This is a genomic window from Achromobacter sp. ISS7 (genome assembly GCF_056523125.1).
In genome coordinates this window covers 285,988-398,800 of sequence record NZ_JAWRZD010000001.1, presented here as the reverse complement: position 1 = coordinate 398,800, position 112,813 = coordinate 285,988, and the positions used below count along the sequence as shown (strand labels likewise).

101 protein-coding genes, 3 tRNA genes, 1 other RNA gene and 1 pseudogene (2 of these 106 running past the window's edge) are annotated in these 112,813 nt (G+C 67.4%); 31 read left to right on the top strand and 75 right to left on the bottom strand.

What is annotated here, in order from left to right:
• On the bottom strand, positions 1-466 hold the 5' portion of the coding sequence (locus AC1HFW_RS01725; RefSeq protein WP_061072065.1) for a DMT family transporter. The gene continues 389 nt to the left of window position 1, outside the view; 466 of the gene's 855 nt are visible here — the first part of the coding sequence; the start codon lies at positions 464-466; its stop codon lies beyond the left edge, outside the window.
• Between the two features lie 156 nt (positions 467-622).
• Here AC1HFW_RS01725 and htpX point away from each other — a divergent pair, with 156 nt between their 5' ends.
• Entirely contained in the window at positions 623-1,504 is an 882-nt protein-coding gene (gene htpX, locus AC1HFW_RS01720) for a protease HtpX (RefSeq protein WP_006393695.1), read from the top strand.
• Positions 1,505-1,649: 145 nt separating this feature from the next.
• Here htpX and AC1HFW_RS01715 read toward each other — a convergent pair whose 3' ends face one another.
• Positions 1,650-3,041: an L-serine ammonia-lyase gene (locus AC1HFW_RS01715; RefSeq protein ID WP_006393694.1), complete on the bottom strand. Its 1,392-nt coding sequence runs from the start codon at positions 3,039-3,041 to the stop codon at positions 1,650-1,652.
• Between the two features lie 174 nt (positions 3,042-3,215).
• Here AC1HFW_RS01715 and AC1HFW_RS01710 point away from each other — a divergent pair, with 174 nt between their 5' ends.
• Positions 3,216-4,877, top strand: coding sequence for a Na/Pi cotransporter family protein (locus AC1HFW_RS01710; protein WP_061072067.1), 1,662 nt, complete (start codon positions 3,216-3,218; stop codon positions 4,875-4,877).
• Between the two features lie 514 nt (positions 4,878-5,391).
• On the opposite strand, the gene AC1HFW_RS01705 is transcribed toward AC1HFW_RS01710, so the two are convergent.
• The 3 genes from AC1HFW_RS01705 to polA all read right to left on the bottom strand — a co-directional run bounded on the left by AC1HFW_RS01705 (position 5,392) and on the right by polA (position 10,004).
• Positions 5,392-6,180, bottom strand: a complete 789-nt coding sequence (locus AC1HFW_RS01705) for a dienelactone hydrolase family protein (RefSeq protein ID WP_061072070.1) — start codon at positions 6,178-6,180, stop codon at positions 5,392-5,394.
• Between the two features lie 116 nt (positions 6,181-6,296).
• The gene (locus tag AC1HFW_RS01700) at positions 6,297-7,130 is read right to left on the bottom strand and encodes a ZIP family metal transporter (protein WP_061072071.1); all 834 of its coding nucleotides are present in this window, start codon (positions 7,128-7,130) and stop codon (positions 6,297-6,299) included.
• A 156-nt stretch (positions 7,131-7,286) separates the two neighbouring features.
• Positions 7,287-10,004, bottom strand: a complete 2,718-nt coding sequence (gene polA / locus AC1HFW_RS01695) for a DNA polymerase I (RefSeq protein ID WP_116521250.1) — start codon at positions 10,002-10,004, stop codon at positions 7,287-7,289.
• Between polA and AC1HFW_RS01690 the strand changes: the two genes are divergently transcribed.
• Positions 10,003-10,707, top strand: coding sequence for an LOG family protein (locus tag AC1HFW_RS01690; RefSeq protein WP_479281586.1), 705 nt, complete (start codon positions 10,003-10,005; stop codon positions 10,705-10,707). The genes polA and AC1HFW_RS01690 overlap by 2 nt on opposite strands.
• A gap of 69 nt (positions 10,708-10,776) precedes the next feature.
• Here the strand turns inward: AC1HFW_RS01690 and AC1HFW_RS01685 are convergent, their stop codons facing one another.
• Both AC1HFW_RS01685 and AC1HFW_RS01680 read right to left on the bottom strand, forming a co-directional pair.
• The gene (locus AC1HFW_RS01685) at positions 10,777-12,201 is read right to left on the bottom strand and encodes a M20 family metallopeptidase (RefSeq protein ID WP_479281585.1); all 1,425 of its coding nucleotides are present in this window, start codon (positions 12,199-12,201) and stop codon (positions 10,777-10,779) included.
• 69 nt (positions 12,202-12,270) lie between these two features.
• Entirely contained in the window at positions 12,271-13,254 is a 984-nt protein-coding gene (locus tag AC1HFW_RS01680) for a Bug family tripartite tricarboxylate transporter substrate binding protein (RefSeq protein WP_479281584.1), read from the bottom strand.
• Positions 13,255-13,381: 127 nt separating this feature from the next.
• On the opposite strand from AC1HFW_RS01680, the gene AC1HFW_RS01675 reads away from it, so the two are divergent.
• Entirely contained in the window at positions 13,382-14,326 is a 945-nt protein-coding gene (locus AC1HFW_RS01675) for a LysR family transcriptional regulator (RefSeq protein ID WP_479281583.1), read from the top strand.
• A 19-nt stretch (positions 14,327-14,345) separates the two neighbouring features.
• Here the strand turns inward: AC1HFW_RS01675 and AC1HFW_RS01670 are convergent, their stop codons facing one another.
• The gene (locus AC1HFW_RS01670; RefSeq protein ID WP_006393684.1) at positions 14,346-15,206 is read right to left on the bottom strand and encodes a LysR family transcriptional regulator; all 861 of its coding nucleotides are present in this window, start codon (positions 15,204-15,206) and stop codon (positions 14,346-14,348) included.
• A gap of 107 nt (positions 15,207-15,313) precedes the next feature.
• Between AC1HFW_RS01670 and AC1HFW_RS01665 the strand changes: the two genes are divergently transcribed.
• Positions 15,314-15,706, top strand: a complete 393-nt coding sequence (locus AC1HFW_RS01665; RefSeq protein WP_006393683.1) for a tautomerase family protein — start codon at positions 15,314-15,316, stop codon at positions 15,704-15,706.
• 160 nt (positions 15,707-15,866) lie between these two features.
• Here AC1HFW_RS01665 and typA read toward each other — a convergent pair whose 3' ends face one another.
• From typA to scpB, 8 genes are all read right to left on the bottom strand, one after another.
• Positions 15,867-17,690: a translational GTPase TypA gene (gene typA / locus AC1HFW_RS01660; RefSeq protein ID WP_006393682.1), complete on the bottom strand. Its 1,824-nt coding sequence runs from the start codon at positions 17,688-17,690 to the stop codon at positions 15,867-15,869.
• Positions 17,687-18,436 (bottom strand): tRNA pseudouridine(55) synthase TruB, encoded by a 750-nt coding sequence (gene truB, locus AC1HFW_RS01655; RefSeq protein WP_035360110.1) that lies wholly within the window; start codon positions 18,434-18,436, stop codon positions 17,687-17,689. Before truB ends, typA begins: the two co-directional genes overlap by 4 nt.
• Positions 18,437-18,475: 39 nt before the next feature.
• On the bottom strand, positions 18,476-18,877 hold the full coding sequence (rbfA, locus tag AC1HFW_RS01650; RefSeq protein ID WP_006388333.1) for a 30S ribosome-binding factor RbfA: 402 nt from the start codon (positions 18,875-18,877) through the stop codon (positions 18,476-18,478).
• A 23-nt stretch (positions 18,878-18,900) separates the two neighbouring features.
• Positions 18,901-21,951 carry a translation initiation factor IF-2 gene (gene infB, locus AC1HFW_RS01645; protein WP_104021573.1) on the bottom strand — a complete coding sequence of 1,017 codons (3,051 nt, stop codon included), beginning with the start codon at positions 21,949-21,951 and terminating at the stop codon, positions 18,901-18,903.
• A gap of 92 nt (positions 21,952-22,043) precedes the next feature.
• Positions 22,044-23,522, bottom strand: a complete 1,479-nt coding sequence (nusA, locus tag AC1HFW_RS01640) for a transcription termination factor NusA (protein ID WP_006396231.1) — start codon at positions 23,520-23,522, stop codon at positions 22,044-22,046.
• A complete protein-coding gene (gene rimP / locus AC1HFW_RS01635; protein ID WP_006396230.1) occupies positions 23,519-24,022 on the bottom strand; it encodes a ribosome maturation factor RimP in 504 nt (167 codons plus the stop codon). Before rimP ends, nusA begins: the two co-directional genes overlap by 4 nt.
• Positions 24,023-24,524: 502 nt before the next feature.
• Entirely contained in the window at positions 24,525-26,315 is a 1,791-nt protein-coding gene (gene rluB, locus AC1HFW_RS01630) for a 23S rRNA pseudouridine(2605) synthase RluB (protein ID WP_479281582.1), read from the bottom strand.
• A 35-nt stretch (positions 26,316-26,350) separates the two neighbouring features.
• Entirely contained in the window at positions 26,351-27,577 is a 1,227-nt protein-coding gene (gene scpB / locus AC1HFW_RS01625) for an SMC-Scp complex subunit ScpB (RefSeq protein ID WP_479281581.1), read from the bottom strand.
• A gap of 68 nt (positions 27,578-27,645) precedes the next feature.
• Between scpB and AC1HFW_RS01620 the strand changes: the two genes are divergently transcribed.
• Positions 27,646-27,722 (top strand) — tRNA-Met (locus tag AC1HFW_RS01620).
• 721 nt (positions 27,723-28,443) lie between these two features.
• Here the strand turns inward: AC1HFW_RS01620 and AC1HFW_RS01615 are convergent.
• From AC1HFW_RS01615 to AC1HFW_RS01600, 4 genes are all read right to left on the bottom strand, one after another.
• Complete coding sequence (locus tag AC1HFW_RS01615) at positions 28,444-29,343, bottom strand: LysR family transcriptional regulator (RefSeq protein ID WP_085943751.1); 900 nt, start codon at positions 29,341-29,343, stop codon at positions 28,444-28,446.
• A gap of 146 nt (positions 29,344-29,489) precedes the next feature.
• Positions 29,490-30,497 (bottom strand): CobW family GTP-binding protein, encoded by a 1,008-nt coding sequence (locus tag AC1HFW_RS01610; RefSeq protein ID WP_241075028.1) that lies wholly within the window; start codon positions 30,495-30,497, stop codon positions 29,490-29,492.
• A gap of 28 nt (positions 30,498-30,525) precedes the next feature.
• A complete protein-coding gene (gene zigA / locus AC1HFW_RS01605; protein ID WP_479281580.1) occupies positions 30,526-31,797 on the bottom strand; it encodes a zinc metallochaperone GTPase ZigA in 1,272 nt (423 codons plus the stop codon).
• Between the two features lie 208 nt (positions 31,798-32,005).
• A tRNA-Asn gene (locus AC1HFW_RS01600) sits at positions 32,006-32,081 on the bottom strand.
• A 211-nt stretch (positions 32,082-32,292) separates the two neighbouring features.
• On the opposite strand from AC1HFW_RS01600, the gene AC1HFW_RS01595 reads away from it, so the two are divergent.
• From AC1HFW_RS01595 to AC1HFW_RS01580, 4 genes and pseudogenes are all read left to right on the top strand, one after another.
• A tRNA-Thr gene (locus AC1HFW_RS01595) sits at positions 32,293-32,368 on the top strand.
• A 137-nt stretch (positions 32,369-32,505) separates the two neighbouring features.
• A pseudogene (locus AC1HFW_RS01590) lies at positions 32,506-33,164 on the top strand (response regulator).
• The gene (locus AC1HFW_RS01585; RefSeq protein WP_241068706.1) at positions 33,161-34,504 is read left to right on the top strand and encodes an ATP-binding protein; all 1,344 of its coding nucleotides are present in this window, start codon (positions 33,161-33,163) and stop codon (positions 34,502-34,504) included. The pseudogene AC1HFW_RS01590 and the gene AC1HFW_RS01585 overlap by 4 nt, the downstream one beginning before the upstream one ends.
• A 63-nt stretch (positions 34,505-34,567) precedes the next feature.
• Positions 34,568-36,022: a DegQ family serine endoprotease gene (locus AC1HFW_RS01580; protein WP_479281579.1), complete on the top strand. Its 1,455-nt coding sequence runs from the start codon at positions 34,568-34,570 to the stop codon at positions 36,020-36,022.
• A 58-nt stretch (positions 36,023-36,080) separates the two neighbouring features.
• Here the strand turns inward: AC1HFW_RS01580 and maiA are convergent, their stop codons facing one another.
• From maiA to AC1HFW_RS01565, 3 genes are read right to left on the bottom strand one after another with little or no spacing between them, the layout of a single operon-like run.
• Complete coding sequence (gene maiA / locus AC1HFW_RS01575; protein WP_006393671.1) at positions 36,081-36,725, bottom strand: maleylacetoacetate isomerase; 645 nt, start codon at positions 36,723-36,725, stop codon at positions 36,081-36,083.
• Between the two features lie 50 nt (positions 36,726-36,775).
• Complete coding sequence (gene ispH / locus AC1HFW_RS01570; protein ID WP_006393670.1) at positions 36,776-37,753, bottom strand: 4-hydroxy-3-methylbut-2-enyl diphosphate reductase; 978 nt, start codon at positions 37,751-37,753, stop codon at positions 36,776-36,778.
• On the bottom strand, positions 37,753-38,229 hold the full coding sequence (locus AC1HFW_RS01565; protein WP_175142229.1) for an FKBP-type peptidyl-prolyl cis-trans isomerase: 477 nt from the start codon (positions 38,227-38,229) through the stop codon (positions 37,753-37,755). The genes ispH and AC1HFW_RS01565 overlap by 1 nt, the downstream gene beginning before the upstream one ends.
• A gap of 51 nt (positions 38,230-38,280) precedes the next feature.
• Here AC1HFW_RS01565 and radC point away from each other — a divergent pair, with 51 nt between their 5' ends.
• The 7 genes from radC to AC1HFW_RS01530 all read left to right on the top strand — a co-directional run bounded on the left by radC (position 38,281) and on the right by AC1HFW_RS01530 (position 44,460).
• Positions 38,281-38,958 (top strand): RadC family protein, encoded by a 678-nt coding sequence (gene radC, locus AC1HFW_RS01560; protein ID WP_035360103.1) that lies wholly within the window; start codon positions 38,281-38,283, stop codon positions 38,956-38,958.
• Between the two features lie 92 nt (positions 38,959-39,050).
• Positions 39,051-39,680 carry an arylformamidase gene (kynB, locus tag AC1HFW_RS01555; protein ID WP_006393667.1) on the top strand — a complete coding sequence of 210 codons (630 nt, stop codon included), beginning with the start codon at positions 39,051-39,053 and terminating at the stop codon, positions 39,678-39,680.
• 91 nt (positions 39,681-39,771) lie between these two features.
• Complete coding sequence (locus AC1HFW_RS01550) at positions 39,772-39,894, top strand: hypothetical protein (protein ID WP_006393666.1); 123 nt, start codon at positions 39,772-39,774, stop codon at positions 39,892-39,894.
• Positions 39,891-40,739 carry a tryptophan 2,3-dioxygenase gene (gene kynA, locus AC1HFW_RS01545; RefSeq protein WP_479281578.1) on the top strand — a complete coding sequence of 283 codons (849 nt, stop codon included), beginning with the start codon at positions 39,891-39,893 and terminating at the stop codon, positions 40,737-40,739. The genes AC1HFW_RS01550 and kynA overlap by 4 nt, the downstream gene beginning before the upstream one ends.
• Before the next feature lie 202 nt (positions 40,740-40,941).
• A complete protein-coding gene (locus AC1HFW_RS01540; RefSeq protein WP_006393664.1) occupies positions 40,942-41,208 on the top strand; it encodes a type B 50S ribosomal protein L31 in 267 nt (88 codons plus the stop codon).
• A 124-nt stretch (positions 41,209-41,332) separates the two neighbouring features.
• Complete coding sequence (locus AC1HFW_RS01535; RefSeq protein ID WP_035360102.1) at positions 41,333-43,063, top strand: ArnT family glycosyltransferase; 1,731 nt, start codon at positions 41,333-41,335, stop codon at positions 43,061-43,063.
• Entirely contained in the window at positions 43,060-44,460 is a 1,401-nt protein-coding gene (locus AC1HFW_RS01530) for an MATE family efflux transporter (RefSeq protein WP_479281577.1), read from the top strand. Before AC1HFW_RS01535 ends, AC1HFW_RS01530 begins: the two co-directional genes overlap by 4 nt.
• Positions 44,461-44,553: 93 nt before the next feature.
• On the opposite strand, the gene paaK is transcribed toward AC1HFW_RS01530, so the two are convergent.
• The 9 genes from paaK to paaA form a co-directional block, all read right to left on the bottom strand.
• Positions 44,554-45,870, bottom strand: coding sequence for a phenylacetate--CoA ligase PaaK (gene paaK, locus AC1HFW_RS01525; RefSeq protein ID WP_054429453.1), 1,317 nt, complete (start codon positions 45,868-45,870; stop codon positions 44,554-44,556).
• Between the two features lie 96 nt (positions 45,871-45,966).
• A complete protein-coding gene (gene paaI / locus AC1HFW_RS01520) occupies positions 45,967-46,440 on the bottom strand; it encodes a hydroxyphenylacetyl-CoA thioesterase PaaI (RefSeq protein WP_006393660.1) in 474 nt (157 codons plus the stop codon).
• Positions 46,440-47,228, bottom strand: a complete 789-nt coding sequence (gene paaG, locus AC1HFW_RS01515; RefSeq protein WP_061072086.1) for a 2-(1,2-epoxy-1,2-dihydrophenyl)acetyl-CoA isomerase PaaG — start codon at positions 47,226-47,228, stop codon at positions 46,440-46,442. Before paaG ends, paaI begins: the two co-directional genes overlap by 1 nt.
• 15 nt (positions 47,229-47,243) lie before the next feature.
• On the bottom strand, positions 47,244-48,908 hold the full coding sequence (gene paaN, locus AC1HFW_RS01510; RefSeq protein ID WP_479281576.1) for a phenylacetic acid degradation protein PaaN: 1,665 nt from the start codon (positions 48,906-48,908) through the stop codon (positions 47,244-47,246).
• A gap of 45 nt (positions 48,909-48,953) precedes the next feature.
• Positions 48,954-50,042, bottom strand: a complete 1,089-nt coding sequence (gene paaE / locus AC1HFW_RS01505) for a 1,2-phenylacetyl-CoA epoxidase subunit PaaE (protein WP_006393657.1) — start codon at positions 50,040-50,042, stop codon at positions 48,954-48,956.
• Positions 50,043-50,056: 14 nt separating this feature from the next.
• Positions 50,057-50,563, bottom strand: coding sequence for a 1,2-phenylacetyl-CoA epoxidase subunit PaaD (paaD, locus tag AC1HFW_RS01500; RefSeq protein ID WP_479281575.1), 507 nt, complete (start codon positions 50,561-50,563; stop codon positions 50,057-50,059).
• Positions 50,560-51,324 carry a 1,2-phenylacetyl-CoA epoxidase subunit PaaC gene (paaC, locus tag AC1HFW_RS01495; protein WP_006393655.1) on the bottom strand — a complete coding sequence of 255 codons (765 nt, stop codon included), beginning with the start codon at positions 51,322-51,324 and terminating at the stop codon, positions 50,560-50,562. Before paaC ends, paaD begins: the two co-directional genes overlap by 4 nt.
• Before the next feature lie 15 nt (positions 51,325-51,339).
• Positions 51,340-51,624, bottom strand: a complete 285-nt coding sequence (paaB, locus tag AC1HFW_RS01490; RefSeq protein WP_006388300.1) for a 1,2-phenylacetyl-CoA epoxidase subunit PaaB — start codon at positions 51,622-51,624, stop codon at positions 51,340-51,342.
• An 88-nt stretch (positions 51,625-51,712) separates the two neighbouring features.
• On the bottom strand, positions 51,713-52,702 hold the full coding sequence (paaA, locus tag AC1HFW_RS01485) for a 1,2-phenylacetyl-CoA epoxidase subunit PaaA (protein WP_006393654.1): 990 nt from the start codon (positions 52,700-52,702) through the stop codon (positions 51,713-51,715).
• 172 nt (positions 52,703-52,874) lie between these two features.
• Between paaA and paaX the strand changes: the two genes are divergently transcribed.
• On the top strand, positions 52,875-53,804 hold the full coding sequence (gene paaX / locus AC1HFW_RS01480; protein WP_479281574.1) for a phenylacetic acid degradation operon negative regulatory protein PaaX: 930 nt from the start codon (positions 52,875-52,877) through the stop codon (positions 53,802-53,804).
• Positions 53,805-53,826: 22 nt separating this feature from the next.
• On the opposite strand, the gene AC1HFW_RS01475 is transcribed toward paaX, so the two are convergent.
• Positions 53,827-54,450, bottom strand: a complete 624-nt coding sequence (locus tag AC1HFW_RS01475; RefSeq protein WP_479281573.1) for an NAD(P)H-hydrate epimerase — start codon at positions 54,448-54,450, stop codon at positions 53,827-53,829.
• A gap of 35 nt (positions 54,451-54,485) precedes the next feature.
• Positions 54,486-55,031, bottom strand: coding sequence for an oligoribonuclease (gene orn / locus AC1HFW_RS01470; RefSeq protein ID WP_006393651.1), 546 nt, complete (start codon positions 55,029-55,031; stop codon positions 54,486-54,488).
• A 75-nt stretch (positions 55,032-55,106) separates the two neighbouring features.
• Between orn and AC1HFW_RS01465 the strand changes: the two genes are divergently transcribed.
• Both AC1HFW_RS01465 and rsgA read left to right on the top strand, forming a co-directional pair.
• The gene (locus AC1HFW_RS01465) at positions 55,107-56,357 is read left to right on the top strand and encodes a M48 family metallopeptidase (protein WP_006393650.1); all 1,251 of its coding nucleotides are present in this window, start codon (positions 55,107-55,109) and stop codon (positions 56,355-56,357) included.
• Positions 56,354-57,316 (top strand): ribosome small subunit-dependent GTPase A, encoded by a 963-nt coding sequence (gene rsgA, locus AC1HFW_RS01460; RefSeq protein WP_116521266.1) that lies wholly within the window; start codon positions 56,354-56,356, stop codon positions 57,314-57,316. Before AC1HFW_RS01465 ends, rsgA begins: the two co-directional genes overlap by 4 nt.
• Positions 57,317-57,368: 52 nt before the next feature.
• On the opposite strand, the gene AC1HFW_RS01455 is transcribed toward rsgA, so the two are convergent.
• Positions 57,369-58,100 (bottom strand): CoA pyrophosphatase, encoded by a 732-nt coding sequence (locus AC1HFW_RS01455; RefSeq protein ID WP_050813136.1) that lies wholly within the window; start codon positions 58,098-58,100, stop codon positions 57,369-57,371.
• Between the two features lie 123 nt (positions 58,101-58,223).
• Positions 58,224-58,604: a 50S ribosomal protein L19 gene (gene rplS / locus AC1HFW_RS01450; protein WP_006218237.1), complete on the bottom strand. Its 381-nt coding sequence runs from the start codon at positions 58,602-58,604 to the stop codon at positions 58,224-58,226.
• Between the two features lie 233 nt (positions 58,605-58,837).
• Here rplS and AC1HFW_RS01445 point away from each other — a divergent pair, with 233 nt between their 5' ends.
• Positions 58,838-59,710 (top strand): DMT family transporter, encoded by an 873-nt coding sequence (locus AC1HFW_RS01445; protein WP_006393647.1) that lies wholly within the window; start codon positions 58,838-58,840, stop codon positions 59,708-59,710.
• A gap of 6 nt (positions 59,711-59,716) precedes the next feature.
• Here the strand turns inward: AC1HFW_RS01445 and AC1HFW_RS01440 are convergent, their stop codons facing one another.
• From AC1HFW_RS01440 to AC1HFW_RS01360, 17 genes are all read right to left on the bottom strand, one after another.
• Positions 59,717-60,178: a hypothetical protein gene (locus tag AC1HFW_RS01440; protein WP_479281572.1), complete on the bottom strand. Its 462-nt coding sequence runs from the start codon at positions 60,176-60,178 to the stop codon at positions 59,717-59,719.
• A 72-nt stretch (positions 60,179-60,250) separates the two neighbouring features.
• The gene (locus tag AC1HFW_RS01435; protein WP_479281571.1) at positions 60,251-61,591 is read right to left on the bottom strand and encodes a PA0069 family radical SAM protein; all 1,341 of its coding nucleotides are present in this window, start codon (positions 61,589-61,591) and stop codon (positions 60,251-60,253) included.
• A 212-nt stretch (positions 61,592-61,803) separates the two neighbouring features.
• Entirely contained in the window at positions 61,804-63,102 is a 1,299-nt protein-coding gene (locus AC1HFW_RS01430; protein WP_006393644.1) for a sulfate adenylyltransferase subunit 1, read from the bottom strand.
• Positions 63,103-63,145: 43 nt separating this feature from the next.
• Positions 63,146-64,054, bottom strand: coding sequence for a sulfate adenylyltransferase subunit CysD (gene cysD / locus AC1HFW_RS01425; protein ID WP_006393643.1), 909 nt, complete (start codon positions 64,052-64,054; stop codon positions 63,146-63,148).
• 40 nt (positions 64,055-64,094) lie between these two features.
• Positions 64,095-64,844 carry a phosphoadenylyl-sulfate reductase gene (locus AC1HFW_RS01420; protein ID WP_479281570.1) on the bottom strand — a complete coding sequence of 250 codons (750 nt, stop codon included), beginning with the start codon at positions 64,842-64,844 and terminating at the stop codon, positions 64,095-64,097.
• Positions 64,841-65,905 (bottom strand): sulfate/molybdate ABC transporter ATP-binding protein, encoded by a 1,065-nt coding sequence (locus AC1HFW_RS01415; protein WP_479281569.1) that lies wholly within the window; start codon positions 65,903-65,905, stop codon positions 64,841-64,843. Before AC1HFW_RS01415 ends, AC1HFW_RS01420 begins: the two co-directional genes overlap by 4 nt.
• 25 nt (positions 65,906-65,930) lie before the next feature.
• Positions 65,931-66,830 carry a sulfate ABC transporter permease subunit CysW gene (gene cysW, locus AC1HFW_RS01410; protein ID WP_006393641.1) on the bottom strand — a complete coding sequence of 300 codons (900 nt, stop codon included), beginning with the start codon at positions 66,828-66,830 and terminating at the stop codon, positions 65,931-65,933.
• Entirely contained in the window at positions 66,827-67,717 is an 891-nt protein-coding gene (gene cysT, locus AC1HFW_RS01405) for a sulfate ABC transporter permease subunit CysT (RefSeq protein WP_054429472.1), read from the bottom strand. The genes cysW and cysT overlap by 4 nt, the downstream gene beginning before the upstream one ends.
• A gap of 24 nt (positions 67,718-67,741) precedes the next feature.
• On the bottom strand, positions 67,742-68,770 hold the full coding sequence (locus tag AC1HFW_RS01400; RefSeq protein WP_035360099.1) for a sulfate ABC transporter substrate-binding protein: 1,029 nt from the start codon (positions 68,768-68,770) through the stop codon (positions 67,742-67,744).
• Between the two features lie 225 nt (positions 68,771-68,995).
• On the bottom strand, positions 68,996-69,637 hold the full coding sequence (locus AC1HFW_RS01395) for a peroxiredoxin (RefSeq protein WP_054423700.1): 642 nt from the start codon (positions 69,635-69,637) through the stop codon (positions 68,996-68,998).
• 153 nt (positions 69,638-69,790) lie between these two features.
• Positions 69,791-71,617 carry an acyl-CoA dehydrogenase gene (locus AC1HFW_RS01390; RefSeq protein WP_479281568.1) on the bottom strand — a complete coding sequence of 609 codons (1,827 nt, stop codon included), beginning with the start codon at positions 71,615-71,617 and terminating at the stop codon, positions 69,791-69,793.
• Between the two features lie 161 nt (positions 71,618-71,778).
• The gene (gene aspT, locus AC1HFW_RS01385; protein ID WP_479281567.1) at positions 71,779-73,482 is read right to left on the bottom strand and encodes an aspartate-alanine antiporter; all 1,704 of its coding nucleotides are present in this window, start codon (positions 73,480-73,482) and stop codon (positions 71,779-71,781) included.
• 34 nt (positions 73,483-73,516) lie between these two features.
• Positions 73,517-75,334 carry a bifunctional aspartate transaminase/aspartate 4-decarboxylase gene (locus AC1HFW_RS01380; RefSeq protein ID WP_241073916.1) on the bottom strand — a complete coding sequence of 606 codons (1,818 nt, stop codon included), beginning with the start codon at positions 75,332-75,334 and terminating at the stop codon, positions 73,517-73,519.
• A 48-nt stretch (positions 75,335-75,382) separates the two neighbouring features.
• Positions 75,383-77,074 carry an aspartate-alanine antiporter gene (gene aspT / locus AC1HFW_RS01375; protein WP_198484914.1) on the bottom strand — a complete coding sequence of 564 codons (1,692 nt, stop codon included), beginning with the start codon at positions 77,072-77,074 and terminating at the stop codon, positions 75,383-75,385.
• Between the two features lie 224 nt (positions 77,075-77,298).
• Entirely contained in the window at positions 77,299-78,228 is a 930-nt protein-coding gene (locus AC1HFW_RS01370; protein WP_006393633.1) for an electron transfer flavoprotein subunit alpha/FixB family protein, read from the bottom strand.
• 1 nt (position 78,229) lies between these two features.
• Entirely contained in the window at positions 78,230-78,979 is a 750-nt protein-coding gene (locus AC1HFW_RS01365) for an electron transfer flavoprotein subunit beta/FixA family protein (RefSeq protein ID WP_006393632.1), read from the bottom strand.
• Between the two features lie 70 nt (positions 78,980-79,049).
• The gene (locus tag AC1HFW_RS01360; protein WP_081105058.1) at positions 79,050-79,973 is read right to left on the bottom strand and encodes a histone deacetylase family protein; all 924 of its coding nucleotides are present in this window, start codon (positions 79,971-79,973) and stop codon (positions 79,050-79,052) included.
• A 10-nt stretch (positions 79,974-79,983) separates the two neighbouring features.
• Between AC1HFW_RS01360 and mltB the strand changes: the two genes are divergently transcribed.
• Positions 79,984-81,144: a lytic murein transglycosylase B gene (mltB, locus tag AC1HFW_RS01355; RefSeq protein WP_479281566.1), complete on the top strand. Its 1,161-nt coding sequence runs from the start codon at positions 79,984-79,986 to the stop codon at positions 81,142-81,144.
• A gap of 31 nt (positions 81,145-81,175) precedes the next feature.
• On the opposite strand, the gene AC1HFW_RS01350 is transcribed toward mltB, so the two are convergent.
• Positions 81,176-82,225, bottom strand: a complete 1,050-nt coding sequence (locus AC1HFW_RS01350) for a cyclase family protein (protein ID WP_035361307.1) — start codon at positions 82,223-82,225, stop codon at positions 81,176-81,178.
• 68 nt (positions 82,226-82,293) lie between these two features.
• On the opposite strand from AC1HFW_RS01350, the gene AC1HFW_RS01345 reads away from it, so the two are divergent.
• The 3 genes from AC1HFW_RS01345 to AC1HFW_RS01335 are packed head-to-tail and all read left to right on the top strand — an operon-like array spanning position 82,294 to position 84,049.
• Positions 82,294-82,497, top strand: a complete 204-nt coding sequence (locus tag AC1HFW_RS01345) for a helix-turn-helix domain-containing protein (RefSeq protein WP_479281565.1) — start codon at positions 82,294-82,296, stop codon at positions 82,495-82,497.
• 44 nt (positions 82,498-82,541) lie between these two features.
• The gene (locus AC1HFW_RS01340; RefSeq protein ID WP_479281564.1) at positions 82,542-83,072 is read left to right on the top strand and encodes an IclR family transcriptional regulator; all 531 of its coding nucleotides are present in this window, start codon (positions 82,542-82,544) and stop codon (positions 83,070-83,072) included.
• Positions 83,069-84,049 (top strand): Bug family tripartite tricarboxylate transporter substrate binding protein, encoded by a 981-nt coding sequence (locus AC1HFW_RS01335; protein WP_061072099.1) that lies wholly within the window; start codon positions 83,069-83,071, stop codon positions 84,047-84,049. The genes AC1HFW_RS01340 and AC1HFW_RS01335 overlap by 4 nt, the downstream gene beginning before the upstream one ends.
• A gap of 120 nt (positions 84,050-84,169) precedes the next feature.
• Here AC1HFW_RS01335 and cysM read toward each other — a convergent pair whose 3' ends face one another.
• From cysM to gyrA, 15 genes are all read right to left on the bottom strand, one after another.
• Complete coding sequence (gene cysM / locus AC1HFW_RS01330) at positions 84,170-85,081, bottom strand: cysteine synthase CysM (protein ID WP_238890641.1); 912 nt, start codon at positions 85,079-85,081, stop codon at positions 84,170-84,172.
• Between the two features lie 166 nt (positions 85,082-85,247).
• Positions 85,248-85,784: a ComEA family DNA-binding protein gene (locus tag AC1HFW_RS01325; protein WP_479281563.1), complete on the bottom strand. Its 537-nt coding sequence runs from the start codon at positions 85,782-85,784 to the stop codon at positions 85,248-85,250.
• 198 nt (positions 85,785-85,982) lie between these two features.
• Entirely contained in the window at positions 85,983-86,972 is a 990-nt protein-coding gene (gene rfaD, locus AC1HFW_RS01320) for an ADP-glyceromanno-heptose 6-epimerase (protein ID WP_006393623.1), read from the bottom strand.
• Positions 86,969-87,910, bottom strand: coding sequence for a D-glycero-beta-D-manno-heptose-7-phosphate kinase (gene rfaE1 / locus AC1HFW_RS01315; protein WP_061072101.1), 942 nt, complete (start codon positions 87,908-87,910; stop codon positions 86,969-86,971). Before rfaE1 ends, rfaD begins: the two co-directional genes overlap by 4 nt.
• Positions 87,907-89,124, bottom strand: a complete 1,218-nt coding sequence (gene lapB, locus AC1HFW_RS01310; protein ID WP_006393621.1) for a lipopolysaccharide assembly protein LapB — start codon at positions 89,122-89,124, stop codon at positions 87,907-87,909. Before lapB ends, rfaE1 begins: the two co-directional genes overlap by 4 nt.
• Positions 89,125-89,183: 59 nt before the next feature.
• The gene (locus AC1HFW_RS01305) at positions 89,184-89,498 is read right to left on the bottom strand and encodes a lipopolysaccharide assembly protein LapA domain-containing protein (protein WP_006388264.1); all 315 of its coding nucleotides are present in this window, start codon (positions 89,496-89,498) and stop codon (positions 89,184-89,186) included.
• A 127-nt stretch (positions 89,499-89,625) separates the two neighbouring features.
• Positions 89,626-89,985 carry an integration host factor subunit beta gene (locus AC1HFW_RS01300; protein ID WP_006393620.1) on the bottom strand — a complete coding sequence of 120 codons (360 nt, stop codon included), beginning with the start codon at positions 89,983-89,985 and terminating at the stop codon, positions 89,626-89,628.
• Positions 89,986-89,988: 3 nt separating this feature from the next.
• Complete coding sequence (rpsA, locus tag AC1HFW_RS01295) at positions 89,989-91,701, bottom strand: 30S ribosomal protein S1 (RefSeq protein WP_006393619.1); 1,713 nt, start codon at positions 91,699-91,701, stop codon at positions 89,989-89,991.
• A 200-nt stretch (positions 91,702-91,901) separates the two neighbouring features.
• A complete protein-coding gene (gene cmk / locus AC1HFW_RS01290) occupies positions 91,902-92,591 on the bottom strand; it encodes a (d)CMP kinase (RefSeq protein WP_116521584.1) in 690 nt (229 codons plus the stop codon).
• Between the two features lie 30 nt (positions 92,592-92,621).
• Entirely contained in the window at positions 92,622-93,944 is a 1,323-nt protein-coding gene (aroA, locus tag AC1HFW_RS01285; protein WP_479281562.1) for a 3-phosphoshikimate 1-carboxyvinyltransferase, read from the bottom strand.
• A gap of 5 nt (positions 93,945-93,949) precedes the next feature.
• Positions 93,950-94,852: a prephenate dehydrogenase gene (locus AC1HFW_RS01280; RefSeq protein WP_479281561.1), complete on the bottom strand. Its 903-nt coding sequence runs from the start codon at positions 94,850-94,852 to the stop codon at positions 93,950-93,952.
• Positions 94,849-95,970, bottom strand: coding sequence for a histidinol-phosphate transaminase (gene hisC / locus AC1HFW_RS01275; RefSeq protein ID WP_479281560.1), 1,122 nt, complete (start codon positions 95,968-95,970; stop codon positions 94,849-94,851). The genes AC1HFW_RS01280 and hisC overlap by 4 nt, the downstream gene beginning before the upstream one ends.
• A gap of 7 nt (positions 95,971-95,977) precedes the next feature.
• Positions 95,978-97,063, bottom strand: coding sequence for a prephenate dehydratase (gene pheA / locus AC1HFW_RS01270; RefSeq protein WP_006393614.1), 1,086 nt, complete (start codon positions 97,061-97,063; stop codon positions 95,978-95,980).
• Entirely contained in the window at positions 97,056-98,186 is a 1,131-nt protein-coding gene (serC, locus tag AC1HFW_RS01265; protein WP_479281559.1) for a 3-phosphoserine/phosphohydroxythreonine transaminase, read from the bottom strand. The genes pheA and serC overlap by 8 nt, the downstream gene beginning before the upstream one ends.
• Entirely contained in the window at positions 98,186-100,846 is a 2,661-nt protein-coding gene (gyrA, locus tag AC1HFW_RS01260; protein WP_116521581.1) for a DNA gyrase subunit A, read from the bottom strand. The genes serC and gyrA overlap by 1 nt, the downstream gene beginning before the upstream one ends.
• Before the next feature lie 413 nt (positions 100,847-101,259).
• Here gyrA and ompA point away from each other — a divergent pair, with 413 nt between their 5' ends.
• The 5 genes from ompA to ssrA all read left to right on the top strand — a co-directional run bounded on the left by ompA (position 101,260) and on the right by ssrA (position 105,442).
• Positions 101,260-101,853 (top strand): outer membrane protein OmpA, encoded by a 594-nt coding sequence (gene ompA / locus AC1HFW_RS01255; protein ID WP_006393611.1) that lies wholly within the window; start codon positions 101,260-101,262, stop codon positions 101,851-101,853.
• A 142-nt stretch (positions 101,854-101,995) separates the two neighbouring features.
• Positions 101,996-102,724 carry a bifunctional 2-polyprenyl-6-hydroxyphenol methylase/3-demethylubiquinol 3-O-methyltransferase UbiG gene (gene ubiG / locus AC1HFW_RS01250; RefSeq protein ID WP_006393610.1) on the top strand — a complete coding sequence of 243 codons (729 nt, stop codon included), beginning with the start codon at positions 101,996-101,998 and terminating at the stop codon, positions 102,722-102,724.
• Positions 102,721-103,395 carry an HAD-IA family hydrolase gene (locus AC1HFW_RS01245; protein WP_006393609.1) on the top strand — a complete coding sequence of 225 codons (675 nt, stop codon included), beginning with the start codon at positions 102,721-102,723 and terminating at the stop codon, positions 103,393-103,395. Before ubiG ends, AC1HFW_RS01245 begins: the two co-directional genes overlap by 4 nt.
• Positions 103,396-103,788: 393 nt before the next feature.
• A complete protein-coding gene (locus tag AC1HFW_RS01240) occupies positions 103,789-104,964 on the top strand; it encodes an MFS transporter (RefSeq protein ID WP_061072108.1) in 1,176 nt (391 codons plus the stop codon).
• An 89-nt stretch (positions 104,965-105,053) separates the two neighbouring features.
• Positions 105,054-105,442, top strand: a transfer-messenger RNA (tmRNA) gene (gene ssrA / locus AC1HFW_RS01235).
• 80 nt (positions 105,443-105,522) lie between these two features.
• On the opposite strand, the gene AC1HFW_RS01230 is transcribed toward ssrA, so the two are convergent.
• The 4 genes from AC1HFW_RS01230 to AC1HFW_RS01215 form a co-directional block, all read right to left on the bottom strand.
• On the bottom strand, positions 105,523-106,416 hold the full coding sequence (locus AC1HFW_RS01230) for a cation diffusion facilitator family transporter (RefSeq protein WP_479281558.1): 894 nt from the start codon (positions 106,414-106,416) through the stop codon (positions 105,523-105,525).
• A gap of 233 nt (positions 106,417-106,649) precedes the next feature.
• Complete coding sequence (locus AC1HFW_RS01225) at positions 106,650-107,063, bottom strand: YidB family protein (RefSeq protein WP_035360096.1); 414 nt, start codon at positions 107,061-107,063, stop codon at positions 106,650-106,652.
• Between the two features lie 109 nt (positions 107,064-107,172).
• Positions 107,173-108,402, bottom strand: coding sequence for a lytic murein transglycosylase (locus AC1HFW_RS01220; protein WP_479281557.1), 1,230 nt, complete (start codon positions 108,400-108,402; stop codon positions 107,173-107,175).
• Positions 108,399-109,274 carry a ferritin-like domain-containing protein gene (locus AC1HFW_RS01215; protein ID WP_006393603.1) on the bottom strand — a complete coding sequence of 292 codons (876 nt, stop codon included), beginning with the start codon at positions 109,272-109,274 and terminating at the stop codon, positions 108,399-108,401. The genes AC1HFW_RS01220 and AC1HFW_RS01215 overlap by 4 nt, the downstream gene beginning before the upstream one ends.
• Before the next feature lie 106 nt (positions 109,275-109,380).
• Here AC1HFW_RS01215 and AC1HFW_RS01210 point away from each other — a divergent pair, with 106 nt between their 5' ends.
• Entirely contained in the window at positions 109,381-110,520 is a 1,140-nt protein-coding gene (locus AC1HFW_RS01210) for a GNAT family N-acetyltransferase (protein WP_479281556.1), read from the top strand.
• A gap of 4 nt (positions 110,521-110,524) precedes the next feature.
• Here AC1HFW_RS01210 and AC1HFW_RS01205 read toward each other — a convergent pair whose 3' ends face one another.
• A complete protein-coding gene (locus tag AC1HFW_RS01205; RefSeq protein ID WP_006393601.1) occupies positions 110,525-110,995 on the bottom strand; it encodes a cyanophycin metabolism-associated DUF1854 family protein in 471 nt (156 codons plus the stop codon).
• Between the two features lie 14 nt (positions 110,996-111,009).
• On the bottom strand, positions 111,010-112,813 hold the 3' portion of the coding sequence (locus AC1HFW_RS01200; RefSeq protein ID WP_061072112.1) for a cyanophycin metabolism-associated ABC transporter. Its footprint extends 482 nt past the window's final position; only the last 1,804 of its 2,286 coding nucleotides appear in the window; its start codon lies beyond the right edge, outside the window — the gene reads right to left on this strand; its stop codon occupies positions 111,010-111,012.

Below are 112,813 nucleotides of genomic sequence, written 5' to 3'. Positions count from 1 at the left end.
TCGCCGACATGGCGCCCGCCCCCAGGCCCAGCAAGGCGGCCAGCCACTGGTCTTCGTTGATGCTGGGCCGCAACACGGCGATCACGCCCAGGAAGCCCAGGGCCACGGCGGCGATCCGCACCGGGTCGCGCTGCGCCCCGCCCCACCCCAGCATCCAGCAGGCGATGAACAGCGGCGCCGTGTAGTTCAGGCTGGTGGCGGTGGCCAGCGGCAGGTGGGAAATAGCGAAGAAACCGAGCCACATCGAGGTGACGCCGGACAGGTTGCGCCACAGGTGCAGCTTCCAGCTGGTGGGCACGATGGACTGGCGCCCGGCGCGGGCCCACAGCAGCAGCAACACCACCGACGGCAGGCCACGGAACAGCACCACTTGCGGCAACGACGCGCCGTGCTCGGTGCCCAGCTTCACGAACGACCCCATGATGGCGAACATGGCGGACGCCAGCAACATCCAAAGTGCCTGCATTTTGGGGGTTTGCGCTCAGGTGAAAGTGAGGGGGAAATAGGGGAAAGCGATACTATACTCTCCGTCACCGGGAGCGGCGCCGGCAGTCGGGGAACTGCCATGCCGCGGCACAGTCCAATCCCGCACAAGTCCCGCTCGCTGAGGAACAAAAAAAGCATGAAACGCATCATCCTTTTCGTCATTACCAACCTGGCCGTCATGCTCGTGCTGTCGGCCACGCTGCGCATCCTGGGCGTAGACCGCTACCTGACCGCCAACGGCCTGAACCTGCAGGCGCTGCTGATTTTCTCGGTGGTGGTCGGCTTCACCGGCGCCATCATCTCGCTGCTGATCAGCAAGCCGATGGCCAAATGGAGCACCGGCGCCCAGGTGCTGGACCCGAACGCGCCGCGCAACCAGCGCGAGGCCTGGCTGCTGGACACCGTCCACCAGCTCGCCGACCGCGCCGGCATCGGCCGCCCGGAAGTCGCCATCTACGACGGCGCGCCCAACGCGTTCGCCACCGGCGCCTTCAAGAACGACTCGCTGGTGGCGGTATCGACCGGCCTGCTCGAGAGCATGAGCGAAGAGGAAGTCGCCGCGGTGCTGGCCCACGAAGTGGCCCACATCGCCAACGGCGACATGATCACGCTGACCCTGATCCAGGGCGTGGTCAACACCTTCGTGGTGTTCCTGGCGCGCGTGGTCGGCTACTTCATCGACCGCGTGGTGTTCAAGAACGAACGCGGCCTCGGCCCGGGCTACATGGTCACCGTGATCGTCTGTGAGATCATTTTCGGCATCCTGGCCTCGATCATCGTGGCCTGGTTCTCGCGCCAGCGCGAGTACCGCGCCGACGCCGGCTCGGCCCACCTGATGGGCGCCCGCGAACCCATGATCCGCGCCCTGGCCCGCCTGGGCGGCCTGGAACCGGGCGAACTGCCCAAGTCGTTCGAAGCCTCCGGCATCACCGGCAAGGGCGGCCTGGCGGCCATGTTCGCCTCGCACCCGCCGATCCCGGCCCGCATCGCCGCGCTGCAGAACGCCCGCGTGATCTGATCCTGGCAAAAGGCCCGTTGGAAAGCCCCCCCACGCCGCGCCCTCGGCTTGCTGCCCCGCCGAGGGGGCGTTTTCATCTTGAGGCGGCCCGGCAATGAAAAAGCCCCTTGAGCGATCAAGGGGCTTTTTTTGGGGCGAGCCCGCCTCAGCACTCGACGATGTTCACCGCCAGGCCGCCACGCGCCGTTTCCTTGTACTTGGTCTTCATGTCGGCGCCGGTCTCGCGCATGGTCTTGATGACCGAGTCCAGCGACACATAGTGCTGGCCGTCGCCGCGCAGGGCCATGCGGGCGGCGTTGACGGCCTTGATCGAGGCCATGGCATTGCGTTCGATACAGGGAATCTGCACCAGCCCGCCGACCGGGTCGCAGGTCAGGCCCAGGTTGTGCTCCATGCCGATCTCGGCCGCGTTCTCGACCTGCTCGACCGAGCCGCCCAGCGCCGCGGCCAGGCCGCCCGCCGCCATCGAACAGGCCACGCCGACTTCGCCCTGGCAGCCGACCTCGGCGCCCGACAGCGAGGCGTTGTACTTGTACAGCAGGCCCACGGCCGCCGCGGTCAGCAGGAAGTCGCGCACGCCCTCGCGGTTGGAACCGGGGACGAAGCGGTCGTAATAGTGCAGCACCGCCGGGATGATGCCCGCCGCGCCATTGGTGGGCGCCGTCACGACGCGGCCGCCGGCGGCGTTTTCCTCGTTCACCGCCATGGCGTACAGGTTGACCCAGTCCATCACCGACAGCGGATCGGACAGCGTGCGCTCGGCGCGCTGGGTCAGGTTGCGGTACAGCTCGGGGGCGCGGCGGCGCACCCGCAGCGGGCCCGGCAATTCGCCGTCGGCTTCCGGATAGTTGATGCCGCAGCCGCGCGAGACGCAGTCCTGCATCACCTGCCAGATGCGGTCCAGCCCGCCCGCGACCTCGCCGGTATCGCGCCAGGTCAGCTCGTTCTTCATCATCAGCTGCGCCACGCTCAGCCCGCTTTCGCGGCACATGGTCAGCAGCTCGCGGCCGGTGCGGAACGGATACGGCAGCTGGTCATGCGCGGCGATGACCTGGCTGTTGGAGGCGCCCGCCGTCACCACGAAACCGCCGCCCACCGACAGGTAGCGGGCCTCGCGCAGCGACTGGCCCTCGGCGTCGAAGGCGTGGAATTTCATGCCGTTGGGATGCTCGGCCATGGCTTCGCGGCGGTAGAACATCATGTGTTCCTTTTCCACGAACGGCACCGGATAGTGGCCCAGCAGCGGCAGCTGACGGCTGGCCCGCACCGACGCGATCATGCCCGCGATGGCGGCCGGATCGACGGTATCGGGCGCCTCGCCCATCAGGCCCAGCAGCACGCCCTTGTCGGTGCCGTGGCCCTTGCCGGTGGCGCCCAGCGAGCCATAGAGCTCGGCGCGCACGTTGGCCACCCGCGGCATCAGGCCGTCGCGCTCCAGGCCCTGGGCAAACAACAAAGCGGCCCGCATGGGGCCGACGGTATGGGAACTCGACGGACCTATGCCTATTTTGAACAGATCGAAGACGGAAACGGCCACCGGAAATCCCCTGCATTCAAGAATGATCCGGCAATGATACGCGGAAGGTCCGGCCGTGCGCAGCAAAGCCCCGCGGGCGTATGCTGTATTCAAGGCACGGGTTTCCCCGCCCGCCCCGACATGCGATCATTACAGAATTATTTCTTGTCATAAAAAGAATGGAACTGCCCCAGGATGTCCGGACTTATCACCCTGCTTGACTTCGCCGGCTACGTCGCCCTGCTGCTCTGGGGCGTCCACATGGTCCAGACAGGCGTGCAGCGCGCCTTTGGCGCCGCCCTTGGCGCCGCGCTGGGCCGCGCCCTTGGCACCCGCTTGCGGGCCTTCGCCGCCGGCCTGGGCATCACCGCCGCGCTGCAGAGCAGCACCGCCACCGGCCTGATGATCACCGGCTTCGCCGCCGGCGGCGTGGTCGGCCTGGTGCCGGCCCTGGCCGCCATGCTGGGCGCCAACGTCGGCACCACGCTGATCGTGCAGCTGCTGTCGTTCGACCTGACCTCGCTGGCGCCCATCCTGATCCTGGCCGGCGTCTGGATGTTCCGCCGCTATCCGCCGGGCCGCACCCGCGACCTGGGCCGGGTCTTCATCGGCCTGGGCCTGCTGCTGCTGTCGCTGCACCAGCTGGTGGAACTGTTCGAACCGTTCCAGACCGCCCCCATGCTGGGCATGATCCTGGACGCCCTGGCGACCCAGCCGGTCGCCGCCGTGCTGCTGTCGGCCGCCTTCACCTGGGCCGCCCACTCCAGCGTCGCCGTGGTGGTGCTGGTCATGTCGCTGGCCAGCCACCACATGGTGGCGCCGCACGTCGCCTTCGCGCTGGTGCTGGGCGCCAACCTCGGCACCGCCATCAACCCCATGATCGAAGGCGTCACCGGCGACGACCCCGCCGCCCGCCGCCTGCCTCTGGGCAACCTGCTGACCCGCATCCTCGGCGTGCTGGCCGGCCTGGTGCTGCTGCCCTGGCTGCAACCGCTGATGAGCGACATGTCCAGCGACCCGGCCCGCGCCGTCGCCAACTTCCACACCCTCTTCAACGCCGTCATCGCGCTGGCGTTCCTGCCGCTGCTGGCGCCCTACGCGGCTCTGCTGACCCGCTGGCTGCCCAAGCGCACCGACCCCAACGATCCTGCCCGTCCCCAATACCTGGACGAATGGGCCCACGACGTGCCCGCCGTCGCCCTGGGCAACGCCGCGCGCGAAGCGCTGCGCATGGCCGACATGCTGCAGACCCTGCTGCTGTACGCCCGCGCCGGCTTCAAGCGCGACAACCGCCACCGCATGGTGCAGGCGCGCCAACTGGACGCCGCCCTGGACAAGCTGGAAAGCGCCATCACCACCTACCTGGCCACCCTGGACCAGGAGAACATGACGCGCAGCGACGTGCAGCGCATGGATGACATCCTGGCCTTCATCAGCAACATCGGCCACGCTGGCGACATCGCCCACCACGGCCTGCTCAGCCACATCGCCAAGCTGCGCAAGCAGGGCTGGACCTTCTCGCCCGAACAGCGCGCCAGCCTCGACGATACCCTCGGCGAACTGATCGCCAACCAACGCCAGGCCGCCGCCCTCTTCGTCAACGACGACCTGCGCCAGGCCCGCGCCCTGGCCGGCGAGAAATCGCGCTTCCGCACCATCGAGACCCAGGCCGCCGACGTACACCTGCAAAAGATCAAGGCCGGCCAGGTCGACGCCGCCGAAGTCGGCGCCCTCTACCTCGACATCCTGCGCGACATGAAGGGCATCAACTCCCACCTCGTCGGCGCCGCCGCCTACCCCCTCCTGGCCCGCCACGGCGAACTCCTCCCCAGCCGCCTTCGCGAAGCCGGGAATTAGGGCCCCCACGCGGCGCGCGCTTCGCGCGCTTGCTGCCCCCCGAGGGGGCTGGCCCGCCTTCGGGCGGCCGGGCGGCGGGCCGGCCATCCTAGCGAGGGGATTGCGATGGGTCCCTCGCTGCCCCTCAATGGCTGCCACCGTTGGGGCTACCCCGGCTTGAAGCAACCGCGTACGCCAGGACCGGCTGCCCGCGCAGCCGGTCCTTGCGGGCCCCGCAAACCCCTCGCATGCCGCCGCGGTCCAGCAGCGCCCCATGCCTCGAAACCGCTAGCCCGGCGCGGGTGGCGCACGGGTGGGCGCGCCGTCAGATGCGCCCGACGGAAACCGAAGGGAGCCGCAGGCGGACGAGGTTGAGGCAGGGGCAGTCCGGAGCGAACGCTCCGGACCGCAATCGCAGGCGCGCCCACCCGTGCGCCACCCGCGCCGGGCGGCCTACGAAGCAAAAAATCGCCAAAAAAAAAACCGCCACGCAAACGCGCAGCGGCTTTATCACGCCAAGAGGAAAAATCCCCCCTCAAAGGTACCGCTTGAACCACTCAAGCATCCTCCCCCACCCATCCTTGGCCGCCTCAGCCTGATAACTCATCCGGTAATCCGCCATGAACGCATGATCCGCCTGCGGATACACCACGAACTCCGACCGCCGGGCATTCTCGTTCCCCGCCGCCAGCTTGCCCTTCATGATCTCGATATCCGACACCGGAATCCCAGTATCCTTGGCGCCATACAGCCCCAGCACCGGCGCGTGCAGCTCATTGACCACGTCGAACGCATAGCGCTTGATCAACGGCCCGTGGCCCGCGCTCAGCTTGCCGTACCAGGCCACGCCCACCTTCACGTCCGGATTGTGCGCCGCATACATCCACGTCAGGCGGCCGCCCCAGCAGAACCCCGTCACCGCCACCCGCTTCGGATCGCCGCCATGCTGCGCGGCCCAGGCCACGCTGGCGTCCAGGTCGGCGAACACCTGTTCGTCGGACACCTTGCTGACGATCTCGGCGATCAGCTTGGGGATATCGGTATAGGTCGACGCGTCACCCTGGCGCTCGTACAGGTTCGCGGCCACGGCCAGGTAGCCGGCCTTGGCCACGCGGCGGCAGACATCCTTGATGTGCTCGTGCACCCCGAAGATCTCCTGCACCACCAGCACGACCGGCAGGTCGCGCTTGCCTTCGGGGGCGGCGTAGTAGGCGCTGATGGATCCATCGGCCACGGGCAATTGGAAATCCCCGTGAACCAGCCCCTGGGTGTCCGTGTGGATCACGGTGGGGGCGACGTTGCCGGCGGCGGCGGAAAAACTCATGGCGAACTCCTGTGTAGGGATCAACGCGGAGCCGGCGCGCCGCGGTTCGCCATCGGGGGCGAACGCGACGACCGGCCAGGATCGGAAGCAAAGCCGGGTATCGCGAACGCCACGCCTCAATGTGTGTGGACGTGCTCCGTGCGTGCCGCGCCGGCGCCCGCCTCGTGCTCATGCCCGTGGTGCATCAGGGTCGTCACGCTGTAGATCAGCACCACGCCCACGCCCACCAGCAGCAGTTGCGGCACCGCATCGGCCAGGGATACCCGTTCGTGCATCTGCGGCATCAGGTCGGCCACCGAGATGTAGAGGAAGCTGCTGGCGGCAACCACCAATACGTACGGCACCCAGTCCTGGGCCTGCTGCAGCACGAAGTAACCTATTATGCCGCCCAAGGCTGAACACAAGCTGGTGAACAGGATCAGCGCGAAGGCGCGGCGGCGCGCCAGGCCGGCATTGAGCAGCACGACGAAGTCGCCCAGCTTGTGCGGCACTTCGTGCACGATGATCGAGGCCGCCGTCAGCACGCCCAGCAACGGGTCGGTCAGGAAGGCCGCCGCCACCAGCACGCCGTCGCACAGGTTGTGCAGCGAGCTGCCGACCAGGATCAGCACGCCCCCGCGTCCCGCCTCATGCCGGTCATGGCCATGATGATGGTGGTGGCCGTCGCCCTCGTGGTGATGGCTGTGGCGCAGCAGCGCGATCTTCTCCAGCACGAAAAAGCCGATCAGCGACGCCAGCATCAGCCCGAACAGCACATGGGCGTCGGCCACCCCGCTCTCGAAGGCTTCCGGCAGCAGGTGCAGCAGCGCCACCGACAGCAGCACCCCCACGGACAGGCTGACCATGTGATGCAGGTAATGGGCGAACACCTTGTAGGCCAGCCAGCTGGCGACAAGGACGGCGATGAGGCCACCGGTGACGGTGGCAAGCAGGACCCAGAGCAGCAGCATTTGGGGGACGTATTATGGTCAGGGGGAAGCGCAACATTATATTGTTGCAGCCACAAAAGCGGAAATGGGCCGCCGGACGCTGCGCGGCCCGCACGGCCCGATTCAAGGAACCCACGGCGAACGGCCCGTTCGCGGGCGCGCCGCCGTCCAGGCGTGTCAGTGCGCCTGTTCCCAGTTCTTGCCCACGCCCACCTCGGCCACCAGCGGCACGCGCAGCTCGGCCACGTTGCACATCAGCCGCGGCAGGGCTTCCTTGACCAGCTCCAGCTCCGCGTCGGGCGCTTCCAGCACCAGTTCATCGTGCACCTGCATGATCATGCGGGTCTGCAGCTTCTCGGCCTCGAGCCAGTCCTGCACCGCCACCATGGCCATCTTGATCAGGTCGGCCGCGGTGCCCTGCATCGGCGCGTTGATCGCCGCGCGCTCGGCGCCCTGCCGGCGCGGGCCCGAGGCGCCGCGGATCTCCGGCAATTGCAGCCGGCGCCCGAACACGGTCTCGACATAGCCCTGCTCGCGCGCCACGCGGCGCGTGTTCTCCATGTACATCGCCACGCCGGGATAGCGGGCGAAGTAGCGGTCGATGTAGGCCTGCGCCGCGTCCCGCGTGATGCCCAGGTTCGACGCCAGGCCGAACACGCCCATGCCGTAGATCAGGCCGAAGTTGATGGCCTTGGCCGCGCGCCGCTGCTCGGACGAGACGTCCGTCAGCGACACGCCGAACACTTCCGAGGCCGTGGCGCGGTGGATGTCCTCGCCGGCGGCGAAGGCGCGCTGCAGGTTGGCGTCGTCCGACACGTGCGCCATGATGCGCAGCTCGATCTGCGAATAGTCGGCCGACAGCAGCAGGCCCTGCTCGGCGATGAACGCCTCGCGCACCCGGCGCCCGGCCTCGGTGCGCACGGGAATGTTCTGCAGGTTGGGATCGGACGAGGCCAGCCGGCCGGTGATCACCGCGGCCTGCGAATAGTGCGTGTGCACGCGGCCGGTATCCGGGTTGATCATGCGCGGCAGCTTGTCCGTGTAGGTGGACTTGAGCTTGGACAGCCCGCGGTATTCCAGCAGCACCTGCGGCAGCGGGTAGTCCTGCGCCAGCTTGCTCAGCACTTCCTCGTCGGTCGACGGCGCACCGCCGGCGGTCTTGCGCACCACCGGCAACTGCATGCGGCCGAACAGGATCTCGCCCAGTTGCTTGGGCGAATTCAGGTTGAAGGGCTGGCCGGCCAGTTCGTAGGCCTTCTGCTCGAGTTGCAGCATTTCCTGGCCCAGCTTGTGGCTCTGGCGGCCCAGCTCGGCGGCGTCGACCTTGACGCCGTTGCGCTCGATGGTGGTCAGCACCGCCGACACCTGCATCTCCAGCAGGTAGATGCGTTCCAGCCCGGCGTCGGCCGCCACCTGCGGGCGCAGCACCTGGTGCAGCTGCAGCGTGAAGTCGGCGTCCTCGGCGGCGTAGTGGCCGGCCTTGTCCACCGCCACTTCGTCGAAGCCGATCTGCTTGGCGCCCTTGCCGCACAGGTCCTCGTACGAGACGCCGCTGCGGCCCAGGTAGCGCTGCGCCAGGTCGTTCAGGCCGACGCCGCGATGCGACTCCAGCACGTAGGCCTGCAGCATGGTGTCTTCGGCGATGCCCGCCAGGCGGATGCCTTCGTTGGCGAACACATGGGTGTCGTACTTGGCGTGGTGCAGCAGCTTGGCGCGCGAGGCGTCCTGCAGCCACGGGCGCAGACGCTCCAGCACTTCGGCCTTGGGCAACTGGGTCGCGCCATCCGGGCCGCGGTGCGCCACCGGGATGTAGCAGGCCACGCCCGGCGCCACCGCCATCGACAGGCCGACCAGCTTGGCCTGCATCTCGTCCAGCGAGGTGGTCTCGGTGTCCAGCGCCACCAGCTCGGCGCCCTGCGCCAGTTCCATCCAGGCGTCGAACGCCTGCCAGGTGTCAATGATGCGGTAGTCCAGCTCGGCCGGCGCGGCCGGCGCTTCGACCGCCACGCGGGCGTCGCCCGTGGGCACGCGCTCGGCGTCGCCGGTCAGGTCGCGCAGCCAGGTGCGGAAACCGTAGCGTTCGTACAGTTCGGTCAGCGTGGCCTCGTCGCGGCCGCGCGGGGTCAGGTCGTCGACGCTCTCGACATGGCCGGTCAGGTCGCAATCGCACTTGACGGTCAGCAACTGGCGCGTCAGCGGGAAGTTGGGGATGGCTTCGCGCAGGTTGCTGCCGGCCACGCCCTTGATGCCCTCGGCGCCCTCGACCAGCTTGTCGATCGAACCGAATTCCGAGATCCACTTGGCGGCCGTCTTGGGGCCGACCTTGGTCACGCCCGGCACGTTGTCGACGGTGTCGCCCACCAGCATCAGGTAGTCGACGATGCGGTCCGGCGGCACGCCGAACTTGTTGACCACGCCGGCCTCGTCCAGCACCTCGCCGCTCATGGTGTTGACCAGCGTGACGTGGCTGTTGACCAGTTGCGCCAGGTCCTTGTCGCCGGTGGACACCACCGTGTGCACGCCGCGCTCGGCGGCGCGGCAGGCCAGCGTGCCGATCACGTCATCGGCCTCGACGCCCTCGATGGCCAGCACCGGCCAGCCCAGCGCGCGCACGGCGCGGTGGATGGGCTCGATCTGGGCCGCCAGGTCTTCCGGCATGGGCGGGCGGTGCGACTTGTATTCCGGATACAGATCGTCCCGGAACGTCTTGCCACGCGCATCGAAAATACATGCGGCATACTCTGCCTTATAGTCGGATACAAGCTTGCGCAACATATTGACCACGCCGTACAGCGCACCCGTAGGTTCGCCTTGCGCATTGCGCAAATCAGGCATAGCGTGAAAAGCGCGGTACAAGTAGCTTGAACCGTCGACCAGCAATAAGGTTTTTTTCATGGTTACAAAGGCAGATATGGCAACAACTGCGGCAACAATTGCGGCGACGCCCGCCGAAAAACAAATTCCGCTGATTATGTCAGAGATACGGACGGCGGCCGAAAAGCTCGCGAACATCGGGCCAGCAGTCAGTGTCTTCGGCAGTGCGCGCGTCAGCCGCAACTCCCCCCACTACGAAACCACCGTGGCAATCTCAGCCGCCCTGGCCGAGGCGGGATTCGCGGTCATCGCGGGCGGCGGCCCGGGCATCATGGAAGCCGCCAACAAGGGCGCGTTCGAAACCGGCGGCACCAGCATCGGGCTGAACATCAGCCTGCCGCACGAAGCGCACAACAACGAGTATCAAACCATCAGTCTATCGTTTGAGTACTTTTTTTCACGCAAAGCCACGTTTTTCATGCACAGCTTCGCCTACGTGGCGATGCCGGGCGGCTTCGGCACCCTGGACGAGCTCTTCGAAGCGTTGACGCTGATCCAGACCGGCAAGGTCCCGGCCGCGCCCATCGTGCTGGTGGGCAGCGAGTACTGGTCGGGCCTGGTCGAATGGCTGGGCGGCCAGGTGCTGGGCAATGGCATGATCGGCGCGCATGACCTGGATCTTTTCATCATCGAGGACGATCCCCGCAAGGTCGTGCGCAAGGTGGTCGAATTCCACCAGAAGGCCAGTTCGGAAGCGCAATACGCGCCGTCCCTGCCGGCCTGACCGGCGCCGGCCCGCCTCAAGCGGGCCGGACACCGCGGGCGGCTTCCGACAAGGGCCGCCCCGTGCCGCCTACTTGCGCATGAACCACGGCAGCACGTCGGCCGGAATCGGGCAGACGTAGGGCTGGCCCCGGCGCATTTCCAGCAGTTCCTCCCTGGCGCGCGCCAGCGCCTCGGGCTGGCCATACAGGTCGGCGGCGGTGGCCGCGATGACCTTGGCCGCGTGCACCATGCCCTTGTGCGCCAGCGACAGCTTGCCCTGCGCCACCATCTGCCACGAATGGAACGGCGTGCCGTAGGCGTAGCAGGCGCCCCAGCACTGCGCCGTGGGCGTCACCCAGCTGACGTCGCCGACGTCGGTCGAACCGTAGCTGATCTCATGCTTGCCGGGCACGTACGGCGCCACCCCGCTGAACAGCGGCGTCGGATTGCGCAGCACCGCGCCCAGGTTCTTGCCGGCGTTGTCGATGTCGTCGGCGGAAATCGCGTCCCACATGCGGCGCGCGGCCTGCTGTTCGCCCTCGGTGTAGGCCGGCCCCTGCAGCGCCTGCATGTTGGCGTACATGACCTGGTTGAGCACGTCGTTGGGGATGTAGTTGGAGCAGGCCTTGTCGAACACGATCTCCAGCTCGCAGTCGGTCATCAACGCCGCGCCCCGCGCCACGTTCTTGACCCGCTCGTACAACTCGGCGGCCTGCGAATTGATCGGCGCGCGCACCAGGTACAGCACCTCGGCGCGGGCCTGCACCACGTTCGGCGAAATGCCGCCGCTGTTGGTCACCGCGTAGTGCACCCGCGCGTCCGGCACCATGTGCTCGCGTAGATAGTTCACGCCCACGTTCATCAGCTCCACCGCGTCCAGCGCGCTGCGGCCCAAGTGCGGCGAATTGGCGGCGTGCGCGGCCACGCCGCGAAAGCGGAAATAGGCCTGGATGTTGGCCAGCGACGACTGGTGGAAGATGCCAGTGTGCGAGGCCGGATGCCAGGTCAGCGCCGCGTCCAGGTCGTCGAACAGCCCGGCGCGCGCCATGAAGGTCTTGCCCGACCCGCCCTCCTCGGCCGGACAGCCGTAGAAGCGGATGCGGCCCGGCAGGCCGTTGCTTTCCAGGAACTCCTTGACCGCCACCGCCGCGAAATGCGCGGCCGTGCCCAGCAGGTGATGGCCGCAGCCGTGGCCATTGCCATTGGGCGTTTCCGGCGACGGCTGGCAGGCGAAGGCGCCGCTTTCCTGGCTCAGGCCCGACAGGGCGTCGTATTCGCCCAGGATGCCGATGACCGGGCCGCCCGCGCCGGCCTCGGCGACGAACGCCGTCGGGATGCCGGCCGCGTCGCGCGTGACGCGAAAGCCGGCCTCTTCCAGCATGGCGATGTGCAGTTCGGCCGATTTGTGCTCGTCATAGCGCAGCTCGGCCAGGCTCCAGATGCGGTCGCTCAGTTCCGCATAGCGGTCGCTGCGGGCGTCGATGAACGGGGCAAGTTTGTCGATGGCTCCCATCGTGTCTCCAGTGGCGGTTCTACAGGGTCTACAGGCGCCGGCGACGACACGCCACCGGCGGTGCAACGCTTACTCGTCAAGCTTGATGGCGGCAGTTTCAATGATTTTCCGGTTGGCGGCCAGCGTCTGCGCGATTCGCTGCCCGAAGGCCTGCGGCGTGCCGGTATCGGGCTCGGCGCCCAGGCCGGCCAGGCGCTGCACCAGCGCCGGATCCGCCATCGCCTGCCGTACCGCGTCATTGAGTTTGCGCACCACCGCGTCCGGCGTGCCCGCCGGCGCCACCAGGCCAAACCAGGTCTGGCCCAGCGCGTTCAACTGCGGATAGCCCAGCTCGGCCAGGGTCGGCAACTGCGGCAGACCCGCCAGGCGCGCCGGCGCGGCCACCGCGATCGGGCGCAGCTTGCCCGCCTTGATCAGCGACTGCGCCGAGGCGTACTGGTCCTGCTGCACCTGCACCTCGCCGCCCACCGCCGCGGTCAGCGCCGGGCCCATGCCGCGGTACGGCACGTGCAGCACCTCGACCTTGAGGTCGGCATTCATCGCCGCCAGGTTCAGGTGGCCAAGCGAGCCGACGCCCGGCGAACCGAAGGAATACTTGCCGGGATGGGCGCGCAGCTCGGCCAGGAACTGCGCGAAATCCGTGGCCGGAAAGGCCGGGTTCACCATCCACACCACCGGCACGTTCGCCACCGAGCCAACCGGTTTCAACTGGGTCGCGGGATCGACGCGGCCGGTGCCGTACAGCAGCGGATTGACCGCCATGGTGCTGACCGTGGCCATGCCCAGCGTGTAGCCGTCGGGCTCGGCCCGCGCCACGGCCTCGGTGCCGATCAGGCCGCCGGCGCCGGCGCGGTTTTCCACCACCACGCTCTGGCCCAGTTCCTTGCGCAGGCCATCGGCCACGGCCCGCGCCAGCACATCGGTGGAACCGCCCGGCGCGAACGGCACGATCAGGCGCACCGGCTGGGACGGATAGGCGCCTTGTCCAAGCGCCAGGGAGGACGCGCCGACCAGGGCGGCGCAAACGACAGCATGCAACAGACGGGACTTCATGGAACGGCGAATCCTCGAGTGGAAACCGGTAGCCGGCGTCACGCCATTCTGGGCAGGGCATATCCTTATTTCAAATACATTGATGCGCCAATACATTCATATTTTGAATAGCTGATTCGCTCGTGCCATGGACGTCGCCCCCGCCACCCTGCTTGCCCGCCTGCTGGCCAAGGGGCGCCTGCGCCACCTGCAACTGCTGGCCGGCGTGGCCGAACTGGGCAGCCTGCAGCAGGCCGCCGCCCAGATCGGCATGAGCCAGCCGGCCGCCACCCACGCGCTGGCCGACATCGAATCCCTGCTGGGCGTCGAACTGTTCGAGCGCCACGCCCGCGGCATGCGCGCCACCCGCAGCGGACAGCTGATGGCCGATTGCGCGCGCGGCATGCTGACCACGCTGCGCGCCTCGACCGATTCGGTGGCCGCCTTGCGCGGCGGCGCCTCGGGCAACCTGCGCCTGGGCGCCATTCCGGCGGCCAGCAGCGGCCTGCTGGCCGAGCGCCTGCCGGCCTACATGCGGACCCATCCCGGCCTGCAGGTCGACTTCCAGGAAGGCAGCCGCGAACAATTGCTGCCGCTGGCGGCCGCGGGCAACCTGGACATGCTGCTGTGCCGGCGCCCGGAAGCGGTGCCCGCCGGCCTGGAATTCGTCCCGCTGCAACAGGATGCCGCCGTCATCGTCGCCACGCCGGGCCATCCGCTGCTGGCCGGCGGCGCCGCGCCCACGCTGGCGCAGGTGGCCTCCCAACTGTGGATACAGCCGCGGCCCGAACTGGCGATCCACGCCGTCTTCACCGCCTTCTTCGAGCGCGCCGGCGTGGTGCCGCGGCTGTGCCGCCTGGCCAGCGCCGCGCCGCCCATGCCGTTGCTGATCGCGGTCATGCAGGCGCAGCAGGCGCTGGCCATGGTGCCGCTGACGCTGGCCGGCTGGTATCTGCAGCATGGCCATTTCGAGCGCCTGCGGATCGAGTCGCCGGGCGCGTTCCAGCCCATCGGCGCGATCGTCGGCGAGGCCGGCCCGGGCCGCGAATTCCTGCAGTGGCTGATGCGCGCGCCGGCCCGGCAGGCGCGCTAGCGGCCGCGCCGAGGCCGGCTCAACGCAGCGCCCGCTCGATCGCCTCGCGCGCCTGGCCGATGAAGGGGTCTTCGCCCGGCCGCGGCGGCAACAGGCGGAATTCGACGTCGGGCAATGGCGGCAGGCCCGGCGCCTGCAGGCGGCCGATGCCGGGCGTCAGCGCCGACTCGTTCAGGCAGGCCACGCCCAGCCCCGCCGCGATCGCCAGTTGCAGCCCTGCCACGCCCGAGGCCACATGCGCCACCGCGTACGGCACCGCGCGCCGCGCCAGCAACCGCTCGGCGTACTGGCGCAACGCGCAGGTCTCGGGCAGCGCCAGCAGCGGCAGCGGCGCCACCGGCGCCGGCGCGCCCTCGGCCGCCATCCACAGCAGCGATTCGCGCCGCAGCAACGGCCCCTGCGGCCGCCCTTTCGACGCGCCGCGCTCCTGGATCACCATCGAGATGCCGACATCCACTTCGCCGCGTTCGTAAGCCGCCTCGATCGTGCCGCTCTTCATGATGGTGACGTGCATGCGCACCTGCGGATACTGCTCGTTCAGGCGCCGCAACAGCCGCGCCACGTCGCCGGGACGGAAGTAATCGGTGATGCACAGCCGCAATTCGCCGCGCAGCGCCACGCCGCGCAGGTCGCGAAAGGCCTCGTCGCTCAGCGCCAGGATGGCGCGCGCATGCGCCAGCAGGCGTTCACCGGCGGGAGTGGCGATCACGCCCGCCTTGCCGCGGATCAGCAGCGGCTGGCCGGCCCGCTCCTCCAGCTTGCGCATCTGCTCGCTGACCGACGACTGCGACAGGAACACCTTGGGCGCGGCGGCGGTCAGGCTGCCCGCGTCCAGCACCGCCACCAGGGTGCGCAGCTGGTCGAGATCAAATCCGGACATGACTTATCCAACGTTTTATACGATGGATGAAATCGTAAATTCCCGCTTTTCCGATGTCAATGCAGTCCCTACACTGGCTCCATTCCCCCTCACCCAAGGAGCCTGTCATGCCCCACATCGTCATCCACGTTTCCGGCCAGCCCGATGCCGCCCGCAACCGCCGCATCGTCGATTCGGTCGCCAGCCTGACGCAATCCGTGCTCGGCAAGAAGCTGCCGGTCATCGCCATCACGCTGCAGCACATCCCCCACGACCAGTGGTTCATCGGCGCGCGCCCCCTGTCGGAACTGGGCAAGAACGCCTTCCACCTGGACATCAGCGTCACCGACGAGACCAACACCAAGGCCGAGAAGGCGCGCTTCATCCAGGAGATCTACGCGGCCTTCGGCGAAATCCTGGGCGAGCTGCACGAATGCTCCTACGTGCACGTGATCGACGCGCGCGCCGCGGCCTATGGCTATGGCGGCAAGACGCAGGAATACCGGCACCAGCACGCCTGAGACCCGCGCGCCGCGGCGCCGGCTGGCGCGGCAAGGCCGCCAGGCTTCGCCGCGCCGCCGGTCGATCACCAGCCGGCGATCGACGGAAAAAAAAGCCGCACACCCCGAAAGGTGTGCGGCTTTTCCGTTTTCAGCCGCGGGGCAGCAGCCCCGCTTCGCCTCAGACGGCGGATTCGCGCGCGGCGCGCTTGCGGTCGTTTTCCTGCAGGTGACGCTTGCGCAGGCGGATCGACTTGGGCGTGATTTCGACCAGTTCGTCGTCGTCGATGAATTCCACGGCGTATTCCAGCGACATCTGGATCGGCGGCACCAGGCGCACGGCTTCGTCGGTGCCCGAGGCGCGCACGTTGGTCAGCTGCTTGCCCTTGATCGGGTTCACGACCAGGTCGTTGTCGCGGCTGTGGATGCCGATGATCATGCCTTCGTACAGCGCATCGCCCGGGTTCACGAACATGCGGCCGCGATCCTGCAGCTTCCACAGCGCGTAGGCCACGGCGTCGCCGTTGTCCTGGCTGATCAGCACGCCGTTGCGGCGCTCGCCGATCGAGCCTTCCTTGATGGGCGCGTATTCGTGGAAGATGTGACTCATCAGGCCGGTGCCGCGCGTCAGCGTCAGGAACTCGTTCTGGAAGCCGATCAGGCCACGGGCGGGGATCAGGTATTCCAGGCGGGTGCGGCCACGGCCGTCCGGCTGCATGTCCTGCAGATCGCCCTTGCGGCGGCCCAGCTCTTCCATCACGCCGCCCTGGTGGGCGTCTTCGACGTCGATGGTCAGCGACTCGAACGGCTCGCACTTCACGCCGTCGACTTCCTTGAACACCACGCGCGGACGCGACACGGCCAGCTCGTAGCCTTCGCGGCGCATCGTTTCCAGCAGAATCGTCAGGTGCAGTTCGCCGCGGCCCGACACTTCGAACACGGTGTCGTCGCCGGTGTCGCGCACGCGCAGCGCCACGTTCGACTTCAGTTCGCGGTCCAGGCGGTCGCGCAGCTGGCGGCTGGTGACGAACTTGCCTTCACGGCCGGCCAGCGGCGAGGTGTTGACCATGAAGTTCATGGTCAGCGTCGGCTCGTCGATGCGCAGCATCGGCAGCACTTCCTGCGTCACCGGGTCAGTCACGGTGCAGCCGATGCCGAGGTCTTCGATACCGTTGATCAGCACGATGTCGCCGGCTTCGGCTTCATCCACCACGATGCGCTCCAGGCCGTGGAACTTCAGCACCTGGTTGATGCGGCCGCGGCCGCCCTGGCCATCGGGACCGAACTTGTACGCCACATCCATGCCGGGACGCATGCGGCCGCGGTTGATGCGGCCCACGCCGATCTTGCCGACGTAGCTGTTGTAGTCCAGCGAGATGATCTGCATCTGCAGCGGGCCATTGGGATCGTCGTCACGCTGCGGCACGTGCTGCAGGATGGCTTCGAACAGCGGACGCATGTCGCCCTCGCGCACGTCGGCGGTCAGGCCGGCGTAGCCGGACAGGCCCGAGGCGTACACCACCGGGAAGTCCAGCTGCTCGTCGGTCGCGCCCAGCTTGTCGAACAGGTCGAAGGTGGCATTGATGACGAAGTCGGTGCGGGCGCCCGGACGGTCGACCTTGTTGACCACCACGATCGGCTTGAGGCCCAGGGCCAGCGCCTTGCGGGTCACGAAGATGGTCTGCGGCATCGGGCCTTCGACGGCGTCGACCAGCAGCAGCACGCCGTCGACCATGGACAGCACGCGCTCGACTTCGCCACCGAAGTCCGCGTGCCCCGGGGTGTCGACGATGTTGATGTGCGTGCCTTCGTATTCAACGGCACAGTTCTTGGCCAGAATCGTGATGCCGCGTTCTTTTTCCAGGTCGTTCGAGTCCATGACCCGTTCGGTCAGCGCCTGGTTTTCGCGGAAGGTGCCGGATTGGCGCAGCAGCTGGTCGACCAGGGTGGTTTTACCGTGGTCCACGTGGGCGATGATGGCGACGTTGCGCAAGGCGCGAGTCATAGCGAGTCCTTTAAGGTGGTGGCGGGCAGCAAGCCCGCCGGCAATTCGTTCAGTGCAAGCAATGCCTGCTTGGGGTCTGGCATCGCCTGCAAGGCATCCAGCGCAACGGCGCGTTCCAGAGAAAATGGCCCGACGTGCGTGCGCCGCAGCGCCGCCAGGTGGGCGTAACAGCCCAGCGCGCGCCCGATGTCCTGGGCCAGCGTCCGGATGTATGTGCCTTTACTGCAAGCCACATCGATCTCTGCCTGCGTCCCGTTCAGGGACAGCAGCTCGATGCGGTAAATCGTAATCTGCCGCGGCGGGCGTTCCAGTTCGATGCCCTGCCGCGCGTATTCGTACAGCGGCTTGCCGTCGCGCTTGAGCGCCGAATACATGGGCGGAATCTGCTCGATCGTGCCCGAGAAACGTGACAGCGCTTCGCGCAGGGCCTGTTCCTCGACCACGAAACCGGGCGCGGCGGTGGACACCACGTTGCCGGTCAGGTCGCCCGAGTCGGTTTCTTCGCCAAATTGAAGCGTAGCGCGATATGCCTTGTCGGCGTTGAGCATCGCGCCGGAAATCTTGGTTGCCCGACCCATGCAGCACACCAGCAGGCCGGTGGCGAAGGGGTCGAGGGTGCCGGTATGGCCGGCTTTCGCCGCGTCCATGGCACGCTTGGCGCGTTGCAGCGCGTGATTGCTCGACAAACCTACGGGTTTGTCGAGCAACAGCACACCGTCGAGCGCAAGCCCGCGTCGTTTAGCCATCGTCGGAATCCGGAAATTAAAGCAGTGACGACAGCCCGATCAGGACTGGTCTTCAGGTTCGTCGGGCACGCCCGAGTGCGGGCCGGGCCGGTTTGCGCGGTCGATGAGGATCGACATTTCGATACCACGGGCAATCTGCTCGTCGTGGAAGAAACGCAAAGTGGGGACAGTATGAATGTGCAGCAGCTTGTACAGCTGGGAGTGCAGCCAGCCGGCCTTCTCGTTCAGCAAGGCGGTCGCGGCCTCGGGCTCGGCGCCCAGGACCGTGAAATACACCTTGGCATGCGCGTAGTCGGTCGACAGTTCCACACCGGAGAGCGTGATCAAGCCAGCGCGGGTCGTGTCGATCTCGCGCTGGATGATCCCGGCCAGATCCTTCTGGATCTGGTCGGCCAGTCGCAGATTGCGACCGGGGATGGCTTTGGACTTGTGACGGCTCATTAGAAGCAATGCCTCGCGACGCCTTACAGCGTACGCGCGATTTCCTTGATTTCAAAGACTTCCAGCTGGTCGCCCACCTGGATGTCGTTGTTGCCGCGCAGCGTAAGACCGCAATCGAAGCCCGACTTGACTTCCTTGACGTCGTCCTTGAAGCGGCGCAGCGAATCGAGCTGGCCGGTCCACTGGACCACGTTGTTGCGCAGCAGGCGGACCTGCGAATCGCGACGCACCAGGCCGTCGAGCACCATGCAACCGGCGATGTTGCCGATGCGGGAGATGCTGTAGACCTCGCGGATCTCGACCAGGCCGATGATCTCTTCCTTCTTCTCGGGCGCCAACATGCCCGACATGGCTGCCTTCACTTCGTCCACGGCGTCGTAGATGATGTTGTAGTAGCGCACGTCGATGCCGTTGGTCTCGGCCAGCTTCTTGGCGCTGGCTTCGGCGCGGACGTTGAAGCCGATCACCACGGCGTTCGAGGCGATCGCCAGGTTGATGTCGCTTTCCGAGATGCCGCCCACGGCCGCGTGCACCACTTGCACACGGACTTCGTCGGTCGACAGCTTGGTCAGCGACTGCACCAGCGCTTCCTGCGAACCCTGCACGTCGGTCTTGACGATCAGCGCCAGGGTCTGGGTGCCTTCGCCCAGGTTGTCGAACATCGATTCCAGCTTGGCGGCCTGTTGGCGGGCCAGCTTGACGTCGCGGAACTTGCCCTGGCGGAACAGCGCGATTTCGCGCGCCTTGCGCTCGTCGGACAGCACCATCAGCTCGTCGCCGGCGGCCGGCACTTCGGTCAGGCCCTGGATTTCCACCGGGATCGACGGGCCGGCGGCCTGGATCGGCTTGCCGTTCTCGTCGAGCATGGCGCGGACGCGGCCGAAGCTGGCGCCAGCCAGCACCACGTCGCCACGGTTCAGCGTGCCGCTCTGGACCAGGATGGTCGCGACCGGGCCGCGGCCCTTGTCCAGGCGGGCTTCGATCACCAGGCCCTTGGCGGCCGAGTCGACCGGAGCCTTCAGTTCCAGCAGTTCGGCTTGCAGCAGCACGTTCTCGAGCAGCGCGTCGATGCCCTCGCCGGTCTTGGCCGACACCGGCACGAACGGCACGTCGCCGCCGTATTCTTCCGGCACCACTTCCTCGGCGACCAGCTCTTGCTTGACGCGCTCGGGGTTGGCGCTGGGCTTGTCGATCTTGGTCATGGCCACCACCATCGGCACGCCTGCGGCCTTGGCATGGTGGATGGCTTCACGCGTCTGCGGCATCACGCCGTCGTCGGCCGCGCAGACCAGGATGACGATGTCGGTGGCCTTGGCGCCACGGGCACGCATGGCGGTGAACGCCTCGTGGCCCGGGGTATCCAGGAAGGTCACCATGCCACGCTCGGTTTCCACGTGGTAGGCGCCGATGTGCTGCGTAATGCCGCCGGCTTCGCCCGCGGCGACCTTGGCGCGGCGGATGTAGTCCAGCAGCGAGGTCTTGCCGTGGTCGACGTGGCCCATCACGGTCACGACCGGAGCGCGCGGCAGCTGTTCGGCTTCCGACACGCTGGCGGTTTCGTCCAGGAAGGCTTCCGGATCGTCGAGCTTGGCGGCGATCGCCACGTGGCCCAGTTCCTCGACCACGATCATGGCCGTTTCCTGGTCCAGCACCTGGTTGATGGTGACCATCTGGCCCAGCTTCATCAATTGCTTGATGACTTCGGCGGCCTTGACGGACATCTTGTGGGCCAGGTCGGCCACGCTGATGGTTTCCGGCACGTGCACTTCACGCGCGATGAATTCCTGCGGCGCGGGCTCGTTGCGGCGGTCGTTCTGCTGGTTGCGGCCACCACGGCCGCCACTCTTGCCACCGCCCTTGCCGCCGGCACGCCAGCCGTCACGGCTGGCCGGCGCCGCCGGCTTGTCGGCCGGCTTCTTGCGCGAGGCGTCATCCGACCAGGTCGAGGCGACCTCGGCCGTCTTGATGGTCTTCTTGGTGCCGGGCGCGGCGGGCTTGGCGTCCTTCTTGGCGCCAGGCGCGGCGCCGGGCTTGCCGGCCGGCTTGTGCAGCGTGCCCGAGATCGGGGCGGCCGCCGCGGCGGGGGCTTCCGGTTCGGGAGCGCGCAGCACCTTGCGCGGGCGGTTCAGCATTTCGCGCAGCGCGGCGGCTTCGGCCTCGGCGGCACGGCGGGCCTCGTCGCGGCCGGCGCCAGTGGCGGAGGCGGCGAGCGGCGGGCCGGCGCGGCGGTTGTCGGCGCGGTTGCCGACCTTGGCGGCGGGCGCAGCGGACTCGACCGGCTTGGCGGCGGATTTGACGGATTCAGACTTCGCGGCAGGCGGCACCTGCGCGACAGGCGCGGCGGCCTGGGATGACGATGGTTCGGACGTATTGGCTAGCACAACGGGTTCCGGCTTGGCTTCTTCAGCCTTGGGCTCGGTGGATTCAGTCTTGACTTCGGGCTTGGCCTCTTCGGCCACGGGCTCGGCAGGAGCGGGCGCCGGCGTCGGTTCCGGTTCAGGCTGGGCCTGGACTTCGGCGGCGGGAGCCGCGACGGGGGCGGGCACTTCGGCCGCGACGGATTCAACAGGCGCGGGCGCTTCAACCGGCGCGGGCGCTTCTACAGCAACGGGCTCTTGCACCGGGGCCGGAGCGGGAGCCTGGACCGGCGCGGCATCGCGCGGTTCGACCGGCGCGGCCACTTCGGACGCGACGGGTGCGGACACCTGCTGGGCTTCTTCCGCGCCCGCTTCCTCTTCGGCGCGAGCGGCGGCGGCTTGCTCAAGGGCGATTTCGGAGGGATCACGCTTGACGAACACGCGCTTCTTGCGAACCTCGACCTGGATGGTACGCGAGCGGCCGGTGGCGTCAGCCTGGCGGATCTCGGAGGTCTGGCGGCGCGTCAGGGTGATCTTCTTGCCTTCGGTCGCGCCGTGGGCGCGACGCAGCGATTCGAGCAATTTCGCCTTGTCGCTGTCGGTGACGGAATCGTCCACCGATTTGAGGTCAACGCCAGCCGAGCGCAGCTGTTCCAGCAGCACATTGGCAGGCATTTTCAGCTCGGTAGCGAACTGGGCGACGGTGTTACTCGACATTAGGCTCTCTCTTCCCTATATGCAGCTATTACAAACAACGTGAACATGCGGCGGACTTGACGGCCATCCGCCGCAGACCCGTGTCCTTTTGGTTATTCTTCATCGAACCAATGGGCGCGGGCACGCATGATGAGGTCGCTGGCTTCCTGCTCGGTCAGGCCGGCGATTTCCGCCAGTTCGTCCGTCGCCAGTTCGGCCAGATCATCACGCGTATGCACTTGACGCTCGGCCAGCTTGGCGGCCAGTTCGGGCGTCACGCCTTCGAGTTCAAGCAAATCCTGCGCCGTTTCAAGGCGCTCTTCCTGGGCGATGGCCTCGGTCAGCAGCGCATTGCGGGCACGGGCGCGCAACTCGTTGATGGTGTCTTCGTCGAACGCCTCGATCTCCAGCAGTTCCTGCATGGGGACGTAGGCGATTTCCTCGATACCGGTGAAACCTTCGTCGATCAGGATGTCGGCGACTTCCTCATCGACGTCCAGCTTGTTCATGAACGTGGTGCGCAGGCCCGAACGCTCGACTTCCTGGCGGTTCAGGCTTTCTTCCGGCGTCATGATGTTGATCTGCCAGCCGGTCAGCTCGGAAGCCAGGCGCACGTTCTGGCCCTTGGCGCCGATCGCCTTGGGCAGGTTTTCCTCGTCGACCACCACGTCCATCGCGTGCTTGTCTTCGTCCACCACGATGGACTCGACGTTGGCCGGCGCCAGGGCGCCGATGACGAACTGCGCGGGATCTTCCGACCACAGCACGATGTCGACCTGCTCGCCGCCCAGCTCGTTGCGCACGGCGGTCACGCGCGAACCGCGCATGCCGACGCAGGTGCCGATGGGGTCGATACGCTTATCGTATGCCACCACGGCGATCTTCGCACGCACGCCGGCGTCGCGAGCGGCCGCCTTGATCTCGAGCAGACCCTGCTCGATCTCGGGCACTTCATTCTCGAACAGCTGGCGGATGAACTCGGGCGAGGTGCGCGACAGGATCACCTGCTGGCCGCGGGCCGCATGGTCGACGCGCAGGACGAACGCGCGGACGCGGTCGGCGACCCGGAGGTTTTCCTTCGGGATCATTTCGGAGCGCGGCAGGCGCGCTTCGATCTTGCCGGTCTCGATGATGGCGTCGCCCTTGTCCATGCGCTTGATGGTGCCGGACACGATGGTTTCGCCGCGGTCGAGGAAGTCGTTCAGGACCTGCTCGCGCTCGGCGTCACGGATCTTCTGCAGGATCGCCTGCTTGGCGGCCTGGGCGCCGATACGGCCGAACTCGATCGGCTCGAGCGGTTCCTCGATGTACTCACCCACCTGGATGTTGGGCACGATCTCGACGGCGTCCGACAGCATTTCCTGCTTGTCGGGTTCTTGCAGGCCCGCTTCGTCGGGCACCACCAGCCAGCGGCGGAAACCTTCGTGGTCACCGGTTTCACGATCGATGGCAACACGAATGTCCGCATCATCCTTGAAGCGCTTTTTCATGGCCGAGGCCAGCGCGCTTTCCAGCGCCCCGAACACGACATCACGCGTGACGTTCTTTTCACGCGCCAAGGCATCGACCAACAGAAGAATTTCGCGACTCATCGCTTTTTGCCCTTGAAATCCAGAACGGGGTCCAGTTTTGCACGCTCGATATCCTCGACCGTGAAATTCAACACCTGGACTTCGTTCTTTTTTGCCTCAAATTCGAGACCGAACACGGTCTTGTGCATCCCAGCCGCGGCGTCCGGAGCTGCGGGCGCGTCCTCGGGCACGGTCAACGTGCCGGAAAAGACCTTGCGTCCGTCCAATGCCTCGCGCAGCTTGATCTCGATGCGTTCGCCTGCGAAACGGCGGAATTCGGCCTCGTTGCGCAGCGGGCGGTCAATGCCCGGCGAACCGACTTCCAGCCGCTTGTAGTCGATGTTCTCGACCTCGTACACCCGCGACAATTGGCGGGACACTTGCTCGCAGTCTTCGATGCGCACACCGCCGACCCGATCGATCGTGACGCGCAAAAGGCCCAGCGCGGCACGTTCGACGTCGACGAGTTCGACGTCCATGCCGGCCAGTGCCTCTTCGGTCAATGCGAATAAATCAGCCATATACTCAAAAAAAATGGGCTGCACGCCCAGCCCACCGTATTGCACAGTGCCCAGCCGCCACCCTACTGCACGTAAGGAGCAATGCTGGGCAGTGCCCTATATTGCGACCTAAATTTCGGCTCGCGCCGCCCTTGCGACGCACCCGCCAACTCCGCGGGGGCAGTCAGCCCAAACCCGTTTCACCGAGACCACTTGCGCCGCAAAACCACTGCGACCACATGGGTTCCAGCCATGAAACCGGCCAACGGCCCATCTGACGACCCGTCAGCGACCCGCCTGCCCAGACAGTCCGTACAACCCGCGCATCCATGAAAAACGCCGCATGAGCGGCAAACCAACGGCGCGAACCGACAGGCCAACGGCGTTAACGGACAGACGCGAAGCCATGAAAACCATTGATTTTACCAGATAAACCGGAAAAACGCCTGATTCGTCACGGGCTTACGTTTATGTGGGACGGATCGAGCCAGCGGCGCCGCGTAGACGCCGCTATGGCGCGGGTTTAACGCCCCCGGCCGCCCCGGCCACCCATCACGCCCAGGCGCGATTCATGGGCCGACGCGCCGCGCGGCTGCCAGTCGTCGCCACGGGGCGACGCCGCATTGCGGGCCGCGCGCGGCTTGCCACCGGCGCCCGGGCCCTTGTTGCCGCCGCCCGCACCACCACCACCACCGGCGCGCGGACCATCAGCCTTGTTGCCGCCACGGCCTGCGCCCGCCGGCTTGCCACCGCGAGCGGCATTGCCGCCACGCGCGGCCGCCGGCTTGCCGCCGGGCTTGCCACCAGCCGGCTTGCGGCCAGCGCCTGCCGGTGCATCCACCGCGCCCGTCGCCACGGCCGGACCATTGGCGGCCGCGGCACGCGCGCCGCGCGGCTTGCCGCCGCCCGCCTTGCCACCCGCGCGACCGCCCGGCTTGCCACCGCCACCCGCGCCGCCACCCGCCGCGCCGCGGCCACCCGCGGGCTTGCCGCCCTTGCGGTTGCCGGCGGCTTCGCCCGCCAGGGGGTGACCGTTGGCGTAGCCGCCAGCGATCATCAGACCGGTACCAAAAGGATCGGACGGACACGCCGCCGCCTGGCCGGCGCTGCCGGCACGGCCGCCCTGGATCTTGCCGCGGCGGCCGATACGGGCGCCGTTCATGCCATTGCGATCCATCGTGCCAAAGCCCGGGGGCAAGGCGCTGTCATGCGACTGCGGTTGCTTGGAACGGCGGCGGTTGCCGCCAGATTCGTCGTCTTCACGCAACAGGCCCAGCTGCACCATCAGCGCGGTGACCAGCGAGGCGTCCAGCTCTTCCCAGCGGCCACGGCGCAGCGTGCGCGGCAGCACCACATCGCCGAAGCGGGTGCGGATCAGTCGGCTGACCGTCACGCCCACCGCCTCGAACATGCGGCGCACTTCGCGGTTGCGCCCTTCCTGCAGGGTCACGCGGTACCAGCGGTTGCTGCCGTCGCCGCCCAGGTAATCGAGCGCGCCGAACGCGGCCACGCCGTCTTCCAGCTCGATGCCGTCGACCAGCGACTGGCGCTGCGCTTCGTCCATCTCGCCCAGCACGCGCACCGCGTATTCACGCTCGGTGCCGTAACGCGGGTGCATGATGCGGTTGGCCATGTCGCCCGAGGTCGTGAAGATCAGCAGGCCTTCGGTATTCAGGTCGAGGCGGCCGACCGACAGCCACTTGCCGGTGCGCAGCTTGGGCAGGCGCGCGAACACGCTGGCGCGGCCGCCCGGATCGTCATGACTGACGATCTCGCCGGCCGGCTTGTGATACAGGATCACGCGCGGCGGCTTCTTGGTGTTGGTGCGCATGATGGGCTTGCCATTGACGCGCACCTGGTCGTTCGGGCCCACGCGCTGGCCGATATGGGCCGGCTCGCCGTTGACCGACACGCGGCCGGCGACGATCAGCTCTTCCATCTCGCGGCGCGAACCGATGCCGGCGTCGGCCAGCACCTTGTGCAGCTTCGGCATCACCGCTTCGCTGTTCAGGTACTTGCCCAGGCGCTGCTCCATGCGGTCAGCGGTTTCCAGGTACGACAGGGCCTGCTCGGCTTCCTGCTCGCCGCCGCGGCTGTCCGCGCTGTCGGCGGCAGCCTGGGCGGGCGCGGCGGCCTGCCCTTCGGCAGCCGGCGCCTGCTCGGCGGCGGCGTCGCCGCGACGGCGGCGGAACGGGGTGCGCAGCTTGCGGCCACGGCCGCGGGCCTCGCCTTCGGCGGCCGGCTCGCGGCCGGCGGAAGCTTCCGCCGGCGCATTGGAAACGGCGTCATCCGGACGGGGATTGTCGTCCTGCATTGCTGTATTCGTTGTCACTGGGACAGCTCCGAATTTCAAACTTGGGGAGGCCTGCCGGTGGCAGGCGCATCATCATCTGGGGACTCCGGTTCGCGCTCAGCCTCGGGCTGAGCGGAATCCGGCTCGGCAGGCTCCGCCACGGCGGAGCCGGTATCAGGCTCAAACGGCCCGGCGCCAGGCACCAGGGGTTCGGCCTCGTCTATCGGTTCGGTCGGTTTCGCGCTTTCCGCGTGCTCGACAAGTTCATCCGCGGCGCCGGATTCGGCGCGTGCGTCGGAACTGCCAGTCTCTGCGGGGTTTTCGGACAACCCGCTATGCGCCTCTTGGGCGGCATCCACACCCGGCGCATCGGCTTCATCGAAGCGCCCGGCATTCTCGATGCCCACGGATGGCGCATCGGACAAGCTTTCGGCTTGCGCCCGGACGGTGGAATCGTCTGCGGGAATCGCGTCTTCTTCTGAGCGCGAAAGCGGGGATTCTACGCCATCATCCGCCGCGATGGGAGCGCCGTCGTCCGAAACAGACAATTCCGCCCCTGGAATACTGGCTTGCACGCCAGCCTCGACAAGGGTGCCCTGCCCTTCGCCATTATCGGCGACGGCGGCGATTGCCACGCCCTCGACGGACTCCGCGCCTTCGACGGAATCGGCGACATCAACGGCATCAGCGCCTTCCGCGGCGTCGGCGGCATCCGCCAACTGCTGCACTTCGCCCAGGTCCAGGCCAGCCAGCGCGGCGGCGGCATGCGTGGATTCCAGCGCGGGCAATTCGTCCAGCGCGCGCAGGCCAAGGTCATCGAGGAACTGGCGCGTGGTGCCGAACAGGGCCGGGCGGCCCGGCGCGTCGCGGTGGCCGATGACTTCGATCCAGCCGCGGTCTTCCAGCGCCTTCACGATGTTCGACGACACGGTCACGCCGCGGATGTCCTCGATGTCGCCGCGCGTCACCGGCTGGCGCCAGGCCACGATGGCCAGGGTTTCCATCACCGCGCGGGAGTACTTCGGCGGCTTCTCGGGATTGAGTCGTTCCAGGTAGCGCTGCATGTGCGGGCGACTCTGGAAACGCCACCCCGTCGCCAGCTGCACCAATTCCAGGCCGCCATCGGCCCAGTTGTTCTGCAGCGTTTCCAGCAACGTGCGCAAGGCGCTGTTGTCGAATCGTTCATCGTCCCCGAACAGCTTGCGCATTTCGGACAGTTGCATCGGCTGCACCGCGCAAAGCAGCGCGGTTTCCAGCACGAGTATCGCCTCGCTATCGTTCATCGAGATTCAAATTCAAAAAGGGCTAACTTGCGTTAGGTTGAAAATAAGGCTACTATTCTTTTCTCAGACGCGGGGTGGAGCAGTCTGGCAGCTCGTCGGGCTCATAACCCGAAGGTCGTAGGTTCAAATCCTGCCCCCGCAACCAAATTGATCAAGGCCTGGCGAATGCGCCGGGCCTTTTTCATTTGCGGCCGGCATGTTGAAAACAAATACGTTGAAAACACGCAGGGCGCCATCGGCCAAGGCAAGCCCGCGCCAGGCAGCGACCCGCGCGGCCGCCCGAACCGCGCCATGGGCGGGACGGCTACAGACAGCGCTGGTTTGCGTATTTCTCACGAGAATCCTGTATTTACCACCAACCGCCGCGGGCTCGCGCGGCGATACTCACGCCATTCAAGATGGGCTGCGCGCAGCCCCCGGCCATGGCGGGGACAAATCCATCCGCGACGGATTCGTTCAAGCAAAATCTGGAAAGCTGGCAAATGCGCCAACACGCCTGCGGAACACGCCACCCTTTGGCGCCATTCCCGCGGCAACCGACATTGCGGTAATCGATATTGCGGTATTCGAGATCAAGGACCTGAATCGTCAGGCATTGGCCAATGGCATCCTGCGCCTGCGGCCGTCATCCGGAAAATCCGGTGCGCCTCTCCCCTGGTGCTCCTGGCGCCCGGCCCTGCGGGGCACTGGCCTGACAAGCCGGAACCCGATACGCCGGAACCACGATTCTTAGATATTTTCCAAGACTGCATGCTGGCGGACGATGGCAAAGGCTCTGATGCACAGCGCCCGGCCCGTCGAGGCAGCACCCAAATTATACCGTTATATACCCCGCCCTCAACCCGGCGCCTCGAAGCGAGGACGGCTTAGGACTGATCCCAAGGGGCCGGCCCCAGCCGTTCCACCAGGAAATCCAGCATCGAACGCAGGATCAGGGGCATCTGCCGGCGTGACGCGTAGACGCCGTAGATGCCGAGTTCCTGCGGCTTGGCCTGCGGCAGAATGACCTTCAGGCGCCCCTGCGCCACATACTCGGCGGCGTAGTAAGTTGGCAACATCGCGACGCCGGCGCCTTCCAGCGCCGCCTGCAGCAGCACCGACACTTCGTTGGCGCTGATGTTGCCGCTGACCGGCACATCGACCGGCACGCCCTCGCGCTCGAAGCGCCACAGGCTCTTGCCGAAATAGGAGTGCGTCAGGCAGTTGCGCAGCGACAGGTCCTCGACCCGCGCCGGCTCGCCCTCGCGCTGCAGGTAGTCGGGCGAGGCGCAGACGATCGAACGGCAGACGGCCAGCTTGCGCGCGATCAGGTTCGGATCCAGGTCATTGGTGATGCGCACGGCCAGGTCGACCCGTTCCTCGACCAGGTTGACCGTCCGGTCGACCAGCATCAGGTCCACCGAGGTGCCCGGATGCAGCTTGACGTAGTCGGTGATGACCCGCGCCAGGTGCCGGGAGCCAAACGACATGCTGGTGGTCATGCGCAACAGGCCGCGCGGCGTATCCTCGGGCGTGGAGACCGCGCTGCGCAGGTCGCCCACCATGTCGAGCATCTGACGGCAGCGCGGCAGCGTCTCGGCGCCGGCCGGCGTCAGGCTGAGGCGGCGGGTGGTGCGATGCAGCAGGCGCACGCCGACCCACTGTTCCATTTCGGCCAGGTAGCGCGACACCATCGCGCGCGACATATCCAGATGAACCGCCGCCGCCGACAAACTACCCCTGTCGGCGACCTCGACGAATACCTGCATCGCTTTCAATCGGTCCATGATTGTCTCGATTCTTGCACCAGACTTTCTGGTTATACCGTATTTCCATGCATTTTCAGCACATGAAATGACGGCCATCCAGCCATTTCAAGACAATCGGCAGACGCGCGCCGGCCTCGCCAGCGAGCGGCGCCTCGCCCGGCCCGTCAGGCGGGGAACTGGCCCAACGCCGCGCACACCTCGGCCCGCACCGCATCCACATCCGCGCCCCTGACGATATAGACCAGCCGCGACAGGCGGTCATCGCCCGGCCACTGTGGCAAGGCCCGGATCGGATAGAGCTCGCCATGGACGCCATGGACTTCGCAGGGCAAGGCCTCCCCCTCGAAACACACCAACCCCTTCATCCGCAACAAGGCAGGGCCGAACCGCTCCTGCACGCGCGACACACCCGCCAGGAAGGCGGCGCGCCCGATCGGCGCGACCAGCGTCAGCGAAAAGCTCGCTACCTGCGCGTGGCGCGCGGCCATCGGCTTGGCGAACGCCCGCAGCCAGCCCGCCAGGTCGGCGCCGTCGCGCCGCGCCTGCGTGTCGGGCCCTTCCAGCAACGCGCCGACCAACGGCGCATCGGTGCGCTGCACGCAGCGCCGCGCGCCCGGATTGACCGCGGCCACGGCCTGCTCCACCGCGCGCAATTGCGCGGCGTCCGCCAGGTCGGATTTGCTGAGGACGACCGTATCGGCCAGGGCCAGTTGCCGCAGCGCTTCCGGCTGCGTCTCCATCTGCTGCGGCCCGTGGCGCACGTCGACCACCACGATGGCGCCCTGGTAGGCATAGCGCTCGGCCAGGAAGCGGTCGTGCTTGAGCGTGAAGAGCACCGGCGCCGGATCCGCCAGGCCGCTGGTCTCGATCAGCACCCGGCGAAACGGCTTGATACGGCGATTGAGCGCCAGCATGAACAGCTCGCGCAGGGTATCGGCCACCGCCCCGCTGACCACGCAGCACAGGCAGCCGCCCTCGATCAACACGATGTTGTCCTGCGCTAGCCGGACCAGGTGATGGTCCACGCCGATGTCGCCGTATTCGTTGACGATGACCACCGCGTCGGCATAGGCCGGCTCACGCAGCAGGCGATTGAGCAGCGTCGTCTTGCCGCTGCCCAGGAACCCCGAAATCACCGTCACGCCGATGCGCTTGTCGCCTTCCGCTGCCATCACCCCACGGGCTCTCGCCCCGCCCTCGCTATTGCGCCGCGCCCCAGATGGGGAACGGATCCCGAATCGTAGCCAATTCGATCGCCGGGCGGGTCATTTCTTCCTGCGTCATCAGGCAGGCCTGCAGCCGCGCCGCCAGCGCCGGCTGGTCCATGCCGATGCCGATCAGCACCAGTTCCTGGCAGCGGTCGCCATAGATGGGATCCCAGTCGGCCACGATGCGGGCGCGCGACTCGACGTCCTCCGGCCAGCGCTCGCGGGGCAGCGCGGCCCACCAGTACCCGGCCGCTCCATGGCGCGTGACGGGGCCGGCCTGCGACCAGGAGGCGGCGAACGCGGGCCGCGTCACCAGCCAGAAATAGCCCTTGGAGCGCACCACGCCGGGCCATTCCTCGTGAAAGCAGTCCCACAGGCGCTGCGGATGGAACGGCCGCCGCGCGCGGAACACGAAGCTGCCGATGCCGTACTCCTCGGTTTCCGGCGTGTGCTCGCCGCGCAGCACCTTGAGCCAGCCCGGCGCCTGCGCCGCTTCCTCGAAGTCGAAGCGCCCCGTATCCAGCACGCGCGCCAGCGGCACCTGGCCAAACTCGCCGCGCACGATGTCGGCGCGCGGATTGAGCTGGCGCAGGATCGCCTCGAGCCGCTCCAGTTCGTCCGCCGCGATCAGGTCGGTCTTGTTCAGCACCATAACGTCGCAGAACTCCACCTGCTCGATCAGCAGGTCGACCACGGTGCGCTCGTCTTCCTCGCCCAGCGTCTCGCCACGCGCGGCCAGGCGATCGTGGCTGGCGTAGTCGCGCAGGAAATTGAAGGCGTCCACCACGGTGACCATGGTGTCCAGCCTTGCCACGTCGGACAGGCTGAGGCCATCCTCGTCGCGGAAGGTGAAGGTCTCGGCCACCGGCAGCGGCTCCGAGATGCCGGTGGACTCGATCAGCAGGTAGTCGAAGCGCCCCTCGGCGGCCAGGCGGCGGATCTCGATCAACAGGTCCTCGCGCAACGTACAGCAGATGCAGCCGTTGCTCATTTCCACCAGTTTTTCGTCCGCCCGCGACAGCGCCGCCCCGCCCTCGCGCACCAGCCGGGCATCGATGTTGACGTCCGACATGTCATTGACGATGACCGCCACGCGCCGCCCTTCGCGGTTGTTCAGCACATGGTTGAGCAAGGTGGTCTTGCCCGCGCCGAGAAAGCCCGACAGCACCGTCACCGGCAGGCGCGCGTCCGACCGCGCCAATGCCGAACCGGGCTCCACGCCCAGCCCCTGCTCCAGCCCCACACCCTCGCCATTCGTCCGCATGATGCCCCACCAAAAAGAAATGTTATTACATAACAAATCTTACGCGCGCCCAGCCCCCGGAAGCAAGGCCGCGATGATCGGGCGCGGGTAACAACAACGAGGGGAGGATGACGGGCCAGCCAGGCCTGGCCTGAATTTCGCCAAACGGACAAGCCGCGCGATAAAAACCAAAAGGGCCACTCACTTGCGTGAGTGGCCCTGAATTCTTTGGCTCCCCGAGCTGGGCTCGAACCAGCGACCTGCGGATTAACAGTCCGTCGCTCTACCGACTGAGCTATCGGGGAACTGCTAAGAAACGAGATTATGAAGGAAAAATTCGAAGTGTGCAAATCGGATCTTTTTTCGCGCCACACGCTTCCCAAGTTTCCCATCGCCAAAAAACTCTGATATGATTTCGGTCTTTCCAGATCAGGCCCCATAAACAGGGCATGAAACGGGGAAGAGAAGATGTTTTGCTTGAACTTCTGGCTTGCCGGAAACGAAGCAAATGGTCTTGCCGGCATAGCTCAGTTGGTAGAGCAGCGCATTCGTAATGCGAAGGTCGTAGGTTCGACTCCTATTGCCGGCACCAGGATTCAAAAAGCAGCCCCTCGGGCTGCTTTTTTCATTTCCGCCTCCGGCGCGATCGATCGCGCGCCCCGCCCCGCCGGGAACTCCGGCCGCGCGCCCGGCGTCCAACCCGCTGGACACCTTGGGGGGACGACAATCATGCGCATCCTTCTCGTTGAAGACGACACCATGATCGGCGAAAGCGTGCTGGACTGCCTGCGCGCGGAACACTACGCCGTCGACTGGGTCAGGGACGGCCACGCGGCCGAACTGGCCCTGCGCACCGACCCCTACGACCTCGTGCTGCTGGACCTCGGCCTGCCGCGCCGCGATGGCCTGTCGCTGCTGCGCGATCTGCGCGGGCGCAAGGACCGCACGCCGGTCCTGATCGCCACGGCGCGCGACGCCGTCAGCGACCGCATCGCGGGCCTGGACGCCGGCGCCGACGACTACATCGTCAAGCCCTACGACGTCGATGAATTGCTGGCGCGCATGCGCGCCCTGATCCGCCGCAGCGCGGGCCGCGCCGAACCGGTGTTCGAGCACGACGGCATCATCATCGACCCGCAGTCGCACGCCGCCACGGTCGACGGCACGCCCGTGCCGCTGACCGCGCGCGAATGGGCGGTGCTGGAACCGCTGATCGCCCGCCCGGCATGATCTTCTCGCGCGCCCAGCTCGAGGAAAAGCTGTACAGCTGGAAAGACAGCGTCAGCAGCAACGCGGTCGAGGTTTATATTCATGGCCTGCGCAAGAAACTGGGTCAGGACCTGATCCAGAACGTCAGAGGCGTCGGCTATGTCATTCCCAAAACATGAGCATCCCGCTTAGCTATTCGCTGCGGGCCCGGTTGCTGTTCTTCCTGCTGGCCGCGATCGCGGTCGGCGCCCTGGTGCAGGGCGCCATCGCCTATCGCAGCACGCTGCAGCAGGCCGACGACATCTTCGATTCGCTGCTGCAGCGCACCGCGCTGTCGCTCGGCACCGGCGACGGATTGCTGCGGATGGGCCCCTCCCATGCCAAGGGCTCGGCCACGCCGATGGCCGACGACCTCATCATCCAGATCTGGACGCCGGATGGCGTGCGCGTGTTCAACTCGCGCTCGCGCCGGCCCCTGCCCGACCAGATCATCCTGGGTTTCGCCGACGCCGAAGTCGAAGGCAGCACCTATCGCGTCTACTCGCTGGCCACGCCATTCCAGGTGATCCAGGTCGCACAGGACATGCAGGTGCGCAAGCGCATGGCGGGCGCGCTGGCCTGGCGCACGGTCGCGCCGATCGCGGCGGCGGCGCCGCTGCTGATGCTGATCGTCTGGTGCGTGGTGAGCTGGTCGCTGCGGCCCGTCAAGCGCGCCCGGGCGCAGGTGGCCGACCGCCGGCCCGAGGACCTGTCGCCCATCAACGTGCCCGACCTGCCCGATGAGATCCGGCCGCTGATGCAGGAACTGAACCTGCTGCTGGAACGGATGCGCGGCGCCTTCGCGCAGCAGAAGCAATTCGTCGGCGATGCCGCGCACGAGCTGCGTTCGCCGTTGGCGGCGCTGAACCTGCAACTGCAATCGCTGCGCCGCGCCAGCGACGACGACAGCCGCCGCGTCGCCGAGCAACGGCTGGCGGCGGGCATCGAGCGCGCCACGCGGCTGGTGGAGCAATTGCTGTCGATGGCGCGGCACGAGAACAACGCCGAGCAGCCGCCCGCTGAAGCCGTGGACCTGGCCGACGTGGTGCGCCTGGCGCTGTCCGAGACGCTGCCCGCGGCCAACGCCAAGGACATCGGCATTGAGTTGCAGGGCGCGCCGCAGGCCATGGTGCGCGGACGCCGCGACGACCTGGTGCTGCTGGCGCGCAACCTGCTCGACAATGCCATCAAATACACCCCCGCCGGCGGCCGCATCGAGATCCGGCTCGACACGCCCCCGGAAGGCGCCCGGCTGCTGATCGACGACAACGGCCCCGGCATCCCGCCGGCCGAGCGCGCCCGCGTGTTCGACCGCTTCTACCGGCTGGAAGGCAACGCCCAGCCCGGCAGCGGCCTGGGGCTGGCGATCGCCCGCGCCATCGCCCAGCGCCATGGCGCTGCCATCACGCTCGAGGACGTTCCCGGCGGCCCGGGCCTGCGGGCCCAGGTGGCGTTTCCGCCCGCGCAGGCGCCGACTTAAGATTCACCTAAGTGTCAGGCCCGAAGATAGCGCCATGTCCCCACACATGACGCAGGAGCCGACATGAAGACCTCGCAGATGAACCCCTCGCGCCTGGTGCTGGCGCTGCTGGCCGCCGGCGCGATTGGCGGCGCGGGCGCCACCGCCGCGTTCGGCGGCATTTCGATGGCGGCCAGCGCGCCGTCCGCCGTGGCAAGCGCCGCCGCCACTACGCCGGGCGCCCCTACGCCGGGCGCCCCCAACTTCGTGCAGATCACGCATGACTACGGCCCCGCCGTGGTCAACATCAGCATCAGCGGCACGCGCAAGGTGTCCGATGACGACGACGATCCCTTCGCCCAGTTCTTCGGCCAGATCCCCGGCGCGCGCGGCGGCATGCCGTCGCGCGAGGTGCCGATCCGCGGCGAGGGCTCGGGCTTCATCGTCAGCAGCGACGGCGTCATCCTGACCAACGCCCACGTCGTGCAAGGCGCCAAGGAAGTGACCGTCAAGCTGACCGACCGCCGCGAATTCCGCGCCAAGGTGCTGGGCGCCGATCCGCAGACCGACGTGGCCGTCATCAAGATCGACGCCAAGAACCTGCCGGTGGTGAAGGTCGGCGACGTCAACCAGTTGCAGGTGGGCGAATGGGTGCTGGCCATCGGCTCGCCCTACGGCCTGGAGAACACCGCCACCGCCGGCATCGTCAGCGCCAAGGGCCGCTCGCTGCCGGACGACACGTCGGTGCCGTTCATCCAGACCGACGTGGCGGTGAACCCCGGCAACTCCGGCGGCCCGCTGTTCAACGACCGCGGCGAAGTCGTCGGCATCAATTCGCAGATCTACAGCCGCACCGGCGGCTTCCAGGGCCTGTCGTTCTCGATCCCCATCGACGTGGCGTACAAGATCAAGGACCAGATCCTGGAACACGGCAAGGTGCAGCATGCGCGACTGGGCGTGACGGTGCAGGAGGTCAACCAGGACCTGGCCAACTCGTTCAAGCTCGATACGCCGTCCGGCGCGCTGGTCTCCAGCGTCGAGAAAGGCAGCGCGGCCGAGAAGGCCGGTCTGCAGCCCGGCGACGTGGTGCGCAAGATCAACGGCCGCACCATCGTGTCGTCGGGCGACCTGGCGTCGCTGATCACGCTGGCCACGCCGGGCGAGAAGATCACGCTGGACCTGTGGCGCAACGGCGCCCCCAAGGAAGTCGTGGCGACGCTGGGCGGCGTGCCGAAGGACCGGACGCAGACCGCCGGCGACAGCCGCGACGTGCAGAAGGGCCAGCTTGGCCTGGCCTTGCGCCCGCTCTCGCCGCAGGAGCAGGAAGCGGCGGGCACGCAGGGCCTGTTGATCGAGCAATCGGCGGGTCCGGCCGCCAAGGCCGGCATCCAGCCGGGTGACGTGCTGCTGTCGCTCAATGGCGTGCCGGTGCACAACATCGGCCAGGTCAAGGACGCGCTGTCCAAGGCCGGCAAGACGGTGGCGCTGCTGGTGCAACGCGGCGAAGACAAGATCTTCGTGCCGGTGCAGTTGGGCTGAGCCCGATCGACAGGCGGGCGGCGGGCCGGCCGGGAAGAGATCCCGGCCGGCCCGCGCCTCATTCGGCGTCGGGCTGCTTGCCCGGCGCGGCGGCGTCGAAGGCCGGCAAGGCGCGGCAGGCGGCGTCGATGCGCACGACCGTCGGCATCGCGCTCAGGTCGCATTCGAAGCGGCGCGCGTTGGCCACCTGCGGCACCAGGCACAGGTCGGCGATGGTCGGCGTGTCGCCATGGCAGAACGCGCCGGTGGCGGCCGAGCCAGCCAGTTGCGCTTCCAGGGCTTCCAGCCCCTGGCGCACCCAATGCTGGTACCAGGCCGTCTTGGCGGCCTCGTCCACGCCCAGCGTGTGCTTCAGGTACTTCAACACCCGCAGGTTGTTCAGCGGATGGGTATCGCAGGCGATGCCCAGCGCCAGGTCGCGCACGCGCGCGCGGCCGATCGGGTCGGCAGGCAGCAGCGGCGCCTGCGGATGCGTTTCCTCGAGATACTCGATGATCGCGAGCGACTGGCCGATGACCGCGTCGCCATCGACCAGCGTGGGCACCAGCGCGGTCGGATTGACCTTGCGGTAGTCGGCCGACAACTGCTGGCCGCCGTCCTTGAGCAGGTGCACCGCCAGGTATTCGTACGGCAGGCCCTTCAGGTTCAGCGCGATGCGCACGCGATACGCGGCCGAGCTGCGGAAATAGCTGTACAACTGCATGAGGTCTCCTCGATTCTTGTTCTGGACGACGCCCGCGCGGGGCGTCGCGCCTATTCCAGCGATTCGGTCTGCGCGGCCTTGCGCGACAGCCCCTTGGGCAACGGGAACGCCACGTTCTCTTCCAGGCCCGGCATGGTGCGCACCGACACGGCGCCCAGTTCCTTGACCCGCGCGATCACCTGCTGCACCAGGATCTCGGGCGCCGACGCGCCGGCGGTCACGCCGATGCGCTTGCGGCCCTCGAGCCAGGCCGGGTCGATGGAATGCGCGCCGTCGATCAGGTACGACGCCACGCCCTTGCGGTCCGCCACTTCGCGCAGGCGGTTGGAGTTGGAGCTGTTGGGGCTGCCCACCACCAGCACCAGGTCGCATTCGGGCGCCAGCACCTTGACCGCGTCCTGGCGGTTCTGGGTGGCATAGCAGATGTCGCTTTTCTTGGGCTCGACGATGCTGGGGAAACGCGCTTTCAGCGCCTTCGAGACGGCCGCGGCGTCGTCCACCGACAGCGTGGTCTGCGTGACGTACGCCAGGTTGTCGGGGTCGGTGACCTGCAGGCCGGCCACGTCCTCGACCGTCTCGACCAGGTACATGCCGCCCTGGGCCTGGCCCAGCGTGCCCTCGACTTCCGGATGGCCCTTGTGGCCGATCATGATGATCTCGCGGCCGGCCGCGCGCATGCGGGCCACCTCGATGTGCACCTTGGTCACCAGCGGGCAGGTGGCGTCGAACACCTGCTGCCCGCGCGCCTCGGCTTCGGCCCGCACCGCCTTGGACACGCCGTGGGCCGAGAACACCACGATGGCGCCGGCGGGCGCATCGTCCAGTTCGTCGATGAAGATGGCGCCCTTGGCGCGCAGGTCTTCGACCACGTAGCGGTTGTGGACGATCTCGTGGCGCACGTAGATCGGCGCGCCGTGCAGTTCGAGCGCGCGCTCGACGATGTCGATGGCGCGATCGACGCCGGCACAGAAGCCGCGCGGCTGCGCCAACAGGACTTCGGCGCCGGCGGCGGTGACAGCCTGGCTCATCAGAGGACTCCCAGCAGCGCCACGTCGACCCGCAAGCTGATGCCCGCGAGCGGGTGGTTGAAATCGAACAACGCCGATTCCTCGTTGATTTCCTTCAGGACGCCCGAATAGCGGCCGCCGTTGGGCGCCGCGAACTCAACCAGGTCGCCCGGCTCGAACGTGGCGTCGGCGCCGGCGTGCTCGGCGAGCATCTTGCGCGTGACGCGCTGGATCAGCTCGGGGTTGCGGTCGCCATAGGCGTCGGCCGGCTCCAGCGTGACGCTGAAACGGTCGCCCTCGGCCTTGCCCAGCAAGGCGGTTTCCAGGCCCGGCGCCCATTGGCCGCTGCCCATCTGCAACGTGGCCGGACGGCCGTCGAAGGTATCGGTGAACACCGAATCCTTGCCGGGGCCCGAAGCCAGGGTGATGCGGTAATGCAGCGTCAGGTAGGAGTCCGGACGGACCAAAACATTCATTTCGTTAGAGGCGATGCTCAAGATCTGCCACCGTATTCAGACAGTAAGTGAACCCTGATTTTAGAGCCTCTTATGAAATTGTCTGTCCGGGTGTCCAAACACGAGCGTCCCCGCGAGCGCCTGCTGCGGCTGGGCGCCTCGGCGTTACAAAATACCGAGCTGCTCGCCATCGCCCTGCGCACCGGGGTGCCCGGGCTGAATGTGCTGGATCTTTCCAGCCAGTTGCTGGACCGGTTCCGCGGCCTGCGCGGGCTGCTGGGCGCCACCCCGGAAGAGCTGCTGACCGTGTCCGGCCTGGGCACGGCCAAGGCCTGCGCCCTGGCGGCGATCCTGGAACTGGCCAAGCGCGCCATCGAGGAGGAACTGACGCTCGCCAGCACCCTCGACCATCCGTCACGGGTGAAACAATATTGCAAGGTCACGCTGGCCCACCGCCGGGTCGAACACTGCATCGCGCTCTACCTGGACAGCCAGCTGCGGCTGATCGCCAGCGGCGAGCTGGCCCGCGGCACGTTGTCGCAAGCCTCGGTCTATCCGCGCGAGGTGGTGCGCGAGGCCCTGCGCCATCACGCGGCGGCGCTCATCATCGCCCACAACCACCCGTCCGGCCTGGCCCAGCCCAGCGCGGCCGACCTGGCGTTCACGCGCCACCTGAAGCAGGCGCTGGCGCTGGTCGACATCGCCCTGGTCGACCACCTGATCGTCGCCGGCGACGACGTCTCCTCGATGGCGGAACATGGCCGCCTCTGACAGGCTGCGCACGCGGCGGGAATTCGTTAGACTACGGCCCGATATTGTTTTAGGCTTAACCTAATTTCCGCTTTCGCGACCCCGCGCCTTCCATGAAACGCCTGTGGGATATCTCCCCTCCCGTCTCCACGGCCTCGCCCGTGTTTCCTGGCGATACGCCGTATCGCCAGCAATGGAAGTGGTCGCTCGCGCCCGGCTGTCCCGTCAACGTCAGCGAAATCACCCTGTCGCCGCACGTGGGCGCGCATGCCGATGCGCCGCTGCACTACCAGAACGGCGCCGCGGCCATCGGCGCGGTTTCGCTCGAACCCTTCCTGGGCCCCTGTCGCGTCATCCACGCCATTGACTGCGGGCCGCTGATCACCCCGGAGCACCTGCTCCACGCCGCCAACAACCTGCCGCCGCGCATCCTGGTGCGTACCGCCAAGCATGCCGCGCAGGAATGGTGGACGGACGACTTCTCGGCCTACGCGCCCCAGACCATCGAATGGCTGGCCGAACGCGGCGTCATGCTGATCGGGTTGGACACCCCCAGCATCGACCCCGCGTCCAGCAAGACCCTGGACAGCCATCACACCATCCTGCGGCACGACATGCGAGTACTGGAGAACCTGGTGCTCGACGACGTGCCGGAGGGCGATTACGAACTGATCGCACTGCCGCTGGCTTTGATCCAGGCTGACGCCAGCCCGGTGCGCGCCGTCTTGCGCGAACTGGGCTGATACCGGCCACCGGGCAGGCCGCGCGCGAGACGCGGCGCGATGAGCGCGCCGTCCCGTCGCGCGCGGCCCGCCCCTTCGAAGAAGCACGACCATGAAGACTCCCTCCGATCCGCGCATGGCGCTCGCCTGCGCCCGCCTGCCGCATGCCGGCTGGCGCAGCCTGCCCGCCTCCGCCCGCCGCGCCGCCCCGCCCTGCCAGGGAGGCCGCGCATGAGCCAGAACCCACGCCCCGAAGACATCGTCCGCGAGGAAAAGGCGCAGCTGGATTTCACGCGCGACATGACCTACGGCGATTACCTGCACCTGGACGAGCTGCTGGGCGCGCAACACCCGCTGTCGCCCGAGCACAACGAGATGCTGTTCATCATCCAGCACCAGACCAGCGAGCTCTGGATGAAGCTGATGCTGCATGAACTGCGCGGCGCCATCGCCAACCTGGCCGCGGACCGCCCGCAGCCGGCCTTCAAGATGCTGGCCCGGGTCAGCAAGATCATGGAACAGCTGGTCCACGCCTGGGACGTGCTGGCGACCATGACGCCGCCCGAGTACTCCGCCCTGCGCCCCTACCTGGCGCGCTCCAGCGGCTTCCAGAGCTACCAGTACCGCCAGATCGAATTCCTGCTGGGCAACAAGAACGCCGCCATGCTCAAGCCGCACGCGCATCGCGCGGACCTGCTGGCGCAGGTGCAGCAGGCCTATGAAGCGCCGTCGCTCTATGACGAATCGCTGCGCCTGCTGGCGCGGCACGGCGTGGCGGTGCCGGCCGACCGCCTGGAGCGCGACTGGACCCAGCCCTACCAGGCCTCCGACGGCGTCGAACAGGCCTGGCTGACGGTCTACCGCGACACCGACCGCTACTGGGACCTGTACCAGCTGGGCGAAAAGCTGACCGACCTGGAAGACGCCTTCCGCCTGTGGCGTTTCCGCCACGTCACCACGGTCGAGCGCGTCATCGGCTTCAAGCGCGGCACCGGCGGCACCTCGGGCGTGGATTACCTGCGGCGCATGCTGGAAGTGGTGCTGTTCCCGGAGATCTGGAAACTGCGCACCGATCTGTAATCGGCGCGATCATCCGTCCCCGGATGAAGAATCCGGGCGCCCCCCAGCGGAGCGACCCGGATTACCTGACCCTGGCAGTGATTCCCATGCTAGAATGCACAGTTACTTTTCGGATACGTGGCAAGAACGCCTGAAAAAGCGATTCGTGCTGGCGACCCTAACTTTTGACATGACTCCCTTGAGGGAGTCCTAGGAAAGCACCATGAAAGAAGGCATTCACCCCGAATACCGCGAAGTCGTCTTCGCCGACCTGCAAACGGGCAGCAAGTTCATCACCCGCTCGACCGTTCAAACGCGCGAAACCGTCGAACTCGATGGCAAGACGTACCCGCTCTTCAAGTGCGACGTGACCTCCGAATCGCACCCGTTCTACACGGGCGCCCAGACGCGTATCGTCGAAACCGGCCGTGTGGAAAAGTTCCGCGCCCGTTTCGCCCGTACCGCCGGCACGGTCAAGTCCGCTTCCTGATCCTGTCGCTCCCACGGGAGTCACAGCAAAAAGGCAGCCTCCGGGCTGCTTTTTTTTCCCCTGACCCTGCTCCTACGCACACCGGGGGCTGGCGCTTCCCGATCACTCGGTTACATTAACGCCCGTGTCCCCACTTTCCATTTCCACTCCGGCCCGGCTGACGTCCGTGGCCACCGCGAAACTGCCCAGGCTGATCCTGCTTGGGCTGGCGCTGGCGTACATCATCGCCGGCCTGTTCATGCGCGACCCGTGGAAAACGGACGACGCGGTCGGCCTGGCCACCATGATCACCGCCATCCGCGAAGGCGGGATCACCTGGCTGCTGCCGCAAGTGGGGCACCTGGCCCACGCCGAGGAAGGCCCGCTGATCACCTGGGTCGGCGCGATCAGCATCTGGCTGTTCGGCCCCTTCATCGGCGACATCACCGCCGGCCGCCTGCCGAACCTGCTGTGGTTCGGCGTGACGGCCATGAGCGTCTGGTACGGCACCTACCTGCTCGGCCGCCGCGCCGAAGCCCAGCCGCTGGCGCTGCCCTTCGGCGGCGAACCGGAGCCGCGCGACTACGGCCGCATGCTGGCCGACGCCGCCCTGCTGTTGCTCCTGGCCACGGTCGGCATCCTGCAGCGCACCCACGAGACCACGGTGGTGCCCGCCATCATGGCCTGCCAGGCGCTGGCCTTCTATTCGCTCGCGCGCACCGTGGACCGCCCCGTCACCGGCTCGACCACGCTGGGCATCGCGCTGGCCGCCAGCTTCCTCACGCGCGGCTGGATCGGCGCCCTGCCGATCATGGTCGCCGCCCTGCTCGCGTTCTATCCGCGCGGCCCGCTCTGGAAATGCAAGCGCTGGCTGCCCTGGGCCGCGCTGGTCGCCGCCGTCCTGATCCTGGCCTGGTGGATTCCCGCCACCCAGAGCAGTGAATACTGGATCCGCAACTGGAAGACGTGGAACCTGGCGTCCTTCGCCGTGCCCACCTGGCACGACGTGGGCCGCACCCTGCGCGACCTGCCCTGGTACCTGTGGCCGACCTGGCCGCTGGCGCTGCTGGCCATCTGGCGCTGGCGCGCCTGGATCTACGCCCCGCACATCTGGCTGCCGCTGATGCTGCTGATCTGCTCGGCCCTGGTGCTGTTCGGGCTGGACGAGGCCAGCGACTCCGAGTACGTGCTGCTAGCCGTGCCGTGCGCGGTGCTGGGCGCGTTCTCGCTGCCGACCCTGCGGCGCGGCGTGGTCAACACGCTGGACTGGTTCGCCGTGATGTGTTTTTCGCTGACCGCCGCCACCGCATGGCTCGGCTGGATCGCCCTGCACTTCCAATGGCCCGCGCAGATTTCGCGCAACATCGGCCGCCAGACGACCGGCTATGAGCCCGTCATCTCCTGGGTGGCGTTTGCGCTGGCGGTAGTCTTCACCATCGGCTGGATCGCGCTGGTGGTCTGGCGCCTGCGGGTCAAGCCGCAAGCCCTGTGGCGCGGCACCGTGCTGTCCGCCGGCGGCCTGACCGTCACCTGGATCCTGCTGGTGCTGTTGTGGCAGCCCGCGGTCGACTATGCCCGCAGCTATCGCACCGTGTCCGGCGAACTGGCCCAGGCCCTGGAGCAGAACATCCGGCCGGGCGAATGCGTGCGCGGCCTGAGCCTGGGCAGCGGCCAGCGCGCCTCGTTCCTTATCTTCAACAACCTGACGTTCACGTTCGACTCGAAGTGCACGCTGGTGCTGCAGCAGACCACCAACCAGAGCCTGCGCGACAACACCGCCGCCTACAGCGACAGCGCCGACGTGCTGTGGCAGGGCGGCCGCCGCGCCGACCGCCAGGAAGTCTTCCGCCTGCTGCGCGTCGGCCCCACGCGATGACTCCCGCCTCCGCGGCGCCGGCCAGTTTCGGCGCCACCCTGCGCGGCATCGCCAAGCAGGCCTGGCCGGTCCTGATCAGCCAATGGGCCGGCATCTCGTTCGGCGTCCTCGACACCGCCATGACCGGCCACGCCAGCGCCAATGACCTGGCGGCGATGGCCCTGTCGGCCTCCATCTACATCACCGTCTTCGTCGGCCTGATGGGCGTGGTCCACGCCCTCATCCCGATCCTGGCGCAGCACTTCGGCGCCGGCAACAACGACGAGGTCGGCCGCAGCTGGGGCCAGGGCGTGTGGCTGGCGCTGGGACTATCGGTGGTGGGCGGCATCCTGATGCTGTTCCCGGATTTCTGGCTGTCGATGTCGGGCAACGTCGATCCCGGCGTGCGCGAGCGCATCGCCTCGTACCTGCGGGCGCTGATCCTGGCCCTGCCGGCCGCGCTGGTGTTCCGCACCATCTACGCGCTCGGCACCTCGGTCTCGCGGCCCAAGCTGGTGATGGCGATCAACCTCGCCGCCATCGGCTTCAAGGCCTTCTTCAACTGGCTGTTCATCTACGGCAGCCTCGGCCTGCCCGCCATGGGCGCCACCGGCGCCGGGCTGGCCACGGCGGTGGTGTCGTGGATGAGCCTGGGGCTGGGCCTGTGGGTCATCACCCACGACCGCTATTACCGCCGCTTCCACCTGCACGTCGGCCGCCCCGACTGGAAGACGCTCAAGGAGCTGCTGCGCCTGGGCATCCCCATGGGCGGCTCGTACCTGGTGGAAGTCTCGGCCTTCACCTTCATGGCGCTGCTGGTGGCGCGCGAAGGCACCTTCGTGACCGGCGGCCACCAGATCATGTCGAACCTGGCGGCGCTGTGCTACATGATGCCGATGGCGCTGGGCGTGGCCACCGCCGCCCTGACGGCGCAGGCGATCGGCGCCGGCAACCTGGCGCATGCCCACCGCACCGGCATGGCCGGGCTGGCGCTGGGGCTGATGGGTGCCCTGCTCACCGCGGTGGCGCTGCTGGCCGGCCGTCCGCTGATCCTGGCGGCCTATACCGACAATCCCCAGGTGGCCGCGGTGGCCACCACGCTGCTGGCGGTGCTGCCGCTGTTCCACCTGTTCGACTCCATGCAGTGCATCAACTCGTACCTGCTGCGCGCCTACAAGGTGGCGGTGGTGCCGCTGCTGCTGCAGACCGTGGCGCTGGCCGGCGTCGGCCTGGTCGGCGGCTGGTGGTTCGGCTTCGGGCCTGGCCGCGGCGGCCTGGACGGGCTGCGCGAGATCCTGGTGCCCGGCTCGCCCCAGGGCGCGGGCAGCATGTGGCTGATGGCAATGGTTGGCCTGGCGCTGTCGGCCACCCTGCTGCACTTCTGGTACCGTCATATCGTGCGCGCCGTGGCGCGCTAGGCGGGTGCCGGTCCAATAAAAAAAGCAGCCCATGGCTGCTGCTTTTTTTATTTCCGCGCGCCGCGTGGCAACGGCCACGCGGCGTGGCCATGCTCAGCCCTTCGGGCGCTTGTCGATCACGCGCCGGGCCTTGCCGGTCAGCGTGCGCTCGACGTGGCCGGCATCCGACACCTGGATGCGGGCGCTGACGCCGATGTGCGTCTTGACCGCGTGCTGCAGCTGCTTGCCCAGCGCGGCGCGCTCGGCGTCCGACAGGGTCGAGAACTCGGCCCGGACTTCCGTCAGGATCTCGAGCTCGTCCATATTGCCGGTGCGCGACAGCACCAGCTGGTAGTGCGGCGCCAGCTGCGCGATCTTGAGCACCAGTTCCTCGACCTGGGTCGGGAACATGTTCACGCCGCGCACGATCAGCATGTCGTCGCTGCGGCCGGTGATCTTGCCGATGCGGCGCATGCTGCGCGCGGTGGGCGGCAGCAGGCGGGTCAGGTCGCGGGTGCGGTAGCGGATGATGGGCATCGCTTCCTTGGTGAGCGAGGTGAACACCAGTTCGCCCGGCTCGCCGTCCGCCACGGGCTCGCCCGTGTCCGGATTGATGATCTCGGCGTAGAAGTGGTCTTCCCACACCACCGGACCGTCCTTGGTCTCGACGCACTCGCTGGCCACGCCCGGGCCCATCACTTCGGACAAGCCATAGATATCGACCGCGTCGATGCCGGCCTCGGCCTCGATGTCGGCGCGCATCTGGCCGGTCCAGGGCTCGGCGCCGAAGATGCCGATGCGCAGCGAAGTTTGACGCGGATCAATTCCCTGGCGGCGCTGCTCCTCCAGAATATTGCAGAAATAGGAGGGCGTGACCATGATGATGTCCGGACGGAAATCGTTGATCAGCTGCACCTGCTTTTCGGTCTGCCCGCCCGACATCGGAATGACGGTGCAACCCAGGCGCTCGGCGCCGTAATGCGCGCCCAGGCCGCCCGTGAACAGGCCGTAGCCGTACGCCACGTGCACCGTGTCGCCGGGCTTGCCGCCCGCCGCGCGGATCGAGCGCGCCACCAGGTTGGCCCAGTTGTCCAGGTCGCGCTGGGTGTAGCCCACCACGGTCGGCTTGCCGGTCGTGCCGCTGGATGCGTGGATGCGCGAGATGCGCTCGCGCGGCACCGCGAACATGCCGAACGGATAGTTCTCGCGCAGTTCCTTCTTGGTGGTGAACGGGAACTTCGAAATATCCGACAGCTGCTTCAGGTCGTCCGGATGCACGCCCATCTCGTCGAACGCCTTCTTGTAGTGCGGCACGTTCTCGTAGGCGTGCTTGAGCGACCACTTCAGGCGCTCGAGCTGCAACGCGCGCAGCTCATCCTGGCTGGCATGCTCGATGGGGTCCAGCCCCGGCTTGCTCATGGTGTTGGACATGGTTATCTCTCTCCTGGAATGCTCTACCCTCCGTGCCGGGGGACGCGCCGCGCGTCCGCCTCGGCCGGTGGCCTTGTCTCTGATTGGTTGATGCGTTCAAGCCTCGGCCGGCGTGCCGACGATCTGCCCCTTGATGCGGTAGGAACGGCCACGGAACAGGGCGACGTTGCGGCCGTCCTGGTTGGTGATGGTCACGTCGTACACCCCGGTGCGGCCCGCCAGCGAACGCTCTTGCGCCACCGCGGTCAGCAGGTCGCCCTCGAAGCCGGGGGCCAGGTAATCGATGGTGCAACCCGACGCCACGGTGCTGACGTTGCGCGAATTGCAGGAAAACGCGAAGGCGCTGTCGGCCAGCGCGAAGATGAACCCGCCGTGGCAGGTCTTGTGGCCGTTGAGCATGTCGGGACGCACCCGCATGGTCAGGCGCGCATAGCCCGGCGCCATTTCCTCGACCTTCATGTCCAGGCCCTGCGAGGCCGCGTCGCCGGCGTACATCACCGTGCCCACGGCCTGCGCCAATTCCTGCGGATCCGTCGGCGCCTCGACGGGCGGAACGTGCGTGCTGCTCATCATTGCCCCTTGAACTGCGGTTCGCGTTTGCCCAGGAAGGCCGCCACGCCTTCGGCGTAGTCGGCGCTGCGGCCCAATTCACGCATCATGTCGCGCTCCAGGTCCAGCTGGGTCGCCAGGTCATTGCCCAGGCTGGCCTGCAAGGCGCGCTTGGTATAGGCCAGGCCCTTGGTCGGCGCGCGCGAGAAATGCTGCGCCAGGTTCTCCAGCGTCGCGTCGAACGCGTCGTCGGCCACGCATTGCCAGATCAGGCCCCAGGCCTCGGCCTGGCGCGCGCTGAGCTTGTCGCCCAGCAACGCCAAGCCCATGGCGCGGGCGCGCCCCACCAGGCGCGGCAGCACGAAGGTGCCGCCCGTGTCGGGAATCAGGCCCAGCTTGCAGAACGACTGGATGAAGTTGGCCGATTCCTTGGCGATGACGATGTCGCCGGCGAACGCCAGGTTGGCGCCGGCGCCGGCCGCCACGCCATTGACCCCCACCACCACCGGCATCGGCAAGGCGTTCAGGCGGCGCACCAGCGGCGCGTAGAACTTGTCGACGGTCTCGCCCAGGTCGGGCGGCGTGCCGTCGGGCGCGGGCTTGCGCTCGCTCAGGTCCTGCCCGGCGCAGAAGCCGCGGCCGGCGCCAGTCAGCACCAGCACGCGCGCGCCTTCGGTTTCGACCCGGGTCAGCGCATGCGCCACTTCACCATGCATGTTGGCGGTGAAGCTGTTGAGCTTGTCCGGGCGGTTCAGCGTCAGGCGGGCAATGCCGCCGGCCAGTTCGAATTGGATGTCTTGATAGGTCATGTGCGGATCCACCGTTCAGATGTGGCGGCGGGTCTGCACCACGCGGAAGCGGTTGGACACATAGGCCGAATCGGACAGCGCCGCGTTGGCCGCCGGGTTGGCGCCGGTGCCGTGGAAGTCGCTGAAGGCCGCGGTCTGGTTGACGAACACCGCGCCGGTCAGGTTCAGCGACAGCGACACGCCGGACTCTTCCGCCGCTTCCTGGACCTGCTCGGCCACGTCGTTGCTGGTGGTGTAGGCCGACAGCGACAGGGCGCCGTGCTCGATCACGCTGTCGCGCGCGATCTGGATGCTGTGCGCGGTGGAATCGGTGGCGACCACGAAGGCGATCGGGCCGAACCATTCCTGGCTGATGGCGGCGTTGCCGGCCTCGGCGCGCAGCAGCAGCGGCGTGCGCACGCGGGCGTTCTCGAACTGCGGGTGCGTCAGCGTCTTGCTGTCGGCCACCACCGGCAGGCCCAGCGCGCGGGCCTTCTCGATGCGCTCGACGATGCCTTCGTTCTGGATTGCGCCGGTCAGTTCGACGGCCTTGGCGGCATCGGCGCCGAGCTTGTCGACCGCGGAGCCCAGGGCGGCGGCGACCTCATCGAAGCTGACCCGGCCTTCCGGCGTCTGGATGCCATCGCGCGGCACGTAGATGTTCTGCGGGGCCGTGCACATCTGGCCCGAATACAGCGCCAGCGAGAACGCCAGGTTGCGCGCCACGCCCTTCAGGTCGGCGGCCGAATCGATGATGACCTGGTTGACGCCGGCCTTCTCGGTGTAGACCAGCGCCTGGCGGGCGTTGTTCTCGAGCCAGTCGCCGTTGGCGGTGCTGCCGGTGAAGTCGATGATCTTGACCGCGGGATCCAGCGCCAGCTGGCGCGCGGTGTCTTCCTCGGCGGTGTGCGCGGCCAGCAGCACCACGTCGGGATCGAAGCCGGCTTCCTGCAGCACTTCGCGCGCGACCTTGACGGTCAGCGCCAGCGGCAGGATCGCGCCCGGATGCGGCTTGACGATGACGGTGTTGCCGGTCGCCAGGCTGGCGAACAGGCCGGGATAGCCGTTCCAGGTCGGGAAGGTCGAGCAGCCGATCACCAGCGCCACGCCGCGCGGCACCACGGTGAAGTGCTTTTCCATGCGGATGGGGTCGTTCTTGCCCTGCGGCTTTTCCCAGATGGCGACGCCGGGAATGCGCGACATTTCCTGCCAGGCGTAGGCCACGGCCTCGAAGCCGCGGTCCTGCGCGTGCGGGCCGCCGGCCTGGAAAGCCATCATGAAGCCCTGGCCGGTGGTGTGCTGCACGGCGTAGGCCATTTCGAAGCTGAGCTTGTTCAGGCGCGCCAGGATTTCCAGCGACACGCCCACCCAGGCCTGCGGGCCGGCGCGGCGCCAGTCCTGCAGCGCGCGCTTGGACGCGGCCACCAGCTTGGCGGCCGGCACGTGCGGATAGGTGATGCCCAGGTCGAAGCCAAAGGGCGACTTCTCGCCGCCGACGGTGCCGTCGGCGTCATGCAGGTTCAGCGGGAACGGCTTGCCGCGCAGGGCGTCGAAGGCGGCGCGGCCGTCGTCATTGGCGGTCTCGCCATAGTTGCGGGGGCTGGGCGACTCGGCAAACGGGCTCCAGTAGCCGCGCAGCGCGGCGGCGGCCAGGGCTTGTTCCAGCAGGGGCTGATGGCGTTCGAAGAATTTCTGGGACACTGCGTCTCTCCAAATGGAATAGGGGTCTGACTGGCGCGCGCCGGGTCAGGTTTCCTGGTCGAAGTCGATCACCAGGCGGTCGCTGACCGGAAAGCTCTGGCAGCTCAGGATAAAGCCTCGCGCCACTTCGTAGTCTTCCAGGGCGAAGTTGGCATCCATGTCCACTTCGCCCTCGACCACCTTGCAGCGGCAGGTGGAACACACCCCGCCCTTGCACGAATACGGCAGCTCGATGCCCTGCGCCAGCGCCGAATCCAGCACGCTGTCTTTGTTCTTGTCGATCACGAACTTGCGGCTGTGGCCGTCCTGCACCACCGTCACCTCGCACTGGCCCTTGCCGGGCGCCTGGCGGGCATCCTGCCCCGTGCGCAACGCGCGCGGCCCCTTCGGGGCGCCGAACAGTTCGAACTTGATGTTCGCCTTCGGGATGCCGCGGGCCTGCAGCCGCTCGACCACGCTCTCGGTCATGGTCTGCGGACCGCAGACAAAAGCGTAGTCGATATCCTCGGGGCTCATCCAGGCCGACATCAGCTGGTCGACCTTGTCGCCGTCCAGGCGGCCGTTGAACAGCTCGATGTCCTGGGTCTCGCGGCTCATGACGTAGACCAGCGAGAAGCGGTCCATGTACAGGTTCTTCAGGTCCTCGATCTCTTCGCGGAACAGCACCGCCGACGAGGCGCGGTTGCCGAAGAACAGCGTGAACTTGCTGTTCGGTTCGGTCGACAGCGCGGTCTTGACCAGCGAGAACACCGGCGTGATGCCGCTGCCCACCGCGAAGGCCACGTAGTGGCGCTGGTTCTGCGGCGCGAAGTCGACGGTGAAATTGCCGGCCGGCGCCATCACTTCCAGCGTCTGGCCCGGCTGCAGCTCGTGGTTGGCCCAACTGGAGAAGACGCCTTCATCGACCTTCTTGATCGCCACGCGCAACAGCTTGTCGCGCGGCGCCGAACAGATCGAATAGGAGCGGCGCAGTTCCTCGCCGTTGAGCTGCGTGCGCAGCGTCAGGTACTGGCCCGGCAGGAAAGCGAATTCATCGACCAGCGTGTCGGGCAGGTCGAACGTCACGACCACCGCGTCGCGCGTGTTGCGCGCCACCGAGGCCACTTTCAGGGGGTGGAATTGGTTCAGGCTCATTCTCGAAACCACTCTCAGTGAGTCTTGAAGTAATCGAACGGCTCGCGGCAGCTGACGCAGCGGTACAGCGCCTTGCACGAGGTCGATCCGAAGTTGCTGACCAGGCGCGTGTCGCGCGAGCCGCAACGCGGGCACTCGATGGCGGGCCCGGCATTGCGCCGGCTGATGCCCGAGATGTCGATGGCCTGCTGCGCCGGCGCGGCGATGCCGTAGTCCTTGAGCGCGGCGCGGCCCTTCTCGCTCATCCAGTCGGTGGTCCAGGCGGGCGACAGGCGCGTCTCGACGCGCACCTCGCCGATGCCGTGGCGCGCCAGCACCTGGCGGATGTCCTCGGTGATCTCGCGCATCGCGGGGCAGCCGGAGTAGGTCGGCGTGATGACGACGACGCAGGCGTCGCCATCCCAGGCCACGTCGCGCACCACGCCCAGGTCCACCACCGACAGCACGGGGATCTCCGGATCGGGAACCTCCTGCAGCCAGGCGTAGACCTGCTCGATGGACGCGGACGCCAGCGTGTTCACCACGTCGCTCCCGGATAGGCGCGCGGCAGGTACTGCATTTCCGCGAGCACGTAGCCCAGTTCCTCGGTGTGCCGGCCCTGGCGGCCGCCGCTGTGGGCCGGATGATTCGCGGCCGCGGCGTCGGGCACCGTCAGCGTGGCTTCCTCGAGCACTTCGCGCACGTGCTGTTCCCAGGGCGCGCGCAACGCGGCCAGTTCACAGCCGATGCCGCGCGCCGCCATGTCCTGGTCGATCGCGTCGTCGGTGAACAGTTCGCCGGTGAAGCGCCAGGCGTCGTCGATCGCCGCCTGCATCCTGGCGTGGCTGGTCTCGGTGCCATCACCCAGGCGCACCACCAGGTCGGACGAGCGCCGCACGTGGTAGGTCACTTCCTTGAGCGACTTGGCGGCGATGCCGGCCACGCGCTCGTCCGACGACTGCGCCAGGCGCTGCAGCAGGAAGTAGTGCCAGACGTCGAACAGGAACTGCCGCGCCATGGTGTCGGCGTAGTTGCCGTTGGGCCGTTCGACCAGCAGCGCGTTGTGGAACTGGTGGGCATCGCGCAGGTAGGCCAGCGCGTCCTCGTCGCGGCCCGCGCCCTCGACCTCGCCGGCCAGCGTCAGCCACATGCGGGCCTGGCCCAGCAGGTCGAGCGCGGTGTTGGTCAGCGCCAGGTCCTCTTCCAGGATCGGGCCGTGCCCGGTCCAGGCGCCCAGACGTTGCGACAGGATCAGCGGCGTGTCGCCCAGGCGCAGCAGGTATTCGAAGAAAGTCTTGTCCATGTCTCCCCCGCCGCCTTACATGTGCTTGATTTCTTCAGGCATCGGGAAGAACGTGGGATGCCGATAGACCTTGCTGTTGGCCGGCTCGAACAAGGGATCCTTGTCGCCGGGGCTGCTGGCGGAGATGTCGGAGGCGCGCACCACCCAGATGCTCAGGCCTTCATTGCGGCGGGTATAGACGTCGCGGGCGTGGTTGATCGCCATTTCGGCGTCGGGCGCGTGCAGGCTGCCGACGTGCTTGTGCGCCAGGCCGTGCTGGCTGCGGATGAACACTTCCCACAGAGGCCAGTCTTTGCTCATGATGGATATCCTCGGATGCCGGGCGCGCAGCGCGCCCCGGGTATGGATGAGTAAGAAGTTGGAAGGCCGGGCGCCGCCCGGCCAGGGCTCAGGCCGCCTTGCGCTCGGCCTGTTTGTCGGCGTAGGCGACCAGCGCGTCGCGCACCCAGGCGCCGTCTTCGTGCGCCTTGACGCGCGCCGCCAGGCGCTCGCGGTTGCACGGGCCATTGCCCTTGAGCACGGCGTAGAACTCGCTCCAGTCGATCTCGCCGAAGTCGTAGTGGCCGCGTTCGGCGTTCCACTTCAGCTCGGGATCGGGGACGGTGAGGCCCAGGTACTCGGCCTGCGGCACGGTCTGGTCGACCATCTTCTGGCGCAGTTCGTCGTTGGAGAACAGCTTGATCTTCCAGGCCATGGACTGGGCGCTGTTGGGCGAGTCGGCATCGGACGGGCCGAACATCATGAGCGCCGGCCACCACCAGCGGTTCAGCGAGTCCTGCACCATCGCCTTCTGTTCGGGCGTGCCGTGCAGGCACATCTGCATCAGCAGGTCGTAGCCCTGGCGCTGGTGGAAGGACTCCTCCTTACAGACGCGCACCATGGCGCGGGCGTAGGGGCCGTAGGAGCAGCGGCACAGCGGGATCTGGTTGATGATGGCCGAGCCGTCGACCAGCCAGCCGATCATGCCGATGTCGGCCCAGCTGAGCGTGGGGTAGTTGAAGATGCTGGAGTACTTGGCGCGGCCGGCGTGCAGGTCGTCGATCAGGTCGTCGCGCGACACGCCCAGGGTCTCGGCGGCGCTGTACAGGTAGAGGCCGTGGCCGGCTTCGTCCTGCACCTTGGCCAGCAGGATGGCCTTGCGCTTGAGCGACGGGGCCCGGGTGATCCAGTTGCCCTCGGGCAGCATGCCGACGATCTCGGAGTGCGCGTGCTGCGAGATCTGGCGCACCAGGGTCTTGCGGTAGGCCTCGGGCATCCAGTCCTTGGCCTCGATCCGCACGCCATCGTCGATGCGGCGCTGGAACGTCTGTTCGCGGCCTTCGAGCTGGTCCGCGGTCTTGACCTGCTTGACGCCGGTTTCGACGAGTTGAGCGTACATGGTTGTCTCCTTGAGACGGTTTGCGATAGCGCAAAGCAAACGCCGCGCAGTGCCGTCATGTCATAGGCGGATTATTTAATACAAAAAAACCATTGTCAAACTCAAATCTGTATCACATTGGATTTATGTATCATATCGAGGATCCCGATATCGGCCGCTCGCGGCCTCCCTTATGGCAAACCCTCAGTCGCCCCTGGACCGTTACCTGTCACGCCTCATCAAGAGCGATCCGCCGCGCGCCAAATCGCTCTGCGTCAGCCTGCTGGGCGATGCCCTGGCTCCCCATGGCGGCGCCATCTGGCTGGGCGACCTGATCGAGCTGCTGGCGCCCCTGGGCATCAACGAACGCCTGCTGCGCACCAGCGTGTTCCGGCTGGTGGCGCAGAACTGGCTGCAGTCCGAACGCCATGGCCGCCGCAGCCTCTACCTGATTTCCGAACAGGGCCTGCGCCACACGGCGCACGCCTCACAGCGCATCTACGTGGGCGCGCCGCGGGACTGGAACGGGGAATGGACGCTGGTGGCGTTGCCGCGCACCGGCAACGGGCTGGCCGAACGCGCGGAGCTGCGCCGCGAGCTGGTTTGGGAAGGGTTCGGCATGATCGCGCCGGGGCTGTTCGCGCATCCGCACACCGAGGCGCGCGCGGCGCACGACATCCTGGAAAAACTGGGCATTCCGGACAAGGCGCTGGTCCTGTCGGCGCGCGACCTGGCCGGCGCCGGCGGCCTGCCGATCGCCAGCCTGGCCTCGCAGTGCTGGAACCTGGACGACGTGGCCGAGCAATACCGGCAATTCAGCAGGAATTTCGGACCATTGGAAAAGCTGCTGGAAGCGCCCCCGCCCCCGCCGGACGCGTTCGTCACCCGCGTCATGCTGCTGCACAATTGGCGCCGGATCGTGCTGCACGACCCTCACCTGCCCGGCCCCATGCTGCAGGACAACTGGCCTGGCCATGCGGCGCGCGAGCTCTGCGGCCGCATTTACTGGCAGGTGTTCGACGCCTCGGAAGCGCACCTGAACACCCTGGCCGGCCGCGACAACGAACGCTACACGCCGCTGGCTGCCGACATCGCGACGCGCTTCGGCGGTCGTCCGGCCTGACAGGGCCGCCGCGGGATGGCCATCAGCCCCCGCCGCCCTCTTCCGGCATCACGACGCCCAGCGTATCGATGTGAAGTTCGCCTGCCGCCGGGGCGCGTTCCAGCCCCCTGGCCCGGGCGATGAAGGACAGCGTCCAGCGCGCCAGCACCGGCCGGCCCAGGGCCGCGCCCGTGTCGGCGTCGATGCCGCTGGGCACGTCCAGCGCCAGCACCGGCACCCGCCAGCCGTTGACCGTATCCACCAGCGCCTGCCAGTCCGGCCCCAGGGGACGGTTCAATCCGATGCCGAACAGGCCGTCGATGACCAGGTCCGGCACCAGGCCGGGCTCAAGCCCCGGCGATACGGCGCCGCCCGCCGCGATCCAGCCGGCGTAGGCGCGGGCGGCATCGTCGGGCAGCCGCTGCGCGCCGGCGGGCAGCACCACCCGGACATCGTGGCCGCATTCCCGCAGCCGGGTCGCCGCTTCCAGGGCATCGCCGCCATTGTTGCCGGGGCCGGCCAGCGCCAGCAGCGTGGCGCCGGGCGCCACCCGGCGCGCCACGAAACGGGCGGCCGCAGCGCCCGCCAGCGGCATCAGCCGCCGGCCTTCGGCCAGGGCCTGGCGTTCGGCGGCGCGGATCCGGGCGACGGAATGGGAAGTCGGCATGGCGGCTCGCGGGCGGCTGCCGCCAGCTCGGCGGCTTACACCTTCAGGAAGTGTTCGCGGTAATACTTCAGTTCGTCGATCGATTCATAGATGTCGGCCAGCGCTTCGTGGCGGCTCTTCTTCTCGAAGCCCTTGTACACGGCCGGCGCCCAGCGGCGCGCCAGTTCCTTGAGCGTGCTGACATCCAGGTTGCGGTAGTGGAAGAACTGTTCCAGGCGCGGCATGTAAGCAAACATGAAACGACGGTCCTGGCTGATGGTGTTGCCGCACAGCGGCGACTTGCCGGCCGGCACGTGCTGCGCGAGAAACGCCAACAGCGTATCCTCTGCCTGCGCTTCGGAAATCGTCGAGGCGCGGACCTTGTCGATCAGGCCGCTCTTGCCGTGGGTGGACTTGTTCCAGCTGTCCATGGCGTCGAGCAGGCTGTCCGACTGGTGCACGACCAGCACGGGGCCTTCGGCGACGACGGTCAGGTCGGCCTCGGTCACCACCACGGCGACCTCGATGATGCGCTCTTTCTCAGGGTCCAGGCCGGTCATTTCCATGTCGAGCCAGACCAGGCGGTTTTCGTTCACAGCCATATAATTTGCCTATAAAAGACGCGATTTCAAACCCGCGATTTTCGCACATACCCATTTGAGCCGGCCGCATCGCCCATGTTCACATTGCTGTTCGTTGCCTTCCTGCTGACCGATATCGCCGTGCGCATGTGGCTGGCCAGTCGCCAGATCCGCCACGTGGCGCGCCATCGCGACCAGGTGCCTCCGGAATTCTCCCACCGGATCGGCCTGGCGAGCCACCAGCGCGCCGCCGACTACACGGTTGCCCGGGTCAGGCTGGGCATGTTCGAACGCACCTATGACGCCATCCTGCTGATCTGCCTGACGCTGATGGGCGGCCTGCAGGCCATCGACCTGCTGGTAGGCCAGCTTACCAGCAACGACTTCCTGCGCCAGATGCTGCTGCTGGTGGCGGTGGCGCTGCTGCTGGGGCTGCTGGGCCTGCCTTTCACCCTGTGGCGGCAGTTCAAGCTGGAAGCCCGCTTCGGTTTCAACCGCATGACGCCCGAGCTGTTCATCTCGGACGCGGCCAAGGGCCTGCTGGTGGCGGCGGTGCTGGGGCTGCCGCTGGCCGCCGCGGTGCTGTGGCTGATGGGCAGCGCGGGGCAATACTGGTGGATCTGGGCCTGGGCGCTCTGGACCGTGTTCAACCTGGCGCTGCTGATCGTCTACCCGATGTTCATCGCCCCGCTGTTCAACAAGTTCACCCCGCTGTCCGACCCCGAACTGGCCGGCCGCATCCAGCGCCTGGCGCAACGCTGCGGCTTCGCGCTCAACGGCCTGTTCGTGATGGACGGCTCGCGTCGCTCGGCCCACGGCAACGCCTATTTCACCGGTTTCGGCCGCTCGCGCCGCATCGTGTTCTTCGACACGCTGCTGGCGCGCCTGAACGCCGACGAGATCGAGGCGGTGCTGGCGCACGAGCTGGGCCATTTCGCCAAGCGCCACATCATCAAGCGCATCCTCTTCAGCTTCGCGGCCGCGCTGGGCTTTTTCGCCATCCTCGGCTGGGTCGCGCAGCAACCGTGGTTCTACGTGGGCCTGGGCGTGCTGCCGCAGCTGGGCGGCCGCAACGACGCCATGGCGCTGTTGCTGTTCTTCCTGGCCATTCCCGTTTTCACCTTCGTCTTCACGCCGCTGGCCAGCTGGTACTCGCGCCGCGACGAGTTCGAGGCCGACCGCTACGCGGCCGAGCAGAGCTCGCCCGACCGCCTGGTGTCCGCCCTGGTCAAGCTCTACGACGACAACGCCGCCACCCTGACTCCCGATCCCGTGCACTCCGCCTTCTACGACAGCCATCCCCCCGCCGCCGTGCGCATCCGCCACCTGACGGCGCCCGCGGCATGAGCATGAACGACCGGAACAAGGCCGCCTTCCAGGACGCGCCCCAAGGCGGCGCGCCCGCCAACGCCGCCAACGAAGGCCGCATCATCGCGGCGCACGGCCGCCACTACACCGTCGAGCTGGCCGATGGCAGCCTGCGCAAGTGCTTTCCGCGCGGCAAGAAGGCCGGCGCCGCCGTCGGCGACCGCGTCCGCATCACGCCCCAGGGCCAGGACGAAGGCGCCATCGACGCCATCCTGCCGCGGCGCAACCTGCTGTACCGCTCCGATGAAATGCGGTCCAAGCAATTCGCTTCAAACGTGGACCAGTTGCTGATCGTCGTGGCGGTGCAGCCGACCTTCTCCGACGATCTCACCGGCCGCGCGCTGGCCGGCGCCTGGAGTGCCGGCATCGAGCCGCTGATCATCCTGAACAAGACCGACATCGCCGACGCGCTGCCCGCGGCCCGCGCCCGCCTGGCGCCGATCGCCGCGCTGGGCGTGGACATCATCGAACTGAGCGCGCTGGAACCCGAAAAGGTCCACACGCTGCTGGCGCCGCGCCTGGCCGGCCGCACCAACCTGCTGCTGGGACAGAGCGGCATGGGTAAGTCGACGCTGCTGAACGCGCTGGTGCCGGATGCCGCCGCGCCCACCCGCGAGCATTCGACGGCGCTGGACATGGGCAAGCACACCACCACCAGCACCCGTCTCTATCACCTGCCCGCGCCGGGCGGCGACCTGATCGACTCGCCGGGCTTCCAGGCCTTCGGCCTGCAGCACCTGAGCCGCGAGGACATCATCCGCGGCTTTCCGGAATTCACCAAGCCGATCGAATCCTGCCGTTTCTACAACTGCACCCATCGCCACGAGCCGGGCTGCGGCGTGGTCGCGGCGCTGGACGCGGGCGCGATCGATCCGGCGCGCTATGCGCTGTACCTGCGCATCCTGGACGAGAACCTGGCGGGACAACAACGGTATTGAGCGGGCCGCCTGGCGGCGGCCGGCCGGCGCGGCGATCCGCGCGCCAGCCGTATCAACGCGGCTGGAAGCCGTTGCGCAACAGGTGATAGAGGTTGCGCAACATGCCGGCCGTGGCGCCCCAGATGAAGTGCCTGCCATAGGGCATGCCGTAATAGTGGCGCACCCGGCCATCCTCGAGCCGCGCTTCGTACAGGCGGTGATTGGCCGGATCCATCAGGAACGACAGCGGCACCTCGAACACCTCGGCCACCTCGAACGCGTCCGGCGCCAGCTGGAAGCCGGGGGTCACCAGCGACACCACGGGAATGATCGAGAAACCCGTGGCGGTCAGGTACGGCGGCATGCTGCCCAGCACCTCGACGTGGTTCGCCGGCAGCCCGGTTTCCTCCTGCGCCTCGCGCAGGGCGGCGTCGATCGGGGTAGCGTCGCTGGTCTCGATGCGGCCACCCGGAAAGCTGATCTGGCCGGCGTGGTCGTGCAGGTGGGCCGCGCGCTGGGTCAGCATGATGTGCACGCCGTTCTCGCGGGTCACCAGCGGGATCAGCACGGCCGCCGGCACCGGCGCGCCTTCGCGGCCGGGATAGCGCAGGTCGTTGTCGCGCGACAACTCGAGCGTCCAGGTGGCAGGCTGGCTGAGCGTGCCGCGCAGCTGGTCGGGCGTGAGCAGGCCGGACGGCACCGCCGGCAGGGAATCGTTGGCGACGACCCAGGGTTGCGACGCCGGATCGAATCCGGGACGCGCCAATGGCCGTCGTGGCCGAGCAGAAGACGAGGAATCAGACATTCGGCTTTTCAAAAAGAAAAAGGCACCCTCGCAGGTGCCTTTTTAACCCGGAAACCCGTGCCGAACGAAAACGCTGGATGGCGTGTGCGTCCGACACTGGTAGGGCCGTGTGCCGATAAGCGATCAAGCCGCCGAGGCTTGCTTGCTGACCAGCTTTTCCTTGATACGCGCCGACTTGCCCGAGCGGTTGCGCAGGTAGTACAGCTTGGCGCGGCGCACGTCGCCGCGGCGCTTGACTTCGATGCCGGCGATTTGCGGCGAGTACAGCTGGAACGTACGTTCCACGGCTTCACCCGACGAAATCTTGCGCACGGTGAACGCGGAGTTCAGGCCGCGGTTGCGCTTGGCGATCACGACGCCTTCGAAAGCCTGCACGCGCTTGCGGGTGCCTTCAACGACGTTCACGCTCACGATGACGGTGTCACCGGGAGCAAATTCAGGCTTGGCTTGGCCGCCGGTCAGGCGGGCAATCTCTTCCTGTTCCAGGATAGCGATAAGGTTCATTGAGAACTCCTAGATCATCATGCCTTTGCGGACTAAAAAGCTTTGCCGTTCGATGTTGTTCACGCCCGCCAAAAAGGCCAGGCCATGTACCGCAAGCAGAGGATGAGATTTGGCAAACCAATGATTCTACACCAAAAATTGGCCGACGCCTCGGGTAACATGGCGCCCTGCCCGCGGGTTTGCGGTACCCTAGCGGTTTCTGTAACAAACACGTCATAAGACGCTGTTCCCTCATGTCGTATTCGTCCCTGTTATTGGTCGTCCTGGCGGCGATGGCCCACGCAACGTGGAACCTGCTCGCCAAGCGCGCGGCCATGGTGGGCGCTCCCTTTGTCTTCGCCTATGGGCTGTGCGCCTCGGTGCTGTACGCGCCGTGGGTCGTGTGGGTGCTGCTGCATGACGGCATGACGTGGACCTGGCCGGTGGTCGGGGCGATCCTGACCTCCAGCCTGTTGCATCTGGGCTACAGCCTGTGCCTGCAACGCGGCTATCAGGTCGCGGACCTGTCGGTGGTGTATCCGATCGCCCGTGGCACGGGCCCCCTGCTCTCGACCACCGGCGCCTTCCTGCTGCTGCGCGAACCGGCCACCACCACCGGCATCGCCGGCATGCTGTGCGTCGTGATCGGGGTGCTGCTGATCGCCACCCAGGGGCGGCTGTCGATCTTCCGCAACGCCCAGGCCTGGGTAGGCGTGCGCTGGGGCATGGTGATCGGCCTGTTCATCGCCGCCTACACCGTGGTGGACGCCTATGGCGTCAAGGTGCTGCTGATCAGCCCGGTGCTGTTCGACTGGTTCACCTGTGTCACCCGCACCGCCATGATGACGCCGCACATGGTGAAGCGCCGCGCCCAGGCGTGGGAGCTGATGCGCGGCCACTGGCACCTGGCCCTGGCGGTGGGCCTGCTATCGCCGCTGGGCTACATCCTGGTGCTGTATGCGCTGCGCAACGGCGCGCCGCTGAGCCTGGTGGCCCCGGCGCGGGAAATGTCGATGATGCTGGGCACCCTGGCGGGCATGTTCCTGCTACGCGAGAAAGTCGGCCCTGGCCGCCTGGCGGGCTGCCTGTCGATCCTGGCGGGCGTGGTGCTGCTGGGTTCGACCTGACTGCCCTCAAAAGCCGCCGGCCACGCCCAGCCACATCAGGGCGGGAATCATCGCGCCCCACGCCAGCACCAGCACCACGTCCAGCACCATGCTTTTCACGCTGACCTGATCCGACACGGGTTCGACGGTGGCATTGCCCAGGCTGCGCTCGCGCGGCGCCTGGACGACATTGCCAACCGGCACGGCATCAGCCGTGGCCGGCGGAAACGGCCACCGGCCCGGCTGCGTACCCGACCGCTTGCGCGGCTCGACGTGCGCGGGCGCCGCCACGCCGCCCGCGGCGGGAACCGAAAGATCGATGGACGCGGCGCCATTCGCATGGCCGCCCGCCGGCGCGGTAGCCCAGGGCATGGCCAGCCCCGTGAAACGGGCATAGGCGGCACGCGCGCGCTGCGCCGCGCGGCGCAGCGGGGTCAGGGAAACGGCGGCGAGATCATCCGGCAGGACGGAGAGTTGAGCGGTGTTCATGAGGAACTCCTAGTAACGCGGTCAAGAACCGCGGCAACGCGCCGCGGCGGCAACCCACGGCCGGGCCGTGGGTCAATCGAACAACGACAATTGCCCGGCAACCATGGCGCGCAATTGGCGCGCGCCGCGCCCGTAGGCGCCGGCAACCGGCAAGGCACTGGCAAAAGGGACCCCTGAAGACGCTTTCGCGCCAGCCGGGGATGGGAAAGCGGGGGCGCCGGCGGCGGCCGGCGAGAACAAGGCGGCGGAACCACCGGCGGGCGCCGGCGGCTGGAAACGGTCGCAGTCGAGCGCCAGCCGGTGGCGGTTCAGGCCGAGCTTGCGGGTGGCCACGGCGAAGCGCTGGCGCAGCAGGTCGGCCCAGATGCCGGTGCCGCGCATGCGCGAACCGAAGTTGGGATCGTTGCGGCGGCCGTTGCGCAGGTCTTCGATGCGATGGAGCACGCGCTGGGCGCGATCCGGGTAGTGGGCGTTGAGCCAGTCCTCGAACAGGGTTTTGACTTCCCAGGGCAGGCGGATGACGGTGTAGCTGGCGTAGTGCGCGCCCGCCGCCTTGGATTCCTGCAGGATGTGTTCCATGGCGTCATCGTTGATGAACGGGATCACGGGCGCCACCAGCACGCCGACCGGCACCCCGGCGGCGGTCAGGTTGCGCACGGCTTCCAGGCGGCGCCAGGGGGCCGCCGCGCGCGGCTCGAGCGTGCGGGCCATGTCGGCGTCCAGCGTGGTGATGCTCATGTAGACCACCACCAGCTTGTGCTCGGCCAGCGCGGCCAGCAGGTCGAGGTCGCGGGCGACCAGGGCGTTCTTGGTGACGATGGTGACCGGATGGCGGGTTTCGAGCATCAGCTCGAGCATGCCGCGCGTCAGGCGCCAGTCGCGCTCGATGGGCTGGTAGGCATCCGTGGCCGAGCCGATATTGATGGGCGACGGCTTGTAGCCGGGGCGGCTGATTTCCGCCCGCAGCGCCTCGACCGCGTTGGCCTTGGCCACCAGCCGTGTCTCGAAATCGAGGCCGGGGGAATAGCCCAGGTAGGAGTGGGTCGGGCGGGCGTAGCAATAGACGCAACCGTGCTCGCAGCCACGATAGGGATTGACGGCCACGTCGAAGGGGATGTCGGGCGAATCATTGCGCGACAGGATCTTGCGGGCTTCTTCGGCCGTGACGGTGGTCTTGGGGGCGGCGGGCGCCCGGCGGACGTCGGGCAGGATGGGGATGACGGAAGTATTGGGGACAGCGTCAACGAAATCAGCCGGGAGGCCCGACGTGGACCAGCCATCGTCGACCTGCTGGCGGTCATCTTTCTGGAAGCGATGCCGAACATTAGTAACCGCACCCCGACCGCGCAAGGCGGCGGGGGCGGCAGCCGGGGACCCAGAACCGGCGGGAAAAGAATGATCGGTGCGTGCCATGAAAACTACTGTACAAAAACACAGTGGTTTTGACAAGCACCAAAAGCCTTTTCGTAAGACAGCCCCACTTTACCGCAAGACGAAGACGGCGTCCGGACAATTCGATTTCATGTTGCGATATCGCCCGGAAACCCGCGCCTGCATTGGATTTGGAATAAAAACAACACCTCAGGACCGATGCCGCGCGGGCTTTTTCCGCCCCGACTTGCGGTTTACCGAAGCATGCCCGCCGCCGCGGTCTGATGGGTGGCTTCGTCGATCAGGATGAAGGCGCCGGTGGCGGGCACATCCGTGTATCGATCGACCGCCAACGACTCGCGCGTCGTGAACGCGACGCGACCGATGTCGTTCATGCGCAGCGTGCCCTCGGTGTTCTCCACTTCCTGCAATTCGTGGATGTCGCGATGCGAGAGCACCGCGCGGATCTTCGCCGACGTCAGCCGCGTGCCATGCTTGAGCAGATACTTGCGCGCGGGGTTGAGCGCCTGCGCATCGAGCCAGCACAGCTCCGCCTCGAACTCGCGCGCGACCTGCGCCGGCGCCGCCGCGTGCACGATCACGTCGCCGCGCGACACGTCGACATCGCGGTCCAGCACCAGCGTGACCGAGTCGCCCGCCACCGCTTCATCGAGCGCGCGATCGAACAGCCGCACTTCCTGCACGCGCGCCGTCACGCCCGACGGCTGCACGGTGATCTCGTCGCCGGGACGCAGCACGCCGCTGGCGATGCGGCCGGCGTAGCCGCGGAAGTCATCCTTGCGGCTGCCGTCGTGACGCGCCACCCACTGCACTGGAAAGCGCAGCGGACCCGCGCCGTTGTCGCCGCTCAGTTCCAGCGATTCCAGCAGCGTCAGCAACGGCTGGCCCGAATACCACGGCGTCTTGTCCGACAGCGTCACCACGTTGTCGCCGTTCAGCGCCGACAACGGCAGCGCATCGAAGTGCGCGATGCCGAGCTTGCCCGCCAAATCGGCGTAGGCGTCGCGGATGCGCTCGAACACGGCCGGGTCCCAATCGACCAGGTCCATCTTGTTGACCGCCACCACGATGTGGCGGATGCCCAGCAGCCGCGCGATAGTGCTGTGGCGCTTGGTCTGCGGCAGCAGCTTGCCGTCGGCGGCGCGGGTGGCGTCGATCAGGATCACGGCCACGTCGGCGGTGGACGCGCCGGTGACCATGTTGCGGGTGTACTGCTCGTGGCCGGGCGCGTCGGCGATGATGAACTTGCGCGCCGGGGTCGAGAAATAGCGGTAGGCCACGTCGATGGTGATGCCCTGTTCGCGCTCGGCCTCCAGGCCGTCGGTCAGCAGCGAGAAGTCGATGCCGCCCTCGGCCACGCGCTTGTACTTGGCGCGCGAGATGGCGTCGAGCTGGTCGGCGAACACGCCCTTGCTGTCATACAGCAGGCGGCCGATCAGCGTCGACTTGCCGTCGTCGACCGAGCCCGCGGTGATCAGGCGCAGCACGCCCGTGCCGGCGCCCGAAAGAAAAGAATCGTTTACTGCGTTCATATGCGTCCCCTGTCGGCCGGCCTGGCGCCGGCCACTCGTGCGATCAGAAATAGCCTTCCTTCTTGCGGCGCTCCATCGAGGCCTCGGAAGTCTGGTCGTCCATGCGCGTGGCGCCGCGCTCGGTGATGTCGGTCACCGCGGTCTCGGCGATGATGGCGGCCGTATCGGTGGCGTCGGAGGCTACCGGGCAGGTGCAGGAAATGTCGCCCACGGTGCGGAAGCGCACCGACAGGCGCTCGACCGTGTCGCCGTCCTGCGGCGGCGTCAGGCGCGTGACCGGCACCAGCAGGCCCTTGCGGCGCACCACCTCGCGCTCGTGGCTGAAGTAGATCGACGGCAGCGCCAGCTGCTCGCGCTGGATGTACTGCCAGACATCCAGCTCGGTCCAGTTGGAGATCGGAAACACCCGCATGTTCTCGCCGCGGTGCACCTTGGTGTTGAACAGGTTCCACAGTTCGGGACGCTGGGCCTTGGGGTCCCACTGGCCGAACTCGTCGCGGAACGAGAAGATGCGCTCCTTGGCGCGCGCTTTTTCCTCGTCGCGCCGGGCGCCGCCGATGCAGGCGTCGAAGCCGAATTCCTCGATCGCCTCCAGCAGCGTCACCGCCTGCGCGGCGTTGCGCGAGTCGGTCTCGCGCCGCAGCACCACGCTGCCGCGCTTGATCGAGTCTTCGACGCTGCGCACGATCAGCGTCTCGCCCAGCTCGGCCGCGCGGGCGTCGCGAAAGGCGATCACCTCGTCGAAGTTGTGGCCGGTGTCGATGTGCATCAGCGGGAACGGAAAGCGTCCCGGACGGAAGGCCTTTTCGGCCAGGCGCAGCAGCACCACCGAATCCTTGCCGCCCGAGAACAGCAGCACGGGTTTTTCGCTTTCGGCCGCCACCTCGCGCATGATGAAAATGGCTTCCGATTCCAGCCAGTCCAGGTGGCTGCGTTGGATCACTGCGGACATTGGTATTCCCCTAAAACGAATTCTTGAGACGTGACGGGTGTCAGGCGCGCGTGGTTTCCGCGACGATGCCGATGACCCGGTTGCCTGCATGCAGGCCGCATTCCTTGGAGTCCGACGACTCCCACCACCAGCGCCCGGCCCGCAGGTCTTCGCCCGGGCGAATGGCGCGGGTACAGGGCTCGCAACCAATCGACGGATAGCCCTGGTCGTGCAGCGGGTTGTACGGGATGCCGAGGGCGCGGATCACGCTCCAGACATCCTCCTCGCTCCACTCGGCCAGCGGGTTGAACTTGTACAGGCCGAAGGTCGGATCGTGCTCTTCCAGGTGCAGCTCGCCCCGGGTGGTCGATTGCGCCCGCCGCTGGCCGGTGATCCAGGCGCCGCGTCCGGCCAGCGCGCGCTTGAGCGGTTCGACCTTGCGGATCTGGCAACAGGCCTTGCGCAGCTCGACGCTTTCGTAGAAGGCATAGGCGCCGTGCTCGGCCACGTGGCGCTCGACCGCGCCGGCCTCGGGCCGGTACACGGTGACTTCGCGTCCGTAGCGCTCGCGCACCGCGTCCAGCACGCCCAGGGTTTCGGCGTGCAGCCGGCCGGTGTCGAGCGTGAACACCTCCAGGTCCAGGCCGGTGCCGTAGATGGCGTGCGTCAGCACCATGTCCTCGGCCGCCAGGGACGAGGCCAGCGCGGCGTCGGGATAGCGCTGGCGCGCGTCCGCCAGGCGCGCGACCAGTTCGTGCCAGCGCGCCGCGAGGGCCGGCTCCAGGCCGGCGGCGAGATCGGCGGCCGTCATGCCTGCACCGCGAAGACACGCGCCCGGCGCGGGCGGGCCAGCAGGATGTCGCCATCGCGCAGCGCCAGCTCGCGATACAGGTGCTCGGGCACCTCGGCTTCGATCACGGCGTCGGAATCCTCGCTGGCCAGTTCCAGGTACGCGCTGGGTCCGGCCAGATAGGCATGGGACAGGCGCACCGGGATGCCCGCGCCGCCCTCTCGATAGCGCTCGATGTCGAATTCGTGCGGCCGCACATAGGCGGTGGCGCGCTGCGACTCGGCCTGCGCCAGCTCGGGCGCCGGCAACGACAGGCCCGCCCCTTCCCAGACGCCGCGGGTGGCCACGCCCAGCAACTGGTTGACGTCGCCCAGGAAGCCATAGACGAACGGCGTGGCCGGCCCTTCCCAGACCTCGCGCGGCGTGCCGACCTGTTCGATCCTGCCGGCATTCATCAGCACCACGCGGTCGGCCACTTCCAACGCCTCTTCCTGGTCATGGGTGACGAACACGCTGGCTACATTCAGCTCGTCATGCAGGCGGCGCAGCCAGCGCCGCAGTTCCTTGCGCACCTTGGCGTCGAGCGCGCCGAACGGCTCGTCCAGCAACAGCACGCGCGGCTCCACCGCCAGCGCGCGCGCCAGGGCGATGCGCTGACGCTGGCCGCCCGACAGCTGCGCCGGATAGCGATCCGCCAGCCAGTCCAGCTGCACCAGGTTCAGCAGGTCGTGCACCTTGCGCCGGATCAGGTCTTCGGACGGCCGCTGCGAGCGATGCTTGACGCGCAGCCCGAAGGCGACGTTCTCGAACACCGTCATGTGCTTGAACAGCGCGTAGTGCTGGAACACGAAACCGACCTGGCGCTGGCGCACGTCGACCGCGGTGGCGTCCTCGCCGGCGAACAGCACGCTGCCCGTGTCGGCCGACTCCAACCCCGCGATGATGCGCAGCAGCGTGGTCTTGCCACAGCCCGAAGGCCCCAGCAGCGCCACCAGCTCGCCCGTCTCGATGTGCAGCGATACGTCGTTGAGCGCGCGGAACTGGCCGAAGCGCTTGGATAGATTGCGAACCTCGATACTCATGCTTGTCTCCGTCTGGCCGGCCGCGTCAGGCGACGGCCGGCTTGATGGCCACCGCGGGCCCGGGATACTCGACCGGCAATTCCGCCGCCTTCAGATAACGCGCGTTGCGCCACTCGACCACGTTCTTGGCCACCAGCGTCACCAACGCCAGCAGCGCCAGCAGCGAAGCCACCGCGAACGCCGCCGAATACTGGTATTCGTTGTAGAGAATCTCCACATGCAGGGTCATGGTGTTGGTCAGGCCGCGGATCTGGCCCGACACCACCGAGACCGCGCCAAACTCGCCCATGGCGCGCGCATTGCAGAGGATGGCGCCGTACAGCAGGCCCCACTTGATGTTCGGCAGCGTCACGCGCCAGAATATCTGCCAGCCGCTCGCGCCCAGCGTCAGCGCGGCCTGCTCTTCCTCGCTGCCCTGCGCCTGCATCAGGGGGATCAGCTCGCGCGCCACGAACGGAAAGGTCACGAACAGCGAGGCCAGGATGATGCCGGGCACGGCGTAGACGATCTTGAAGTCATGGTCCTGCAGCCAGCCGCCGAACCAGCCCTGGGTGCCGAACAGCAGCACGAACACCAGGCCCGCCACCACCGGCGACACCGAGAACGGCAGGTCGATCAGCGTGATCAGGAACTGCTTGCCGCGGAACTGGAACTTGGTGATGGCCCAGGCGGCGGCCACGCCGAACACCAGGTTCACCGGCAGCGCGATCGCGGCCACCAGCAGCGTCAGGCGGATCGCGGCCAGCGCGTCGGGCTCGACGATCGCTTCCAGGTAGAGCGCCCAGCCCTTGCGGAAGGCCTCGTAGAACACCGCGGCCAGCGGCACCAGCAGGAACAGCGCCAGGAAGCCCAGCGCCAGGAACAGCAGGATGCCGCGCACCCAGCGCGGCTCGGTCAGGTGGGCGGGACGGTCAACAAAACTCATGACGATCTCCCGAGGCCGCGACGGGCCTGCCAGCCCTGCAGCAGATTGATGATGAGGAGCAGCACGAACGACAGCACCAGCATCACGGTGGCGATGGCGGCGGCGCCGGCATAGTCGAACTGTTCCAGCTTGGCGATGATGAGCAGCGGCGTGATCTCGGACACCATCGGCATGTTGCCGGCGATGAACACCACCGAGCCGTATTCACCCACGGCGCGGGCAAAGGCCAGCGCGAAGCCGGTCATCAGCGCCGGCAGGATGGTCGGCAACAGCACGCGGCGGATGGTCTGCCAGCGGTCGGCGCCGAGGCTGGCCGCGGCCTCCTCGATCTCGCGCTCGACATCCTCCAGCACCGGCTGCACCGTGCGCACCACGAACGGCACGCCGATGAAGATCAGCGCGATCACGATGCCCAGCGGCGTGAACGCCACCTTCAGGCCGAACCAGTTGGCCAGCGGCGCGCCCAGCCAGCCCTTTTCGGCGTACAGCGCGGTCAGCGCGATGCCGGCCACGGCGGTGGGCAGCGCGAACGGCAGATCCACCAGCGCGTCCAGGATCTTCTTGCCGGGGAAGCGGTAGCGCACCAGCACCCAGGCCACGATGGTGCCGAACACCAGGTTCACCAGCGCCGCCAGCAGCGAGGCGCCAAAGGTGAGTTGATACGACGCCAGCACCCGCGGCGCCGTCACCGCATCCCAGAAGCCCTGCCAGCCCAGCGACGCGCTCTTGATCGGCAGCGCCGCCAGGGGAATCAACACGAGCACGCTCAGGTACAGCACCGCGTAGCCCATGGAAATGCCGAAACCGGGCAGCACGCCCGGGCTGTTGCGCCGAACGGCAAAAGGCGCCTGCGCGCCCTTTGCCGTCGGAATCGAGGCTGAAGTCATGGCCGTCGTCCGCTGGTTGTCCGCTTACTTCTTCTGCGGCTGGTAGATCTGGTCGAAGGTGCCGCCGTCGCTGAAGTGGTCCTTCTGCGCCTTGCGCCAGCCGCCGAAGATCTTGTCGTCGATGGTCACGAGCTTGACCTTGGGGAACTTGCTTTCGTACTTGGCGGCCACGGTTTTGTCGATCGGCCGGTAGTAGTTCTTGGCGATGATTTCCTGGGCCGTCGGGGTGTACAGGAACTCCAGGTAGGCCTGGGCCGCGGCGCGGGTGCCCTTCTTGTCGACGATCTTGTCGACGATGGCCACGGGCGGCTCGGCCAGGATCGACAGCGACGGCACCACGATGTCGAACTTGTCCGGACCCAGTTCCTCCAGCGCCAGGAAGGCTTCGTTTTCCCAGGCCAGCAGCACGTCGCCCACGCCGCGCTCGACGAAGGTGGTGGTGGCGCCGCGGGCGCCGGTGTCCAGCACCGGCACGTGCTTGAGCAGCTCGCCGACGTAGGCGCGCGCCTTGTCTTCGCTGCCGCCGTTCTTTTCCAGCGCGTAGGCCCAGGCGGCCAGGTAGTTCCAGCGCGCGCCGCCCGAGGTCTTCGGGTTGGGCGTGATCACCTGCACGCCGTCCTTGACCAGGTCGTCCCAGTCCTTGATGTGCTTGGGGTTGCCCTTGCGCACCAGGAACACGATGGTCGAGGTGTAGGGCGAGCTGTTCTGCGGCAGGCGCGCCTGCCAGTTCTCGGGCAGGAGACCGCGGTCGGCGATGGCGTCGATGTCATAGGCCAGCGCCAGCGTCACCACGTCGGCTTCCAGGCCGTCGATGACCGAGCGCGCCTGGCGGCCGGAACCGCCGTGCGACTGGCGGATGGTGAGGTCCACGCCGGCCTTTTCCTTGTACTGCTTGATGAAGGCGTCATCGATGGCGCGGTACAGCTCGCGCGTCGGGTCGTAGGACACGTTCAACAGCGTCTGCTTCTGCTGCGCCTGCGCCGGCGCGATCGCGGCGAGAGACATCGTTACCGCGGCCAAGGCGGCCAACCATCCGGCTTTCCTGAAAGACATTCCTTGCTCCCTTCCCGTGTTTGGCAATGTGGAAGCAAGTGTGCAGGCGGCCTGTTCTGAACGGAACGAATCATTCTTTGATTGCTCATCGCTCCCAGGCATATAGCGCGGTGGCCGCCCGATGTGAAAAAGCCGCGCATTCCCAGGGAATACGCGGCTTTGCGGGCGGTTGCGAGGCGCCATCCGGCAAGGCGGCGCGGGCCGCCTTGCGCACGGATTTCTTATTTACTTATTCGGTTGGGGCGTAATGCGCAGATAGGGACGCACCGCCTTGTAACCCTTGGGGAACTTCTGCTTGATCACGGCTTCGTCCTGCAGCGACGGCACGATGATGACGTCGTCGCCGTCTTCCCAGTTGACCGGCGTGGCCACGCTATGGCTGTCGGTCAACTGCAGCGAGTCGATGACGCGCAGGATCTCGTTGAAGTTGCGGCCGGTGCTGGCCGGATACGTGATGATCAGGCGCACCTTCTTGTTCGGGTCGATGATGAAGACCGAGCGCACCGTCAGCGTGGCGTTGGCGTTCGGGTGGATCATGTCGTACAACTCGGACACCTTGCGGTCCTTGTCGGCCAGGATCGGGAAGTTGACCTTGGTCGACTGGGTGTCGTTGATGTCCTCGATCCACTTGCTGTGCGAATCGGTGCCATCCACCGACAGCGCCAGCACCTTCACATTGCGCTTGGCGAACTCATCGGCCAGCTTGGCGGTGTAGCCCAGCTCGGTGGTGCAGACAGGGGTGAAATCGGCAGGATGCGAGAACAGCACTCCCCAGCTATTGCCCAGATACTCGTGGAAACGGATCGGGCCGGCCGAGGATTCCTGTTCGAAATCGGGCGCGGTGTCGCCCAGGCGTAGATGACTCATGGTGTCTCCTGCTTGCGGATTCAGGTTACGGAATCGACCGGCCGCCACGTCCGGCGGCCGGCTGGAAAAACGTCTCGGTGGCGGCCTGTGCCGCCCCTCGAAACGATTCTTCCATCAAACCTGTTGCAGGGGAAATACGCAAGACATATAACCTTATGCAATATTCGCGGCGGCGCCGCAGGCGTCGGCCACCACCCCGGCGCGCACCGCCGCCGACAGCGCCAGGGCGCGCGGCAGGATATGGGCGGCGTAGAACAATCCGGTCGCCAGCTTCTCGCGGTGGAACGGATCGGTCGACCCCGCGGCCAGGCGCCGACGGCACGCCAGCACCGCGCGCGCCATCTGCCAGCCGCCATGCACCACGCCGGCCAGCATCAGGTACGGCACGCTGCTGGAATACACCGCGCGGATGTTCGCCGCCGATTGCTCCAGGATGAACTCCACCCCGGCCTCATAGGCCTGGATCGCGCTGTCGAGGTTGTCGCGCAGCAGGCGCAGGCCGTCGCGCTCGGACGCGGCGGCGCGCGAGGATTCGGCCTCGACCGCGCGCAGCGTCTCGCGCATGGCGGCGATGGCGGCGTAGGCGGTGGCGCCGGCGTCGCGCTGGGTCTTGCGGCTGACCAGGTCGTTGGCCTGTATCGCGGTGGTGCCCTCGTAGATCGGCAGGATGCGGGCGTCGCGGTAGTACTGCGCCGCCCCGGTTTCCTCGATGTAGCCCATGCCGCCGTGCACCTGCACGCCGAGCGAGGCCACTTCCACGGCCGATTCGGTCGAGAAGCCCTTCACGACCGGCACCATGTACTCATAGAAGGCGCGGTTGCGGGCGCGCTGTTCGGGGTCGGGATGATGCGTGCCCTTGTCGTGCGCGGCGGCCGTCACATAGGACACGGCGCGCGCCGCCTCGGTCAGCGCCTTCATGGTCAGCAGCATGCGCTGCACGTCCGGATGGCGCGCGATCGCGACCGCCGCGGCGGAACCTTCCACCGCCCGTCCCTGCACCCGTTCGCGCGCATACGCCAGTGCGTGCTGGTAGGCGCGCTCGGACACGCCGATGCCCTGCTGCCCGACCGAATAGCGGGCCGCATTCATCATGATGAACATGTACTCCAGGCCGCGATTGAGCTCGCCGACCAGGTAGCCGATTGCGCCCTCGCCCACCTCGCCCTTGCCCGAGCCGTACAGCAGCACGGCGGTGGGGCTGCCATGGATGCCCAGCTTGTGCTCCAGCGAGGCGCACCAGACGTCGTTGCGCGGCCCCAGCGTGCCATCGGCGCCGACCAGGAACTTGGGCACGATGAACAGCGAGATGCCCTTGACCCCGGGCGGCGCATCCGGCGTGCGCGCCAGCACCAGGTGGATGATGTTCTCGGCCAGGTCGTGCTCGCCGTAGGTGATGAAGATCTTCTGGCCCGACAGGCGGTAGCTGCCGTCTTCCTGGCGCACCGCGCGCGTGGCCACCTGCGCCAGGTCCGAGCCGGCCTGCGGCTCGGTCAGGTTCATCGTGCCGGTCCATTTGCCGCCGATGAGGTTGGGCACGAATTTCTTGCGCTGTTCCTCCGAACCCACCGTGAGGATGGCTTCGATCACGCCGTCGGTCAGCATCGGGCACAGCGAGAACGCCAGGCTGGCCGCCTGGATGTTCTCGCCGGGCGCGGCCGCCACCAGCTTGGGCAGGCCCTGCCCGCCCCACGCCTGCGGATGCTGCAAGCCCTGCCAGCCGCCGGCCGCGTAGTCCTTGAAGCCCTGCGCGTAACCCGGCGTGGCGGTCACCTGGCCATCGTTCCAGACCGGCGGCCGCGTATCGCCGGGTACGTTCAGCGGCGCGATCGCCTGCTCGACGAAGCGGCCGTTTTCTTCCAGGATGGCGTCCACCAGGTCGGGCGTCACCTCCTCGAAGCCGGGCAGTTTGAGCACGTCATCCAGGCCGGCCAGTTCGTTCAGCGCGAAGCGGAAATCCTTCAGCGGGGTAAGGTAGGGCATCTTGTCTCCATGAGCCTGCTCCCGTGACGGCGGGGGCGGCGGGGTGCGATGGGATGCCGCCTTGGGCGACGCGCGTGGCGCGGTCGATGGCGGTCTCGGTAGTTTCCCTAGCCTATGTTAAACCCTGGCTCCACGTCATGGGGCGAAGCGCCCTGCCGGCGTCATCCGCCCAGATGGTGCGCCAGCGACACGATGATCGGCCCCAGCACCGGCAACAGCACGTTGGCGATGGCGTAGGTCACCGTGTAGCCCAGCAGCGGCACGGCGCTGCCGCTGGCGCCCAGGATGGCGCTGATGGCCGGCGTGCTGACGTGCTGGCCGGCGATGGCGCCCACCAGCAGCGGCCCTTCGATCTTGAGCAGCTTGTGGCCGACCCACAGCGACAGGCAGGCCGGCCCCAGCGACACCAGCAGCCCGATCAGCGGCAGCACGGCGCCATGCTCGCGGATCAGCGACACCGCCTCCGGCCCGGCCGACAGGCCGACGCAGGCAACGAACACCGCCAGCCCCAGATCCTTGAGCAGCTGCACCGCATTGGCCGGCATATGGCCCAGCGCTGGCCGCTTGGCGTTGACCCAGCCGCACACCAGCCCGCTGACCAGCGCGCCGCCGCCGCTGCCAAGCGACACCGGAATGCCCCAGAGACGGGCGCTCAGCGCGCCGATCAGCAGGCCGACCAGGATGCCGAACGCCAGGAACACCAGGTCGGTGACGCCGCTGCGCCGCAACTCGTTGCCCAGCGCCGCGCCGGCCTCCGACAGCTCGGGCTCGGCCCCCACCAGCGTCACCAGGTCGCCGTACTGCACCACCGTGGCCGGCGTGACCGGCAGCATGTGGCCGGAACGCTGGATCGATTGCAGGAACACGCCGCGCGCGCGCTGGGCGCCGGGCCGCTTGGCCAGCTCGCCCACGGTGTGGCCGTTGACCGCTTTCTTGCTGACGATGACCGACAGCTCGACCAGTTGCAGGTCGTCGGCGTGCGCCTCGGGCAGCTGGATCTCCGGCCCGATCACCGAGCCGGCCCGCAGCGCGAAGCGGCGCAGGCCCAGCACCACCACCACGTCGCCGGTGGCCAGCACGTCGTCGGGCGTCGGCTCGACCGCCTCGCCATTGCGCAGGATGCGGCTGATCGCGGTGCGGCCGCCCAGTTCCGCCTCGACCGCCGCCACCGTCTTGCCGGCGGCATCCTTGACCACGTGCGAGCGGCCCACCAGCCGCGGCAGGGTCGGCATGTTGACGTCGTCGGCCTCGCCCGAGGTCGCGCCGAGTTTCTCCTCCAGCGCCTTGGAGGCCTCGCGCAGGTTGATGCGCAGCAGCGCCGGCGCCACCTGGCTGGTGAAGAACACGATGCTGATCAGTCCCACCAGGTAGGTCAGCGTGTAGGCCGTGGCGATGTTGGCTTCCATCCGCTGCACCTCGGCATCGGCCAGGCCCAGGTGCTTGAGCGCCTCGGCGGCGGTGCCCACCACCGCGGACTCGGTCGCCGCCCCCGCCGCCAGCCCGGCCGCGGTGCCCGCGTCCAGGCCGAACAGCGGCACGGCCGCCAGCACCACGGTCAGCACCAGCACCGCCTCGATCAGCGGCAGCAGGATGTAGCGCAGGCTGGACCGGTTCAGGTTGGCGAAGAACTGCGGCCCGCCCGAATAGCCCATGGCGAAGATGAACAGGGCGAACGCGACCTCCTTCAGGTCGCCGCGCATCTGGCAGCCCGTCTGGCCGATCAGCAGGGCGACGATGAGCGTGCCGCACACGCCCCCCAGCTGGATCGGCCCGACCTTGAGCTTGCCGATCAGGTATCCCAACCCCACCGTCAGGAACAGCACCGCGATGGGAACGTTATTGAAAAACCCGATGGAGCACGTCATGAGGTCATGTCACCCTGGATGTGGTGGCAGCAGGCTACGACTTGATCCCTTTCTTGGCGGAACGCTCGGCCTTGGCGGCCTGTTTGACGGCCTGCTTCACCGCCTTCTTGGCCGCCTGCTTGCCGCCCGCCTTGCGCTTGGCGGCCGCGGCCTTGATCTTCTGGCCCTTGCCCGCGGTGGGGCCCGAACGCACCAGCTGGCCGGCCTTCCAGGCTTCGACGTATTCGGTGGCGGCGTCGACCATGTGCTTGCCGATCTTGGAATAGTCGCCGTCATCCAGGTTGGCCAGCGAAATGCGGATCGACCACGGCGGGCCGCCGAAGCCGCCGCCGTCCATCAGCACCACGCCGGACTTCTCGGCCAGGCGGAACAGGAAGTCGACCGGCTCGTAGTTCGACGTCATGTACTTGCAGAAGGCGTCGCCGTAGGTGTTCTTGGCCCACACCATGAAGTCCAGTTCGACGTAGTACCAGCCGCGCATCGGGTCTTCCGGCGGCAGCGGCGCCCCCAGCCCGCGCCACAGCGCGTCGCGGCGGGCGCGCACGATCTGCATGGTCAGGTGCTTGTAGGCGTCCTTCAGGTCCAGCAGGTGCGACAGCGCGAAGAAGCCCATCTGCACCTGCTGCGGCAGCGACAGGCCGGCCGTGTGGTTCAGCGCCACGTTGCGGCTGTCGGCCACCAGCCGGTCGATGAACTTGAGCTTCTCCGGCTCCATGGTCATGGCGCCGTAGCGCTTGTTCAGGCGGTTCTTCCACGACGCCGGCAGCTCGGCGATGCGGCGGTCCATGGTGTTCTTTTCGTGGGTCGCGATCACGCCCAGGCGCCAGCCGGTGCAACCGAAGTTCTTCGAGAACGAATACACGCAGATCGTGTTGTGCGGCACCTCGGCCATCAGCGAACGGAAGTTGGGCACGAAGGTGCCGTACACATCGTCCGTCACCAGCACCAGGTCCGGATTCTTGCGGATCAGGCCCACGATCTGCTTCATCTCGACCGGGCTGAACGCGACCGACGGCGGATTGCTGGGATTGACCGTCACCGCCAGCTTGATCTTCGGGTTCTCGAGCTTGGCGATCTCCGAGGCCGGATAGTGCCAGTCATGGGTGCCGTCGGCGCGCACGCTGCTGGCGTTGATGGCGACGATCTTGAACTGGAAGCGCTCCAGGTGCGCGATCTCGATGTAGGGCGTGAAGGTCGGCAGGAACAGCGCGATGGTGTCGCCCTGCTTGAGCAGGCCGTTCTGCATCAGCGAATCGAAGATGTAGCACATGGCCGCCGTGCCGCCCTCGACCGGGAACAGGTCGAACTTGCCCTTGGGCGGACGGCCGTCGCACATTTCCTTGATCAGGTAGTCGTGCACCACCTGCTCCAGGTGCACCAGCGCGCGCGGCGGCACCGGATAGTTGTCGCCGATGACGCTGTCGGTCAGCTCGTGGATCCATTCGTCGGGCACGAAGTTCTTGATCTTCACGCCGTACTCCAGCACCCCGGCCAGGAAGTCCGCGCCCGCCGCGCCCTTGTTCTTGGACAGGAACTTGCGCAGGCGGTCGGCGCAGCCCTTCTTGGGCGGCATGCCCGCCAGGATCACGTCGTCGCGCACCCGGCGCGCTTCCTTCATGGCGAACTGGCCCAGCAGGAAAAAGGCGTCGCGCGGTTCGGTGGCGATCCAGTTGGGATTGCCGCGGCCGGCGTTCAACATGGTCAAGGCGGCGGTCTGCTGGCTGTCCTTGGCCAGCGTGATCAGGTAGTCCTTCAGTTCGAAGGGCGACAGCTGCTCCAGATCGCGCTGGCGCGAACGGGTGGTTTTCAGGGCCGAGGCCAGGCTGACGGTGAGAGGCGCGGTGGAAGCCATTGTTCAGTACTCCTGGTTTGCGATTGACAGGCGCGGCGGAAGATCCCGCTAGGTCATGAGCATGACGATGACAATGCCCCAGATGATGAGCAGGGTATTGCCGATGGCGTACGGCACCGTGTAGCCCAGGGCCGGCACCTGGCTCTTGGCGGTCTCGGTGATCTGGCCGATGGCGGCCGTGGTGGTGCGGGCCCCGGCGCAGACGCCCAGCACGATGGCCGGATGGAACTTGAACACGTAGCGGGCGATGTACACCCCCAGGATCATCGGGATGCTGGTGGCGATGATGCCGGCGATGAAGAGCTTGGCCCCCAGCTGCTGGAAGCCCTGCACGAAGCCCGGCCCGGAACTGATGCCAACCACCGCCACGAACGCGGTCAGGCCGACCGATGTCAGGAACCAGTGCACCGGTTCCGGCACGCGGCCGAAGGTCGGATGCACCGACCGCAGGTAGCCGAAGATCAGGCCGGCGATGAGCGAGCCGCCCGAGGTCGACAGCGTGATCGGGATGCCCCCTACGGTCAGCACCAGCGTGCCGAACAGGCCGCCCAGCAGGATGCCGAAGCCCACGAACACCATGTCGGTCTGCTCGGTGGCGCGGTCCACGTAGCCGACCTTGCCGACCACCCGTTCGACGTCGCGCTTGGCGCCCAGGATGAAGAGGCGGTCGCCGCGGTCCAGCTTCAGGCCCCAGTTGACCGGCATCTCGTGGCCGCCGCGCACCACTTTGCGCAGGAACACGCCGCGCCCCAACTGGCGCACCGACTCCATTTCGGAGATTTCCTTGACCGTCTTGCCGGCCAGGTTCTTGTTGGTCAGCACCACCTCGATGATCTCGGCCGGCAGGTTGAGCAGGTCGCGGTCCTCGACCTCCACGCCGATGATGCCGGCCGCCTGCAGCACCAGCGCGTCATGCCGTCCGGTCACGCCCAGCACGTCGCCGGCCTGCAGCACCGTGGTGGAATCGTTGTCGATGATCTGGTCGCCGCGGCGGATCCGCTCGACGAACACGCGTGCCTCGACGAACCGCGACTCCAGATCACCCACGGTCTTGCCGACGAATTCCGGGTGGTCGAGCTTGTAGGCGCGGGCCGTGAACTTGCGGTAGCCCGACAGCTCCATCGAGTCGGCGCCGCCGGACATCTTGGCCTCGTACTCCTTGCACTCCTTGACGATGTCCACGCGCATCAGCTTCGGCCCCAGCGAGGCCAGCAGCCAGGCGCTGCCAACCGTGCCGAAGATGTAGCAGACCGCGTACGCCACCGGGATGCTGTCGATCCATTTCTTCTTGGTGGCCGCGTCGATGCCCAGGCCGTTGATGGTGTCGGTCGCCACCCCCATCACCGCGGAAATGGTCTGCGCGCCCGACAGCAGGCCCGCGCCCGTGCCGGCATCGAAGCCAAAGCCGACGGCGGTGCCCCAGGTGACCAGCAGGCAGATGACGCAGATGACGACGGCGAAGATCACCTGTGGCAGGCCATCGCTTTTCATGCCGCGGAAGAATTGCGGCCCGACGCCATAGCCCAGGCCGAACAGGAACAGCAGGAAGAAGACTTGCTTGACGATGGGCGCGATCGTGATGTCGAGCTGGCCGACCAGCACGCCGACCAGCAAGGTGCCGGTCACCGCCCCCAGGTTGAATCCGAATATCTTTTTGGCACCGATCCAATATCCCAGACCAAGGGTCAGGAATATCGCCAGTTCCGGATATTTTCGCAGAGTGTCAAAGAACCATTCCATCCCGAATCTCCTTCGTTATGTACAGGCCAAGCACTTGCGCGAATCCTAGCTGCGCGCGGCATACATTATCAGAATCTTTCAGAAGATCAAAAGATTCCCACCATAAATATCAAATGGTTTCGATTGTCAGCCAGCAATAAAGATCATCGGCCATGAATGAAAAAAGCCCGCGGACAATAATGTCCGCGGGCTTTTGGGCCTGCCTGCGCCCGAAACGCGTTGGTTTACAGCGCGCTGGTCAGTTCGGGAACGACCTGGAACAGATCACCCACCAGGCCATAATCGGCCACGCCGAAAATCGGCGCTTCGGCATCCTTGTTGATGGCGACGATGACCTTGGAGTCCTTCATGCCGGCCAGATGCTGAATGGCGCCGGAAATACCGACGGCCACGTACAGCTGCGGCGCAACAATCTTGCCGGTCTGGCCGACCTGCCAATCGTTCGGCGCGTAGCCGGCGTCGACCGCGGCGCGCGAGGCGCCCAGGGCGGCGCCGAGCTTGTCGGCCAGCGGATCCAGGATCTTGAAGTTCTCGGCGCTGCCCAGGCCACGGCCGCCGGACACCACGACGCGGGCGCCGGCCAGTTCCGGACGGTCGCTCTTGGCGACTTCGCGGCCGACGAAGCTCGACAGGCCGGAATCGGCCACGGCGGCGACGTCCTCCACGGCGGCCGAGCCACCCTGCGCGGCCACGGCGTCAAAGCCGGTGGTGCGCACGGTGATGACCTTGACCGGGTCGGCCGATTGCACGGTGGCGATGGCGTTGCCGGCGTAGATCGGGCGCTGGAAGGTGTCGGCGGATTCGACACCAATGATGTCGGAGATCTGCGCCACGTCGAGCTTGGCGGCGACGCGCGGGGCGACGTTCTTGCCCGAGGCGGTGGCCGGGAACAGGATGTGGCTGTAGCCGGAGGCCACGGCCAGCACCTGGGCGGCGACGTTCTCGGCCAGGCCGTCGGCCAGTTGCGGCGCGTCGGCCAGCAGCACCTTGGACACGCCAGCCGCCTGGGCGGCCTGGTCGGCCACGGCGCGGGCATTGGCGCCGGCGACCAGCACGTGGACGTCGCCTCCGATCTTGGCGGCGGCGGCGACGGCGTTCAGGGTTGCGCCCTTGAGCTGGGCGTTATCGTGTTCGGCAATAACCAGCGTCGTCATTTCAAACCACCTTCGCTTCGTTCTTGAGTTTGTCCACCAGGGCCGCGACATCGGCCACCTTGATGCCGGCCTTGCGGGCGGGCGGCTCGCTGACCTTGAGCGTCTTCAGGCGGGGCGCCGGATCCACGCCCAGGTCTTGCGGGCTGACGGTGTCCAGCTGCTTCTTCTTGGCCTTCATGATGTTGGGCAGCGTGACGTAGCGCGGCTCGTTCAGGCGCAGGTCGGTGGTGATGATGGCCGGCAGCTTGAGCGACAGCGTTTCCAGGCCGCCGTCCACTTCGCGCGTGACGGTGACCTTGCCATCGGCCAGTTCGACCTTGCTGGCGAACGTGGCTTGCGGCCAGTCCAGCAGCGCGGCCAGCATCTGGCCGGTCTGGTTGGCGTCGTCATCGATGGCCTGCTTGCCCAGGATCACCAGTTGCGGTTGTTCCTTGTCGACCAAAGCCTTGAGCAGCTTGGCCACGGCCAGCGGCTGCAGTTCGGCATCGGTCTGGACCAGCACGCCGCGGTCGGCGCCGATGGCCATGGCGGTGCGCAGCGTTTCCTGGCATTGCGCGACGCCGCAAGAAACCGCCACGACTTCGGCCACGGAGCCCTTTTCCTTCAGGCGGGTGGCTTCCTCGACGGCGATTTCGTCAAAGGGGTTCATGGACATCTTCACATTGGCGATATCCACGCCGGTCTGATCAGACTTGACGCGCACCTTGACGTTGTAGTCAACGACGCGCTTGACAGGTACCAACACCTTCATCCCGCTGCCTCCAAATGGAAATAATTACCCGGCATGCGCCGGGATCGCATTGCACAATTTTTTCCTGATTCTACAGCTTCGCCAGCGCCCGTATATGGGCCACGACGCTGCGTCCCAGGGCGGACAGGTTGTAACCGCCCTCGAGCGTGCTGACGATACGGCCCTGGCAGTGGCGTTCGGCCACGTCCACGAGCTGCTCGGTGATCCATGCATAGTCGGCCTCCACCAGCCCCATTTGACCCATGTCGTCCTCGCGATGGGCATCGAAGCCGGCTGAAATCAGAATGAGTTCCGGGCGGTGCGCCTCGAGCCGCGGCAGCCAGGTGTCGGTGACGATGGTGCGCACGGCGGCGCCCGCCGTATAGGCCGCCACCGGCACGTTGACCATGTTGGCCGCCGGGTGCTCGGTGCCGCTGTTGGGAAAGAACGGGTGCTGGAAAATGCTGCACATCAGCACGCGCTCGTCGCCGGCGAAGACGTCCTCGGTGCCATTGCCGTGGTGCACGTCGAAATCGACGATGGCCACCCGCGACAGGCCGTGGAAGTCCATGGCGTGGCGGGCCGCGATGGCCACGTTGTTCAGGAAGCAGAAGCCCATCGCCTGCGAGCGGCAGGCGTGGTGCCCGGGCGGACGCACCGCACAAAAAGCGGTGCGGGCCTCGCCGCCGATCACCGCGTCGACCGCCGCCACCCCCGCGCCGGCGGCGTACAGCGCGGCCTCGTAGGTGTGCGGATTCATGAGGGTGTCGGGATCTATCGGGTAATACCCTTGCTCGGGCGTATGTTCGCGCAAACTGTCCAGGTACTGGACAGTGTGCACCCGCAGCACGTCATGGCGGGACGCCTGGGGCGCCTGCCGGTCATCCAGATAGGGCATCAGGCCGCTGGCGAGCAATTGGTCGGAAATGGCGTCCAGCCTCTGCGGGCTTTCCGGATGCCAACTGCCCATTTCATGCAAGCGGCATGCCGGGTGGGTAAGATACATGGTCTCCATAAGGAAGATTATGTTCATCTGTCGGCGATTACTGCAACTCGGCACTTTGTCGGCCCTCCTGGCCGGCTGCTCCACCACCGCTCCCACCGCCTCGAATCCGTCCGCCGTCCAGCCCCCCGCGGCCACCGCCGGCAACCCCGCCCCCATCCGCATCGGACCCGCGGCGCCGCCCCCCGGTCCCGAATTGGCGGACGACGGCCCGGCCGCCCTCACCCCCAGCGGCGTCCTGCGCCCCGAGGTGCGCAGCTTCGTCGAAAGCCTGGCCGCCGAACGCAATCTGCCGCTCAAGCCGATGGTCTCCGCGCTCGAAAGCACGCGCTACAACGCCACGGTGGCGCGCCTGATCGCGCCGTCGCCGCCGGGCAAGAAGATCTGGCGCAGCTGGCTGACCTACCGCTCGCGCTTCGTCGAACCGAAGCGCATCGGCTGGGGCGTGGAGTTCTACAACGAGCATCGCGACCAGCTCAACCAGGCCGCGCAGCGCTTCGGGGTGCCGGCGCCGATCATCGCCTCGATCATCGGCGTTGAAACGCTGTATGGCCGCAACATGGGCAATTTCCGCGTGCTGGACGCGCTGACCACGCTGGCCTTCGATTATCCGGACCCGGCCAAGCCCGAGCGCGCCACCATGTTCCGCGGCCAGTTGGCCGACTTCCTGACGCTGGCCATGAGCGGCAAGCTCGACCTCGAAACCCGCGGCTCCTACGCCGGCGCCATCGGCATGCCGCAGTTCATGCCCACCAGCATCAAGCACTATGCGGTGGACGGCGACGGCAGCGGCCATATCGACCTGACCAACAACACCCGCGACGCCATCATGTCGGTCGGCAGCTTCCTGTCGCAGCATGGCTGGCAACGCGGCCTGCCGGTGTTCGCGCCGGTGGCGCTGCCGGCCGATCCCACGGCGCTGGTGGACGGCGGCCTGGAGCCCAAGCAGACCTGGAGCACGCTGACCGCCGCCGGCGCGCGGCTGCAGCCGGGCGCCTCGGCCAATGGCTGGGGCGCGCAGCCCATGGGCATCGTCGATCTGGTGGAAGAAGCCCGCGGCACCGCGCAGTACCGCGTCGGTACGCCCAACTTCTTCGCGCTGACCAAGTACAACCGCAGCTATTTCTACGCCACCGCGGTGGCCGACCTGGCCAGCGAAATCGAGGCGCGCGTCGGCCGCTGAGGGGGCGGTGCCCGCGCCGCCCCGTTACGCTTCAGACCGTGGCCACCGGCGTGGCGGGCGAGCCCACCGCGCCCGGCAGGTTCAGCGGCGGCGCGGTCAGGAGGAAGCGGCTGCGGCCGTTGGCGGTCAGCCAGCGGGCCAGCGCGCCCAGGTACCACATCTCGCCGATCGGCAGGCCGAGCTTGAAAATGCAGTGGTGGTGCAGCGGCAGCGCCGCGCAGCAGGCGTTGGGCTTCTGCGTCGGGTAGATTTCCAGCGCATGGTTGTCCGACGCCATCGCCGCCACCTTGGAATCGGTGATCCACTGCAGCAGCTTCTCGTCGCTGCCGTCCAGCCCGGCGCAGATCTCGTGCAGGGTGTGGTGATCCGGCTGACGCGCCTTTTCCAGCAACGCGTCGCCGAACTCGGTGTGGAACAGCACGATGTCGCCCTGCTCGATCTCGATGCGGTCGGCCTCGATGATGCGCATCAGGTCGTCATAGCCCACCGACTTCTGCTCGCGGCCGAAATGCCGGGCCAGATCGACCATCACGCCGCGGCTCTGCAGGCAGGATTCGGCCAGCTGGGTGATGTCCAGTTTCTTGGCATGGGAGGCGCCGCCCTGGCCCAGATCGGTCTTGGCAAAGCCGTTGTCGACGTCGTAATCGACCGGGCCGACCACGTGCTCGTTGGGACGGTAGCCGTTGTAGTAGACGCGTTCGGGCAGGCCGTCGCCATTGGCGTCGAACAAGGCGCCCACGTGCGCCAGCGAGTCCCACTGGGTCGAGTACTGCAGGCTCATCTCGACGATGTCGTCGCTCAGCACGTCGACGCATCCCGGACGCAGGCGGCCCAGCGGGAAGTTCAGGTACTGGTCGCCGTCGCGCTCGGTCGGGCGCAGCTTGGGCGGATGGCGGCGCACGTTGACGCCATTGCCGCCCGGATAATCCAGCGGCAGCGACAGACAGAAGCTCAAGCCCTCGCGGACTTCCTGGATTCCCTTCATCACGTTTGCGGGAGTGATGTAATTCAGGCAACCCCGTTGGTCATCAGGGCCGAAGTCTCCCCAGTTGGATCCCTCGGGACGGTTCTTCCATCTCATGTGGCGCGGCTCCTTGGCCATGAATTAAGAATTTGACACAAATTTATCACATATAGGATAATAACATCATGGATGTGAAAACAGCCGCACGAGTCCTGGATGTTCTGAACCTCTTCGCCGAGGCGCAGAAGCCGTTGCTGTACAGCGAGATCGCCGCGCAGATGGAGATCCCGCTGTCCAGCTGCCATGGTTTGCTCAAGACGATGGTGGCGCGCGGCTATCTGTACGAGATCGGCAAGAAACACGGCTCTATTACCCGACGCAGAAGCTGATCCACGTCGCCACCCTGATCTGCCGCAGCGACCCGCTGAACGCGGTGATCGAACCGGTGCTGGCGCGAGTGCGCGACATCACCGGCGAGACCGCCCTGCTGGCCAAGCTGGCCGACGACAAGGTCGTGTACCTGATCGTCGCCGAATCCAAGCAGACCATCCGCTTCTCGCACCAGCCCGGCGGATTCAAGGCGGTGCATGCCACCAGCTCGGGCAAGGCCCTGCTCTCGGTGCTGCCCGAGGACGAGCGCCAGAAATGGTTCAAGACCTACCCCGGGTTCGCCTCGTACACCGAGACCACCCTCACCAGCCAGGCCGCGTTCGACCGCGACCTGCAGGCCGGCATCCAGCGCGGCTGGCAGCGTTCCCTCGGCGAAAACGTCGAGGACGTGATGTCCATCTCGCTCGGTTTCCGCGCCTATGAACAACCCTTCGCCATCGTGGTGGCCGGCCCCCTGGGGCGCATGCAGAAGAACGAAGCCACCACTGGCCAGCAACTGAAAGAGGTCAAGGCGCTGCTGTACGCGGCCCTGCCCTCGGCCAACCTTACCTTTGTAGGAGAAGACAGCAGATGAACAAGCGCACTTTGCTCGCCGCGGCATGCTCGGCGATCGCCATCGGGGCCCTGCCGCTGGCTGGCGCGCAGGCGCAGGACGCCTATCCCGACAAGCCGATCCGCGTGATCATGCCGTGGGCCGCGGGTGGCCCGACCGACGTGGTGGGCCGCGTGATCGCGGTGCGCATGGGTGAGATCCTCGGCCACCCGCTGGTGATCGAAAGCCGTCCCGGCGCCAGCGGCACCATCGGCGCCGCCCAGGTCGCGCGCGCGCCGGCCGATGGCTACACCGTGCTGATGAACCCGTCGGTGCAGGGTATCTACCCCGCCCAGTTCAAGAGCCTGACGTTCGATCCGATCAAGGACTTCCGCATGGTCGGCGTGCTGGGCACGGTGCCGATGGTGGCGGTGGTGCCGCCCGATTCCAAGTTCAAGACCTTCGGCGAACTGATCGCGCAGGCCAAGGCCCAACCGGGTTCGCTCAGCTTCGCCTCGCCCGGCGTGGCCACGCTGCCGCACCTGGCGGGCGAGCTGATCAATACCACCACCAAGGCGTCCATCTCGCACGTCGGCTACCGCGGCAGCAGCCCGGCCCTGACCGACGTCGCCGGCGGCCACGTCGACCTGATGTACGCGCCGCTGGCGCCCGCCCTGCCCCTGATCCAGAGCGGCAAGGTGCGCCCGATCGCCGTCACCACCAAGACCCGCCTGGCCGAGCTGCCCGACGTGCCGACCATCGCCGAGAGCGGCCTGCCTGGTTTCGACATCGTCACCTGGTACGGCATGTGGGTGCCCAAGGACACGCCCGAACCCATCATCGCCAAGCTCAACAAGGCCATGATCGAGGCGTCGCAATCGCCCAAGGTGATCGAGGCGCTGAAGTCGCAAGGCACCCTGCCCAGCACCATGAGCTACCAGGAAGCCGAAGCCTTCAACCTGGCCGAAAGCGCGCGCTGGATCAAGGTCATGAAGGACGCCAACATCCAGCCCGAATAAGGACTGGCCTAGCCCGGCTGATCGCGGCCGGGCGCGCAATGCAAACGCCCCACGCCCCGGACGATCTCCGGAACGCGGGGCGTTTTTCCTGGGCGCGCGGACAACCCCGCGCGCGGCGCATCAGCTATTGAAGACGCCCGTGGACAGGTAGCGGTCGCCGCGGTCGCAGACGATGAAGACGATGGTCGCGTCATTGACGCGCTCGGCCACGCGCAGGGCGGCGACCAGCGCGCCGGCCGACGAGATGCCACCGAAGATGCCCTCTTCGGCCGCCAGGCGGCGCGCCATGACTTCGGCCTCGGCCTGCTGGATCGACTCGTAAGCGTCCACGCGGCTGCGGTCGAAGATCTTGGGCAGATAGGCTTCCGGCCATTTGCGGATGCCGGGAATCGACGAGCCCTCGGCCGGCTGCGCGCCGACCACCTGCACCGCCGGATTGCGCGACTTCAGGTAGGTGGACACGCCCATGATGGTGCCGGTCGTGCCCATGGCGCTGACGAAGTGCGTGATGCGGCCTTCGGTCTGGGTCCAGATTTCCGGGCCGGTGGTCTCGATGTGGGCGCGCGGGTTGTCCGGATTGGCGAACTGGTCCAGCACCACGCCGCGGCCATCGGCCTGCATTTCCGTGGCCAAGTCGCGGGCGTATTCCATGCCGCCCTTGTCGGCCGGCGTCAGGATCAGCTCGGCGCCATACGCCGTCATGGCGGCGCGGCGTTCCACCGACAGGTTGTCGGGCATGATCAGGATCATGCGGTAGCCGCGCATGGCGGCGGCCATGGCCAGCGCGATGCCCGTATTGCCGCTGGTCGCCTCGATCAGGGTGTCGCCCGGCTTGATGTCGCCGCGCTCTTCGGCATGCTTGATCATGGAGAGCGCCGGGCGATCCTTCACCGAGCCGGCCGGATTGTTGCCTTCCAGCTTGGCCAGGATGACGTTGCCGCGCGCCGCGCCGGCGGCGCCGGGAATGCGCTGCAGGCGCACCAGCGGCGTGTTGCCGACGGTCTGCTCGATAGTGGGATAGGTAGTAGTCATGGAGCCGATGATAACCCCGCCCGGCGCGGCGCGTCGCCAAAAGCCGCGCTCGCGCCAGGGGTTCCGCGCGGCGGCGGGCGTCGGGGCCCGCCGCCGGCCGGATGGGCGCGGCGCCCGTCCCGGCCACTGCGGCCATGGCGGCGCACCAGCCCCACGCTGGCGCCGATCAGGGCCGGGAGGCGGCCGCCGCCTTGCCCGCCTGGCCCGTGCCCGCCTGGACCTTGCCCGGCTTGGCGGCCGCGCCGCCCGCCACCGCGGCCTTGGCGGCGCCCGCCCCTGCCGCGGATCTGGCCCCGGCCGGCGCCGCGACCGCCGGCTTCGCGCCCGCGGCCTTCGGCCCGTCGCCGGCCGCGCCCACCGTCAGGCCGGCGGCCCCCAGCGCCTCGGCCTTTTTGGGGCTGATGCCGCGCACCCGGTCGGCCAGGTCCTGCAGCGACTCGAACTTGCCGGCGCGGTCGCGTTCACTGACGATGGTCTGCGCCGTGCGCCGCCCGATGCCGCGGATGGCCTCGAGCTGCTGCGCGGTGGCATCGTTCAGGTCCAGCGCCTGCGCGGGCGCGTGCGCCACGCCGGCGGCCAGCAAGGCCACGCCCAGCGCCTGGCGCAGTACGGGGCCGCCACGGCGCGCGGCGACGCGCTGCGGGCGACGCCACGGCAATGCCGGCAGGCGGCGGGCAACGGCGGAATGGAGGAAAGGATTCATTGGACAGGTCTCCGGAAAAGGCGCGACGCAGCGGTTGCCGCGCCACCTCCGGATCATGGCCCGCCCGCCGTACCGGGCGGGTGCGCGGTGAATGGATTGATCCACCTCGGCAACTGCGTAGGCGAAAAAAAGCCGCCCGGGCTGGCGGCTCTTTTTCCCTGTCGGCACGGCCACCGGCGGGCGGCGGCCGTTGCCGGCCTACTTGCGCGCGCGCCAGTAGCGCACGTATTCGGCCACGCCGGTCTGCACGTCGCGCATGGGGGCGACAAAGCCCGCCGCGCGCAGGCGGCTGACGTCGGCCTGGGTGTAGCTCTGGTAACGGCCCTTCAGGTCGTCCGGGAACGGGATGTAGCGGATCAGGTCCAGCTCGACCAGCTGGGCCAGCGTCAGCTGCGCCTCGCCGCGTTCGGCGCGCAGCGTGTTCACCACCGCCGCGGCGACGTCATTGAACGGCTGAGCCCGGCCCGTGCCGCAATTGAACACGCCCGACTGCTCCGGATGGTCCAGGAAGTGCAGGTTGACCGCCACCACGTCCTCGACCGAGATGAAGTCGCGGCTCTGGCCGCCGTCCACATAGCCGTCCCAGCCTGCGAACAGGCGCACGTGGCCGTGCTCCAGGAACTGGTTCATGTTGTGGAAGGCCACCGACGCCATGCGGCCCTTATGCTGCTCGTGCGGACCGTAGACGTTGAAGTAGCGCAGGCCGACCACCTGGGCGGTCAGGGAGTCCATGCGCTTGCGCAGCACCTGGTCGAACAGCAGCTTGGAATAGCCGTAGACGTTCAGCGGGCCTTCGTTGGCCGGATCTTCCACGTAGATCGACGAACCGCCGTAGACCGCGGCCGACGAGGCATACAGGAACGGAATGCGGCGCGCCTGGCAGAACTCGAACAGCTCCAGCGTGACGCGGTAGTTGTTGTCCAGCATGTAGCGGCCGTTGCGCTCGGTGGTGTCCGAGCAGGCGCCCTGGTGCAGCACGGCGCGGATCTCCGGCAGGCTGCCATCGGCGACGCGGCGACGGAAGTCGTCCTTGTCCATGTAGTCGGCGATCTTGCAGTCGACCAGGTTGACGAACTTGTCGCCCTCGGTCAGGTCATCGACCGCGATGATGTCCTCGATCCCGCGGCGGTTCAGGCCGCGCACCAGGTTGCTGCCAATGAAGCCCGCGGCTCCGGTAACGACGATCATGAGAGTTCTCCTGCCAGTTCGGCGGCGGTGACGACGGACGTGCCCAGCTTGCCCACGGCGATGCCGCCGGCCCGGTTGGCCCAGCCCATGGCATCCGCCCACGGCAGGCCGATGGCGCGCGAGACGGCCAGCGTCGCCAGCACGGTATCGCCCGCGCCGGACACGTCGAACACCTCGTGCGCCTGCGCGTCGATGTGCTCGCGGCCCGTGTCGGTAAACAAAGTCATGCCCTGCTCGGAACGCGTCACGAGCAAGGCTTCCAGGTCCAGATCGGCGCGCAGGCGCTGCGCCCGATCGGTCAGTTCGGATTCGGAATTCCAGCGGCCCACGGCCTGCTGCATTTCGGAACGGTTGGGCGTGACCAGCGTGGCGCCGCGATAGCGCGAATAGTCGTCGCCCTTGGGATCGACCAGCACCGGAATGCCGGCGCTGCGGGCCAGCGCGATCAGCGACTCGACGCGGGTCAGCACGCCCTTGGCGTAATCGGACAGCACCACGATGTCGTGGTTGGCCAGGTGGCGCGCCAAGGCGGCATCGATGCTGTCGAGCGCTTCCTGCGCCGGATGCTGTTCGAAGTCCACGCGCAGCAGCTGTTGCTGGCGGCCCAGCACGCGCATCTTCAGCGTGGTGTGCAGGCTCTGGTCGGTGATCAGGTCGGCCTGGATGCCGGCCTCGGTGGCCAGGCGCCGCACGCTGTCGCCGGCCTCGTCCTCGCCCAGCACGCCCACCAGCGTGACATGGCCGCCCAGCGCGGCGACGTTGCGCGCCACGTTGGCCGCGCCGCCCAGGCGGTCCTCGCGGCGCGCGACGCGCACCACCGGCACCGGCGCCTCGGGGGAAATACGCTCCACCTCGCCGAACCAGTAGCGGTCCAGCATGACGTCGCCCACCACGAGCACGCGGCTATGCGAAATGGATTCGGCGGGAAATTGGCTCATTCAAGTTCTTCCAGACGGCGCGGCGCGTAGGTTTCCCAGGCGTTGCAGCCAGGACATTGCCAATAGAAGCGGCGCGCTTGAAAACCGCAGTTCCGGCACGCGTAGCGGTCCAGTCGTTGCGTATGCTTGTGGATCAGGCTGCGCAGCAGCGTGAGGTCGGCCCCGGGGACGGGGCCCTGTTCGGTGGCGCCTTCCGAGTTGGCCAGTTCGGCTTCCAGCAGGCGGTCCAGGCCGAGCAGCGACGGATGGCTGCGCAGGGCGCCGCGGGCGAAGGCCCAGGCCGGCGCCGAGCCCTGCTGCACGCGCAGCTCGCGGAACACGACGTTGAAGAGATCGAGCGACGCATGGCGGGCGTACTGGCGCTGCAGCAGCTCCAGCCCGGCCTCGGCCTGGCCGGCGGCGCGGTAGTTGGCCAGCAACTGCTCGGCCACCAGCCCGGCGTACTCGGCCGAGTCGGTCATGACCGACTCCAGGTACAGGCGCTCGCGCTTGGGGTCCTGTTCGATCAGCGCCAGGCGCGCGCGCAGCATGGCGGTGCGCACCACGGCGCCCTTGCTCGACATGCCGGCGTCGGCGGTCGACAAGGCGTGGTCGGCGGCATCCAGGGCGGCATGCGCGGCATCGACGTTGGGCGGCTTGGCCGCCAGCGCCGTCGAGGCCTGCTCGCAGTAGTAGTGCACGATCTGCGGCACCGGCTCGTCCACCAGGCCATGCAGCGTCTTGACGGCCTCGATGGCGCGCGGCCAGTCGTGTTCGGATTCGTAGATGCGGATCAGCGACCGCAGCGCGGGCAAGGCGTAGCGGGTGTCCTTGAGCTGCTCGAAACCGCTTTCGGCGCGGTCGAGCATGCCGGCCTTGAGGAAGTCCTGCGCCAGCTCGTGCTGCGCGTGCTCGCGCTCGGCGGCGGGCAAATCGGAACGGTTCAGCAGGCTCTGGTGCACGCGGATGGCGCGCTCCATTTCGCCGCGGCGACGGAACAGGCTGCCCAGCGCGAAGTGCAGTTCGGTGGTCTCGGGATCGAGCTTGGCCACCTCGACGAACGCGTCGATGGCGCGGTCGGGCTGCTCATTGAGCAGGAAGTTCAGGCCCCGGAAATACGAATCGGGCAGGCTGCGGGTCTCCCGCAGCATCTGCCGGATGTCGAAGCGCGCGGCCAGCCAGCCGAGCGCGAACAACACCGGCACGAATATCAACCACCAAGGTTCAAAATCCACTATGCGGGCTCTTGCGTAGATTCAATGCGGAAAAAAGGCTTGCGGACGGCGCGGCGCCGTCACAGCGGCGACATCGGCGCGACGGCTTCCGGCGGCACGGCCGGCGTGGTGCCGTTCACGGCGGCCTGCACACGGTCGAGCTCGCGGCGCAGGCGGATGGCCTCGCGGCGACGACGCATGGCGGCCGGCACGGTCAGCAGCAGGCCGAACAGGGCGCCGACCACGAATACCACCAGCATGACGACGATCAGCGGCACATCCTGCACCACGTAATCGGCGTAGAACTTCACGGCGACGGGATCGGTGTTCTTCAACGCGAACATCAGTACCGCCACGAACACGAGCAATCGCAGGGCCCAGACAAGGTAGCGCATGACGCATGCTCCTAAGAATTCGAGAGGGTCAATTGTAAGCGACCTCTGCAAAAACAAAGCCCCTTGATTGCTCAAGGGGCGTTGCTCGCGGTCCGATCTGCCCGAAGGCAGCTTGCTGGCCGTGCCGTCAGTGCATGGCGTGCATGCTCGCCATGGACGGCATCGGTTCACTCGATCCAGAGGATTGAGCGTCCTCGTCATTGCCGCCGACCAAATCCACCCGTTCGCGCAATTCCTTGCCCGCCTTGAAGTGCGGCACCTGTTTGCCAGGCACCAGCACTTGTTCGCCGGATTTCGGATTGCGGCCGATACGGGGAGACCGCTGCGACAGCGAGAAGCTGCCAAAACCGCGGATCTCGATGCGTTGGCCCGAGGCCAGGGCCTGGGTCATTGCATCGAGCACGGTCTTGACCGCGTAATCGGTGTCGCGGGCGGCCAGCTGAGGATAGCGGGCCGCCAAGGCGGCGATCAGCTCCGACTTGGTCACGAATTAACCGTCGTTGCGCTGTTGGTCCAGCTTGGCCTTCAGCAGCGCGCCGAGGTTGGTGGTGCCGGACGAAGCGCTGGCGTCGGACATGCGCTGGATCGTTTCGGCGGTTTCGGCGTTGTCACGGGCCTTGATCGACAGCTGGATCGAACGCGTCTTGCGGTCGATGTTGACGATCATGGCTTCGATGTTCTCGCCGGCGTTCAGCACGGTGGTGGCATCTTCGACGCGGCCCGAGGAGATCTCGGAAGCGCGCAGGTAGCCTTCGACGTCCACGGACAGCGTCACGACGGCGCCCTTGGCTTCGACCGACTTGATGGTGCCCGGAACCACGGCGCCCTTGTCGAACGTGGCAACGAAGTTGTTGAAGGGGTCGCCTTCCAGCTGCTTGATGCCCAGCGAGATGCGTTCCTTGTCGGTATCGATGCCCAGAACCACGGCTTCGATCTCGTCGCCCTTCTTGAAGTTGCGCACGGCTTCTTCGCCGGTTTCCGTCCACGACAGGTCGGACAGGTGAACCAGGCCATCGATGCCGCCGGGCAGGCCGACGAACACGCCGAAGTCGGTGATCGACTTGATGGCGCCGCGGACCTTGTCACCACGCTTGAAGTTGGTGGCGAACTCTTCCCACGGGTTCTGGCGGCACTGCTTCATGCCCAGCGAGATGCGACGACGGTCTTCGTCGATTTCCAGGACCATGACTTCGACTTCTTCGCCCAGGGTCACGACCTTGCGCGGATCGACGTTCTTGTTGGTCCAGTCCATTTCGGAGACGTGCACCAGGCCTTCGATGCCGGCTTCGACTTCAACGAACGCGCCGTAGTCGGTCAGGTTGGTGACCTTGCCGAACAGGCGGGTGCCTTGCGGGTAGCGGCGAGCCAGGCCCACCCACGGATCTTCGCCCAGTTGCTTGACGCCCAGCGAGACGCGGCTCTTTTCCTGGTCGAACTTGAGGACCTTGGCTTCGACTTCCTGACCCACTTGCAGGACTTCGGACGGGTGACGCACACGGCGCCAGGCCATGTCGGTGATGTGCAGCAGGCCGTCGATGCCGCCCAGGTCCACGAACGCGCCGTAGTCGGTGATGTTCTTGACCACGCCCTTGACCACGGCACCTTCGTGCAGGGTTTCGAGCAGCTTCTGGCGCTCTTCGCCCATGCTGGCTTCCAGCACCTGGCGACGCGACAGCACGACGTTGTTGCGCTTGCGGTCGAGCTTGATGACCTTGAATTCGAGGGTCTTGCCTTCGTACGGGGTCGTGTCCTTGACCGGACGCAGATCCACCAGCGAACCCGGCAGGAACGCGCGGATGCCGTTGGTCATGACGGTCAGGCCGCCCTTCACCTTGCCGGTGATGGTGCCAGTGACCAGCTCGCCGTTTTCCAGGGCCTTTTCCAGTTGCAGCCAGGCCGACAGGCGCTTGGCGCGGTCACGCGACAGGATGGTGTCGCCGTAGCCGTTTTCCAGGGAATCGATGGCCACCGAGACGAAATCGCCGGGTTGCACTTCGAGCTCGCCCTGGTCGTTCAGGAACTCTTCCAGGGGAATCAGCGCTTCGGACTTCAGGCCGGCGTTGACGACGACGAAGTTGTGGTCGACGCGCACGACTTCGGCGCTGATGACCTCGCCGGACTTCATGTCCTGGCTCTTGAGGCTCTGGGCGAAAAGGTCGGCGAAACTTTCGCCGCCGGTGGCGGTAGTGGAAACGGAAGACATGGGGTTGAAATCCATTGGGCCAAAATGGCCGTTAAAAACACACCGCAGCGGATTGCCCGCCACAGTGGAGTCAAAATGCCTGCCTGCCGGTTTGCCCTTGCGGGGTGTCCCGTGGGGGTTTCGCCTGGCGAAGACAGGGCCGATAAAAACACTGGCGGGTATCCGCCATTCATACATTCAGCGAATGCCTGCCCTGCTGCTTATTTAGCGGGGCTGGCCTGCCAGAGATTCAGTATTGCCTGCACGGTTTCCGCAATCGTCAGGTTCGACGAATCCAGCACGTGTGCATCCGCTGCGGGAGCAAGCGGCGCCGTGGCGCGCTGCGTGTCGCGGGCATCCCGCTCGCGCATATCCCGCAAAAGGTCGTCTAGATTAGCAGAAATTCCCTTTTCGATCAACTGCTTACGCCGCCGCTCGGCTCGCGCGACCACATCGGCCACCAGGAACACCTTCAGGGACGCATCAGGGAACACCACCGTGCCCATGTCGCGGCCGTCGGCCACCAGGCCGGGAAGCAGGCGGAACGCGCGCTGGCGCTCGAGCAGCGCCTGGCGCACGCCGGGGAACGCGGCCACCCGCGACGCGAAATTGCCGACGGCCTCGCGGCGGATTTCATGGCCGACATCGGCGCCTTCCAGATAGACGTGGGGGCCGTCGAAACGCACATCCAGCGTCTCGGCCACGCGCGCCACGGCGGGCTCGTCGGCCGCGTCGACACCGCGGTTGATCGCCGCCAGGGCGGTCAGCCGGTACAGCGCGCCGCTGTCCAGCACCGCCCAGCCCAGCGCCTTGGCGACGCGGTGGGCGACGGTGCCCTTGCCCGAGGCGGTGGGGCCGTCGATGGTGATGACGGGAGCGGCGGAAGTCACGGTCGGATCAGTCGAAGTCATGTAAGGGAAATGGGCCGCAGCCCGTGGTCGCTACGCCGACACCAGGCCGGCGTAGACATCAAAGTAACCCGGGAACGTCTTGCTGACGCAACCCGGATCCAGAATCCGCACCGCCGCCGGGCCGAACGCGGCCAGCGAAAAGCACATCGCCATGCGGTGGTCGTCCCAGGTGCCGATGTGGGCGTCGCGCCAGGCGCCGTCGGCCGGCGGCGTCACGCGCAGCCAATCCGGCCCCGATTCCACCTGCGCGCCCAGCTTTTCCAGCTCGGTCTGCATGGCGTGGATGCGGTCGGTTTCCTTGACGCGCCAGCTGCCGATGTTGCGCAGATGGCAGGGACCGTCGGCGTACAGCGCCAGCGCGGCGGCCGTCATGGCGGCGTCGGGGATCAGGTTGAAATCAGTGTCGAAGGCCTTCAGGCGTCCGCCCTCGGCCACGCGCACGCCGCTGATCTCGATCCAGCCGTCGCCATACGTCACGGTCGCGCCCATGGCGGCCAGGGTGTCGGCGAACTTGACGTCGCCCTGGATGCTGTCGGCGCCCACGCCGGTCACCCGCAGCGGGCCACCGCCGATGGCGCCGAGCGCCAGGAAGTACGAGGCGGTCGAGGCATCGCCTTCGACCGCGATCTGCCCCGGGCTGCGATAGCGCGCGCCGCCGGCGATGGTGAAACGGCTCCAGCCGTCGCGCTGCACGGTCACGCCGAAGCGCGCCATCAGGTTCAACGTGATCTCGATGTACGGCTTGGAAATCAGCTCGCCCGCCACCTCGATCACCACCGGCTGGCCGCTCTGCGCGGCCTGCAGCGGCGCCGCCAGCAGCAAGGCGGTCAGGAACTGGCTGGAGACCGAGCCCTGCACCTGCGTCACGGCCGGCGTGGCGATCTCGCCGCGGCCGATATGCAGCGGCGGATAGCCGGGCTGCCCCAGGTAGTCGATGCGGGCGCCGAGCGCCTTGAGCGCGTCGACCAGGTCGCCGATGGGACGCTCGTGCATGCGCGGCACGCCCGACAGGCGGTAATCGCCGCCCATCAGCGCCAGCGCCGCCGTCAGCGGCCGGATGGCGGTGCCGGCGTTGCCCATGAACAGGTCGGCGCTGTCGACCGGAAAGCGGCTCACGCCGTGCACGGTGACACGGCCCTCGGCCAGCTCGGACACCGCCACGCCCAGCTGGCGCAAGGCGGCCAGCATGACGCGGGTGTCATCGGAATCCAGCAGTCCGGTGATGGCGGTCTCGCCGTCGGCGATGGCCGCCAGCAACAGCACGCGGTTGGAAATGCTCTTGGAACCGGGCAAGGCCATGACGCCCTGCGCGCGCCGCGCGCGCGGCAGATCCAGGAAAGGCAAAGCGCCCATGTCGATTACTCCTTGCGCCAATTGCGGCGCGCCTGCGCCGCCGTGTCCAGCAGCGCCAGCAGGTCCGCGCCGTCGCCGCCGTCGATCGCGCGCTCGGCCCGATCCAGCACGGCGCGCACGGCCGCCAGCTCGGCCAGCATGGCGTCGCGGTTGGATAGAAAGATATCGCGCCACATCTCGGGCGAACCCGCCGCGATGCGGGTGAAGTCACGGAAGCCGCTGCCGGCCAGCGCCAGCCGCGTGGCGGCGTCGTCGGCGGTGGCGACCTGCTCCATGTAGACCGACGACAGCAGGTGCGGCAGGTGGCTGACCGAGGCCAGCACCCGGTCGTGCGCGCCGGCGTCCATGTCGATGACCTGGGCGCCACAGGCCCGCCACGCATCGCGCACCACGGCAATGGCGGCGGCGCTGTTCTCGGCCAGCGGCGTCAGGATGACGCAACGGCCCTGGTACAGGCCGGCTTCGGCGGCCTCGGGGCCGGTACGCTCGGCGCCGGCGATGGGATGGCCCGGCACGAACTGGCCGATGCGCGCGCCCAGCGCCAGGCGGGCGGCATCGACCACCTCGGCCTTGGTGCTGCCGCCGTCCGTCAGCAGCGTGGCATCGCGCAGATGCGGCAGCATGCGCGCCAGCATGTCCTTCAGCCCGCCCACCGGCGTGGCCAGGAACACCAGGTCGGCGCGGGCCGCGGCGTCTTCGGCGCTGACGGCTTCGTCGATCAGGCCCAGTTCCACCGCGCGCGCCAGCGAGGCGGCATTGCGGCCCACGCCCAGCACTCGCCCCACCTGCCCCGCCCGGCGCAGGGCTGCGGCGAAGGAACCGCCGATCAGGCCCACGCCAACGACGGCCAGCACAGGAATCAGGGGGCCAGCGGCCCCCTGATTCGGCTTGGAAGAAGCGCCGTTCATTCGGACAGGATGGCGGTCAGCGCGTCGATGAAGCGGGCGTTTTCCTGTGGCAGGCCGATGGACACGCGCAGCCACTCGGGCAGGCCGTCGCCGGCCACCGGGCGCACGATCACGCCGCGCTTGAGCAGCGCCAGGTTGATGCGCGGGGCGTCGCCCACGTGCACCAGCACGAAGTTGCCGTAGCTCGGCACGTAGCGCAGCTTGAGGCGGCCGAAGGCTTCGCACAGCTGCGCCTTGCCGGCCTTGTTGGAGGTGTAGGCCTGCTCCAGGTAGGCAGCATCGCCCAGCGCGGCCACGGCGGCGGCCTGCGCCAGCGTGTTGACGTTGAACGGCTGGCGCACGCGATTGAGCAGGTCGGTCAGGGCCGGCTGCGCCACCGCGAAACCCACGCGCAGGCCCGCCAGGCCATAGGCCTTGGAGAAGGTGCGCGAGACGATCAGATTGGGATAGCGGCGCACCAGCGCGGTGCTGTCGAAGCGGAATTGCGGTTCGAGGTATTCGTTGTAGGCCTCGTCCAGCACCACCGTGACACGGTCGCCGTGGGCGGCATGGACGCGCTCCAGGAACGCGGCCACCTGGTCGCCCGGCACGAAGGTGCCGGTGGGGTTGTTGGGGTTGGCGATGAACAAGAGGCGCGTGTCGTCGGCGATGGCGTCGAACATGGCGTCCAGGTCATGGCCGTAGTCCTTGGCCGGCACCACGATGTGGCGCGCGCCGCGGGCCTGCGTGGCCAGGCGGTAGACCGCGAACGAGTGCTGCGCATAGACCGCCGACGCGCCCGGCTCCAGCAGCGCCAGCGCGGCGATTTCCAGGATGTCGTTGGAGCCGTTGCCCAGCGTGATCCAGTTCATCGGCACTTCGTAGCGCGCGGCCAGCGCGGCCTTCAGGTCGAAGCCGTTGGGGTCCGGGTAGCGCGCCAGCGATTCGGCCGCGGCCAGCATGGCGGCGCGCGCCGACTGCGGCATGCCCAGCGGGTTCTCGTTGGAGGCCAGCTTGACGATCCCGGCCGGATCCAGCCCGAATTCGCGGGCCAGTTCCTCGATGGGCTTGCCCGCCTGGTAAGGGGCGATGGCGCTGACGTGCGCGGGAGCGGCGAGAGGCTTGGAGGTGTTGGTCATGGAGGACTCACGGCGCCGGGTAGGAACCCAGCACTTTCAGGTAGGCAACCTGCGCCCGCAGGGTATCCAGGGCGAGCGCGACATTTGGATCGTTGCGATGCCCGAGGACATCGACGTAGAAATAGTATTCCCACTCGCCGGTGCGGGCCGGCCGCGACTCGAAGCGCGTCATCGACACGCCATTGGCCGCCAGCGGCGCCAGCATTTCATAGACCGCGCCGGCGCGGTTCGGCACCGCCAGGATCAGGCTGGTCTTGTCCTTGCCGCTGACCAGCGGCTCGATGTTGCCGATGGCCAGGAAACGCGTGCGGTTGTGCGGATCGTCCTGGATGCCGGCGCTGACGACCTGCAGGTTCCAGGCCGGCGCGGCCACTTCGCCGGCGATCGCGGCGATGGCCGGATCGGACGCGGCCAGGCGCGCGGCCTCGGAGTTGCTGGCCGCGGCCACGCGCTCCAGGTCGGGGTAGTTGCGCGTCAGCCAGCCCTGGCACTGGGCCAGCGCCTGCGGATGCGCGGAAATCGTCTTGATGCCGTCCATCTTGCCGGACTGCGACATCAGGCAATGGCGGATCACCAGCGAACGCTCGCCCAGGATGCGCAGCGGCGTGTTCAGCAACAGGTCGAGGCTGCGGTTGACCGCGCCTTCGGTGGAGTTCTCGACCGGCACCATGCCGACGTCGGCCTGCCCCGCCTCGACGGCGCGGAATACTTCGTCGAACGACACGCACGGCAGCTTCTGCACCGCGTGGCCGAAATGCTCCAGCGCGGCCTGCTCGGAAAACGAACCCTGCGGGCCCAGGTAGGCGACGGTCATGCCGCGCTCCAGGCCACGGCAGGCCGAGATGATCTCGGTCCAGACCGAGGCCACGCCGGCCGCCGGAAACGGACCGGGATTGAGCTGCTGCAGGCGGCGGATGACCTCGGCTTCGCGCTCGGGGCGCAGCACCGGGCCGTCGGCGTGGGCCGCGTGCTTGGCCTCGCCCACTTCCTGCGCGGCGCGGGCGCGCTGCGACAGCAGATCGAGGATTTGGGCGTCGAGCGCGTCGATGCGGTCGCGCAAGGGGCGCAGCTTGCGCTGCAGATCGTCATCCATAGCGGCGCTCGAATTCCTTCAGGTACTCGACCAGCGCGGACACGCCGGCCAGCGGCACGGCGTTGTAGATCGAGGCGCGCATGCCGCCCACGCTCTTGTGGCCCTTGAGCTGCGTCAGGCCGGCGGCATCGGCGCCTTGCAGGAAGGCGTCGTTGAGCGACTCGTCGCGCAGCACGAACGGCACGTTCATGCGCGAACGCACGGGCGCGTGGATCGGATTGCGGTAGAAACTGGTGCTGTCGAGGTAGCCGTACAGCAGGTCGGCCTTGGCCTTGTTGGCCGCTTCCATGCCGGCCACGCCGCCATTGGCCTTGACCCACTTGAACACCAGGCCGGCGATGTAGATCGCGAAGGTCGGCGGCGTGTTGTAGCGCGAATGCTCGGCGGCCACGTTGGCGTAGTCGAACGCCGACGGGCAGATCGGCAGCGCGTGGCCGATCAGGTCACGGCGGGTGATGGCCATGGTCACGCCGGCCGGGCCGGCGTTCTTCTGGGCGCCAGCGTACATCATGCCGCAGCGGCTCACGTCCATCGGACGCGACAGGAAATGCGACGAGGCGTCGATCACCAGCGGCACGTCGGGCGCGCCGAGCGCGGCCGTGTCGGGCCAGTCCATGAATTCGACGCCGCCGATGGTCTCGTTGCTGCACAGGTGCAGGTAGGCCGATTCCTTGCGCACCTTCCAGGTGTCGACCGGCGGCACCCAGGTGAACGGCGCCTGTTCGCGGCCGTCCAGTTGCGTCGCCTGGCCGCTGGTGGCCGCGACCTGCGCGTCACCGTAGCGGCCGGCTTCCTTGTAGGAACGCGAAGACCAGTGGCCGGTCACGACGAAGTCGGCCGCCGGCGTGCCGCGCCGTCCCATGAGATTCATGGGAACGATGGCGTTCTCCCCGGAACCTCCGCCTTGCATGAACATCACCGCGTAGTCCGGAGACAGGCCGAGCAGATCGCGCAGGTCGCTTTCCGCTTCGTCGCAGATCTGCACGAAGTGCTTGCCGCGATGGCTCATTTCCATCACGGACATGCCACTGCCGTGCCAGTCCAGCATTTCCGCAGCGGCTTGCTGCAGCACCACCTCGGGCAGGGCCGAGGGGCCAGCCGAGAAGTTCCAGGGGCGGGCCATTATTGCTCCGTAGGTTCCGTCGAATCCGTTGCACCGGCGTCGCCGTTGCCCTCTTCCTGGCCATCGTCGTCCAGGTCTTCGCTGTCATCGTCGGCATCGCTTTCGACAACGCGGCGCACGCCGGACAGCGAGCTGCCGTCGTCGACGTTGATGAGGGTGACGCCTTGCGTGGCGCGGCCCATTTCGCGGATTTCCGCGACGCGGGTACGCACCAGCACGCCGCCGGTGGTGATCAGCATGATTTCATCCGAAGGCATCACCAGCACGGCGCCAACCACCTTGCCGTTGCGCGAGCTGGTCTGGATGGCGATCATGCCCTTGGTGCCTCGGCCGTGGCGCGTGTACTCGGTGATCGGGGTACGCTTGCCGTAGCCGTTTTCGGTGGCGGTCAGCACGCTCTGCGTTTCGTCCCCGGCCACCAGCAGCGCGATCACGGTCTGGGTGTCCTCGAGCATCATGCCGCGCACGCCGCGGGCGTTGCGGCCCATCGGACGCACGTCGTTCTCGTCGAAGCGCACGGCCTTGCCGGCGTCCGAGAACAGCATGACGTCGTGCTTGCCGTCGGTGAGGTCGGCGCCGATCAGGTAGTCGCCGTCGTCCAGGTCGACCGCGATGATGCCGGCCTTGCGCGGGTTGGAGAAGTCGGACAGCGGGGTCTTCTTGACCGTGCCGCGCGAGGTCGCCATGAAGACGTAGTGGTCTTCGCTGAATTCCTTGACCGGCAGCACCACCGTGATCTTCTCGCCTTCGGCCAGCGGGAACATGTTGACGATCGGCTTGCCGCGCGAGTTGCGCGTGCCTTGCGGCACTTCCCAGACCTTGAGCCAGTAGACCCGGCCGCGGTTCGAGAAGCACAGCAGGAAGTCATGGGTGTTGGCGATGAACAGCTGGTCGATCCAGTCGTTTTCCTTCATTGCCGTGGCCTGCTTGCCGCGGCCGCCGCGCTTCTGCGAACGGTACTCGGACAGCGGCTGGCTCTTGATGTAGCCGCCGTGCGACAGGGTCACGACCATGTCGGTGGGCGTGATCAGGTCTTCGGTGTCGAGTTCGGTCGCGTTCAGCTCGATATCCGAGCGGCGCGTGTCCTTGGCGCCGGTCGAGAACTCGGCCTTGATGGCCTGCAGCTCTTCGCCGATGATGGTCGTGATGCGCTCGGGACGGGCCAGGATGTCCAGCAGGTCGGCGATCGCGGACATGACGTCCTTGTATTCGCCGACGATCTTGTCCTGCTCCAGGCCGGTCAGGCGCTGCAGGCGCATGTTCAGGATTTCCTGGGCCTGGGTATCGCTCAGGCGGTACAGGCCGTCGCCCTGCAGGCCGAATTCGGCGCCCAGGTCGTCCGGACGGAAGGCCGCGCGGCCTCCCGGCGTGTCGCCGTCGGCGCGCGACAGCATCTCGCGCACCAGCGAGGAATCCCACGACTTGGCCATCAGTTCCTGGCGCGCGACGGGAGGCGTCGGCGCGGCCTTGATGATGGCGATGAAGTCGTCGATGTTGGCCAGCGCCACGGCCAGGCCTTCCAGCACGTGGCCGCGTTCGCGGGCCTTGCGCAGCTGGAACACCGTGCGGCGCGTCACCACTTCGCGGCGATGCTGCAGGAAGTAGTCGATCATCTGCTTCAGGTTGAGCAGGCGGGGCTGGCCATCGACCAGCGCCACCAGGTTCATCCCGAAGGTGTCCTGCAGCTGCGTGTTCTTGTAGAGGTTGTTCAGCACCACCTCGGGCACTTCGCCGCGCTTGAGCTCGATCACCAGGCGCATGCCGTCCTTGTCGGACTCGTCGCGGATGTCGGAGATGCCTTCGATCTTCTTGTCGTTGACCAGCTCGGCGATGCGTTCCTGCAGCGTCTTCTTGTTGACCTGGTAGGGGATCGCGTCGACCACGATGGCCTGGCGGTTGCCCTTTTCCATGTCCTCGAAGTGGGTCTTGGCGCGCATGATGACGCGGCCGCGACCGGTGCGATAGCCTTCGCGCACGCCGGACATGCCGTAGATGATGCCGCCCGTGGGGAAGTCCGGCGCCGGGATGATCTCCATGAGTTCATCGACCGTGCACGCGGGATTGCGCAGGCAGTACAGGCAGCCGTCGACCACTTCCTGGAGGTTGTGGGGCGGAATGTTGGTGGCCATGCCGACCGCGATGCCCGAGCTGCCGTTGACCAGCAGGTTCGGCAGGCGCGAGGGCAGCAGCAGCGGTTCTTGCTCGCTGCCGTCGTAGTTGGGGCCGAAGTCGACCGTTTCCTGATCGATGTCCGCGAGCAGCTCGTGGGCGATCTTGGCCAGGCGGATTTCGGTGTAACGCATCGCCGCGGCGTTGTCGCCGTCGATCGAGCCGAAGTTGCCCTGGCCGTCGACCAGCATGTAGCGCATGGAGAAATCCTGCGCCATGCGGACGATGGTGTCGTAGACGGACTGGTCGCCGTGGGGGTGGTACTTACCGATGACGTCCCCGACGATACGCGCGGACTTCTTATAGGCGCGGTTCCAGTCGTTGTTGAGCTCGTGCATCGCGTAGAGCACGCGCCGGTGGACGGGCTTGAGCCCGTCCCGCACATCCGGTAGCGCCCGCCCGACGATCACGCTCATCGCGTAATCGAGGTAACTGCGGCGCATCTCTTCTTCCAGCGATACCGGAAGCGTCTCCTTGGCAAAGGAATCCATATATATAACGACAGAATCGTGTAAGGAGGAACCCGGGCCGGGTAAACAGGAAATTCTATCATTCGATTGGGATCACGGCCCCAAGGGCCCCGCCCCGCCATTGGCGCGGGCCTTCAAGCGGATGTCGGCGGCAAGCGGCACCGGCGCGTCCGCCATCGTCCGGGGAGCCTGTTGCCAAAAACCAACATGGCCAACGGATGGAGCGCGGAAAACGTCATATCCAGCACCAATGCGCCTCTCCAGGGAAGCCAAAGCCCCCCAAATGCCTTAAGATTGTTTCCAGCACGCAGGAAACCCAGTAGCTATTCCTTTGAACCAGCTCTTGGCGTTGCTATACTGGCCCCGTTTTCCTGATATGCGGCGGGGGTTCGCTGCGAGTCACTTATCCAGCTTCAAGCTCAACGAGGAGAAACATGAACAAACCCTCCAAATTCGCTCTGGCGCTCGCCTTCGCCGCCGTCACGGCCTCGGGTGTAGCCTCGGCCCAGACCTATCCCCAGACGGTGGACAACTGGCGCAATCCGTTCGGTAACGTTTGGAAGAACGGTACGAACGAACTGTGCTGGCGCGATGCGTTCTGGACCCCGGCCACCGGCATCCCCGGTTGCGACGGCGTTCCGGTCGCTCAACAGAAGGCGAAGCCGGCCCCGATGGCGGCCAAGGTCGTGTTCAACGCTGACACGTTCTTCGACTTCGACAAGTCGACCCTGAAGCCCGAAGGTCGTCAGCTGCTGGACCAAGTCGCCCAGCAAGCTCGCGGTATCGACCTGGAAACCATCATCGCCGTCGGCCACACCGACTCGATCGGTACGGACGCCTACAACCAGAAGCTGTCCGAGCGCCGTGCCGCTTCGGTCAAGGCCTACCTGGTCAGCAAGGGCATCGATCCGAACCGTATCTACACGGAAGGCAAGGGTAAGAAGAACCCGATCGCTTCCAACAAGACGAAGGAAGGCCGCGCCCAGAACCGTCGCGTTGAAATCGAAATCGTGGGTAGCCGCAAGTAATTGCCGGACTAGCTACAATAAAGGGCCTCGCATAGCGAGGCCCTTTTTTTCGCCCGGCTTGCACCAATCCGGTGCAAACGCTCCGGCGCCCGCGGGCGCCGCCGACCCTCTATATATAGAGCCGTCTTATGCTGGACCGCCCATGAGCACCCAAACCCGAGATTCCGCCCAAGCCACCGTCAACGCCGACCAGGCCGAACTGGACAAGTTCGGCGCGCTGGCCAGCCGCTGGTGGGACCCCGAAAGCGAATTCAAGCCCCTGCACGCCATCAACCCCCTGCGCCTGGAATGGATCCAGGAAAGCGTGGGCAGCCTGGCCGGCAAGAAGGTGCTGGACGTCGGCTGCGGCGGCGGCATCCTGTCGGAAGCCATGGCCCGCGCCGGCGCGGAAGTCACCGGCATCGACCTGGCCGACAAGTCGCTCAAGATCGCCAAGCTGCACGGGCTGGAATCGGGCGTGAAGGTCGAATACCGCAAGGTGCCGGTGGAAGCGCTGGCGGCCGAGCAACCCGGCCAGTACGACGTGGTGACCTGCATGGAAATGCTGGAACACGTGCCGGATCCCGCTTCCATCGTGCGCGCCTGCGCGGCGCTGACCAAGCCGGGCGGCTGGGTGTTCTTCTCGACCCTGAACCGCAATCCCAAGGCGTTCCTGTTCGCCATCATCGGCGCCGAATACGTGCTGCGCCTGCTGCCGCGCGGCACCCACACCTACGACATGTTCATCAAGCCGAGCGAGCTGGCGTCGTCCGCCCGCGGCGCCGGCCTGGAACCGGTCGGCATGCGCGGCATGGAATACAACCCGATCACCCAGATCTATTCGCTGACGTCCGACACCTCGGTCAACTACCTGATGGCTACCCGCAAATGAGCGCCCTGATCCTGTTTGATTTCGACGGCACGCTGGCCGACACCGCCCCCGACCTGGCCGCCGCCGCCAACCAGCAGCGCACCCGTCGCGGGCTGGAACCCCTGCCCTACGAAACGCTGCGCCCGGTCGCCTCGCAGGGCGCGCGCGGCCTGCTGCGCGTGGCGTTGGGCCTGAAGCCGGGCGACGACGAGTACGAGCCGACCCGCCTGCAGTTCCTGGAAGACTACGCCGCCAGCTCCACCGTCCACAGCAAATTGTTCCCCGGCATCGAGGCGCTGCTGGCCGACATCCGCCAGCGCGGCCTGTCGTGGGGCATCGTGACCAACAAGGTCACCTACCTGACGCTGCCGATCGTCGAGCACCTGAACCTGACCCGCGACAGCGCCGTGCTGGTCTGCGGCGACACCACCGCCCACGCCAAGCCGCACCCCCTGCCCCTGCAGCATGCCGCGCGCGAGGCTGGCTTCGCCACCGACCGCTGCGTCTACGTCGGCGACGACCTGCGCGACATCCAGGCCGCGCACGCGGCCGGCATGCCCGCGGTCGCTGCCGCCTACGGCTACGTCGGCGAAGAAGACAACATCAGCACCTGGGAAGCCGAGACCTGCGCCAACACGCCGGCCGAGCTGTGGACGGCGATCGAACCCCTGCTGCCGCGCGATCTACGTTGATGCCCCGTCATCCGCGCGGATCTCCCGCGCCCGCATGGCCGCCCTTCGCGGCGGCTCTTCGCGGTGGTACTTGGCCCAGGATGACAAAGGCTCGATCGCATTAGTTGACCTGACCGAACAATTTATCCGACGCCAAGGGGTTTATCCCTGGGCGCCGGTGAATTAAAGTACGTTTCATGCAAGGCAATCCGGGCGCCTCCCGATTGCCTTTCCCGGCTCAGGCCGGATGCCGCGCGGCGCCGCCCGCACGGCAACTCTCGTTACGCATCGATGGTTTACCGCCCTCATGCGCCCGCGCGCCGACGTCTCCCCGGCGCGCAACCTTGACCTTTTAGACCACTCATCCGCCCACCGCGCGTTGCCTCCCGGCTTCGCGCGCACCTGGAATTGCCTATGCTTTTGCCCATCCTGCTACTTTCGGCCGCTGGTTTCACCATTCTGACCACCGAATTCCTGATCGTCGGCCTGTTGCCCAGCCTGGCCCGCGACCTCGACGTCACGGTTTCCCAGGCCGGCCTGCTGGTGTCGCTGTTCGCCTTCACCGTGGCCGCGACCGGCCCGCTGCTGACCGCGTTGATGGCCAACATCGAGCGCAAGCGCCTGTTCATCAGCGTGCTGGTGCTGTTTGGCCTGTCCAACGCCCTGGCGGCGGTGGCGCCCAACATCTGGGTCATGGCGGTCGCCCGTTTCGTGCCCGCGCTGGCGTTGCCGGTGTTCTGGTCGCTGGCCAGCGCCACCGCGGTGGAACTGGTCGGACCGGCCCGCGCCGGCCGCGCCATCTCGATGGTGGCGTTCGGCATCGTCGCCGCCACGGTGTTCGGCATCCCGATCGGCGTACTGATCTCGGATGCCTTCGGCTGGCGCGCGGCCTTCGGCGTGCTGTCGGTGGTGGCGTTCGCCAAGGCCCTGTTGCTGCTGCTGGCCTTCCCCAGCACCCGCATCCGCGCCGAGAGCGTCAAACTGGTGACGCAGCTGCGCATCCTGCGCAACCCCATCGTGGTGGGCCACGTGCTGCTGTCGCTGCTGGTGTTCACCGGCATGTTCACCGCCTACACCTACCTGGCGGACATGCTGGAACGCCTGGCCGGCTTCAACGGCCAGATCGTCGGCTGGACCATGATGGCGTTCGGCGCCGTTGGCCTGATCGGCAACACCCTGGGCGGCCGCATGGTCGACCGCAGCCCGCTGGGCGCCACCGCGCTGTTCTCGTCGCTGATGGCGGTCGGCCTGGCGTTCGTCGCGCCGGTGATGCAGTCGCACGGCCTGCTGGCCGTGGCGCTGACGATCTGGGGCGTCGCCCAGGCGGCGCTGTTCATCGTCTGCCACGTGCGCCTGATGAAATCGGCGCCCGAGGCGCCCGCCTTCGCCGCGTCGCTCAACATCTCGGGCGCCAACATCGGCATCGGCCTGGGCGCCGTGGTCGGCGGCCATGTCATCGACCAGTACGGCCTGGCCTCGCTGGGCTGGGCGGCGGCGGTCATCGTGGCGATCTCGGTGGCGCTGGCGTTCGTGCTGATGGCGGCCTCGCGCGCACGCCCCGCCGGCAAGGCGGCCTGCGCCAACGCCTAGCCCGCATTGCGGCATCCGCGCCCCGCCCGGCCGGGCGGGCGCGGAAACGCAGCGGACTATCGCGTTTACCAGTACAATAGGAAGTTCTTGGGGCCGATCCGGATTCGACGTGGGTCGCGAAACAACTCAGGGCATGCCGAGCACCAGTACGCTCGTTAAACCACTGGAACACTACAAACGCCAACGACGAGCGTTTCGCTCTCGCCGCTTAAGCGGTGAGCCGCTGCACTGATCTGTCCTTGGGTCAGGCGGAGGAAGGCAACTTCCTAGGGGGGCAACCCTCGAACCGCAGCAGCGACATTCACAAGGAATCGGTTCGCGCTGGGGTCACACGGCTCGGATTTAAATTACGTGAATCGCTCTGGTCCGGCCTGTCGGTTGGCTAAGTCCAGGGTTAAAACCAAATAGATCGACTACGCATGTAGAACTGGTTGCGGAGGGCTTGCGGACGGGGGTTCAATTCCCCCCGGCTCCACCAAATTTCCGCTATAGCGCCAAATGGCCGACCTTTACGGGTCGGCCATTTTTTTTGGCTTGGCCGCTATCGCCGCACCGTCTTCAGTGAATATGTTCCTGCTCGGAACGATCCGACCGCTCCACCTGCAGCGTCGTATGATGCAGGTCGAAGCCTTCCTGCAGGCGTCGTTCGATTTCCAGCCGGACGGCCTCGCCGTCGGCGCCCGCGGCCAGCACCACGTGGCCGGTCAGGAGCGGCTGCTTCTGCGTGATCGCCCACAGGTGGATGTCATGCACGCTGGCGACACCCTCGGTGCCGGCGATGGTGTCACGCACCGCGCTCAGGCTCATGCCGGGCGGCACGCCTTCGAGCAGCAGGTTGATGCATTCGCGCAGCAGCACCCAGGTACGCGGGAACACCATGAAACCGATGGCCACGGCCAATGCCGAATCGACCCAGCGCCAGCCCGTCAGCCAGATGACCACGGCCCCCGCGATGACGGCGACCGAGCCCAGCATGTCGGCCCAGACTTCGAGATAGGCGCCTTTCACGTTCAGGCTGTCGTCCTTGGAACCGGCCAGCAGCCGCATCGACACCAGGTTGATCACCAGCCCGACGATGGCCACGGCCAGCATGCCGGCGGACTGGATATCCGGCGGCGCCTCGAGACGGCGCCAGGCTTCGTACAGGATGTAGAACGCCACGCCCAGCAGCACCAGCGCGTTGACCGCGGCCGCCAGGATCTCGAAGCGCGCGTAGCCGTAAGTGCGCATCAGGTCGGCGGCCTTGCGGCCCGCGCGGATCGCGATCAGCGCCAGCAGCAGCGCGATCGCGTCGGTCATCATGTGCATGGCGTCGGAGATCAACGCCAGGCTGCCGGTCCACAGGCCGCCGACGATCTCCACCACCATGAAAGTGCTGGTCAGCCCGAACGCAAGCCACAGGCGGGATTCGGGCAGCGCCCGCACGTCGGCGTGTTCATGGCCGCCGCTCATGCCCGCTCCTGCGAATCGACCGCGACGCGGGCGCGGATGGGGTGGCTTTCCAGCAGTCTCTTCGGCGAATCCATGGCGCGACGCTCCGGGTGATGTGGCGCGGCACCGTGGCGTCAGGTGCCATGGGCGTATGAGAAAGCCTGAAGTGACTACAAGGTCAAATGGAGAGAGAGCCGCGGCGGCGCGCGAGGGATTGAAGCCGCGGGGGCGTCAGGGAGAGCCCCCGCCGGAATTCAGCCACGGTTGCCGAACAGGCCCGACAGCGAGGCCAGCAGATCGGTGGGATTGAGCGACTGGCCGGGTTGCACCGCGCCTTCGGGGGTGGCCTTGTCGATCAGCTGCGGCAGCAGCGAAGACAGCGAGCCCAGCACCGAACCGGTGTCCTGGCCGGTCTTGGCGGCCAGCTCGTTGACCACGCCCGGATCCAGCACCTGGCCGAGCTGGTCGGCGCTGACCGGCAGGTTCTGGCCCTTGCCGATCCACGACGCGACGATCTCGCCCAGGCCGCCCTGCTGGAAGCTGGCGATCAGGCCCGACAGGCCGCCGGGGTATTTGCTCAGTTGTTCAATCAGGGCGGGCAGCAGCGAGGCGGAGCCTCCTTGCTGGCCGCCGCCGGCCATCGAGGCCAAGGTATCCAATAGACTCATCGCCGTACTCCAGGAAAATCGGAAATCCAGTATAGGCCCGTGGCGGCGCCGATGTGGTCATCCAAAGGTCGGCAACCGGCGATCTTTGCAAAGCTTGTCTTTCCGGCCCTCAGCCCGCGCCATGCAGGGCTGGCGAGGCCTGGGGAGCCTGGGAGGCCTTGAGGGCTTTCAGCGCCTTCTGGCCGGCGCGGCCATCGGCGGGCAGGCCGAGTTCACGCTGCGCCGCGCGCAGGGCTTCGCGGGTGCGCTCGCCGATCATGCCATCGGGTTCGCCCAGCTCATAGCCGCGGGCAATCAGCAGCCGTTGCAATTCGCGCCGCTCGGCGCGCGACAGGCCCGGGTCGTCGGTCGGCCAGGCCTGCGCCAGCGGCCCGCCGCCGCGCAGGCGGTCGGACAGGTGCGCAATCGCCAGCGCATAGCTTTCGGCGGCGTTGTAGGAATACAGCGCATCGAAATTGCGGGTCACCAGGAATGCCGGGCCCTTGGGACCGGCCGGCAGCAGCAGGCCGACAGGCGTGTCGCCCGCGGGCAGCGGCTTGCCGTCGGCGCGGGTCAGGCCTTGGCCGCGCCAGAACGACAGCGGACGCTTGTTCTTGCGGCCGGCGCCGGCGGTACTCGCGCCGGCGGGGAGGATCACCTCGTAGCCCCAATCCAGGTTGTCGTTCCAGCCGGCGCGCTTGAGGAAGTTGGCGGTGGACGCGAGCGCGTCGGGCACGCTGTCGATGAGGTCGCGGCGGCCATCGCCGTCGAAGTCGACCGCCAGCCGCAGGTAGGTCGACGGCATGAACTGGGTCTGGCCGAACGCGCCGGCCCACGAGCCCTTGAGTTTGTCCGGGTCGATACGCTCGTCCTGCACGATCTTGAGCGCGGCGAAGAACTCGCCACGGAAGTACGCCTGGCGCCGGCCGAAGCACGACAGCGTCGACAGCGAGGTCAGCAGCGGCCGGCCGCCCAGGGTGCGGCCGTAATTGCTCTCCACGCCCCACACGGCCGCGATGGTGGCCGGGTCCACGCCATAGCGCGCGGCGGCGCGGTCGAGTTCGGCGCGCCAGCGCTCGATGCCGGCCTTGCCGTCGGCGACGCGCTCGTCGTCGACCAGCGCCGCCATGTAGTCCCAGATCGGCGTCTTGAATTCCGGCTGCGCGTCCAGCAATCCGATCACCGCCATGTCCGGCGACAGGCTCGCGGTATGCCTGTCGAAGGTGGCGCCCGACACGCCGGCCTTGGCGGCGGGGGCGCGCAGTCCGGCCAGGCAGGCGGCGAAGGCGTCGGCAGCCTGGGCGGCGGGCGCGGACAGCGCCAGCAGGGCGGCCAGGGGAACGGCAAGACGAAGGGTCATTGGGAAAGGGCTCCTGCGGAGGGGTTGGCCGCGCCGCGTGGGTCGAGCAAGGCGGCCAGTTCGGCCTCGTCGAAACCCGCCGCGCGGCGCGCTTCCAGGTTGAAGGGGCCGCGCAGCCGCGGCGCGTTGTAGCGGCCGGCCAGCTCGGCATAGCAGGCGACTGGCTCCCTGCCCTGCTCGGCGCACAGCCGCTTGTACCAATAGTTGCCGATGGCCACGTGGCCGATCTCGTCGCGCAGGATGATGTCGACGATGGCCGCGCTCTGCGCGTCACCCGCGCCGGCCAGCTTGTTGCGGATCAGCGGCGACGCATCCAGGCCGCGCGCTTCCAGCGTGCGCGGCACCAGCGCCAGGCGCGCCAGCAGGTCGTCGCAAGTGCGTTCGGCCATGTCCCACAGGCCGTTGTGACCGGGGAAATCGCCATAGGCATGACCCAGGTCGGCAAGCCGCCGATTGAGCAGATCGAAATGCGCGGCCTCTTCGCGCGCCACGCGCAGCCAGTCGCGGTAGAACGCATCCGGCATGCCGGCGAAGCGCCAGAGGATGTCCAGCGCCAGGTTCACCGCGTTGAATTCGATGTGCGCCAGCGCGTGCAGCAGCGCCGCGCGGCCCTCCAGCGTCGCCATGGAACGCTGCGGCACCTCGGACGGCGCCACCAGCACCGGCGCGGCGGGCCGCCCCGGCAACCCCTCCGGCGTCGCGTAATGCCGCGCGCCCTCCAGCGGGGCGTCGTCGCCGATGGCGCGCACCCGCGCCAGCTTGTCGGCCCAATCGGTGGCAGCCAGCGCCAGCAGGGCCTGGGCGCGCAGACAGGACGAGCCGGGTTCGTGCGGCTCACTGCTATCCGCGGGAAGGGTCGAATTGCTGTCCATGAGGATTTCCGGTGCGGGGCGCAACAACGCCGCCCGCAAGACAATAACCATGCGCGGCCATGCCGCGCGGCGCGCCATGCGCCAGCGAAGACTTTATCATTCGTCCATGGATTCGCCGCTTCGCCTGACCATCGAGACCGACCTGTCGCGCATCGACGCCCGCCAATGGGATGCGTTGGCCGGAGACCAGCCGTTCCTGCGGCATGCGTTCCTGCATGCGCTGCACGACACCGGCTGTGCCGCGCCGCGCACCGGCTGGTCGCCGCATTACCTGATGCTGTGGCGCGGCGATGCGCTGGCGGGCGCGGTGCCGCTCTACCTGAAATCGCATTCACGCGGCGAGTACGTGTTCGACTACGCGTGGGCCGACGCCTTCGAGCGCCACGGCCTGCGCTACTACCCCAAGCTGCTGGCGGCCGTGCCGTTCACCCCGGTGTCGGGCCCGCGCCTGCTGGCCGCCAGCGACGAAGACCGCGACACGCTGGTGCGCGGGCTGGTCGCCTTCGCCGAAGAGATCCAGGTGTCGTCGCTGCATCTGCTGTTTCCCGCCGCCGCCGACCTGCGCGCCTTGCGCGAGGCCGGCTTCATGGTGCGCGAAAGCGTGCAGTTCCACTGGACCAACCCGGGCTATGCCGACTTCGACGCCTTCCTGGCGACGATGAGCCACGACAAGCGCAAGAAGATCCGCCAGGACCGCAAGAAGGTGGCGCAGGCCGGGCTGGCGTTCCGCTGGCTGCGCGGCGCGCAGATCGACGCCGCCGACCTCGACTTCTTCTATCAGTGCTATTGCCACACCTATTTCAACCACGGCAATCCGCCCTACCTGAGCCGCGAGTTCTTCCTGCGCGCCTACCGCGAGCAGCCCGACGCTTTCGTGCTGATCCTGGCCGAACGCGACGGCCAACCGGTGGCGGCGGCCCTGAATCTGGCGGGCGGCGATACGCTGTACGGACGGTACTGGGGCGCGACGGAATACGTGCCGGGGCTGCATTTCGAGACCTGCTACCTGCAGGCCATCGCCTACTGCATCGCCAATGGCATGGCGCGCTTCGAGGGCGGCGCGCAGGGGGAACACAAGATGGCGCGCGGACTGCTGCCCACGCCCACGTGGTCGGCGCACTGGGTCGCCGACCCGCGCTTCGCGGCCGCGATCCAGCATTTTCTCGATGAGGAGACCGCCGCGGTGGATGACTACCTGGGCGAACTCGAGGCCCACACGCCGTTCAAGCGCGCGGCCCCGGACTGACCGCTCACAGGAAGCGGTCCAGCAGCTTGCGGCTGTGCTTGTCGAGCGACAGGATGTCGCGCACCAGGTAGAAGATGCCGTGGCTGTCGGCGATCAACAGCGTCTGCGGGCTGAGGCGGCGGATGTCCTCTTCGCCGCGCAGCGTGAAGCGGGTGGCGCCGCGATCGGTCTCGACCTGCCAGACGCTGGGCGTGGCGAAGGTGGACACGCTGGCCAGCTTGCGGATCTCGGGCATGAATTCCCGGCCGGCCAGTTCCTCTTCGATCAGGGCGCGCTCGGCGGCGGGCACGTCGGCCAGCCGTTCGATCCACAGCAGTTCGCGGCCGTCGCCGGTCACCAGCGACAGCCCGCGATCAGCCTCGCTGATCGGAAAGGCCCGCACCGGGATCACGCCTTCGTGCGCGACGCCGTCGGCACCCTGGAACACCAAACGCCCGAACGCATTGCGTCGCAGCTGAAAAACGGGAAGCGTCATGACGGTTATCTCGCTCAGGCCACGGCGGCCATGTCTTCGCTGCCGGAGGCCTGCGCGTCCGCTTCGTTCTGGCGCGCCTGCGCCTGGTACAGGCGGTAGTAGGCGCCTTCACGCGCCATCAGTTCCTCGTGCGGCCCCTGCTCCACGATCTGGCCACGGTCCAGCACCACCAGCCGGTCGGCCTTGCGCAAGGTGCTCAGGCGGTGGGCGATGGCGATGGTGGTGCGACCGCGCACCAGGTTGTCGAGCGCCTTCTGGATTTCCTTCTCGGTGGTGGTGTCCACCGACGAGGTCGCTTCGTCCAGGATCAGGATGCGCGGATCGATCAGCAGCGCGCGCGCGATCGAGATGCGCTGGCGTTCGCCGCCGGACAGCGCCTGGCCGCGCTCGCCGACCAGCGAGTCGTAGCCATGCGGCAGGCGCAGGATGAACTCATGCGCGTGGGCGGCGCGGGCCGCGGCCACGATCTCGTCGCGGGTCGCGTCCGGCTTGCCGTAGGCGATGTTCTCGGCGATGGTGCCGAAGAACAGGAAGGGTTCCTGCAGCACCAGCCCGATGTTGCGGCGGTAGTCGGCCACCCGCACCGAGCGGATGTCGGCGCCGTCCACCAGGATCGCGCCTTCCGACACGTCGTAGAAGCGGCAGATCAGGTTGATCAGGGTGCTCTTGCCCGAGCCGCTGTGGCCCACCAGGCCGATCATCTCGCCGGGGGCGATGCTCAGGTCCAGGCCGCGGATGACCTGGCGGTTGCCGTAGCGGAAACCGACGTCGCGCAATTCGATGCGGCCGTTGATCTGCGGCAGCTTGGCCGGATTCTGCGGCTCCGGCACGCTCGACACGTGGTCCAGGATGTCGAAGATGCGCTTGGCGCCTGCGGCGGCCTTCTGCGTCACCGAGACGATCCGGCTCATCGAGTCCAGGCGCGTGTAGAAGCGCCCGATGTACGCCAGGAACGCCGCCAGCACGCCCACCGTGATCTGCTTCTGCGAGACCTGCCAGATGCCGAAGATCCACACCACCAGCAGCCCGACCTCGGTCAGCATCGTGACCGTGGGCGAGAACAGCGACCAGGTGGTGTTGACCCGGTCGTTCACTTCCAGGTTGCGGTTGTTGGCCTCGCGGAAACGCGCCACTTCGCGCTTTTCCTGGGCGAAGGCCTTGACCACGCGGATGCCCGGAATGGTATCGGCCAGCACGTTGGTGATCTCCGACCAGATGCGGTCGACTTTCTCGAAGCCATGGCGCAGGCGGTCGCGCACGGCGTGGATCATCCAGATGATGAACGGCAGCGGCACCAGCGTGACCAGCGCCAGCCACGGATTGATCGACACCAGGATCGCCGCGGTCATGGCGATCATCAGGATGTCGTTGGCGAAATCGAGCAGGTGCAGCGACAGGAATACGCAGATGCGGTCGGTCTCGCTGCCGATGCGGGAAATCAGGTCGCCGGTGCGCTTGCCGCCGAAATACTCCAGCGACAGCTGCTGCAGGTGCTCATAGGTGGTGGTGCGCAGGTCGGCGCCGATGCGCTCGCTGACCCAGGCCAGGATGTAGGTCCGCGCCCAACCCAACCCCCAGGCCAGGAAGGCCGAGCCGAGCAGCCCGCCCAGGTACAGGCGGACCTTGCTGTAGTCGATGGGCGCGCCGTTCTGGAACGGAATCAGCACGTCGTCCATCAGCGGCATGGTCAGGTACGGCGGCACCAGGGCCGCCGCGGTGCCCATCAGGGTCAGCAGGAAGCCGGCCAGCAACGGCAGGCGGTACGGCCGCGCGAAACGCCACAGGCGCAGCAGCGCCCAGGTGGTGGACGGCGCCGCC

Bases quoted from the DNA above. Each gene is read 5' to 3' on its own strand.
- AC1HFW_RS01390 (WP_479281568.1), bottom strand. From the start codon at position 71,617: ATGCCCTACCTTACCCCGCTGAAGGATTTCCGCTTCGCGCTGAACGAA.
- rbfA (WP_006388333.1), bottom strand. From the start codon at position 18,877: ATGAGCCGTCACAAGTCCAAAGCCATCCCCGGTCGCAATCTGCGACTG.
- paaC (WP_006393655.1), bottom strand. From the start codon at position 51,324: ATGGACAAGACTTTCTTCGAATACCTGCTGCGCCTGGGCGACACGCCG.
- AC1HFW_RS01445 (WP_006393647.1), top strand. From the start codon at position 58,838: ATGTCGTATTCGTCCCTGTTATTGGTCGTCCTGGCGGCGATGGCCCAC.
- AC1HFW_RS01615 (WP_085943751.1), bottom strand. From the start codon at position 29,343: ATGGACCGATTGAAAGCGATGCAGGTATTCGTCGAGGTCGCCGACAGG.
- aspT (WP_479281567.1), bottom strand. From the start codon at position 73,482: ATGACGTGCTCCATCGGGTTTTTCAATAACGTTCCCATCGCGGTGCTG.
- AC1HFW_RS01680 (WP_479281584.1), bottom strand. From the start codon at position 13,254: ATGAAGTCCCGTCTGTTGCATGCTGTCGTTTGCGCCGCCCTGGTCGGC.
- AC1HFW_RS01350 (WP_035361307.1), bottom strand. From the start codon at position 82,225: ATGAGATGGAAGAACCGTCCCGAGGGATCCAACTGGGGAGACTTCGGC.
- AC1HFW_RS01610 (WP_241075028.1), bottom strand. From the start codon at position 30,497: ATGGCAGCGGAAGGCGACAAGCGCATCGGCGTGACGGTGATTTCGGGG.
- ubiG (WP_006393610.1), top strand. From the start codon at position 101,996: ATGAGCACCCAAACCCGAGATTCCGCCCAAGCCACCGTCAACGCCGAC.
- truB (WP_035360110.1), bottom strand. From the start codon at position 18,436: ATGGCTAAACGACGCGGGCTTGCGCTCGACGGTGTGCTGTTGCTCGAC.
- AC1HFW_RS01225 (WP_035360096.1), bottom strand. From the start codon at position 107,063: ATGAGTCTATTGGATACCTTGGCCTCGATGGCCGGCGGCGGCCAGCAA.
- AC1HFW_RS01230 (WP_479281558.1), bottom strand. From the start codon at position 106,416: ATGAGCGGCGGCCATGAACACGCCGACGTGCGGGCGCTGCCCGAATCC.
- AC1HFW_RS01240 (WP_061072108.1), top strand. From the start codon at position 103,789: ATGCTTTTGCCCATCCTGCTACTTTCGGCCGCTGGTTTCACCATTCTG.
- rsgA (WP_116521266.1), top strand. From the start codon at position 56,354: ATGAGCATGAACGACCGGAACAAGGCCGCCTTCCAGGACGCGCCCCAA.
- AC1HFW_RS01280 (WP_479281561.1), bottom strand. From the start codon at position 94,852: ATGAACGGCGCTTCTTCCAAGCCGAATCAGGGGGCCGCTGGCCCCCTG.
- aroA (WP_479281562.1), bottom strand. From the start codon at position 93,944: ATGGGCGCTTTGCCTTTCCTGGATCTGCCGCGCGCGCGGCGCGCGCAG.
- cysT (WP_054429472.1), bottom strand. From the start codon at position 67,717: ATGACTTCAGCCTCGATTCCGACGGCAAAGGGCGCGCAGGCGCCTTTT.
- AC1HFW_RS01710 (WP_061072067.1), top strand. From the start codon at position 3,216: ATGTCCGGACTTATCACCCTGCTTGACTTCGCCGGCTACGTCGCCCTG.
- AC1HFW_RS01370 (WP_006393633.1), bottom strand. From the start codon at position 78,228: ATGACGACGCTGGTTATTGCCGAACACGATAACGCCCAGCTCAAGGGC.
- AC1HFW_RS01365 (WP_006393632.1), bottom strand. From the start codon at position 78,979: ATGAAGGTGTTGGTACCTGTCAAGCGCGTCGTTGACTACAACGTCAAG.
- AC1HFW_RS01440 (WP_479281572.1), bottom strand. From the start codon at position 60,178: ATGAACACCGCTCAACTCTCCGTCCTGCCGGATGATCTCGCCGCCGTT.
- AC1HFW_RS01540 (WP_006393664.1), top strand. From the start codon at position 40,942: ATGAAAGAAGGCATTCACCCCGAATACCGCGAAGTCGTCTTCGCCGAC.
- AC1HFW_RS01245 (WP_006393609.1), top strand. From the start codon at position 102,721: ATGAGCGCCCTGATCCTGTTTGATTTCGACGGCACGCTGGCCGACACC.
- AC1HFW_RS01220 (WP_479281557.1), bottom strand. From the start codon at position 108,402: ATGACCCTTCGTCTTGCCGTTCCCCTGGCCGCCCTGCTGGCGCTGTCC.
- AC1HFW_RS01345 (WP_479281565.1), top strand. From the start codon at position 82,294: ATGGATGTGAAAACAGCCGCACGAGTCCTGGATGTTCTGAACCTCTTC.
- AC1HFW_RS01325 (WP_479281563.1), bottom strand. From the start codon at position 85,784: ATGAATCCTTTCCTCCATTCCGCCGTTGCCCGCCGCCTGCCGGCATTG.
- aspT (WP_198484914.1), bottom strand. From the start codon at position 77,074: ATGGAATGGTTCTTTGACACTCTGCGAAAATATCCGGAACTGGCGATA.
- rluB (WP_479281582.1), bottom strand. From the start codon at position 26,315: ATGCAGGACGACAATCCCCGTCCGGATGACGCCGTTTCCAATGCGCCG.
- paaX (WP_479281574.1), top strand. From the start codon at position 52,875: ATGGCAAACCCTCAGTCGCCCCTGGACCGTTACCTGTCACGCCTCATC.
- AC1HFW_RS01670 (WP_006393684.1), bottom strand. From the start codon at position 15,206: ATGTCCGGATTTGATCTCGACCAGCTGCGCACCCTGGTGGCGGTGCTG.
- AC1HFW_RS01530 (WP_479281577.1), top strand. From the start codon at position 43,060: ATGACTCCCGCCTCCGCGGCGCCGGCCAGTTTCGGCGCCACCCTGCGC.
- serC (WP_479281559.1), bottom strand. From the start codon at position 98,186: ATGGCCCGCCCCTGGAACTTCTCGGCTGGCCCCTCGGCCCTGCCCGAG.
- rimP (WP_006396230.1), bottom strand. From the start codon at position 24,022: ATGGCTGATTTATTCGCATTGACCGAAGAGGCACTGGCCGGCATGGAC.
- cysD (WP_006393643.1), bottom strand. From the start codon at position 64,054: ATGTCCGCAGTGATCCAACGCAGCCACCTGGACTGGCTGGAATCGGAA.
- cysM (WP_238890641.1), bottom strand. From the start codon at position 85,081: ATGACTACTACCTATCCCACTATCGAGCAGACCGTCGGCAACACGCCG.
- htpX (WP_006393695.1), top strand. From the start codon at position 623: ATGAAACGCATCATCCTTTTCGTCATTACCAACCTGGCCGTCATGCTC.
- AC1HFW_RS01360 (WP_081105058.1), bottom strand. From the start codon at position 79,973: ATGGAGACCATGTATCTTACCCACCCGGCATGCCGCTTGCATGAAATG.
- scpB (WP_479281581.1), bottom strand. From the start codon at position 27,577: ATGAACGATAGCGAGGCGATACTCGTGCTGGAAACCGCGCTGCTTTGC.
- typA (WP_006393682.1), bottom strand. From the start codon at position 17,690: ATGACTCGCGCCTTGCGCAACGTCGCCATCATCGCCCACGTGGACCAC.
- mltB (WP_479281566.1), top strand. From the start codon at position 79,984: ATGTTCATCTGTCGGCGATTACTGCAACTCGGCACTTTGTCGGCCCTC.
- radC (WP_035360103.1), top strand. From the start codon at position 38,281: ATGAAATTGTCTGTCCGGGTGTCCAAACACGAGCGTCCCCGCGAGCGC.
- cysW (WP_006393641.1), bottom strand. From the start codon at position 66,830: ATGAGTTTTGTTGACCGTCCCGCCCACCTGACCGAGCCGCGCTGGGTG.
- paaA (WP_006393654.1), bottom strand. From the start codon at position 52,702: ATGTACGCTCAACTCGTCGAAACCGGCGTCAAGCAGGTCAAGACCGCG.
- AC1HFW_RS01420 (WP_479281570.1), bottom strand. From the start codon at position 64,844: ATGACGGCCGCCGATCTCGCCGCCGGCCTGGAGCCGGCCCTCGCGGCG.
- AC1HFW_RS01700 (WP_061072071.1), bottom strand. From the start codon at position 7,130: ATGCTGCTGCTCTGGGTCCTGCTTGCCACCGTCACCGGTGGCCTCATC.
- gyrA (WP_116521581.1), bottom strand. From the start codon at position 100,846: ATGGATTCCTTTGCCAAGGAGACGCTTCCGGTATCGCTGGAAGAAGAG.
- AC1HFW_RS01435 (WP_479281571.1), bottom strand. From the start codon at position 61,591: ATGGCACGCACCGATCATTCTTTTCCCGCCGGTTCTGGGTCCCCGGCT.
- rfaE1 (WP_061072101.1), bottom strand. From the start codon at position 87,910: ATGAGCCAATTTCCCGCCGAATCCATTTCGCATAGCCGCGTGCTCGTG.
- AC1HFW_RS01585 (WP_241068706.1), top strand. From the start codon at position 33,161: ATGAGCATCCCGCTTAGCTATTCGCTGCGGGCCCGGTTGCTGTTCTTC.
- kynA (WP_479281578.1), top strand. From the start codon at position 39,891: ATGAGCCAGAACCCACGCCCCGAAGACATCGTCCGCGAGGAAAAGGCG.
- AC1HFW_RS01580 (WP_479281579.1), top strand. From the start codon at position 34,568: ATGAAGACCTCGCAGATGAACCCCTCGCGCCTGGTGCTGGCGCTGCTG.
- paaB (WP_006388300.1), bottom strand. From the start codon at position 51,624: ATGAGCAAAGACTGGCCTCTGTGGGAAGTGTTCATCCGCAGCCAGCAC.
- paaE (WP_006393657.1), bottom strand. From the start codon at position 50,042: ATGAGCCTGAACCAATTCCACCCCCTGAAAGTGGCCTCGGTGGCGCGC.
- paaK (WP_054429453.1), bottom strand. From the start codon at position 45,870: ATGTCCAACACCATGAGCAAGCCGGGGCTGGACCCCATCGAGCATGCC.
- AC1HFW_RS01475 (WP_479281573.1), bottom strand. From the start codon at position 54,450: ATGCCGACTTCCCATTCCGTCGCCCGGATCCGCGCCGCCGAACGCCAG.
- AC1HFW_RS01215 (WP_006393603.1), bottom strand. From the start codon at position 109,274: ATGGACAGCAATTCGACCCTTCCCGCGGATAGCAGTGAGCCGCACGAA.
- AC1HFW_RS01395 (WP_054423700.1), bottom strand. From the start codon at position 69,637: ATGAGTCATCTACGCCTGGGCGACACCGCGCCCGATTTCGAACAGGAA.
- AC1HFW_RS01335 (WP_061072099.1), top strand. From the start codon at position 83,069: ATGAACAAGCGCACTTTGCTCGCCGCGGCATGCTCGGCGATCGCCATC.
- paaI (WP_006393660.1), bottom strand. From the start codon at position 46,440: ATGAGCAGCACGCACGTTCCGCCCGTCGAGGCGCCGACGGATCCGCAG.
- ispH (WP_006393670.1), bottom strand. From the start codon at position 37,753: ATGAGCCAGGCTGTCACCGCCGCCGGCGCCGAAGTCCTGTTGGCGCAG.
- hisC (WP_479281560.1), bottom strand. From the start codon at position 95,970: ATGACCAACACCTCCAAGCCTCTCGCCGCTCCCGCGCACGTCAGCGCC.
- infB (WP_104021573.1), bottom strand. From the start codon at position 21,951: ATGTCGAGTAACACCGTCGCCCAGTTCGCTACCGAGCTGAAAATGCCT.
- AC1HFW_RS01305 (WP_006388264.1), bottom strand. From the start codon at position 89,498: ATGCGCTACCTTGTCTGGGCCCTGCGATTGCTCGTGTTCGTGGCGGTA.
- AC1HFW_RS01675 (WP_479281583.1), top strand. From the start codon at position 13,382: ATGGACGTCGCCCCCGCCACCCTGCTTGCCCGCCTGCTGGCCAAGGGG.
- AC1HFW_RS01455 (WP_050813136.1), bottom strand. From the start codon at position 58,100: ATGTCTGATTCCTCGTCTTCTGCTCGGCCACGACGGCCATTGGCGCGT.
- maiA (WP_006393671.1), bottom strand. From the start codon at position 36,725: ATGCAGTTGTACAGCTATTTCCGCAGCTCGGCCGCGTATCGCGTGCGC.
- AC1HFW_RS01665 (WP_006393683.1), top strand. From the start codon at position 15,314: ATGCCCCACATCGTCATCCACGTTTCCGGCCAGCCCGATGCCGCCCGC.
- AC1HFW_RS01210 (WP_479281556.1), top strand. From the start codon at position 109,381: ATGGATTCGCCGCTTCGCCTGACCATCGAGACCGACCTGTCGCGCATC.
- AC1HFW_RS01550 (WP_006393666.1), top strand. From the start codon at position 39,772: ATGAAGACTCCCTCCGATCCGCGCATGGCGCTCGCCTGCGCCCGCCTG.
- kynB (WP_006393667.1), top strand. From the start codon at position 39,051: ATGAAACGCCTGTGGGATATCTCCCCTCCCGTCTCCACGGCCTCGCCC.
- cmk (WP_116521584.1), bottom strand. From the start codon at position 92,591: ATGACTTCGACTGATCCGACCGTGACTTCCGCCGCTCCCGTCATCACC.
- AC1HFW_RS01430 (WP_006393644.1), bottom strand. From the start codon at position 63,102: ATGAACGCAGTAAACGATTCTTTTCTTTCGGGCGCCGGCACGGGCGTG.
- nusA (WP_006396231.1), bottom strand. From the start codon at position 23,522: ATGAGTCGCGAAATTCTTCTGTTGGTCGATGCCTTGGCGCGTGAAAAG.
- AC1HFW_RS01205 (WP_006393601.1), bottom strand. From the start codon at position 110,995: ATGACGCTTCCCGTTTTTCAGCTGCGACGCAATGCGTTCGGGCGTTTG.
- AC1HFW_RS01380 (WP_241073916.1), bottom strand. From the start codon at position 75,334: ATGGCTTCCACCGCGCCTCTCACCGTCAGCCTGGCCTCGGCCCTGAAA.
- AC1HFW_RS01415 (WP_479281569.1), bottom strand. From the start codon at position 65,905: ATGAGTATCGAGGTTCGCAATCTATCCAAGCGCTTCGGCCAGTTCCGC.
- rfaD (WP_006393623.1), bottom strand. From the start codon at position 86,972: ATGATCGTCGTTACCGGAGCCGCGGGCTTCATTGGCAGCAACCTGGTG.
- polA (WP_116521250.1), bottom strand. From the start codon at position 10,004: ATGAAAAAAACCTTATTGCTGGTCGACGGTTCAAGCTACTTGTACCGC.
- rpsA (WP_006393619.1), bottom strand. From the start codon at position 91,701: ATGTCTTCCGTTTCCACTACCGCCACCGGCGGCGAAAGTTTCGCCGAC.
- orn (WP_006393651.1), bottom strand. From the start codon at position 55,031: ATGGCTGTGAACGAAAACCGCCTGGTCTGGCTCGACATGGAAATGACC.
- paaG (WP_061072086.1), bottom strand. From the start codon at position 47,228: ATGACCTATCAAGACATCCAATTCGAACTGGCCGGCGGCATTGCCCGC.
- ompA (WP_006393611.1), top strand. From the start codon at position 101,260: ATGAACAAACCCTCCAAATTCGCTCTGGCGCTCGCCTTCGCCGCCGTC.
- AC1HFW_RS01465 (WP_006393650.1), top strand. From the start codon at position 55,107: ATGTTCACATTGCTGTTCGTTGCCTTCCTGCTGACCGATATCGCCGTG.
- rplS (WP_006218237.1), bottom strand. From the start codon at position 58,604: ATGAACCTTATCGCTATCCTGGAACAGGAAGAGATTGCCCGCCTGACC.
- AC1HFW_RS01690 (WP_479281586.1), top strand. From the start codon at position 10,003: ATGGTTACAAAGGCAGATATGGCAACAACTGCGGCAACAATTGCGGCG.
- zigA (WP_479281580.1), bottom strand. From the start codon at position 31,797: ATGCGGACGAATGGCGAGGGTGTGGGGCTGGAGCAGGGGCTGGGCGTG.
- AC1HFW_RS01685 (WP_479281585.1), bottom strand. From the start codon at position 12,201: ATGGGAGCCATCGACAAACTTGCCCCGTTCATCGACGCCCGCAGCGAC.
- AC1HFW_RS01705 (WP_061072070.1), bottom strand. From the start codon at position 6,180: ATGAGTTTTTCCGCCGCCGCCGGCAACGTCGCCCCCACCGTGATCCAC.
- pheA (WP_006393614.1), bottom strand. From the start codon at position 97,063: ATGGATGACGATCTGCAGCGCAAGCTGCGCCCCTTGCGCGACCGCATC.
- AC1HFW_RS01400 (WP_035360099.1), bottom strand. From the start codon at position 68,770: ATGTCTTTCAGGAAAGCCGGATGGTTGGCCGCCTTGGCCGCGGTAACG.